The 114263-nt window shown below is 61.7% G+C and carries 104 protein-coding genes and 1 tRNA gene (2 of these 105 cut by a window edge); 51 read left to right on the top strand and 54 right to left on the bottom strand.

Annotated features, from left to right (window positions below; genetic code table 11):
- A protein-coding gene (gene ttcA / locus GOQ28_RS10230) for a tRNA 2-thiocytidine(32) synthetase TtcA (RefSeq protein ID WP_160356357.1) crosses the window boundary here: on the bottom strand, window positions 1-534 show its 5' portion. Its footprint begins 435 nt before the window's first position; 534 of the gene's 969 nt are visible here — the first part of the coding sequence; its start codon is at window positions 532-534; its stop codon lies beyond the left edge, outside the window.
- A 27-nt stretch (window positions 535-561) separates the two neighbouring features.
- The gene (gene folB / locus GOQ28_RS10225; protein WP_160349942.1) at window positions 562-921 is read right to left on the bottom strand and encodes a dihydroneopterin aldolase; all 360 of its coding nucleotides are present in this window, start codon (window positions 919-921) and stop codon (window positions 562-564) included.
- 111 nt (window positions 922-1032) lie between these two features.
- Here folB and GOQ28_RS10220 point away from each other — a divergent pair, with 111 nt between their 5' ends.
- Entirely contained in the window at window positions 1033-1944 is a 912-nt protein-coding gene (locus GOQ28_RS10220; protein ID WP_160356356.1) for an NAD(P)/FAD-dependent oxidoreductase, read from the top strand.
- An 18-nt stretch (window positions 1945-1962) separates the two neighbouring features.
- On the opposite strand, the gene GOQ28_RS10215 is transcribed toward GOQ28_RS10220, so the two are convergent.
- Both GOQ28_RS10215 and GOQ28_RS10210 read right to left on the bottom strand, forming a co-directional pair.
- On the bottom strand, window positions 1963-2724 hold the full coding sequence (locus GOQ28_RS10215) for a maleate cis-trans isomerase family protein (protein WP_160349944.1): 762 nt from the start codon (window positions 2722-2724) through the stop codon (window positions 1963-1965).
- A gap of 97 nt (window positions 2725-2821) precedes the next feature.
- On the bottom strand, window positions 2822-3784 hold the full coding sequence (locus tag GOQ28_RS10210) for a Bug family tripartite tricarboxylate transporter substrate binding protein (RefSeq protein WP_160356355.1): 963 nt from the start codon (window positions 3782-3784) through the stop codon (window positions 2822-2824).
- A gap of 159 nt (window positions 3785-3943) precedes the next feature.
- Between GOQ28_RS10210 and GOQ28_RS10205 the strand changes: the two genes are divergently transcribed.
- Window positions 3944-4909 (top strand): LysR substrate-binding domain-containing protein, encoded by a 966-nt coding sequence (locus GOQ28_RS10205; RefSeq protein WP_160356354.1) that lies wholly within the window; start codon window positions 3944-3946, stop codon window positions 4907-4909.
- 173 nt (window positions 4910-5082) lie between these two features.
- Here the strand turns inward: GOQ28_RS10205 and GOQ28_RS10200 are convergent, their stop codons facing one another.
- Window positions 5083-6849 (bottom strand): M61 family metallopeptidase, encoded by a 1767-nt coding sequence (locus GOQ28_RS10200; RefSeq protein ID WP_160356353.1) that lies wholly within the window; start codon window positions 6847-6849, stop codon window positions 5083-5085.
- Between the two features lie 45 nt (window positions 6850-6894).
- Between GOQ28_RS10200 and GOQ28_RS10195 the strand changes: the two genes are divergently transcribed.
- The 11 genes from GOQ28_RS10195 to GOQ28_RS10145 all read left to right on the top strand — a co-directional run bounded on the left by GOQ28_RS10195 (window position 6895) and on the right by GOQ28_RS10145 (window position 16979).
- Window positions 6895-7671, top strand: coding sequence for an enoyl-CoA hydratase (locus GOQ28_RS10195; protein ID WP_160356352.1), 777 nt, complete (start codon window positions 6895-6897; stop codon window positions 7669-7671).
- 149 nt (window positions 7672-7820) lie between these two features.
- Entirely contained in the window at window positions 7821-9395 is a 1575-nt protein-coding gene (locus tag GOQ28_RS10190; RefSeq protein ID WP_160356351.1) for a DUF1254 domain-containing protein, read from the top strand.
- Window positions 9396-9597: 202 nt separating this feature from the next.
- Entirely contained in the window at window positions 9598-10032 is a 435-nt protein-coding gene (locus GOQ28_RS10185; protein ID WP_160349950.1) for an ATP synthase subunit I, read from the top strand.
- 68 nt (window positions 10033-10100) lie between these two features.
- Window positions 10101-10982, top strand: a complete 882-nt coding sequence (gene atpB / locus GOQ28_RS10180; protein ID WP_160349951.1) for a F0F1 ATP synthase subunit A — start codon at window positions 10101-10103, stop codon at window positions 10980-10982.
- A gap of 116 nt (window positions 10983-11098) precedes the next feature.
- Window positions 11099-11341: a F0F1 ATP synthase subunit C gene (atpE, locus tag GOQ28_RS10175; RefSeq protein WP_003815363.1), complete on the top strand. Its 243-nt coding sequence runs from the start codon at window positions 11099-11101 to the stop codon at window positions 11339-11341.
- Window positions 11342-11491: 150 nt separating this feature from the next.
- Window positions 11492-11962 carry a F0F1 ATP synthase subunit B gene (locus tag GOQ28_RS10170; protein WP_160349952.1) on the top strand — a complete coding sequence of 157 codons (471 nt, stop codon included), beginning with the start codon at window positions 11492-11494 and terminating at the stop codon, window positions 11960-11962.
- A 12-nt stretch (window positions 11963-11974) separates the two neighbouring features.
- Window positions 11975-12514, top strand: a complete 540-nt coding sequence (locus tag GOQ28_RS10165; protein ID WP_160349953.1) for a F0F1 ATP synthase subunit delta — start codon at window positions 11975-11977, stop codon at window positions 12512-12514.
- 39 nt (window positions 12515-12553) lie between these two features.
- Window positions 12554-14095 (top strand): F0F1 ATP synthase subunit alpha, encoded by a 1542-nt coding sequence (gene atpA / locus GOQ28_RS10160; protein ID WP_160349954.1) that lies wholly within the window; start codon window positions 12554-12556, stop codon window positions 14093-14095.
- A gap of 99 nt (window positions 14096-14194) precedes the next feature.
- Window positions 14195-15100, top strand: coding sequence for a F0F1 ATP synthase subunit gamma (gene atpG / locus GOQ28_RS10155; RefSeq protein WP_160349955.1), 906 nt, complete (start codon window positions 14195-14197; stop codon window positions 15098-15100).
- Window positions 15101-15143: 43 nt separating this feature from the next.
- Window positions 15144-16544 (top strand): F0F1 ATP synthase subunit beta, encoded by a 1401-nt coding sequence (gene atpD / locus GOQ28_RS10150; RefSeq protein ID WP_160349956.1) that lies wholly within the window; start codon window positions 15144-15146, stop codon window positions 16542-16544.
- 9 nt (window positions 16545-16553) lie between these two features.
- Complete coding sequence (locus GOQ28_RS10145) at window positions 16554-16979, top strand: F0F1 ATP synthase subunit epsilon (protein WP_160349957.1); 426 nt, start codon at window positions 16554-16556, stop codon at window positions 16977-16979.
- Between the two features lie 115 nt (window positions 16980-17094).
- On the opposite strand, the gene GOQ28_RS10140 is transcribed toward GOQ28_RS10145, so the two are convergent.
- Window positions 17095-18426: a hemolysin family protein gene (locus tag GOQ28_RS10140; protein WP_160356350.1), complete on the bottom strand. Its 1332-nt coding sequence runs from the start codon at window positions 18424-18426 to the stop codon at window positions 17095-17097.
- A 248-nt stretch (window positions 18427-18674) separates the two neighbouring features.
- On the opposite strand from GOQ28_RS10140, the gene GOQ28_RS10135 reads away from it, so the two are divergent.
- The 3 genes from GOQ28_RS10135 (at window position 18675) to GOQ28_RS10125 (ending at window position 23441) form a co-directional block, all read left to right on the top strand.
- A complete protein-coding gene (locus GOQ28_RS10135; RefSeq protein WP_160356349.1) occupies window positions 18675-20765 on the top strand; it encodes a hydantoinase/oxoprolinase family protein in 2091 nt (696 codons plus the stop codon).
- A gap of 1 nt (window position 20766) precedes the next feature.
- A complete protein-coding gene (locus GOQ28_RS10130) occupies window positions 20767-22386 on the top strand; it encodes a hydantoinase B/oxoprolinase family protein (RefSeq protein ID WP_160356348.1) in 1620 nt (539 codons plus the stop codon).
- 65 nt (window positions 22387-22451) lie between these two features.
- Complete coding sequence (locus tag GOQ28_RS10125; protein ID WP_160349961.1) at window positions 22452-23441, top strand: Bug family tripartite tricarboxylate transporter substrate binding protein; 990 nt, start codon at window positions 22452-22454, stop codon at window positions 23439-23441.
- 1 nt (window position 23442) lies between these two features.
- On the opposite strand, the gene GOQ28_RS10120 is transcribed toward GOQ28_RS10125, so the two are convergent.
- A complete protein-coding gene (locus GOQ28_RS10120; protein WP_160349962.1) occupies window positions 23443-24381 on the bottom strand; it encodes a LysR substrate-binding domain-containing protein in 939 nt (312 codons plus the stop codon).
- Window positions 24382-24691: 310 nt separating this feature from the next.
- Between GOQ28_RS10120 and GOQ28_RS10115 the strand changes: the two genes are divergently transcribed.
- Complete coding sequence (locus tag GOQ28_RS10115) at window positions 24692-28120, top strand: autotransporter family protein (protein WP_202109687.1); 3429 nt, start codon at window positions 24692-24694, stop codon at window positions 28118-28120.
- Between the two features lie 8 nt (window positions 28121-28128).
- Here GOQ28_RS10115 and GOQ28_RS10110 read toward each other — a convergent pair whose 3' ends face one another.
- Entirely contained in the window at window positions 28129-30534 is a 2406-nt protein-coding gene (locus GOQ28_RS10110; RefSeq protein WP_160356347.1) for a glucose/quinate/shikimate family membrane-bound PQQ-dependent dehydrogenase, read from the bottom strand.
- A 207-nt stretch (window positions 30535-30741) separates the two neighbouring features.
- Between GOQ28_RS10110 and GOQ28_RS10105 the strand changes: the two genes are divergently transcribed.
- Complete coding sequence (locus tag GOQ28_RS10105) at window positions 30742-31191, top strand: tripartite tricarboxylate transporter TctB family protein (protein WP_160356346.1); 450 nt, start codon at window positions 30742-30744, stop codon at window positions 31189-31191.
- Between the two features lie 11 nt (window positions 31192-31202).
- Window positions 31203-32720 (top strand): tripartite tricarboxylate transporter permease, encoded by a 1518-nt coding sequence (locus tag GOQ28_RS10100; protein WP_160356345.1) that lies wholly within the window; start codon window positions 31203-31205, stop codon window positions 32718-32720.
- 71 nt (window positions 32721-32791) lie between these two features.
- Here the strand turns inward: GOQ28_RS10100 and GOQ28_RS10095 are convergent, their stop codons facing one another.
- The 5 genes from GOQ28_RS10095 to GOQ28_RS10075 all read right to left on the bottom strand — a co-directional run bounded on the left by GOQ28_RS10095 (window position 32792) and on the right by GOQ28_RS10075 (window position 36085).
- Window positions 32792-33568, bottom strand: coding sequence for a molybdopterin-binding protein (locus tag GOQ28_RS10095; protein WP_160356344.1), 777 nt, complete (start codon window positions 33566-33568; stop codon window positions 32792-32794).
- A complete protein-coding gene (locus GOQ28_RS10090) occupies window positions 33565-34326 on the bottom strand; it encodes a cytochrome b/b6 domain-containing protein (RefSeq protein ID WP_160356343.1) in 762 nt (253 codons plus the stop codon). The genes GOQ28_RS10095 and GOQ28_RS10090 overlap by 4 nt, the downstream gene beginning before the upstream one ends.
- 52 nt (window positions 34327-34378) lie before the next feature.
- The gene (locus tag GOQ28_RS10085) at window positions 34379-35011 is read right to left on the bottom strand and encodes a hypothetical protein (protein WP_160356342.1); all 633 of its coding nucleotides are present in this window, start codon (window positions 35009-35011) and stop codon (window positions 34379-34381) included.
- 165 nt (window positions 35012-35176) lie between these two features.
- Entirely contained in the window at window positions 35177-35764 is a 588-nt protein-coding gene (locus GOQ28_RS10080; RefSeq protein WP_160356341.1) for a TetR/AcrR family transcriptional regulator, read from the bottom strand.
- A 245-nt stretch (window positions 35765-36009) separates the two neighbouring features.
- Window positions 36010-36085 (bottom strand) — tRNA-Phe (locus tag GOQ28_RS10075).
- A gap of 184 nt (window positions 36086-36269) precedes the next feature.
- Here GOQ28_RS10075 and hemA point away from each other — a divergent pair.
- From hemA to grxD, 4 genes are all read left to right on the top strand, one after another.
- Window positions 36270-37544 carry a glutamyl-tRNA reductase gene (gene hemA / locus GOQ28_RS10070; RefSeq protein ID WP_160350476.1) on the top strand — a complete coding sequence of 425 codons (1275 nt, stop codon included), beginning with the start codon at window positions 36270-36272 and terminating at the stop codon, window positions 37542-37544.
- A gap of 90 nt (window positions 37545-37634) precedes the next feature.
- A complete protein-coding gene (prfA, locus tag GOQ28_RS10065; protein ID WP_160356340.1) occupies window positions 37635-38717 on the top strand; it encodes a peptide chain release factor 1 in 1083 nt (360 codons plus the stop codon).
- On the top strand, window positions 38707-39537 hold the full coding sequence (gene prmC, locus GOQ28_RS10060) for a peptide chain release factor N(5)-glutamine methyltransferase (RefSeq protein WP_160350474.1): 831 nt from the start codon (window positions 38707-38709) through the stop codon (window positions 39535-39537). Before prfA ends, prmC begins: the two co-directional genes overlap by 11 nt.
- Window positions 39538-39615: 78 nt before the next feature.
- Window positions 39616-39942, top strand: coding sequence for a Grx4 family monothiol glutaredoxin (grxD, locus tag GOQ28_RS10055; RefSeq protein WP_160350473.1), 327 nt, complete (start codon window positions 39616-39618; stop codon window positions 39940-39942).
- Between the two features lie 209 nt (window positions 39943-40151).
- Here grxD and GOQ28_RS10050 read toward each other — a convergent pair whose 3' ends face one another.
- Window positions 40152-40712 (bottom strand): DUF934 domain-containing protein, encoded by a 561-nt coding sequence (locus tag GOQ28_RS10050; RefSeq protein WP_160350472.1) that lies wholly within the window; start codon window positions 40710-40712, stop codon window positions 40152-40154.
- A complete protein-coding gene (locus GOQ28_RS10045) occupies window positions 40705-42450 on the bottom strand; it encodes a nitrite/sulfite reductase (RefSeq protein ID WP_160356339.1) in 1746 nt (581 codons plus the stop codon). Before GOQ28_RS10045 ends, GOQ28_RS10050 begins: the two co-directional genes overlap by 8 nt.
- Before the next feature lie 237 nt (window positions 42451-42687).
- Between GOQ28_RS10045 and GOQ28_RS10040 the strand changes: the two genes are divergently transcribed.
- The gene (locus GOQ28_RS10040; RefSeq protein WP_160350470.1) at window positions 42688-43134 is read left to right on the top strand and encodes an acyl-CoA thioesterase; all 447 of its coding nucleotides are present in this window, start codon (window positions 42688-42690) and stop codon (window positions 43132-43134) included.
- 97 nt (window positions 43135-43231) lie between these two features.
- Here GOQ28_RS10040 and GOQ28_RS10035 read toward each other — a convergent pair whose 3' ends face one another.
- From GOQ28_RS10035 to GOQ28_RS10015, 5 genes are all read right to left on the bottom strand, one after another.
- Window positions 43232-43894, bottom strand: coding sequence for a carbonic anhydrase (locus tag GOQ28_RS10035; protein ID WP_160350469.1), 663 nt, complete (start codon window positions 43892-43894; stop codon window positions 43232-43234).
- 73 nt (window positions 43895-43967) lie between these two features.
- Window positions 43968-44222 (bottom strand): FxLYD domain-containing protein, encoded by a 255-nt coding sequence (locus tag GOQ28_RS10030; RefSeq protein WP_160356338.1) that lies wholly within the window; start codon window positions 44220-44222, stop codon window positions 43968-43970.
- Window positions 44223-44354: 132 nt separating this feature from the next.
- Window positions 44355-44651 (bottom strand): YciI family protein, encoded by a 297-nt coding sequence (locus GOQ28_RS10025; protein ID WP_160350467.1) that lies wholly within the window; start codon window positions 44649-44651, stop codon window positions 44355-44357.
- 207 nt (window positions 44652-44858) lie between these two features.
- A complete protein-coding gene (locus GOQ28_RS10020; RefSeq protein WP_160350466.1) occupies window positions 44859-45500 on the bottom strand; it encodes a 3-oxoacid CoA-transferase subunit B in 642 nt (213 codons plus the stop codon).
- Window positions 45497-46174 carry a 3-oxoacid CoA-transferase subunit A gene (locus GOQ28_RS10015; RefSeq protein WP_160350465.1) on the bottom strand — a complete coding sequence of 226 codons (678 nt, stop codon included), beginning with the start codon at window positions 46172-46174 and terminating at the stop codon, window positions 45497-45499. The genes GOQ28_RS10020 and GOQ28_RS10015 overlap by 4 nt, the downstream gene beginning before the upstream one ends.
- 164 nt (window positions 46175-46338) lie before the next feature.
- On the opposite strand from GOQ28_RS10015, the gene GOQ28_RS10010 reads away from it, so the two are divergent.
- Complete coding sequence (locus GOQ28_RS10010) at window positions 46339-47115, top strand: IclR family transcriptional regulator (RefSeq protein WP_236844301.1); 777 nt, start codon at window positions 46339-46341, stop codon at window positions 47113-47115.
- 40 nt (window positions 47116-47155) lie between these two features.
- Here GOQ28_RS10010 and GOQ28_RS10005 read toward each other — a convergent pair whose 3' ends face one another.
- Both GOQ28_RS10005 and GOQ28_RS10000 read right to left on the bottom strand, forming a co-directional pair.
- Window positions 47156-47881 (bottom strand): SDR family NAD(P)-dependent oxidoreductase, encoded by a 726-nt coding sequence (locus GOQ28_RS10005; RefSeq protein WP_160356336.1) that lies wholly within the window; start codon window positions 47879-47881, stop codon window positions 47156-47158.
- A gap of 104 nt (window positions 47882-47985) precedes the next feature.
- Window positions 47986-48918: a 3-hydroxyacyl-CoA dehydrogenase family protein gene (locus tag GOQ28_RS10000; RefSeq protein ID WP_160356335.1), complete on the bottom strand. Its 933-nt coding sequence runs from the start codon at window positions 48916-48918 to the stop codon at window positions 47986-47988.
- Between the two features lie 341 nt (window positions 48919-49259).
- Between GOQ28_RS10000 and GOQ28_RS09995 the strand changes: the two genes are divergently transcribed.
- The gene (locus GOQ28_RS09995; protein WP_160356334.1) at window positions 49260-50204 is read left to right on the top strand and encodes an alpha/beta hydrolase; all 945 of its coding nucleotides are present in this window, start codon (window positions 49260-49262) and stop codon (window positions 50202-50204) included.
- A 1-nt stretch (window position 50205) separates the two neighbouring features.
- Here the strand turns inward: GOQ28_RS09995 and ppc are convergent, their stop codons facing one another.
- Window positions 50206-53055: a phosphoenolpyruvate carboxylase gene (ppc, locus tag GOQ28_RS09990; protein ID WP_160356333.1), complete on the bottom strand. Its 2850-nt coding sequence runs from the start codon at window positions 53053-53055 to the stop codon at window positions 50206-50208.
- Window positions 53056-53273: 218 nt separating this feature from the next.
- Here ppc and queC point away from each other — a divergent pair, with 218 nt between their 5' ends.
- Entirely contained in the window at window positions 53274-53984 is a 711-nt protein-coding gene (gene queC, locus GOQ28_RS09985; protein WP_160356332.1) for a 7-cyano-7-deazaguanine synthase QueC, read from the top strand.
- An 87-nt stretch (window positions 53985-54071) separates the two neighbouring features.
- Here the strand turns inward: queC and GOQ28_RS09980 are convergent, their stop codons facing one another.
- On the bottom strand, window positions 54072-54665 hold the full coding sequence (locus tag GOQ28_RS09980) for a GNAT family N-acetyltransferase (RefSeq protein WP_160356331.1): 594 nt from the start codon (window positions 54663-54665) through the stop codon (window positions 54072-54074).
- Between the two features lie 170 nt (window positions 54666-54835).
- Between GOQ28_RS09980 and ilvD the strand changes: the two genes are divergently transcribed.
- The gene (gene ilvD, locus GOQ28_RS09975) at window positions 54836-56695 is read left to right on the top strand and encodes a dihydroxy-acid dehydratase (RefSeq protein WP_160356330.1); all 1860 of its coding nucleotides are present in this window, start codon (window positions 54836-54838) and stop codon (window positions 56693-56695) included.
- 294 nt (window positions 56696-56989) lie between these two features.
- Here the strand turns inward: ilvD and GOQ28_RS09970 are convergent, their stop codons facing one another.
- The 5 genes from GOQ28_RS09970 to GOQ28_RS09950 form a co-directional block, all read right to left on the bottom strand.
- Window positions 56990-57799 (bottom strand): SDR family oxidoreductase, encoded by an 810-nt coding sequence (locus tag GOQ28_RS09970; RefSeq protein WP_160350456.1) that lies wholly within the window; start codon window positions 57797-57799, stop codon window positions 56990-56992.
- A gap of 120 nt (window positions 57800-57919) precedes the next feature.
- Window positions 57920-58480 (bottom strand): 5'-3'-deoxyribonucleotidase, encoded by a 561-nt coding sequence (locus tag GOQ28_RS09965; RefSeq protein WP_160356329.1) that lies wholly within the window; start codon window positions 58478-58480, stop codon window positions 57920-57922.
- An 88-nt stretch (window positions 58481-58568) separates the two neighbouring features.
- Window positions 58569-60059 carry an efflux transporter outer membrane subunit gene (locus GOQ28_RS09960; RefSeq protein WP_160356328.1) on the bottom strand — a complete coding sequence of 497 codons (1491 nt, stop codon included), beginning with the start codon at window positions 60057-60059 and terminating at the stop codon, window positions 58569-58571.
- Between the two features lie 12 nt (window positions 60060-60071).
- On the bottom strand, window positions 60072-63269 hold the full coding sequence (locus GOQ28_RS09955) for an efflux RND transporter permease subunit (RefSeq protein ID WP_160356327.1): 3198 nt from the start codon (window positions 63267-63269) through the stop codon (window positions 60072-60074).
- A 133-nt stretch (window positions 63270-63402) separates the two neighbouring features.
- Window positions 63403-64593 (bottom strand): efflux RND transporter periplasmic adaptor subunit, encoded by a 1191-nt coding sequence (locus tag GOQ28_RS09950; RefSeq protein ID WP_160356326.1) that lies wholly within the window; start codon window positions 64591-64593, stop codon window positions 63403-63405.
- A gap of 226 nt (window positions 64594-64819) precedes the next feature.
- On the opposite strand from GOQ28_RS09950, the gene GOQ28_RS09945 reads away from it, so the two are divergent.
- From GOQ28_RS09945 to GOQ28_RS09935, 3 genes are all read left to right on the top strand, one after another.
- Window positions 64820-65833, top strand: coding sequence for a LysR family transcriptional regulator (locus GOQ28_RS09945; protein WP_160356325.1), 1014 nt, complete (start codon window positions 64820-64822; stop codon window positions 65831-65833).
- Window positions 65834-65944: 111 nt separating this feature from the next.
- Window positions 65945-67066, top strand: coding sequence for an AI-2E family transporter (locus GOQ28_RS09940; RefSeq protein WP_160350450.1), 1122 nt, complete (start codon window positions 65945-65947; stop codon window positions 67064-67066).
- A gap of 52 nt (window positions 67067-67118) precedes the next feature.
- On the top strand, window positions 67119-67886 hold the full coding sequence (locus GOQ28_RS09935; RefSeq protein WP_160350449.1) for a phytanoyl-CoA dioxygenase family protein: 768 nt from the start codon (window positions 67119-67121) through the stop codon (window positions 67884-67886).
- Here the strand turns inward: GOQ28_RS09935 and slmA are convergent.
- Genes slmA through argB form a run of 3 tightly spaced genes read right to left on the bottom strand, consistent with a single transcriptional unit; the run spans window position 67883 to window position 70153 of the window.
- Entirely contained in the window at window positions 67883-68461 is a 579-nt protein-coding gene (gene slmA / locus GOQ28_RS09930) for a nucleoid occlusion factor SlmA (RefSeq protein ID WP_160350448.1), read from the bottom strand. The genes GOQ28_RS09935 and slmA overlap by 4 nt on opposite strands.
- Window positions 68462-68501: 40 nt before the next feature.
- A complete protein-coding gene (locus GOQ28_RS09925; RefSeq protein ID WP_160350447.1) occupies window positions 68502-69251 on the bottom strand; it encodes a pyrimidine 5'-nucleotidase in 750 nt (249 codons plus the stop codon).
- A complete protein-coding gene (gene argB / locus GOQ28_RS09920; protein WP_160350446.1) occupies window positions 69251-70153 on the bottom strand; it encodes an acetylglutamate kinase in 903 nt (300 codons plus the stop codon). The genes GOQ28_RS09925 and argB overlap by 1 nt, the downstream gene beginning before the upstream one ends.
- A gap of 226 nt (window positions 70154-70379) precedes the next feature.
- Between argB and GOQ28_RS09915 the strand changes: the two genes are divergently transcribed.
- The gene (locus GOQ28_RS09915) at window positions 70380-71165 is read left to right on the top strand and encodes a MetQ/NlpA family ABC transporter substrate-binding protein (RefSeq protein WP_160350445.1); all 786 of its coding nucleotides are present in this window, start codon (window positions 70380-70382) and stop codon (window positions 71163-71165) included.
- A gap of 156 nt (window positions 71166-71321) precedes the next feature.
- Here the strand turns inward: GOQ28_RS09915 and GOQ28_RS09910 are convergent, their stop codons facing one another.
- Genes GOQ28_RS09910 through GOQ28_RS09895 form a run of 4 tightly spaced genes read right to left on the bottom strand, consistent with a single transcriptional unit; the run spans window position 71322 to window position 73773 of the window.
- Entirely contained in the window at window positions 71322-71816 is a 495-nt protein-coding gene (locus tag GOQ28_RS09910; RefSeq protein ID WP_160356324.1) for a peroxiredoxin family protein, read from the bottom strand.
- 5 nt (window positions 71817-71821) lie between these two features.
- On the bottom strand, window positions 71822-72571 hold the full coding sequence (locus GOQ28_RS09905) for a BON domain-containing protein (protein ID WP_160356466.1): 750 nt from the start codon (window positions 72569-72571) through the stop codon (window positions 71822-71824).
- Window positions 72568-73161: a phosphoheptose isomerase gene (locus GOQ28_RS09900; RefSeq protein ID WP_160350443.1), complete on the bottom strand. Its 594-nt coding sequence runs from the start codon at window positions 73159-73161 to the stop codon at window positions 72568-72570. Before GOQ28_RS09900 ends, GOQ28_RS09905 begins: the two co-directional genes overlap by 4 nt.
- 39 nt (window positions 73162-73200) lie before the next feature.
- The gene (locus tag GOQ28_RS09895; RefSeq protein WP_160356323.1) at window positions 73201-73773 is read right to left on the bottom strand and encodes a YraN family protein; all 573 of its coding nucleotides are present in this window, start codon (window positions 73771-73773) and stop codon (window positions 73201-73203) included.
- Window positions 73774-73842: 69 nt separating this feature from the next.
- Between GOQ28_RS09895 and rsmI the strand changes: the two genes are divergently transcribed.
- Together rsmI and GOQ28_RS09885 are read left to right on the top strand one after the other, a co-directional pair.
- Window positions 73843-74781 carry a 16S rRNA (cytidine(1402)-2'-O)-methyltransferase gene (rsmI, locus tag GOQ28_RS09890; RefSeq protein WP_160350441.1) on the top strand — a complete coding sequence of 313 codons (939 nt, stop codon included), beginning with the start codon at window positions 73843-73845 and terminating at the stop codon, window positions 74779-74781.
- The gene (locus tag GOQ28_RS09885; protein ID WP_160356322.1) at window positions 74778-75335 is read left to right on the top strand and encodes a methylated-DNA--[protein]-cysteine S-methyltransferase; all 558 of its coding nucleotides are present in this window, start codon (window positions 74778-74780) and stop codon (window positions 75333-75335) included. The genes rsmI and GOQ28_RS09885 overlap by 4 nt, the downstream gene beginning before the upstream one ends.
- Window positions 75336-75412: 77 nt before the next feature.
- Here GOQ28_RS09885 and GOQ28_RS09880 read toward each other — a convergent pair whose 3' ends face one another.
- Both GOQ28_RS09880 and rapZ read right to left on the bottom strand, forming a co-directional pair.
- The gene (locus GOQ28_RS09880; protein ID WP_160356321.1) at window positions 75413-76384 is read right to left on the bottom strand and encodes a septal ring lytic transglycosylase RlpA family protein; all 972 of its coding nucleotides are present in this window, start codon (window positions 76382-76384) and stop codon (window positions 75413-75415) included.
- Window positions 76381-77253, bottom strand: a complete 873-nt coding sequence (gene rapZ, locus GOQ28_RS09875) for an RNase adapter RapZ (RefSeq protein ID WP_160350438.1) — start codon at window positions 77251-77253, stop codon at window positions 76381-76383. The genes GOQ28_RS09880 and rapZ overlap by 4 nt, the downstream gene beginning before the upstream one ends.
- Before the next feature lie 219 nt (window positions 77254-77472).
- Between rapZ and GOQ28_RS09870 the strand changes: the two genes are divergently transcribed.
- Window positions 77473-78228, top strand: a complete 756-nt coding sequence (locus GOQ28_RS09870) for a c-type cytochrome (protein ID WP_442862094.1) — start codon at window positions 77473-77475, stop codon at window positions 78226-78228.
- 9 nt (window positions 78229-78237) lie between these two features.
- The gene (locus tag GOQ28_RS09865) at window positions 78238-79545 is read left to right on the top strand and encodes a c-type cytochrome (RefSeq protein ID WP_160356320.1); all 1308 of its coding nucleotides are present in this window, start codon (window positions 78238-78240) and stop codon (window positions 79543-79545) included.
- Window positions 79546-79556: 11 nt separating this feature from the next.
- Here GOQ28_RS09865 and hprK read toward each other — a convergent pair whose 3' ends face one another.
- From hprK to GOQ28_RS09825, 8 genes are all read right to left on the bottom strand, one after another.
- Window positions 79557-80483, bottom strand: coding sequence for an HPr(Ser) kinase/phosphatase (gene hprK, locus GOQ28_RS09860; protein WP_160350436.1), 927 nt, complete (start codon window positions 80481-80483; stop codon window positions 79557-79559).
- 18 nt (window positions 80484-80501) lie between these two features.
- Window positions 80502-80957 (bottom strand): PTS sugar transporter subunit IIA, encoded by a 456-nt coding sequence (locus GOQ28_RS09855; protein ID WP_160350435.1) that lies wholly within the window; start codon window positions 80955-80957, stop codon window positions 80502-80504.
- A gap of 289 nt (window positions 80958-81246) precedes the next feature.
- Window positions 81247-81585, bottom strand: a complete 339-nt coding sequence (gene hpf / locus GOQ28_RS09850; RefSeq protein WP_160350434.1) for a ribosome hibernation-promoting factor, HPF/YfiA family — start codon at window positions 81583-81585, stop codon at window positions 81247-81249.
- A 156-nt stretch (window positions 81586-81741) separates the two neighbouring features.
- The gene (gene lptB / locus GOQ28_RS09845; protein WP_160350433.1) at window positions 81742-82533 is read right to left on the bottom strand and encodes an LPS export ABC transporter ATP-binding protein; all 792 of its coding nucleotides are present in this window, start codon (window positions 82531-82533) and stop codon (window positions 81742-81744) included.
- A gap of 30 nt (window positions 82534-82563) precedes the next feature.
- Complete coding sequence (gene lptA / locus GOQ28_RS09840) at window positions 82564-83199, bottom strand: lipopolysaccharide transport periplasmic protein LptA (RefSeq protein ID WP_160350432.1); 636 nt, start codon at window positions 83197-83199, stop codon at window positions 82564-82566.
- A gap of 2 nt (window positions 83200-83201) precedes the next feature.
- Window positions 83202-83813, bottom strand: a complete 612-nt coding sequence (lptC, locus tag GOQ28_RS09835) for an LPS export ABC transporter periplasmic protein LptC (protein ID WP_160350431.1) — start codon at window positions 83811-83813, stop codon at window positions 83202-83204.
- A gap of 13 nt (window positions 83814-83826) precedes the next feature.
- The gene (locus tag GOQ28_RS09830) at window positions 83827-84429 is read right to left on the bottom strand and encodes a KdsC family phosphatase (protein WP_160350430.1); all 603 of its coding nucleotides are present in this window, start codon (window positions 84427-84429) and stop codon (window positions 83827-83829) included.
- Between the two features lie 2 nt (window positions 84430-84431).
- On the bottom strand, window positions 84432-85421 hold the full coding sequence (locus GOQ28_RS09825) for a KpsF/GutQ family sugar-phosphate isomerase (RefSeq protein WP_160350847.1): 990 nt from the start codon (window positions 85419-85421) through the stop codon (window positions 84432-84434).
- Between the two features lie 117 nt (window positions 85422-85538).
- Here GOQ28_RS09825 and purT point away from each other — a divergent pair, with 117 nt between their 5' ends.
- The 8 genes from purT to GOQ28_RS09785 all read left to right on the top strand — a co-directional run bounded on the left by purT (window position 85539) and on the right by GOQ28_RS09785 (window position 94851).
- Window positions 85539-86762 (top strand): formate-dependent phosphoribosylglycinamide formyltransferase, encoded by a 1224-nt coding sequence (gene purT / locus GOQ28_RS09820; RefSeq protein ID WP_160356319.1) that lies wholly within the window; start codon window positions 85539-85541, stop codon window positions 86760-86762.
- A 285-nt stretch (window positions 86763-87047) separates the two neighbouring features.
- A complete protein-coding gene (locus tag GOQ28_RS09815) occupies window positions 87048-87593 on the top strand; it encodes a GbsR/MarR family transcriptional regulator (RefSeq protein WP_160356318.1) in 546 nt (181 codons plus the stop codon).
- 126 nt (window positions 87594-87719) lie between these two features.
- Window positions 87720-89297 carry a cytochrome ubiquinol oxidase subunit I gene (locus GOQ28_RS09810; protein ID WP_160350850.1) on the top strand — a complete coding sequence of 526 codons (1578 nt, stop codon included), beginning with the start codon at window positions 87720-87722 and terminating at the stop codon, window positions 89295-89297.
- Between the two features lie 15 nt (window positions 89298-89312).
- The gene (gene cydB / locus GOQ28_RS09805; protein ID WP_160350851.1) at window positions 89313-90464 is read left to right on the top strand and encodes a cytochrome d ubiquinol oxidase subunit II; all 1152 of its coding nucleotides are present in this window, start codon (window positions 89313-89315) and stop codon (window positions 90462-90464) included.
- Window positions 90465-90494: 30 nt separating this feature from the next.
- Window positions 90495-90629 carry a cytochrome bd-I oxidase subunit CydX gene (gene cydX / locus GOQ28_RS09800; protein ID WP_160350852.1) on the top strand — a complete coding sequence of 45 codons (135 nt, stop codon included), beginning with the start codon at window positions 90495-90497 and terminating at the stop codon, window positions 90627-90629.
- A 23-nt stretch (window positions 90630-90652) separates the two neighbouring features.
- Complete coding sequence (gene cydD, locus GOQ28_RS09795) at window positions 90653-92560, top strand: thiol reductant ABC exporter subunit CydD (RefSeq protein ID WP_160356317.1); 1908 nt, start codon at window positions 90653-90655, stop codon at window positions 92558-92560.
- Entirely contained in the window at window positions 92557-94242 is a 1686-nt protein-coding gene (cydC, locus tag GOQ28_RS09790) for a thiol reductant ABC exporter subunit CydC (RefSeq protein WP_160356316.1), read from the top strand. Before cydD ends, cydC begins: the two co-directional genes overlap by 4 nt.
- Window positions 94243-94296: 54 nt before the next feature.
- On the top strand, window positions 94297-94851 hold the full coding sequence (locus GOQ28_RS09785; RefSeq protein ID WP_160356315.1) for an adenine phosphoribosyltransferase: 555 nt from the start codon (window positions 94297-94299) through the stop codon (window positions 94849-94851).
- A gap of 69 nt (window positions 94852-94920) precedes the next feature.
- Here GOQ28_RS09785 and ilvA read toward each other — a convergent pair whose 3' ends face one another.
- A complete protein-coding gene (gene ilvA, locus GOQ28_RS09780) occupies window positions 94921-96429 on the bottom strand; it encodes a threonine ammonia-lyase, biosynthetic (RefSeq protein ID WP_160356314.1) in 1509 nt (502 codons plus the stop codon).
- 175 nt (window positions 96430-96604) lie between these two features.
- On the opposite strand from ilvA, the gene GOQ28_RS09775 reads away from it, so the two are divergent.
- Window positions 96605-97213: a YqaA family protein gene (locus GOQ28_RS09775; protein WP_160356313.1), complete on the top strand. Its 609-nt coding sequence runs from the start codon at window positions 96605-96607 to the stop codon at window positions 97211-97213.
- Between the two features lie 78 nt (window positions 97214-97291).
- Complete coding sequence (locus GOQ28_RS09770; protein WP_160356312.1) at window positions 97292-101251, top strand: DUF3683 domain-containing protein; 3960 nt, start codon at window positions 97292-97294, stop codon at window positions 101249-101251.
- Window positions 101252-102288: 1037 nt separating this feature from the next.
- Here the strand turns inward: GOQ28_RS09770 and GOQ28_RS09765 are convergent.
- From GOQ28_RS09765 to GOQ28_RS09750, 4 genes are all read right to left on the bottom strand, one after another.
- Window positions 102289-103059 carry a LamB/YcsF family protein gene (locus GOQ28_RS09765; RefSeq protein WP_160356311.1) on the bottom strand — a complete coding sequence of 257 codons (771 nt, stop codon included), beginning with the start codon at window positions 103057-103059 and terminating at the stop codon, window positions 102289-102291.
- Between the two features lie 123 nt (window positions 103060-103182).
- A complete protein-coding gene (locus GOQ28_RS09760) occupies window positions 103183-104199 on the bottom strand; it encodes a biotin-dependent carboxyltransferase family protein (protein WP_160356310.1) in 1017 nt (338 codons plus the stop codon).
- Window positions 104196-104939 (bottom strand): 5-oxoprolinase subunit PxpB, encoded by a 744-nt coding sequence (pxpB, locus tag GOQ28_RS09755; RefSeq protein ID WP_160356464.1) that lies wholly within the window; start codon window positions 104937-104939, stop codon window positions 104196-104198. Before pxpB ends, GOQ28_RS09760 begins: the two co-directional genes overlap by 4 nt.
- Window positions 104940-104959: 20 nt before the next feature.
- Window positions 104960-105391, bottom strand: a complete 432-nt coding sequence (locus GOQ28_RS09750; RefSeq protein ID WP_160350861.1) for a VOC family protein — start codon at window positions 105389-105391, stop codon at window positions 104960-104962.
- 179 nt (window positions 105392-105570) lie between these two features.
- Between GOQ28_RS09750 and GOQ28_RS09745 the strand changes: the two genes are divergently transcribed.
- Window positions 105571-106434, top strand: coding sequence for a LysR substrate-binding domain-containing protein (locus tag GOQ28_RS09745; protein ID WP_160356309.1), 864 nt, complete (start codon window positions 105571-105573; stop codon window positions 106432-106434).
- A gap of 6 nt (window positions 106435-106440) precedes the next feature.
- Here the strand turns inward: GOQ28_RS09745 and serA are convergent, their stop codons facing one another.
- The 3 genes from serA to phoB form a co-directional block, all read right to left on the bottom strand.
- Window positions 106441-107640, bottom strand: a complete 1200-nt coding sequence (gene serA, locus GOQ28_RS09740; protein ID WP_160356308.1) for a phosphoglycerate dehydrogenase — start codon at window positions 107638-107640, stop codon at window positions 106441-106443.
- 255 nt (window positions 107641-107895) lie between these two features.
- Window positions 107896-109194 (bottom strand): phosphate regulon sensor histidine kinase PhoR, encoded by a 1299-nt coding sequence (phoR, locus tag GOQ28_RS09735; protein WP_160356307.1) that lies wholly within the window; start codon window positions 109192-109194, stop codon window positions 107896-107898.
- Window positions 109195-109203: 9 nt separating this feature from the next.
- Window positions 109204-109902 carry a phosphate regulon transcriptional regulator PhoB gene (gene phoB / locus GOQ28_RS09730; protein WP_160356306.1) on the bottom strand — a complete coding sequence of 233 codons (699 nt, stop codon included), beginning with the start codon at window positions 109900-109902 and terminating at the stop codon, window positions 109204-109206.
- 145 nt (window positions 109903-110047) lie between these two features.
- Here phoB and ubiE point away from each other — a divergent pair, with 145 nt between their 5' ends.
- From ubiE to ubiB, 4 genes are all read left to right on the top strand, one after another.
- Complete coding sequence (gene ubiE / locus GOQ28_RS09725) at window positions 110048-110818, top strand: bifunctional demethylmenaquinone methyltransferase/2-methoxy-6-polyprenyl-1,4-benzoquinol methylase UbiE (RefSeq protein ID WP_160350866.1); 771 nt, start codon at window positions 110048-110050, stop codon at window positions 110816-110818.
- A 347-nt stretch (window positions 110819-111165) separates the two neighbouring features.
- A complete protein-coding gene (locus GOQ28_RS09720; RefSeq protein ID WP_160350867.1) occupies window positions 111166-112158 on the top strand; it encodes a Tim44 domain-containing protein in 993 nt (330 codons plus the stop codon).
- A 240-nt stretch (window positions 112159-112398) separates the two neighbouring features.
- Window positions 112399-113037 (top strand): ubiquinone biosynthesis accessory factor UbiJ, encoded by a 639-nt coding sequence (locus GOQ28_RS09715; protein ID WP_160356305.1) that lies wholly within the window; start codon window positions 112399-112401, stop codon window positions 113035-113037.
- Between the two features lie 2 nt (window positions 113038-113039).
- Window positions 113040-114263, top strand: partial view of a ubiquinone biosynthesis regulatory protein kinase UbiB gene (gene ubiB, locus GOQ28_RS09710; protein ID WP_160356304.1) — the 5' portion only. Its footprint extends 330 nt past the window's final position; the window shows 1224 of its 1554 coding nt (coding positions 1-1224); it begins with the start codon at window positions 113040-113042; the stop codon falls past the right edge of the window.

Here is a 114263-nt window from a genome sequence, read left to right as displayed (position 1 = left end):
CTTGGGCGGCATGCCCTTGGTCTTGCCCCCGTAAAACAGATTCAGGAAAAACGTCGCCAGAATATCGTCGCGGTGATGACCCAGCGCGATCTTGGTCGCGCCCAGTTCGTCGGCCACGCGATACAAAATGCCGCGCCGCAGTCGCGAGCACAGCGAACACATGGTCTTGCCCTCGGGGATGACGCGGGTCACGATCGAGTACGTATCCTGCGTCTCGATGTGAAACGGCACGCCCAGCGAGGTCAAATAATTGGGCAGCACCTCGGGCGGAAAGCCAGGCTGTTTCTGATCGAGGTTGACTGCGATGATGTCGAAGGCGAACGGCGCGCGTTTACGCAAGGTCATCAGAATATCCAGCATGGCATAGGAATCCTTGCCGCCGGACAGGCAGACCATGACGCGGTCGCCTTCCTCGATCATGTTGTAGTCGCTGATCGCGCGCGTGGTCTCGCGCGCCAGGCGTTTGGTGAGTTTATTGCCTTCGTGGCGGATTTTTTCTTCCGCGCGCGTGCGGATCTTGACGGGGGTATCCATGAGGTCCTGCGTAGTCACGTCGTCGGCCTAGCGATTGATCTGTATTTCCACGCCCACGGCGGCGCAATCCGCGAACGCCATGGGTTTGCTGATGCGTAGCCGCACGCCGCGCACTTCTTCGAAGTCGCGCAACAACCGATGCGCGACACGCTCGGACAACGTTTCGATCAGGTTGACATGCGCGCGCGTGCATTCGTCGACAATCGCTTCGCGCAGGTGACGATAGTCCAGCACGCTTTGAATGTCCTGGTCGTCGACATTGCGCGTGATGTCGATATCGAATTCTGCATCAATGTGCAGCGGCTGGGTGGCCCGGCGCTCGTGCTCGAGGATGCCAATGCGGGCATCCAGGGCCAGCCCGGAGAGGAAAATGCGACGTGTAGGCATGATGTCTACCTATAGAGAGAACCAGAATTGTAAGGCGCGCGCCGCCCCTGGCTACAATTCCGCCTAAACGCCCGCGCGGCGAGAGATGGCGACATACGGAATCAGACATTTATGCAGGTCTACGACGCAGTCATTGTGGGAGGAGGTCCGGCCGGTGCCTCGTGCGCGATCTGGCTGGCGCGCCTGGGCTTGTCGCCCGTCTTGATCGAGGCCAGCGACAGGCTGGGCGGTCTGGGCAATGACAATCCCTTCGTCGATGACTGGATCGCGGTTTTGCCCGGCGTGACCGGGCAAGAGGTGGCCGCGAATATTGCCCGCAGCGTCGAGGCCGCACGGGTGCCGGTGCGTCTGGCACGGCGCGCGCGCGAGGCGTATCGGACAGAACAGGGATTCGAGGTGGTCGTCGATTCACCCCGCGCGAGGGCGGCCGAAGCGGCCGACATGGATCGCGTTCGGGGCCGCTCGCTCGTAATCGCCTCGGGCGTGCGCGCGCGAAGCTTGCCCGGACATGCGCCCGGCACGTCGTGGCCCGGGGTGTTCGTGGGTCCCGGCTCGTCCATCGTGGCGCAGGATTATCAAGGGCTGTCCGTCGCGGTCCTGGGCGGCGGGGACAACGCCTATGAAAATTTCGTCTATGTGCGCAATCGCGGCGCCAAGCGCGTGCATTTGTACGCGCGCAGTGTGCGGGCTCAGCAGCAATGGATCGCGCGTGCCGGCGTCGAAGGTGTACATGTGGGGCCGTACGAAGTCGACCCCGTGGCGCGTACCGTGGATGGCCACCGCTACGATCTTATCCTGGTGTTCTACGGCTGGGAGCCCCAGGCGGCCTTTGCCGAAGGCCTCGGCCTCGAACACGACGCACGCGGATATATCCATACCGATCCCGTGACGGCACAAACCAATGTGCCGGACGTCTACGCGATCGGCGAAGTCGCCAACCGCATGCACCCCTGTGTCGTGACCTCCATGGCGGACGGGGTGGTGGCGGCCAAGGCGATTCAGCGGCGCTGGGAACGTCGCTGAATCGCCTTGTCGTGACGATTAGTACTTGCCGGACAACAACTCGCCCGCATCGGGGACGCGCGTTTCCAGGTTCAGCACTTGCAGCATGCGATACACCGTCGCGGCGGCGGCGGTCACGACCGGCAGGCCCAGGCGGTCCTGCGTGGGCTGGATCGAGGCCAGCGAAGGCATTTGCACGCAGGCCGACAGTACGACCGCGTCCACGCCATTGGTGTTCAGGCGCTTGACGTGTTCGGCCGGGGCGAGCGGATCTTGCGCGCCGACCTTCAGGTTATCGGCGATTTCCAGCGACACGGCGTCGTGTACTTCGATGCCTTCGTGCTCGATGTAGTCCACCACCAGCTTGGTCAGCGGCTTCATGTAAGGCGTCAGGATGGCGACCTTGCGCGCGCCGATGGCGTGCAAGCCTTCCACCAGCGCACCGGCGCTGGAGATCACCGGGGCCGGACCGCCATTGTCGACGGTGGCTTGGTGCAGGCGCTCTTGCGAGACACGGTGGTAACCCAGGCCCTGGCTCATGATGGCGACCAGGCAGGCATAGCCCAGTACGTCCACGCGAGCGTCGGACAGTTCCTGAGCGCAACGGTCGGACTCACGGTCCATGGAGGCCAGCTCGGCGGCGGTCACTTGCTTCATGCGCATGCGGCTCGAGTGGAACGTGTAGCGTTCCGGCGCGAAGGCTTCGCGGCGGCGCAGCATTGCCGGGATTTCGGTTTCCATCGTGGTGTTGGAGCTGGGCACGATTTGGCCGATACGGATGTTGCGAGGTGACGTGGTCATGATAAGCCTCCAAAAAATAGGCGTGAGTGAGCCCGGCCGCCCCTGTAGGGCGGTAGTCCGAGAACGTCGGGCTCAGTAAATGGACGGGGAGGGAGCGTTATTCCGCGGTGATGCCCGCTTCTTCCACCGTGCGTTTCCAATAGGCCAGCTCTTTGTCGACGCGCGCTTGCAGCGCCGCGGGACCTTCGAAGCGGGCTTCGATGCCGGCGGCCTGGGCGTTTTTCTGCGTGGACGCTTGCTGCACGGCAGCTTCGACACTGGCGGCGAGTTTGTCGATGACCGGTTGCGGCGTGCCGGCCGGGGCGAACAGGCCGACCCAGGATTCCAATTGGTAAGCGGGCAGCCCGGCTTCAGCCGTGGTCGGCACGTCCGGCAGCATCGGGTGACGCTTGTCGGCGGTGACCGCCAGGGCGCGCAGTTTGTTGGTTTGCACGTGACCCATGACCGACGGCGGCGTGGTGATGAAGACCTGCACGTTCCCCGCCAGCACGTCCTTGATCGCCGCGCCCGAGCCACGGTAGGGCACGTGCGTCATTTTGGCGCCGGTGAGCTGCGAAAACACTTCGGTGCCTAGATGCGAAAGCGAGCCCACGCCTTGCGAGGCGTAGTTGATCTCACCCTTGGACTGCTTCACTTCCTCGATGAAGTCGGTCAGGTTGGTGGCCTTGACCGTGTCGGGGTTGACCGCGATGACGTTGCTCGACACAGTGATCAGGCCCACCGGCACGAAATCCTTGGGCGCCCAGGGGAGGTTGCTCGTCAGATTCGGGTTACCCACGTGGTAGGCGGAGTACGACACCAGCAGGTTATAGCCGTCCGGCTTGGAGCGCGCGACCGCTTGGTAGGCGATATTGCCGCTGCCGCCATCCTTGTTTTCCACAACAACCGTCTTGCCGAGCGCGGCGCCCAGCGGCTCGGCGATGATGCGCGCCGACGTGTCGACCAGACCGCCGGGCGGGTTGGGCACGACCAGCGTGACGCTGCGGGTGGGGAAATCCTCTGCGGCATGGGCGGCGAACGCCGTGGCGGCAAGCAGGGTGGTAGCGAGCAGTTTATGCATGAAAACGTCTCCGGGAGCACAGCTAATTGTGATGGGACTATTGTGCGCGCGTGCAACAATACTTTCCAATATCGTTTTTATCTCATTTGATATTTTTCGCAAATAACTGCGTGCCGTTTGCGGGGCGGTATTTGCTATTTAACTCCGGCGGGCTTTGCTTTGGAACTACGACAACTGCGCTATTTCGCTGTGCTGGCCGAGGAGCTGAATTTCACCCGGGCGGCGGCGCGCCTGCACATTTCCCAGCCGCCGTTAAGCCTGCAGATCGCCCAGCTCGAACGGGAGCTGGATGTGCGCTTGTTCGACCGTAACAATCGCCGCGTCGTATTGACCGAGGCGGGCGAGGCGTTTCTGAACGATGTGCGCATCACGCTTGGGCGGCTGGCCGATGCGACCTCGCGCGCCCGCGATGTGGAACAGGGTTTGGCCGGTCGGATTGAAATTGGCTTGTCGGGATCGCACTTCATGGGGCCGGTGCCAGCGTTGATCGCGCGCTACAAGCAGGAGAATCCGCAGGTGTCGGTACTCTTGAACGAGATGAATCCGGCGGCCCAATTGGAAGCGCTGCGCGGCCATCGGATCGATGTGAGCATTTCGCGCAGCAAAGTGGATGATGAGCTGCTGCAGTCCATGCCCTTGTGGCCGGACCCGGTCGTGGTGGCTTTGCCCACCGCGCATCCCCTGGCCGGCCGCGCGCGTGTGGATCTGTCCGCGCTGGCGGACGACAATTTTGTAGTCTTGCGGCAAGAGACCTCGGGATTCGCGCGGCTACTGGCGCAGGCCTGTGCGCAGGCCGGGTTATTGCCGCGTGTGGTGCAGACCGTGGCCGAGGTGCCCGCGCAGCTTGCTCTCGTACAGGCGGGCCTGGGCGTGGCCTTGGTTCCCCGTTCGACTTGCGAGCATTTTGGCGAGCGGATCGCCGTGTGCGAGCTGTCTGCCAGTGTCGGGCAGGGAATGGTGTACGCCGTAACGCGCCGCGAAGGCGGGCGCCGGGCGCTCGATCCCTTTTTGCACGCGGCTGCGGAGATGGGGCAGGAGCTGCGTCGGGATCGACGCGGACGGCGAGCACGCAAGGCTGCCGGTCTGTCCGGCCCTGCCGTATCCGAAGGAGAGGGTGCCGGTTAAAACAGTGCCATCTCCGAGGCGCAGGGCACCGGGTAAGAGGGGGCAGCCATGCCGCATGGAGGGCACACGCCCACGAACCTATGCTCTGGTTGTCATGACGTGGTCAGCGCTTCGAATGTACCGAGCCACGCCTCGGCTGTCATTACGCAGTCCAGCACATATAACGTGCCGATCTACGCCTCGGCTGTCAGCACACAATCCAGCGCCTCGGGTGCGCCCAGTCTGACCTCGAACGCGCGCAACTCATCGCGTCGAAAAACGTGAATCGTGACGCGCGCGCCCGGGCGATATTGCGCCAACAGTTCTTCCAGCCCACCCGGTGCGTTGACCCGCAGGCCGTCGATGGCCACCAGCACATCGCCCGCCGCCAACCCGCCTTTATGCGCGGCGCCGCCCTCGAACACAGTGGCCAGCACCAGCGCATCGCCTTGTTTGCGGGTGCGTACGTCCAGCGTCGGAATGTTGAGCGATGCTTTCCAGCTCAGGGTGATTCCTTGCGGCTCGAGTAATTCGGCCAGCGGCACGTCAGCGGTGCCATAGGCATAACGCGCGATAAAGCGGCGCGTGTCCACGCCCGTGGCTTCACGTATCAACGCGGGCAGCTCGTCTTCGCTAATGCCCTGTGGGGAGCCTTGGTAGAACCTGCGGCCATATCGTTGCCACAGCAACCGCATGACATCGTCCAGCGATCGCGTGCCGCCGCTCTCACGGCGGATCAGCAGGTCGAGACCCAATGCGACCAGCGATCCCTTGGTGTAGTAGCTGACCAGCGCGTTGGGTGAATTCTCGTCCTGCTTGTAATAGCGGGTCCAAGCGTCGAACGAGCTTTCTGCGACGGATTGCTTGAGCCGCCCCGGCGTGCGGGCCACGCTACTGATGGTCTTGCCCAGCAGGCGCAAATAGTCGGGCAAACCGATGGTGCCCGAGCGCAGCAGCATCAGGTCGTCGTAGTAAGAGGTAAAGCCCTCGAACACCCAGAGCAAGCGCGTCAGCGCGGGTTCTTGCAACGCGTACGGCACGAATGCCGCGGGTTTGATACGCTTGACGTTCCAGGTGTGAAAATATTCGTGGCTCACCAGCCCCAGAAAGGTGCGATAGCCCTCGCCCTGACCGGTCTGCCCGATGACCGGTAGATCCTTGCGCGAGGCCATGAGCGCGGTGCTGGCGCGATGCTCCAAGCCGCCATAGCCATCGCCCACCACCATGGTCATGAAGACATAGCGGTCGCTGCTGTCGAGAAACGGCGCGCGCTTGCTGCGCGGTTCGAACAACGCGATTTGTGCTTCGCAAATGCGCCGCGTGTCTTCGACGATGCGATCCAGATCCAGATTGGGGATGACGCCGGTGAACACCATTTCGTGCTCGGCCCCATGCGCGGTAAAGCGGGCGACTTGCGGCGTGCCCATTTCCACGGGGTGATCGATCAGCGCGTCATAGTCCGGCGCCAGATACAGGCCAAAACCATGCCGGCGCGCCGCGCCGCGATAGCCGCGCGCTTCGGGCAGACTGGTGTACACCTTCCAGCCGTCGATGCCGCGCGGCGGCGCGAGGTCCACCAGACAGGACGCATTGTCCTGGCCCTCAACCCGTAGAAAGACACTCGTGCCGTTGAAAAAACCGTGGGTTTCATCCAGATGCGCGCCGCGCACGGACAGATCCCAGGCATACACCACGTATTCCACCTGCAGCGGCCCGGCGCAGGGCGCGACTTGCCAGGTATGGTTGTCCGTCTTGGCTACGCGCACGGGGCGACCGCCGGACCTGGCCGACAAGGTCTCTATTTGGCGCGAAAAATCGCGGATCAAATAGCTGCCTGGTATCCAGGCGGGAAGACTCAATCGTTGACCTTCCGGATCCGGCTGCGTGACGGTCAGCGATATCCGGAACCGATGTCCGGCGGGGTCATGGGGTTCGAGGCGGTAAATTACGGATGTGTCCATTGCGTTATCTTACTTGTCTACGCTTAATTGTTCAGGAGACCGTGCATGAGCGAATCCTTAGTGTTGGTCGAGACCCGGGGCCGGGTCGGTTTGTTGACCTTGAATCGTCCCAAGGCCCTTAACGCGCTCAACGATGCGCTGATGGATGAGCTCGGCGCGGCATTGCTCGCGTTCGACGCCAATGAAGACATCGGCGCCATCGTGATTACGGGTAGCGAAAAAGCCTTTGCCGCGGGCGCGGATATCGGCGCGATGAAAGACTGGTCCTACATGGACGTCTACAACAGCGAGTACATCACGCGCAATTGGGAAACCCTCAAGCGCGTGCGCAAGCCGGTCATCGCCGCGGTGGCCGGTTACGCCCTGGGCGGCGGCTGCGAGTTGGCCATGATGTGCGACATGCTGATCGCCGCGGACTCGGCCAAATTCGGACAGCCGGAAATCAAGCTCGGCGTGATCCCCGGCGCGGGCGGCACCCAGCGCTTGCCGCGCGCGGTCGGAAAAGCCAAAGCTATGGATCTGGTGCTGACGGGCCGCATGATGGGCGCCGAGGAAGCCGAGCGCGCCGGGCTAGTCTCGCGCATTGTGCCGGCCGACAAGCTGCTGGACGAAGCCATCGAGGCCGCCACCGTCATTGCATCGATGTCCTTGCCGTCGGTGATGATGGCCAAGGAATGCGTCAATCGCGCCTATGAGTCCACGTTGAGCGAAGGCATGCTGTACGAACGCCGCCTGTTCCATTCCTTGTTTGCCACCGAGGACCAGAAGGAAGGCATGGCGGCCTTCGTGGAAAAGCGCAAGCCCGCGTTTACACACCGTTAGACCTGAATAAGGGGCGTATAGCCCTGTAACCTTTGCTTTACCCGGCGGTTTTATTCCGGGCCTATGCTGTCAGGGCGTGATAGTCAGAGGCCGTCCCCGTTGCGGGGATGGCCGGCTCGTCTTTTCAAACATGAACAAGGAGCCTTTCCATGCCCTACTGCATTGCACACCGCCGAGAGTGGCCGAAGGCTATCCTCGCCGGCGCGATCAGCGCCGGTTTTGCTTGCGCCGCATGGGCGCAGGCGCCGCAACCTTCGATGCGTCTGGTTTCCCAAACGCCCACGGCCGCAGTCAGTCCCTCGGTCACCGCCGATGAATTGCAAGATATCGCGGTCGACGCCTATCTGTATGCCTACCCGATGGTCTTGATGGAGGCCACGCGCCGTGCCTCGACCCAGGTGCAGACATCACTGGCCGGGCGCGCACCCATGAATCAGTTTGGTCACCGCACCGCTTACCCCGAGCCCGGCGCGACGGATGTGGGCTGGCCTAGCGCCGATATGCTGTATTCGAGCCTTTGGTATGACGTGAGCCGTCAACCGCTGCTCATCCGCGTGCCGCCCTCGGGCGGGCGGTATTACTCGATTTCGCTCCTGGATATGTGGTCCGATGAGTTTGCCTCGCGCGGCACCCGGGTCACCGGTGATGGGGAGCAGCAATTCTTGCTCGTTGGCCCGCACTGGCACGGACCCGCGCCGGCGGGCACGCCCGTGGTCCGCAGTCCGACGGGCATGGGCTGGTTGCTCGCGCGTATTCAAACGGGCGGGCCCAATGAATACGGGGCAGTGAATCAATTCCAAGCTGCGATGAGCGCGACGCCCTACGCGGTGTCGCCGCCGACGCCCGCACCGCTGCCTATGTCGCCGCAGCGCGCCGGCGCCGCGAAGCCGCCTACATGGCAAAACGACGGTGCCTACGGCGGTGCATCCGGCTGGAGGCCACCGGCTGCGGGGTTTGCGCAACCGTCGGCGGTTACCTGGGATCCCGTGGGAACGCCCGCGGAACAGGTCGCCAATATGTCCGCCGCCACATTCTTTACGCTGTTCAATGAATTGCTGCGCACCAATCCTCCGCATGCGAACGACAATACGATCCTGACGCGCATGCATCGCATCGGCTTGATCGGTCCTCAGCCGTTCTCCTATGACCGGCTCGATCCAGCGGTGAAGCAAGCGTTGGAAGAGGCGCGTCCCTTGGCCGGTCGCCGGATCGCCGACACCGTGGCCCATCTGGGGACTCCGGCTAACGGCTGGAATACGGTGCGCACCGCTATTGGCAGCTATGGCACGGACTACGCACGCCGTGCGGCCGTGGCCTATGCCGGTCTGGGCGCCACCACGCCGGATGAAGCGCTGTATCCGGTGACCGCGGTGGACGACAGGGGTAGGCCGCTGGTCAGCAACGAAGACTACGTCCTGCATTTCGACAAAGCCCAGCTGCCCCCGGTCAACGGCTCTTGGTCGCTGACGGTCTACAACCAGAACAATGCCTGGTCGCCGAATAACAGCGGCCGCTACACATTGCGCAGCACCGACCCGTTGAAATACAACGCGGACGGCTCGCTCGACATTTATCTTTCTCGCAACGACCCCGGCACGCAAAAGCGGGCGAATTGGTTGCAGACCCCGCAAGAAGGGCCATTCACCCTCAACATGCGTCTTTACTCTCCAAAAGACCTCGCTCTCGATGGTGGCTGGGCGCCTCCGCCCGTACGGCGCGATTAACCCCATTCTCGACGTGGTCTTAGCGCTCGGGACGCAACAGCAAGCTGCTGTTGCGTCCCTTTCACGCACCTGAAAATTCCTCTGTTTTGATTTGCTCGCGTAGGTAAAAACCCGCTATACTTTACGGGTTTGACGCTTGCGGGATAACACGTGTGGTGTACCCACCGCGCACGTCTTTATCGCGCAGGAGCGGGGAAATCTGATGCAGCAGGGCCAGCAGGTTGAAACACCTTTGGCATTGACCGATGCCGATCGCGCGGCATTGAATGCTCAGGCTTGCCGAGGGCTCCTGCGGGTAATGGCCGCGCAGGGAGCCATGGGACTCGCGGCAGCGGCAATTGCGGGGATCATTGCAGGGGCGTCGGCTGGCTGGTCAGCATTGGCGGGGGCAGGGGCGTATTTCGTACCCAACGCATTATTTGCGTTGCGTCTGCTCGTGAACGTGCTGAAAGCGGGTCGGGCCAGTCCTGTTACGTTTCTCTTTGGTGAAGTAGTCAAGTTGCTCATGACGGCCTTGCTGTTAGGGTTACTGGCGCGCCTGGCGCATGACTGGCTGGTTTGGCCGGCCGTGTTGTTCGGTCTGGTACTCACCCTCAAGGGCTATCTTCTGCTGTTGATGTTCCGCAAGTTGTCGTAGTTGCTTAGAAATCATGCAAACGATCGGTTCGCAAGGGCCGGTCACACAGCAAACAGGGTAGGGATCAAATGGCAGCCGCCAGCGACGTATCGCCTCAGTCCGCGTACATTCAGCACCATCTGGTGCATCTGAACAATATTGGCGAAAAGCAATCTGTCATTGCTCAGTTCGACGTCATTAACTATGACTCGATATTCTGGTCGCTTTTGATGGGTTTGATCGCCGTGCTGTTCCTCTGGGCAGCGGCGCGCCGCGCGTCCTCGGGCGTGCCGGGTCGTTTGCAGGCCTTTGTGGAAATGCTGGTCGATATGGTCGACGAGCAGGCCAAGGGCATCGTGCACAACGCCAAGAGCCGTCTGTTCATTGCCCCGCTGGCACTGACCGTTTTCGTCTGGATCATCCTGATGAACGTGCTCGACTTGATCCCGGTCGACCTGTTGCCCTCGATCTTCCGCTGGACCGGTCTGGGCGCCGATCACCACGATCCGCTCTACTACCACCGTATTCTGCCGACCGCTGACCTGAACGTGCCGATGGGCATGTCGCTGGGCGTGCTGCTCCTGATGCTCTACTACGGCATCAAGATCAAGCATCCGGGCGGTTTCGTTAAAGAACTTTTCTCGGCTCCGTTCCATGCCCATGGCATCGGTGCCGTGCTGCTGGCGCCTGCCAACCTGCTGCTCAACATCATCGAATACGCCGCCAAGTCGGTTTCGCTGGGCATGCGGTTGTTTGGCAATATGTTCGCCGGCGAACTCGTGTTCATGCTCATCGCTCTGCTGGGCGGTGCCTGGACGGGCCTGAATGCCGCCAGCGTCGGTTTCGGGATTGGCCATGTTTTAGCCGGTTCGGTGTGGGCCATCTTCCACATCCTGATCGTGCTCTTGCAGGCTTTCATCTTCATGATGCTGACGCTGGTTTACCTCGGTCAGGCTCACGAAGGGCATTGACCCCTTTTCCCGGCGCGGTCCATCCGGGTCGTGTCGGGGCGCAAGGTTTTCTTGCATTCCTAGCAGTATCCGTTTTCTTAATTAATTGACTTCAGATTTCTAACCAAGGAGTTGTCATGACCAACGTCGCTTTCGTTGCTCTCGCTTGCGGTCTCATCATCGGTCTGGGCGCTATCGGCGCATGTATCGGTATCGCATTGATGGGCGGCAAGTATCTGGAAGCTTCGGCTCGTCAGCCCGAACTGATGAACGCGCTGCAAACCAAGATGTTCCTGCTGGCCGGTCTGATCGACGCGGCGTTCCTGATCGGTGTGGGTATCGCCATGCTGTTCGCTTTCGCCAACCCGTTCGTCGGCTAAGCCCTACGGATCATGGCAACGCCCGCCGCTTGTTCAGTGGCGGGCATGACGCCGACAATAGCGGAATCCTCCGCTGCAAGTCGGCAAAGTATCGAGTGCTCCGCGTCGCCATTAGTGCGCCCGGGGCCGTAAGGTGTTAAAGGAACGACCGTGAATCTGAACGCGACGATCTTTTTCCAGATGCTCGTGTTCTTCGTTCTGGGTTGGTTCACGATGAAATTCGTGTGGCCCCCCCTGACGAAGGCGATGGACGAGCGCCGCCAAAAAATCGCCGACGGCCTAGCCGCCGCCGAGAAGGGTAAGGCCGATTTGGCCCAAGCCCAAGCGCGCGTCAGTCTGATCGAGGCCTCTGCCAAATCCGAAACCCACGCTCGCATTCTCGAGGCCGAAAAGCAAGCCGCCTCGCTGATCGAGCAAGCTCGCCGTGAAGCCGAAGCTGAACGTGCTCGCATCATCGCCCAAGCCGCGCAAGATGCCGCACAGGAAGTTCAACGTGCTCGCGATGCGCTGCGCGACGACGTCGCGGCGCTGGCGGTCAAGGGTGCCGAACAGATCCTCAAGCGCGAGGTTGACGCCCGCGCACACGCCGAGCTGCTGACCCAGCTCAAGGCGCAGCTTTAATCCGGGAACGCCATGGCTGAACTTTCCACTGTCGCCCGGCCCTACGCCGAAGCGCTATTCAGCGCGGCGCGCGACGACAAGGCCGGCCTGCCGGCTTGGGCCGATCTGATCGGCGAGCTGGCCCAGGTGGCCGACAACGCCGACGTGCGCGAAGCAATGTCCGATCCCCGATTGGCAGATGCACAGCGTGTCGAGTTGTTCGCCGGCCTGATCAAATCGCCGTTGCCCCAGCAGATGCGTAACTTCATCGAGCTGCTGGTGGCTAACGACCGGCTGCTGTTGCTGCCCATCATCGCCAAACAATTCGTCGCGCTGAAAAACCGCCACGAAGGCACGGCGCAGGCGGAAATCACCAGCGCGTTCGAACTCAGCGACGCTCAGGTCAAAGAACTGGTCGATGCGCTCGAGGCCAAGTTCGGTCTCAAGCTCAATCCCAGCGTCTCCGTTGACAAGTCGCTCATCGGCGGCGTGCGGGTGGCGGTCGGTGACCAGGTGCTCGATACTTCCGTACAAGCCCAATTGGCCCGCTTGCGGGATACGCTGGCCGCTTGACGCGCGCTCGGCCAGATAAACAGGATTCCAGGAGTCAATATGCAACTCAATCCCTCCGAGATCAGCGAACTGCTCAAGAGCCGCATCGAGGGCCTGGGCGCTTCGGCTGACATTCGTACCCAGGGCACCGTCGTGTCCGTGACCGACGGTATTACCCGTATTCACGGTCTGTCCGACGTGATGCAGGGCGAAATGCTCGAGTTTCCCAACAACGTCTTCGGCGTGGCGCTCAACCTCGAGCGCGATTCCGTCGGTGCCGTTATTCTGGGTGACTACACCGGTGTGTCCGAAGGCGATCAGGTCAAGACGACCGGCCGCATTCTCGAAGTCCCCGTCGGCCCCGAACTGAAAGGCCGCGTGGTCAACACGCTGGGTCTGCCGATCGACGGCAAAGGCCCGATCAACACCAAAGAAAGCGACATCATCGAGAAAGTGGCTCCCGGCGTTATCGCCCGCCGCTCGGTGTCGCAACCGCTGCAAACCGGTATCAAGGCTATCGATTCGATGGTGCCGATCGGCCGTGGCCAGCGCGAGCTGATCATTGGCGACCGTCAGACCGGTAAGACCGCTGTTGCCGTCGACACGATCATCAGCCAAAAGGGCAAGGGCGTTACCTGCGTGTACGTCGCCATTGGCCAGAAGGCATCGACCATCAACAACGTGGTGCGCAAGCTCGAAGAGCACGGCGCCATGGAATACACCATCGTCGTGGCGGCTTCCGCCTCCGACTCGGCCGCCATGCAATACCTGGCTGCCTACGCCGGCTGCACGATGGGCGAATACTTCCGCGACCGCGGCGAAGACGCGCTGATCGTTTATGACGATCTGACCAAGCAAGCCTGGGCCTATCGTCAGGTCTCGCTGCTGCTGCGTCGTCCGCCCGGCCGTGAAGCTTACCCCGGTGACGTGTTCTATCTGCACTCGCGTCTGCTCGAGCGTGCCGCTCGCGTGAACGAAGAGTACGTCGAGAAATTCACCAACGGCGCCGTCAAGGGCAAGACCGGCTCGCTGACCGCGCTGCCGATCATCGAAACCCAGGCTGGTGACGTGTCGGCTTTCGTTCCGACCAACGTGATCTCGATTACCGACGGTCAGATCTTCCTGGAAACCGACCTGTTCAACGCTGGTGTGCGTCCCGCTATCAACGCCGGTATTTCGGTGTCGCGTGTGGGTGGTGCCGCTCAGACCAAGGTCGTCAAGAAGCTCTCCGGCGGTATCCGTACCGACTTGGCGCAGTACCGTGAACTGGCCGCTTTCGCGCAGTTTGCCTCGGACCTGGATGACGCAACCCGTCGCCAGCTCGAGCGCGGCAAGCGCGTGGTCGAACTGCTCAAGCAGCCGCAATACCAGCCGCTGCAAGTGTGGGAATTGGCCGTCACGCTGTACACCGTCAACAACGGCTATCTGGACGATGTGGACGTCACGCGCGTTCTGGCATTTGAAAAGTCCTTCAAGGACCAGCTCAAAGCCAAGCACGCCGGCCTGATCCAGCGCATTGAAGACACCAAAGAACTGTCCAAGGACGACGAGGCCGAATTGGCCGCCGCTCTCCAGGATTTCAAGAAGCACGGTGCTTTTTAAGGCAATGTCTGGCGTAGTGGCGGACCCCGTGTCCGCCCTACGGTAGGGCGGGGCGAGCCCCGGCCGTAACCCGCCAAGCCGTTACAACAGGAAAGCGCAATGCCCGGAATTAAGGAAATCCGAACCAAGATCAAGAGCGTGCAAAACACGCGCAAGATCACCAAGGCCATGGAAATGGTCGCCGCATCCAAAATGCGCAAGGCGCAGGAACGGATGCGCGCGGGCCGTCCATACGCCACCAAGGTGCGTGAGATCGCCGCGCACTTGATGCAGGCCAACCCCGAGTACAGCCACCCCTATCTGATCGAGCGCGAAGTCAAAGCGGTCGGTGTCGTGCTGGTCACGACCGATAAGGGTCTGTGCGGTGGTCTGAACACCAACATCAGCCGTGTCACCTTGGCCAAGCTGAAAGAATTCGAGCAGCGCGGCATTCCCGTGCGCACGACGGCTTTCGGTAACAAGGGTCTGGGCCTGTTGACGCGTATCGGCGCCAACCTCGTCTCCAACGAAGTTCAGCTCGGTGACAAGCCGGATCTGGACCGTCTGTTGGGCGCGATCAAGGTGCAGCTCGACGCTTACCTCAATGGTGAGATCGACGCGCTGTATGTGGCGTCGACCCGCTTCGTGAACACCATGAAGCAAGAGCCGGTGTTCCTGCGTCTGCTGCCTTTGGCCAGCGGCTTGGATGACCCCTTCCAGTCGGGCGCTGAGGCTTTGGAATCCGTTTCCGAAGTCAAATCGAACTACAGCTGGGACTACATCTACGAACCCGATGCCAAGAGCGTGATCGACGATCTGTTGCAGCGTTACGTCGAAGGTCTGTTGTACCAGGCAGTGGCCGAAAACATGGCCTCGGAGCAATCGGCCCGGATGGTTGCCATGAAGGCTGCGTCGGACAACGCCAAGAAGGTTATCGGCGACCTGCAACTGGTCTACAACAAGACCCGTCAGGCAGCGATCACCAAGGAAATTTCGGAAATCGTAGGGGGCGCAGCCGCTGTGTAAGCAGGCTGCATCCCGTCAAAAAGCTATCAAGCAAGGAATCGACATGAGCAACGGAACCATCGTTCAGTGCATCGGCGCCGTGGTGGATATTCAGTTCCCCCGCGATCAAATGCCCAAGATCTACGAAGCGCTTACCCTGGCTGACGATACGTCGCAGTTCGCCGAAAAGGGTCTGACGCTGGAAGTCCAGCAACAGCTGGGCGACGGCGTGGTTCGTACCATTGCCCTGGGCTCCAGCGACGGCCTGCGTCGCGGCATGAAGGTCGAGCGCACCGGTGCGCCGATCTCGGTGCCCGTGGGTCACGGCACGCTGGGCCGCATCATGGACGTGCTGGGTCGTCCCATCGACGAAGCCGGCCCCATCCAGGCCGACGAAAAGCGCGCCATTCACCAGACCGCTCCCCGCTTCGACGAACTGTCGCCGTCGGTGGAACTGCTGGAAACCGGCATCAAGGTTATTGACTTGGTCTGCCCGTTCGCCAAGGGCGGTAAGGTCGGTCTGTTCGGCGGCGCCGGTGTGGGCAAGACCGTCAACATGATGGAACTCATCAACAACATCGCCAAGCAGCACAGCGGTTTGTCGGTGTTTGCCGGTGTGGGCGAACGTACCCGCGAAGGGAACGACTTCTACCACGAAATGGAAGAGTCCAACGTGTTGGACAAGGTGGCCATGGTGTTCGGTCAGATGAACGAACCTCCGGGCAACCGTCTGCGCGTGGCACTGACCGGCCTGACGATGGCCGAGAAGTTCCGTGACGAAGGCCGGGACATCCTGTTCTTCGTGGACAACATCTACCGTTACACCCTGGCCGGTACCGAAGTGTCGGCACTGCTGGGTCGTATGCCGTCGGCCGTGGGTTACCAACCGACGCTGGCCGAAGAAATGGGCGTGCTGCAAGAGCGCATCACCTCGACCAAGACCGGTTCGATCACCTCGATCCAGGCCGTGTACGTGCCTGCGGATGACTTGACCGACCCGTCGCCTGCCACGACCTTCCAGCATTTGGACTCGACCGTCGTGTTGTCGCGTGACATCGCCGCCCTGGGTATCTACCCGGCCGTGGATCCGCTGGATTCGTCCAGCCGTCAGCTCGACCCGCAAGTCGTGGGCGAAGAGCACTACGCCGTGGCCCGTGGCGTGCAGCAAACGCTGCAGCGCTACAAGGAATTGCGCGACATTATCGCGATTCTGGGTATGGACGAACTGTCGCCGGAAGACAAGCAGGCCGTGGCCCGCGCCCGTAAGATCCAGCGCTTCCTGTCGCAGCCGTTCCATGTGGCAGAAGTGTTCACCGGCTCGCCCGGTAAGTACGTGCCGCTGGCCGAAACCATCCGCGGTTTCAAGATGATCGTCGAAGGCGAGTGCGACGCGCTGCCCGAGCAGGCCTTCTACATGGTCGGCACGATCGACGAAGCCTTCGAGAAGGCCAAGAAACTGCAATAAGGATCTGATATGGCTACCCTGCATGTGGATGTCGTCAGCGCTCAGGAATCGATCTTCACCGGTGAGGCGAAGTTCGTGGCTCTGCCTGGCGAAGCGGGTGAACTGGGCATTCTGCCCGGCCACACCCCGCTGATTTCGCGCATACGCCCTGGTACGGTCAAAATCGTCCGTCCGGATGGCGCCGAGGAAAACATCTTCGTCGCCGGGGGCATCTTGGAAGTGCAGCCGGGCATGGTGACGGTGTTGGCCGATACGGCAATCCGTGCCGCTGACTTGGACGAAGCGCGCGCCGAACAAGCGCGCGCCAAGGCCGAAGAAGCCCTGCGCAATGCCAAGGACAAGGCCGATATCGCCGTGGTTGAAGCCGAGTTGGCCATGCTGGCCGCCCAGGCCGTGGCCGCGCGCAAGCTTCGTCAAACGCGCAGCACGCACTAAGCAGTACCCCCGCGGGCGTTTAACGCTGGCGGGTGTCGCAGTAAACAAAAGGCAGCTTCGGCTGCCTTTTGTTTATGCGGAGTGGTTATCCGTTGCGTTGGTTTATCGCGCGTTTTTAGTCCGGTAACTGTCCGGCAGCGCTGGCACCCGCGGGCGGCACGGGCGCCGTACGTGTCACCAGCACCTGGTCCACGCGATACGTATCCACGTCCATCACTTCGAATTGGTAGCCGCCCAGGTTAACGATGTCGGTTCGACGCGGCACCCGGCGCAAGGCTTCCATCAAGAACCCGGCCAGCGTTTCGTATTCCTCGCCATGGAGTTCGTCCTCGATGCCGAGCACGCGTCCCACGTCCTGAATCGGGGTTGCGCCATCGATCAGCCAGGAATGATCATCGCGCTGGATGATGAACTCCTCGTCTCCCGGTGATACCAGTTCGCCCATCACGGTGCTCATCACGTCGTTGAGTGTCACCAGTCCGACGATCAAGCTGTATTCGTTGACGATCATCGCAAAGTCTTCGCCGACCTGACGAAACTGTTCCAGCACCTCGGCCAACGTCAGCCGGTCGGGCACGACCAGCACCTTGTGAATCAGCTTAGGGTCCGTCAACGCGATCGATTGGCCATTCAGCAACCGCTGATACAAGTCTCGCGTATCGACATAGCCCACCACGTGATCGATGTCGCCGCGGCAGACGGGATAGGTGGAAAACGGTTCTTCGGCGATGCGCGCGCGGATGATGTCTTCGGGGTCGTCCTGCAGGAACCAGGCGATGCGATCGCGATGCGTCATCGCGCTCTCGACCGTGCGGGTATCCAGTTCAAAGATGTTTTCGATAATGCGCTGCTCGCCGCGCGCCAGCACGCCCGAGCGCGTGCCAGCCTCGGCCAGCGCCAGAATATCGTCTGAGGTAATACGTTCGTCGCGGCGTGTCGGCAAGCGCAGCAGACGCATCAACTGATCGGCGGTGCGCGAATACAACCACACCAGCGGCGAGAAAATCCGCACCAGGATGCGCATCGGCCCGATGACCCGCAGCGAGAAATGCTCGGGTTCGGCCATGCCGGCTTGCTTGGGGATCAAATCGGTAAGCACGATGAACAGCGAAGTCACCAGAACGAACGAGCCGATGAACCCTAGCGTGCCGGCCAGCTCCGGTTCGAGCCAGCGCGCGAGAAACGCCGAGAAAGTCGGGCTGAAAACCCCTTCGCCCACGATACCACCCAGAATCGCCAGGCCATTCACCCCGATTTGCACCGCCGTGAAATAGTGCCCGGGCTGCTGCTGCACACGCAGGACTTCTTCCGCGCGGGTGTCGCCCGCCTCGGCCAGTTGCCGCAGCCGCAGACGCCGCGAGGCGGCCAGGGCGATCTCCGCCACGGAGAAGAACGCGGCTGCGATCAACAGCGCCAACAACAGCAGAAGATTCTGTCCAAGTGTCATTACCAAGGGCGAGAGTGGCCGGGCTCGCTGAAGTGATACACGCGTCGATTCTACCGTGGACCCTTTACCGCGCCATTGGATGTGTCGTGTCCAGGAGCTACGTTGATGGCAATGTTGCAGCGGCACGCCCGGCGCGGTTCGTTACGGTCATTTATCGATATGTTCGATTAATCAAGCCAAAATCTTCATTGGACCGCAGTAATTTCGATCCCTAAGATGAGCCCATCTATCTGCGGGAGCGAATCGCTGTGGCCAAATGGGCAATTGGAATTGATATTGGAGGCACGTTCACCGACGTCGTCGCGTTGAACTACCAATCTGGCGCGCTGCGCACCTTGAAGGTGTTGACCACGCACGGTGATCCCACCGACGGCGTGATGAATGGCATTAAGCAGCTCATTGAACATGCGGGTGTGACGCCTGCGGATGTCGCGCGCGTCGTGCATGCGACGACGCTTTTCACCAATGCGCTGATCGAGCGCCGTGGCGCCAAGACCGGGCTCATCGCGACTGCAGGTTTTAGCGATATCGTGCAGATCGGCAACGAGCGTAAGTACGACCTGTATGACCTGGGCATCGAGCCCGCGCCCGCGCTGGTGCCGCGCAACCTGCGGGTCGAGATCAGCGCTCGCATGGACGCGCGCGGCAATGAGGTGGCGCCGGTGGACGCGCAAGAGGTGCGCCGTGTCGTCGAGCAGTTGGTGGCCGATGGCGTTGATTCGATCGCGGTGTGCTTGCTGCATTCCTATGCCAACGTCGCACACGAACAGCAAGTGCAGGCAGTGATCGCCGATCTGTACCCGAACCTCAGCGTCACGCTGTCCAGCGATGTCGCACCGGTCATCCGCGAATTCGAACGGATGTCCACGGCCAGTGCGAACGCCTATATCAAGCCGCTGGCGATGGGTTATCTCGACACGCTGCGCCGCAGGCTGATGGAGCTGGGTCTGCCTAAAGACGTGTTGATGATGCTGTCTAACGGCGGCCTCTCGCATATTGCGGAAGCGAAGAAGACGCCGATCGATTTGCTGGAATCGGGTCCCGCGGCCGGCGCGATTTCCGCCGCTCATCATAGCGTGCGTGATGACCACACCAACCTGCTGGCCTTCGATATGGGCGGAACCACGGCCAAGCTGTGTCTGGTGGAAAAATCGCGTCCCGCGATTTCCTACACCTTCGAAGCGGCACGGCAAAAGCGTTTTGCCGAAGGCTCTGGCTTGCCCATCCGTATCACGACGATTGATCTGATCGAAATCGGCGCGGGCGGTGGCAGTATTGCTTATAAAGATGCGTTAGGCCTGATGAAAGTGGGTCCGCAAAGCGCGGGCTCCGAGCCCGGCCCGGCCTGCTATGGCTTGGGCGGCATCGAACCCACCGTCACCGATGCGAATCTGGTGTTGGGTTATTTGAATCCGGAATACTTCGCCGGCGGCGCGATGAAGATCGACGTGTCGCGCGCGAAGTCGGCGCTTGCCGACCTGGGCGAGCAGTTGCGTTGCGAGGCCCAGGAAGTGGCATGGGGCATCCATGATGTCGTGGCCGAGAACATGGCGAGCGCAGCGCGTGTGCACGTCGCCGAACGCGGCCGCGATCCGCGTGACTTCGTGTTGTTGTGCACGGGAGGTGGTGGCCCGCTGCATTCCTATTATGTGGCGCAGAAAATCGGCGTGCGTAAGATCATCTGCCCGCCGGCTGCGGGCGTAGCATCGGCGTATGGCTTGCTCGTTGCACCGGCGCGCGCCGACCGTGCAAAGACGGCGAGCTTCCGTCCTTCGACCGACGAGCTGGCGTCGCTGGAGCAGATGTTCTCGTCGCTCGATGCGCAAGTCACCGAGGCACTCGCGCCGTTGGATGCCACCTTTGGCCCGATTCGCCTGACGCGTTACGCGGATGGCCGGTTCACGGGACAGGGCTTTACGTTGACGGTCGCTTTGCCCGAGGGACCCTATCACCCCGCCGACGAAGCCGCCGTGCGTCGCGGCCTGGTGGCGGCCTTCGAAGCGGGCTATCGCGAAAAGTTTGGACGCACGCCACCCAATGTGCCGATCGAACTCGTGAACCTGCGCGTCAGCGGCGAGGCGCCGCCGCGCGAAGAACTGATCGAAACACCGCTTGAGGCAGCCGCCTCGGTCGAGCCGCGCGCATGGCGTCCCGTGTACTTCCGTGAAATTGCCGGCTATCACAACACGCCTATCTACGAACGCGCTGCGCTGCGCGCGGGCTTTACGGCTCAAGGTCCGTTGCTGGTGGAAGACGAGGGCTCAACGTTGGTCGTGGGTCCGCGAGGACACGTCACGCAGTCGGCGACCGGCAATCTGATCATTGAAATTGGTGAGTGATATGCACGAAGTAAAAATGTCCGAAGCGGCTGCCGACCCGATTTTCCTCGAGGTGTTCTGGACCCGCGTGCGATCGGTCGTCAACGAAGCCGCCAAACTGATCATCCGCACGTCGTTCTCGACCTTGTCGACCGAGGCGAACGATTTCGCCGTGGTGTTGACCGATTCGCAAGGCCGGTCGATCACGGAAAACAGCGGCAGTATTCCGTCCTTTATCGGTACGCTGCCGCGCACCGTGCAGGCCACGATCGCCAAGTTTGGCCATGCCAGCATGAAGCCCGGTGATGTCTTCATCACGAATAATCCCTGGATCGGCACGGGGCATTTGAACGATGTAACGCTGGTCAAGCCGATCTTCCACGAAGGCCAACTGGTGGCGTTCGCCGCGTCGACCGCGCACGTGCCCGATATCGGCGGCAAGATCCGCTCGGTCGACAGCCGCGAGTTGTTCGAGGAAGGTTTTCATATCCCGCTGATGCGCTTGTTGTCGGAAGGCGAGGCGGATCAATCGCTGCTGACACTGCTGCGCACCAATGTGCGCACGCCCGATCAGACCGTGGGCGATATCTGGTCGCAAGTGGGCGCGGTCGAACTCATCTCCTCGCGGCTGGAAAACATTCTGACCGAGTATGGCTTGCCGGGCGTGGACCCTTTGGCCGCGGCGCTGTTTGATCGTAGCGAAGTCGCGATGCGTCAGGCCATCGCCGCATTGCCCGATGGCGAGTATCGCTACCACATGCAGACGGACGGTTTCGACCAGCCGTTTGACTATCATGTGACCGTCAAAATCTCCGGCGAGGAGATCAGCTGCGACTACACGGGTTCTTCGCCGCAGCAACCGCGCGGCATCAACTGCGTGCTGGCTTATACGACGGCCATGTCCGTCTATGCGATCAAGTCTCTGCTGCTGCCCGATCTGCCGAACAACGATGGCTTGTTCCGCCCGATCAAGGTGCATGCGCCGGAAGGCTCGATTCTGAACCCGCGCGAGCCGGCCCCGGTCGGCGGCCGTGCATGCACGGGTCACTACGTGCCCATCGTCGTCTTCGGCGCGCTGCAAGAGGTGTTGCCTGATCGTGTGATTGGCGGTGCGGGCTCGCCGCTATGGATCGCGAACTTCTCGGGCGTGCGCGAGAACGGCAAGCCGTTTGCGACCGTGTTGTTCTTCAATGGCGGGATGGGTGCGGCATCACACAAAGATGGCGCGCCGGCGATGTCGTGGCCGAGCAATATCTCGCCCACACCGATCGAAATCGCCGAAAAAGAATCCCCGGTCTTTTTCAAGGCCAAAGCGTTGCGCGCCAACTCCGGTGGCGCGGGGGAATATCGCGGTGGTTTGGGGCAAGAGATCACGTTTGTGAATCAGCATACCGGCCCATTGACCATCATCTTCCTGACCGAACGCACGAAGTTCGCCGCGCCGGGTATTCGTGGCGGCGAACAGGGCGCACTGGGCGAAGTGTTGATCAACAACCAGCCGATCAATACGCGTTTACCGCAAGTGTTGCAACCTGGTGATGAGGTTACCTTACGCACCCCGGGCGGTGGTGGTTACGGACCTGCGACGCGTCGCGCCGAGGACCGTAAACGCCAAGACTTGGCCTTGGGGTATATCGGCTGAACGTAAGTTTGGCAGTCAAAGGGGCGCGCGGGTGCGCCCCGTCATAACAGAGCAAGAGGGAAAACATGTCTTTGAAAAAACTGAGTCAAGTTTCTTTACGAGCAGTGGCCGTCGCGGCTGCTGCTTTGTCGTTTTCGGCGCCCTCCGTGGCTGCCTTTCCAGAACGCCCGGTGCGCATTGTTGTGCCCTATGCGCCGGGCGGTTCGGTGGACTCCATGGCCCGTATCGTGGGCGAGAAGATGAGTCAATCGCTCAAGCAGCCCATCATCGTCGAGAACCGCGCGGGCGGTGGATCGAATATTGGTGCGAGCTACGTGGCAAGCTCGGCACCGGACGGCTATACCGTGCTGCTGGGGACATCCGCCGCGCTGGCGACCAACACCAGCTTGTACGACAAGCTCAGTTTTGACCCGATCAAGGATTTTCAGCCGATCTCGCTGGGCGCGAAGCTGCCCAGCATGGTGCTGGTCAGCTCCCAGCGAGACATCAAGTCCATCGAGGAACTGAACGCCGAGCTAAAGAAAGAAGGCGATGCGGCGTTTTATGCCAGCTCGGGTAACGGCACGCCTGCCCATCTGGGCACGGAGTTGTATAAGCACGAAGTCGGCGGTTTGAAGACCGTGCACGTGCCCTATAAGGGCGGTGCGCCGGCGCTGGCCGATATGGTGGCCAACCGCGCAACGTTCATGATCGCGATCCTGCCCGAAGCGGCTCCGTTCGTGAAGCAAGGTCAGCTGCGCGCATTGGCCGTGACGACCAAGGAACGCCTGCCCGAATGGCCGGATCTGCCCACCGTTGCTGAAAGCGGTATCCCCGGCTATGAGATTGAAGCCTGGTATGCACTGGTCGCCCCGGCTGGCACGCCGGCGGACACCGTGGCCACATTGAACAAGGCCTTCAATGATGCGTTGAAAGACCCCTCTGTCTCGACCCGCCTGAAGAACATGGGCTTTACCGTTGTCGGTACCACGCCCGAAGAACTCGGCGCGCATATGAAGAGCGAAAAAGCCAAGTGGAAGAAAGTGATCGATCTCGCCAACATCAAGGCGGATTGATTCAAGCGTCTGGCAGCATCACTCCAGGAGGAAGGGTGCTGCTGCGTAACTTGGTTTGAATGCATTCAAGAAACGCGGCAGCGGCCGGCGAGGCCGTGCTCAGCTGCCGCGACACCACGCACAGTTCGCGATGTGTCGTCGGTTTATCCAGCAGGCGGAACCGCAAACCCTGAACCGACCCGCTGGCGGCGGTCAGCGCGGGCACGAGCGAGTATTTCCCGGGGATCTTCAGAATGGGAAACAAGGTCGTCGTGCTGGAGTATTTCGCCTCGTCGCGGGTAGCCTTGATAAAGTCCGGCGCACAGCGTTTGATGTGCAGGGCGATACTGGTGTCATCGGTCAGCCCGATGAATCGCGCCGGGTCGAGTTGATCCCAGGTCAGCGGTTCGTCCATATTTTGCGCCAGCGGATCGGCGGGATCGAATATCGCGCCATAGCGGTCTTTCAGCAAGGGCGTGTAGACCAAGTCGGGTCGATCCTCGAACCGCCCCGCGATTGCCAAATCGATTTCGCCATTTATCACCATGCGTTCCACGAGTCCCGCGCCCGCATCGCGGATAGAAACCCGGATATTGGGATGGCGTTCCTTGAACTCGCGAATAATATCGACCAGGAAAAATTCAATAAACGATATCGCGCTGGCAATACGGATTTCTCCCCGCTGCAATTGCGCGGTCGCGCGCAGGTCGGCGATCGACGTGTCGAATAACTGAATTAAACGCTGCGCTTCCGGAACATAGCGCTCGCCTTCGACCGTGAGCGATACGCGCCGCGTGCTGCGATCGAACAGCTTTAATCCGATGGCCTCTTCGAATTGCTGAATGGTGTAGGTGATAGACGACTGCGTCATGAACAGCCGCGAGGCGGCCGCCGTGAACGAACCCGTCTGGGCGATTTCCAGAAAACAGCGCAAATGCCTGAGCGAGATATGGCGAGACACGAGCAAACCCCTACGCGCTCTGAGGCGCTTTTTCGTTAATCGGCTGTCGCGCAGGTCCAGTTTGAAAATACTGGCGGGTTTGCGCGCGCCGAGCCGTGATGATAATGCGAGCGCCTTCAGGCTTAGGGAAAAATCGCCGGGCCCGAGCCAGCTGAAAGGCGTTTTGAACGTTTAAACCGAGTTTAATCCGCGACCTTCTACCGGCCGGGTGGGCGGTCCGGTATTAAACGGCTGGCGGCGCTGTCGCTAATACATTGTCTCGCATGTTGTTTTCCCCTCCGCGATTTCATCCGAGACAAGAATTAGAATCATGAAATTCAAGCTGCTGCCTACCTTCGCGCTGATAATCAGCGCGTTCTCTTCCACCACGGCCTGGTCAATAGAACAACGCACGATTCTGGATAAAAATGGGGTGCCCATTTTTGAAATGCGGATCTTCGACGTAGGCGACGGCCCGTTTTTCGCTGAAGACGGCGAGCCGCAAACTTCCACCTGGAACTTGAGCCCGGGTCAAGTCAACGGCGTGAAATCCGCGCTGGATTATTGGGGTGAGCTGATTCAGGTTGCCCCGGGGAACAACCCGGCCATTCTCAACCTGGGTACCGTGGATGATGAGGGGGCTTTTGCCGACAGTGCGCGAGCGTCCGATCGCACCGGCGTGGGCACCAACGTTAACGCTGCGATTAACAATCGCGCCGTGGGGGAACTGCAGTACGGCGCGCATGGGTTTGTTGGTATCGGTACCTTGAACTGGACCGACGAGCCGTATCGGCCATCTCAAATTGTCTTGACGCCTCAGTTGGATATGACCACCGTCATCGTGCACGAAGCCGCGCACGCGTTGGGAATTGGTTCGAACATGGTGTATCCGGACGACGTCGAGGAAGACGAGGATGAGGGCGGCGAAGACGATCTGCCTATCATCCGGTTTCCCAAGACGCTCTCTGTTTGGGAAGAACACCTCTATGACGACAATCATCAGCGCGCGCGTGCGAACCAGGTGCTTTATTGCGAACACTGCGACAACATCACGCATGACGAGGACGGCCGACCGCTAACGCCAGCTGACATATTTGACGTCCGCCAGGACAAAGCCTACTTCGCGGGCGAGCACGTGCGCGAGGTCCTTGCCGGCGCGATGCCGGGCGTCCCGCTCACGCTGTACGGGGGCGATGACTTCGATGCCCCGATCTGGTCGCATCTGGAGCTGAAGAACAGTCTGATGAGTCACCAGGATTATCGCAACTACACGAACTTGATGGAGGCCGAGGTCGCGGTATTGCAAGACCTGGGATACAAGATCGACCGTAGGAATTTCTGGGGTTATTCGATCTATGGGGATAATCAAACCCTGGTTAACGATCATCCCTTTTTCGCGCGTAACGCCGATGGCACGGCGTATTTGCCCAATTCCTACAATACCTCGACCTTGGGCCTGGGTCTGCATATCTACGGCAGCAACAACACCGTCACGCAGCGCGCGGATCTGTTGTCCGCTGGCGCGGGCGGAGGCGGCATACGCGTAGACGGCGCGAATAACCGCCTCACCATACTGCCGGGGACCAGGGTGCACGCCGATGGCGCCTATGGGCGCGCCATTATGTTCGCGTATGGCAAAGGCCATACCCTGACGCACCGGGGCGATGCGCAGGCGTTGGGTGAGGGTGGTATCGCGGCGAGCTTCGATTTCGGTCATAACTCCTTGGGCGATGAGACGGAGTATCGGGGCTCTTATATCCGGACATCGGATGAAGAACCCGTGCGGATGTTGGCCGAGCTGAGAGGCCCGTTGGTCAGCAAGGTCGATGTGACGGGCCGATTGGCCGGTAGCTATGCCTCGATCTACATCTCCGAGAATGCCTACGTCGGTCAGATCAATGTGATGAGCGGTGCGCAGTTAACGGGCGACATCATCTCGCGCTATGACCAGGTTGATCAGAACCAGGCGCAACGTCTCACGAGACTGACATTCGGCTATCAGGCGGACGCCAACGGCCGCTCCACGGGCAAGGCTGACTCGCGTTTCGCGGGCGTCTATGACGGCAATATCGTCGGCATTAACAATCTGTCGTTGGAGCTGATGGGGGGTGTCACCCAGTTGACCGGGAACCACGAGCTGTACCAGGCCAATGTGGCGCCCGGTGCGACGCTGGTGTCTTCGGGCAATTATCAACTCAATAGCGCGGGCGCCTTCACCAACCAGGGCAAACTGACCACTGCGCAAGCGGGTCAGTCCATCACCATCGCGGGGACGTATGTTCAACCCGCGAGCGGCGAGCTGGCCCTGCAGTTCAATAACCAAGGTCAGTTCAGTAGTCTCAGTGTCAGGGGCAATGCCACCGTCGACGGCAAGCTCAGCTTTACGCCCGAGCGTGGCTATTACGCTGACGGTTTTAGCCTGACATCGGGGCAGTGGGTGCAAGCCGATTCCTTCACCGGTGCTTTCCGCACGCTGTCAACGAATTCGGAATCTCCGACCTTGGCAATCCAGGCCACGGCGCTGGACGCGAATCGCTATCAGGTAGCGGTGTCGCGTCCCGCAAACGCTTACGGGCAATATGCCTCCACGTCCAACGAACGCGCGGCGGGTTCTGCGCTTAGCTCGGTCGCGGGCGGCGCGCCAAGCGCTGTGCAAGGGTTGATCACGGCATTGGACTTCTCCGCCGCCGATGGTTCGACCATACGGTCCGCCTTGCCGCAACTGACCGGTGAAATCTATGCGTCCGCCAAGGGCTCTTTGATTAATACCAGCGCGACGACGCGTTCGGCTGTATGGCATCGATTGGGAGGGGTCACGAATGCCGACAATTCCGCATCAGTCACGGGCTCGACGCCAAGCGGAGCGAGTTCGATGGCATCGTTGAACTCGCCGAGCGCCGGACCCACCAATGACAGATCGGGTGCCGTGGCATGGGGCTATGGTTTCGGCGATTGGAGCAACCAAAAAAGCAACGGCAACGCTGCCCGTACCACCACGAACACCGGCGGCTTTGTCACCGGTATCGATACGGAGGTTCAGGCATCATGGCGAGTCGGTGTGCTCGCGGGCTATAGCCATTCCAGCATCAAAGTCAAAGATCGATCCTCTTCCGGTGGCAGCGATAACTACACGCTGGGCGTGTACTCGGGTAAGGAATGGCCGCGTGGTGCGGATGCCTTGTCACTGCGTTCGGGCATTGCCTATACCTGGCACAAACTGGATATGGATCGTAGCGTCGGATTCGCGGGCTATAACGACAAACTGTCATCCGACTACGATGCTGGCACGTTCCAGATTTTCAGCGAGCTGGGCTACCGTGCGCACCTGACTGACGCTGCGAGCATCGAGCCTTATCTCAGCCTGGCTCACGTCAACCTGAGAACCGACGGCTTTACTGAAGACGGCTCCAATGGCGCGGCGCTCAAGGTCCGCTCGGACACGACGAATACGACGTTCTCGACACTGGGCTTGCGGGGTGCGACCGCGTTCCAGTTGGGCACGATTCCGGCCTCGGCGCGTATCGATGTGGGCTGGCGGCATGCGTTCGGTGACACGACGCCCGATTCCACGGCTAGCCTTGCGGGATCGAATGCCTTTACCGTCTCCGGCAGCCCGATCGGCAAAAACACCGCGATCCTCGAAGCGGGCTTGGATTTTCAGGCCGGCAAGAACACGCGCCTCGGCCTGGCCTATGAGGGCCAATTCGGCTCGGGCTTGCGGCAGAACGCGGTCAACGTCAATCTGATGGCGAGGTTTTGACTCATGCCTTAATCCGGCAGGGCATAGGCCATCAGGTAGTCGCCCATCTTCGTACCAAATGACCCGTGCCCACCCGCCATCACGACCACATACTGTTTACCGTTAATCGCGTAGGTCATCGGCGTGGCCTGCCCGCCCGCGGGCAGGCGCGCTTCCCACAGCAGTTCGCCATTGCTCACATCAAAGGCACGCAAGTAGTTGTCCTGGGTCGCGGCGACGAACATGACATTGCCCGCGGTCGAGATCGGGCCACCCAGGCCAGGCACGCCGATCTTGACCGGCGGCAATTCAAACAGATGCGGCAGGCTGTCTTGAATCGTGCCGATGCGCTTTTTCCAAACGACCTCGTTGGTCTGCAGATCGACCCCAGCGACATACCCCCACGCGGGCGCTTTGCAAGGTAGCCCCAGTGGGGATAGAAAAGGATTGAGCTCGACGCCGTAGGGCGTGCCATACATGGGCTGCACGCCGCTTTCAGGTCCGCCTTCGCGGTCTTTGATCGGGCGGTTTGCGTCTTCGGGCCGGAGCTTGGAAACAAAAGGCAGCCCTATAGGATTCGTCAGTGCCACTTGACGGTCCTGATTCACGGACATGCCGCCCCATTCGAAAACGCCCAGGTTACCGGGGAAAACAAGTGTGCCATTCTCCGAGGGCGGGGTATAGATGCCGTCGTAATTCAAGCGTTTGAAAATCACCCGACACATCAACTGGTCGAGCATCGTGGCGCCCCACATGTCTTTATCGGTCAGCTTCTCCTGGGGTGCAAGGTTAAGCGCGGAAAACGGTTGCGTTGGCGCATAACGTTCGCCCTGCGTCGGCGGGCCACGCTTGACGGTCTGGGGCACGGGCTGCTCGGTGACGGGCACGATGGGCTCGCCATTGCGACGATCGAGCACAAACACATTGCCTGTTTTCGTGAGGATATAAATCGCCGGTACCGTCTCGCCGCTCGCTAGCGTCACATCCATGAGCGACGGTTGCGCCGGTACATCCATGTCCCATAAATCGTGATGCGTGGTCTGAAAATCCCAGATCAGTTTGCCCGTGGACGCATCCAGCGCCAGCATCGCGTTGGCATAACGTTCCTTTAACGCATCGCGGTCGCCGCCCCAGATATCGGGCGTGCCCACGCCTGTGGGTACGTACACCACATCGGTCTGCGCGTCGTAGGCCAGCGGCGCCCAGGCATTGGGCGAGTTGTGCACGAACAGTGTGTTCTCGCCGGGCATGGCGTTGGGGTTCTCCGCGCCGGTATCGAACACCCACTTCAACTCGCCCGTGTTCACGTCATAGCCGCGAATCACGCCAGACGGTTCTTTGTTGGAAAAGTTGTCTGTCACCGAGCCACCAATCACGATGGTCGTGGCGGTCACCACGGGCGGCGACGTGGGGTTATAGCCACCGGGATAAGCGTGTGGCATGCTTTTTTGCAGATCGATTTCACCGTCGTTGCCGAAGTCACTGCATTTCTGCCCATTGTCGGCATTTACCGCGATCAAGCGACCGTCATTGGTGGGCAGCAGTACTTTGCGCGGGCAAATGGAGGAGGGCGCGCTGCCTGATTTGCCCATACTTCCTGGGAAACGTTCGAGGTTGCCGGCATCGTGATAAGACACGCCTCGGCACGTCAGATGCTGAAAGCTTTTGTCTGCCTTTAATTGCGGATCGAAGCGCCACAGCCGTTGGCCGGTGGCCGGGTCCAGCGCGTCGAGAAACTGGTGTGGCGTGCATATAAAAAGCTTGTCGCCGACCTTGATGGGCGTGACCTCATTGGTCGTTTCCGCCGAATCGTTTTCGGTGCGAAAGTCGCCAGTACGATAGGTCCACGCGACTTGTAGATCTTTCACGTTCTTGTCGTTGATCTGTGCCAGCGGCGAGTAACGGATACCGCCTTCGGTGCGACCGTAAGCCGGCCAGTCATCTTGTGCCACGCCGGGCACAGGGCGCGCTTGGTCAGGTTGGGCACGCGCCAAGGTGCCATTGATCTCCTGCGGATCATTGAAGATCCCATAGCCCATCACAGCCAACATGCCGACCATCGTAATCGCGATCACGGCCTTGGCCGGGCCTGCCGACACAATCCCGCGCGTGGCAGGGGGTAGCAGGAACCATAGCCCCAGCAAGAACAGCAAACCATAGCGTGGCGCCAGTGCCCAGAAATCCGCACCGACTTCCCATATGCCCCAGAACCACGTGGCGAGCAGCGCGACGGCATAGCACCACAGACCCGCCGCACGAAAGCGCCACAGAAAGACGGCGCTAACGATGAGGACCATGCCCAATAAAACGTAATACCAAGATCCGCCGAGTGCCGCCAACCATATGCCGCCCGCGAAAGCATAGAGCGCGATGAGGACCAGGACGATCCAGCCTAGGGTTTGCGATGCGCTCCTGGAGTGGCCGTCAGTGTTCATGGCAAGCGTCCTTTCGATCTGGGGTCTTACCACTATAGACACATTTGAACGGAGCGGCCAAACGCCGCCTGTTACGGTCTGCGACACCAACATGACCAAATAGTCATGACAAAGTAACTTGACCCTCTAAGACCGCGTAACGGACCATTTACGGCCTTGCTTCGCGGGTGAACGGAGCTGGTTCGACATATAGATGGAGACGACTAAATGCGTAGCGTTGACTACCGAGACTTAATCGGTGGCACCCTGATCATCCTTGCCGGCGCGGTGGGGATGTATCACTCCCTGACTGCCTTCCAGGTGGGTACGGCGGCACGAATGGGGCCGGGATATTTTCCTGCCATCACTGGCGGGCTGTTAATACTGTGCGGCATCCTGATTGTGATCCCCGCATTGCGGCGCGCAGGGCCCATGCCGACGTTGGAGCTCAGGCCGTTGATCTGGATCAGCCTGTCGGTACTCGCGTTTGCGCTGTTGGTCTTGCCCTTCGGGTTGGTGCCTGCGGTGATTGTGCAGAGTCTGGTCGCCAGTCAGGCGGATAGCAAGCTGTCTAGAAAGGGATCGCTGTTGCTTGCAGTGTGCCTTGCTGGTGGTGCATGGGTCATCTTTAAAGGCGGTCTGGGGGTCATTCTGCCCGCGTTCGCCTGGCCCTGGTAGAGAGGATAAAGATGGAACTGTTTAACAACATCGCGCTGGGCCTATCGACCGCGCTTGCATGGAACAACTTGCTCTGGTGCGTGATCGGCGTTTCGCTTGGCACCTTGATCGGTGTGATCCCCGGCGTTGGAACTTTGGCGACGATGTCGCTGCTGTTTCCCATCACCTACGTGCTTGAACCAACGGCCGCACTGATCATGCTGGCGGGCATCTGGTACGGCAGTACCTATGGGGGATCGACCGCCTCGATTCTGCTGAACTTGCCCGGCACGCCGGCGAATGCCGTGACCTGTCTGGACGGTTTTCCGATGGCAAAGCAGGGCAGGGCCGGAGTCGCGTTGCTGATGACCACTGTCGCGTCGTTCTTTGGCGCGAGTGTCGGCATCATCATGATGATGCTGTTTGCGCCGGTCATCTCGGAGGTCGCCTTCAAGTTTGGCCCTGCCGAATACTTCGCGATCATGGTGCTGGGTCTGGTTGCTGCCTCGGTCGTGTCATCTGGCTCGGCAATCAAGGCGATCACCATGGTCGTTGGCGGGGTCATGTTGGGGCTGGTGGGTACCGATGTGAACTCCGGCGTAGCGCGATTTGATCTCGGGTTCCCCGAGTTGCAGGACGGTATCCAAATCGTGGCGATCGCCATGGGCCTGTTTGGTCTGACCGAGATCATCGCCAGTATCAACCATGTGAAATCGAGTGACCGCAAGGTGGATGTGTCGATGAAGTCGATGCTGCCCACGCGCGATGAGATGCGGAGATCTTGGTGGCCTATGGCGCGTGGGTCGGGATTGGGATCTTTTTTCGGCATCTTGCCTGGCGTCGGTCCTACTGTCGCCGCTTATATGGCTTACGCGCTTGAGAAGCGTACTTCGAAAACCCCTGAGCGCTTTGGCAAGGGTGCCATCGAAGGCATCATGGCGCCCGAATCGGCCAACAATGCATCCGATCAAGCGTCCTTCATTCCCACCATGACGCTTGGTATTCCGGGCAGCGTGACGATGGCGCTGATCATCGGTGCATTGATGATCCACGGCATCCAGCCGGGGCCTCAGATGCTTACCGAACAGCCGCAAATGTTCTGGGGGCTGGTGATGAGCTTCTGGATCGGCAACATCATTCTGGTGCTTCTGAACGTGCCGATGATCGGGCTATGGGTGCGGGTGCTGTTGATTCCCTATCACATCCTATATCCCGCGATCGTGATGTTCATCTGCATCGGTACCTATGCCGTTAACAACAACGTCTTTGACGTATATGCGGTGCTGGCATTCGGCATCGCCGGCTATGTGTTGCGTAGGCTGGATTTCGAACCTGCGCCGCTGCTGCTGGGTTACGTCCTCGGACCCATGCTGGAAGAAAACTTCCGCCGCGCCATGCTGCTGTCGCGAGGAAGCTTCTCGACATTCGTCGAGCGCCCGATCAGCATGTGGGTGCTGCTATTTACCGCGTTGTTGCTGGTGTGGGGAGTACGCAGCAGCCTGCGCCATCGATCCAACGGGAAACTGGTCCAAGCCCCGGAGCCGGTTTAACGCGAGTTCGAAGCGGGAAACGGGGAGCGAACATCATAGGGAGTCTGGCGCCAACAATCTCGGCGCCAGATTCAAATCCCCGCATACCATTCATAGCCCCTGTCCTCCCAGTACCCCCCTCGGCCGCCCCATAAGCGGTCGAAGGCCGACACCACCTCCAGCCGCATCAGGTACTTCGCCTGCTTGTAACCCAGTTGCCGTTCGACTCGCAGGCGCAGGGGCGCGCCATGCGCCACGGGCAGTGCTTTGCCGTTCATGGCATAGGCCAAAATAGTCTGCGGATGATAGGCATCGAGTAAGTCGATGCTTTCGTAATAGCGGCCGCTGCCGTCCAGCGTCAATTCCAACTCGTCCGCGCAGTGAAAGACGACATAGCGTGCGCCGGGCTTTAAGCGCGCGAGGTCGAGCACGTGCGCCAGGGGTGCACCCTGCCATTGCCCGATCGCGCTCCAGCCTTCGACGCAATCGTGTCGGGTGATCTGAGTGCGCGAAGGCATTTGCTTCAATTGCGCAAGCGAAAGATCTAATGGGTGTTCGACCAGCCCATCCACTCGCAGCCGCCAATCAGTGAAGCCGTGTTCGAGTAAATGTTGGTATTCATCCGAGTCGGGCGATTGGGTTCCGTTGGCGCGAAAGACGGGCGACAAATCAGCCAGACTGTATTCGCGCGCCAGCGCCTGACGGTCAAGCAGCAGTCGCTGGCTTTTCTGAGTCAGCTTCTCCGTATTGCGTAACAGGCCGCCTAGCGTTTCGCTTTGCGTGATGCGATCACATCCGGCCAACATGGCGGTACCGGGCGCCAGTAGCAGGCCGGCCAATAACCGCCTGCGTGTACGGTCTGGATTCATGGTGTATCTCCTGAAGGGTCGATGGCATAGCGCCCGTTGAGCATGGACCGCATATTGTTTCTGAATCCTGACAGCACCACCATCAAGAGGTGGACCACCACAAACAACACCAACGACGAGGCCGTGATGAAGTGCAAGGTGCGCGCGGAGGCCCGGCCGCCGAACAGGTCCAGTAGAAAGGGAAAGGCGGCGTTCAATCCGGGTGACATCGTCAGCCCGGTCAGTACCATCATCGGCAATAACCCCAACGCGACGAGCAGGTACGTTATCTTCTGCAAGGCGTTATAGCGCCGTGCGTCATCGCCTTTGGCAAAACGCAGCCGCACATGGTCGATGATTTCTTGCCACAAATGGCGAGGTCGCAGCTGGTCCCGATCGGGCAACAGGTCTTTGCGAATATGCCCCCGCCATAACCCATGAATCAGATAAAGAAGGCCGTTAACGACCAATAACCATGCGAAGAAAAAATGCCAGTTCCTGCCTGCGCCCAGGTCGTGGTAAGACGGAATCGTGATCCAGGACGGAAAGGGATGCGCGCTCAGGTCAATGAAGGCATGATCCGCATCCGCGCCGTACTGCCCCCAATACAACCGGGGGTGCGCATTGAAAATCTGCAGGCCGCTCATCAACAAGAGGGAGAGGCACATCACGTTGATCCAATGCGTGACACGCACCACGAGGGAATGCCGGCGGATGAACTGCGGTTGGCGAATAGGTGAGGGTAGGGTGGACAACGGTTTGACGCTAGAGGGGTTCATGGCAGACTCCCGCGCCGGCTGAGGTCATCAGCCGGCGATCGTGGTTGATGACTTACATGGGCGGCACGACACCATCTTTGCCCACCACCAGCCTCGAGGCGGACAGAGCGCCGTCTTGGCCTTTTTCCGCCGGAATGAAGACAACGGTGCCTGGTGAGACATCGTCTGCCGTCGCCGGGGCCAACGTCACCACGGGCGTTCCATTGGGGATGGAAATTTTTTTGTCTTTTCCGTGGTAGTTGACTGTGACGACGCTGCCATCCACGGATTTCACCGCATCACCCACGGTCGCGTTCGTCATGGTGCTGTTGGGTTTCAAGTCCCAGCCATAACTGCCCTCTCCGGTGCCTTTCATGGCGGGGGGAAAGATCAGGACTTCCAGTGCGCCATCGCCGCCTTCAGACTTGGGCAATGAGGCGATGCCCACGAAGTCGCCTGGTTTGATGTCGCTGATCTCGGCTTTCTGAACCGCGGTGGCTTTCCAGCCCTGCTTGAGTTGCACGCTCACCGCCTGGCCGTCGCGCGATTTCACTTGCAGTTGGTCCCCCGCGAGGGAGGTAATGGTGCCTCGTACATGAACCTGCGCGGCGGCGGGCTCCGCCAAAGCCGCCGTCGAGCCGACGGCCGATAGCATGATGCTCGCCAACGTGCTGGCGAGAAAGGTGTGAAGTCGTGAAGCTGACATGATGCGTCTCCTGAGCGATGCGAACATCGCGGTGTGGGTCATGGCGCTGGGTGGACAGATCGAAGGCCGCGCCGGAAAATCCTTCGAGGGTGTGTAATCAATCAACTAGTTGGTTGACTGCGTTTGTCAAAAAAACGCGATGTGAGTCATCGCGTCATCCAGAAATCAGGCCTGAGTCGTCAACTGCTGAATCGCCGCCTGACAAACCGACTTGAAGGCTTCAGGGTTACCCATCGCTCGCGCGGTCAACATTGCGCCGTGCACGATGGACATGAACGCTTGTGCCTCGCTTAAGGCGCTCTCCCGGAGATGAAATTGCCCGGCTGCCGCGCCTTCCTCCAGCACCCTTGTCAGCCAGCCGATGAGGTCTTCAAAATAGCGGCGCACTTCATCGGTAATCTCTTGCGGAATGATGGGCGCCTCGGCGGCCAGCATGGCGCAGATGCACATGGACGGGCTGCCATCACGTATGCATTGCGCCCAATAATCGACATAGCCCTGCAAGCGTGCCAGCGGATCGCCGAGTTTCTGGTCCAGCGCCGTTACCCCTGCGCGGAACTGCTCGCGATGCAACGCCACCACGGTCAACACCAGGTCTGCCTTGCTGGGGAAATGATGATGGATGCTGGCCTTGCCAATGTGCACCCTTTCGGACAGGTCAGCGTAGCTAAACCCGTTGTAGCCGCCTGCAGCCAGCAGGATCTTGGTGTGCGCGGCAATTTCGCTTGCGCGGGGAGAGAGTTCGGTGCTCATAGGGTGACGGATCTTCCTCGAGGCGAAAAGGGTCCACCTAAAGGAAGTCATGGATGTGCAATGCGAGACAATCTACTAGTTGGTTGGTTGGATGTCAACACCTCTGCAGCAGCTGGCCGACATGACGGCTATGACGTTCTTGTTGAAATAGGGCCAGCTGCGAGGATCGGTCCGGGGGAGGGCACTCCAGAGATTTTGGCGCGCAAACGAAAATGCCCAGCTCTATGAGCTGGGCATTGAATCTTTGGTGGCCTGGGGCGGAATCGAACCACCGACACGCGGATTTTCAATCCGCTGCTCTACCAACTGAGCTACCAGGCCAACGAAGACCGAAACTATACACGAAATTTCAGGCGTGTGCTGGGAATCCGAGAAAAAGTTTTGTGGGCACAGCGCGACGATGCAAACCAAAACTACCAAGGGAATACCCTTGGATGTATAATTTTCAAAGACTTAAGTTACAAATGCGTCGAACTTCGTCAAACGGCGCTCCTAAATCCATCCCATGTCCGTAGCTGTATTTGCGTTCGGTCTGAATCACACTTCTGCCCCGGTTGCGGTGCGTGAGCGTGTTTCCATGCCCGCTGACTTGCTGCGGCCGGCGTTGGAAGGGTTGCGTTCCGCATTTGGCGGCGCCGTACGCGAAGCGGCGATTCTGTCGACCTGTAATCGCACCGAGGTGTACTGTGCGGCCCCGCCCGAGGTGGCCGAGCATCTGCCCGTCTGGTTGGCCGATCACAATCGCCTCGAAGCCGGCGTGTTGAGCCCCCATCTTTATCGCCATGAGCAGGACGAGGCCGTACGTCACGCATTTCGCGTAGCCAGTGGCCTCGATTCCATGGTGCTGGGTGAGCCGCAGATTCTGGGGCAGATGAAAGACGCGGTGCGTGCCGCCGGCGAGGCCGGTTCATTGGGTACGTTGCTGCATCAGCTGTTCCAACGCACCTTCTCGGTCGCCAAGGAGGTCCGTTCGCAGACCGAGATCGGCGCGCATTCGGTGTCGATGGCGGCCGCGGCCGTGCGTCTGGCCGAACGCGTGTTCGGCGATCTGAGCGAGGCGCGCACGCTGTTTATCGGCGCGGGCGAAATGATCGAGCTCTGTGCCACGCACTTTGCGGCCCAGCGTCCACATAGCATGGTGGTGGCCAACCGCACCGCCGAACGCGCGGAATTGCTCGCGGGCAAGTTCGCGGCCAGCACGATGCGTCTGGTTGATCTGCCCGAGCGTCTGGCCGAATTCGATGTCATCGTTTCCTGTACGGCCAGCTCCTTGCCCATATTGGGCTTGGGGCTGGTCGAGCGCGCTACGCTGCAACGACGTCACCGCCCCATGGTGATGATCGATCTGGCGGTACCGCGCGATATCGAGCCCGAAGTCGGCCGGCTCGATGATGTGTATTTGTATTCCGTCGATGATCTGGGTCAACTCGTGCAAAGTGGCACCGACGCGCGTCGCGCGGCGGTGGTGCAGGCCGAGGCCATCATCGAAACCCGTGTCCAGGGCTTTATGCACTGGATGCAGTCACGCGAAGTCGTGCCCGTGATCCGCGACCTGCATCAGGCCGCCGAAGACGTCCGCGCGGCCGAGCTGGAGCGCGCGCGCCGCATGCTGGCACGCGGCGAATCGCCCGAGGCGGTGTTGGAACAACTCGCACACGGTCTCACGCAGAAATATCTGCACGGTCCCTTGGCGGCGTTAAACCGTAGTCAAGGCGACGAGCGCCAGCAGCTGCTGGCCTGGATGCCGCGCCTGTTCCCCGGCCGCGATACGCGCCGTTAGCGTTGCTGCCGCAATGCCCGCCTCAAGGCGGGCGTTCGCATTTTCGGGCGCCCGCATTCCGCTAATCCGCAACGTCTTTTTGAGTTATCTATGAAATCTTCCATGCGCAGCCGTCTGGAGCAGCTGTCTCACCGCCTCGTGGAGGTGGACGCATTGCTGGCCGAGCCGGAAATTGGCGCCGATATGGATCGCTTTCGCAAACTGTCGCGCGAACGGGCCGAACTCGATCCCGTCGTGCAGGCATTCAACCAATTCGTGAAAACCGAGGAAGACCTGAAGGCCGCACAGGAAATGCTGAGCGACCCGGATTTCAAGGAGATGGCTGAAGACGAAATCAAATCGGCCAAGGCGCGTATTGAAACGCTGGAAGCCGATTTGCAGCTGTTGTTGCTGCCGCGCGATCCTAACGATGGGCGCAGCCTGTTCCTGGAAATTCGCGCGGGCACGGGCGGAGACGAAAGCGCGCTGTTCTCGGGCGATCTGCTACGCATGTATACGCGCTACGCCGAGCAGCGCGGCTGGCGGGTGGAGCTGATGTCGGAAAGCCCGTCGGAGCTAGGCGGGTATAAGGAAGTGATCGCTCGCATCGATGGCGATGGCGCCTATGGGCGTTTGAAATTTGAATCCGGTGCGCATCGCGTGCAGCGTGTGCCGGCCACCGAGGCGCAGGGCCGTATTCACACATCGGCTTGCACGGTGGCGGTGTTGCCCGAGGCCGACGCGATGAACGAGATCATCATCAATCCCTCGGATCTGCGCATCGATACGTTCCGCGCCAGCGGCGCGGGTGGTCAGCACATCAACAAAACCGATTCGGCAGTGCGCATCACCCACTTGCCCACGGGTTTGGTGGTGGAATGCCAGGATGACCGTTCGCAGCATCGCAACAAGGACAAGGCCATGCAGGTGCTGGCCGCGCGCCTGAAAGACCGCGAGCTGCGCGAACGTCAAAGCAAGGAAGCCGCCGAACGCAAGAGCCTGGTGGGTTCGGGCGACCGTTCCGAACGCATCCGTACGTATAACTTTCCACAGGGTCGTGTGACGGATCACCGTATCAACCTGACCCTGTACAAGCTGCAGCAGATCATGGAAGGCGATCTGGAAGAACTGACCGGCGCATTGATCGCCGAGCAGCAGGCCGAGCTGCTGGCTGCCCTGGGCGATGAGGTCTGACGTGAATCAAGCTACCTTGCAGACGCTGTTGCAAGATACGCGCTTGCCGCGACTGGAGGTGCGTATGTTGCTCGAGCACGTGCTCGGCAAACCGCGCGCGTGGCTGCTGGCGCATGACACCGATCCGGTGGAACCGTGGCAGGCCCAGGCGTATCAGGCGCTGGCGACGCGGCGCTTGGCGGGCGAACCGATGGCCTATTTGGTGGGCCATCGTGAATTCATGGGGCGGGATTTCGCGGTGACCCCCGATGTGCTGATCCCTCGGCCCGACACGGAGTTGCTCGTGGAGACCGCGCTGGCATGGCTGAAAGATCGCCCTGATGCCGCGGTATTGGATCTGGGCACCGGTAGTGGCGTGATTGCGGTTTCGATCGCGCTGGGCGCTCCTGGCGCCACGGTGACAGCGACCGATGTGAGCGCCACCGCCTTGCAGATGGCCGTGCGCAACGCCGCGCGTCTGGATGCACGCGTGGATTTCGCGCAGGGGAGCTGGTATGAGGCGCTGCCGGCCTTGGCGCGCTACGATTTGATCGTCTCCAATCCGCCTTACATTGCCCGTGATGACGAGCATTTGTCGCAAGGCGATCTGCGGTTCGAGCCGCGTGGAGCGCTGACGGATCATGCGGACGGTCTGCGCGACCTGACCACGATCATTAATGGCGCCGCTGCCCGTTTGCGGCCGGGTGGCGCGTTATGGGTTGAGCACGGTTGGGATCAGGCCCAAGCCGTGCGCCAGCTGTTAAATAGCGCGGGTTTTGGCAATGTAACCAGCCTGCGTGACTTGGCCGGAATCGAGCGGATTTCCGGCGGGTCTCTATAATGAATCATCCGCTGCCCAGAACCCGCGCCATTGCCGGCAGGGTGCAGTCCATCAGCTATTACTGTTTGTGAGATCACCATGAGCGACGTGCAAGAATTTATCCGCGAGACCGTGACCCAGCACCCTGTGGTGTTGTTCATGAAGGGCACGGCCCAGTTTCCCCAATGTGGTTTTTCGGGCCGCGCCATTCAGATTCTGAAGAGCTGTGGCGTGAAGAAACTGATCACGGTTAACGTGCTCGAAGACGCAGAAGTCCGCCAAGGCATCAAGGAATACTCGAATTGGCCGACGATCCCGCAGCTCTACGTCAGCGGCGAATTCATCGGCGGCTCGGACATCATGAGCGAGATGAACGAAAGTGGTGAATTGAAGACGCTGCTGGATCAGTCTGGCGCAACGGCGTAAGGCAGGCGGTTGCCGCGTCGATAGACCGGCGATCGGCTCCAAGCGTAGAACAGAAGGCCTCACGGTTTGCACGTGAGGCCTTCGTGTTTTGGGGTTGCCATCATGGCGCTGCTTGATCCCGCGACACCGCGTTCAGGGTGCAGACGACCGCGCGATTTATCCGCGCGTTACTGCATCCCGGGCCGCGTGGGGGCCGCTGCGCACGATGTCTATGCTTCTACGGGCACGGACGGCTTGGGATAGGTCTTCTGGTAATGCACCGTAAATGTCTGGAAGGCGGCGAGCGCCTTGTGCGGATCATGTCCGGGCTTGACCAAGAAACTGTCGAATCCTACGCGCGCTTGATAGTGGATGGTGTCGATCATCACATCGCCCACGGCGCGCAACTCGCCTTGCCAGCCGTAACGGGTACGTAGCAGTTGCGCGAGGGAATAGCCGCGCCCGTCCGTATAGACCGGGAAGTCGATGGCGATGAAATCGATGCCGGTCGGGTCGATTTCGCCGTCGTCGTTGACGAGTTCCTGCAATTTCGAATCCGGCGCGAGCAACACCGCTACGGGGTGGCGGCGTGCGCGTAAGGTATCGCGATGTGCGGTCCAGGTGGCGAGCGGAACAATCCATCCGGGTTCATCGGCCGGCAGCGAGTCGATCGTTGCCACGTCAACTTCCCCGGCGTCGGCGACAGCTTGCACCCGACTATCATCCACTTGAAGCTGGCCGTGGCGGATCAAACGAGCCGTGTGTTCGCTATGGGCGATGACATCAGACATGGGCCACCTCGCGAGATGCCGGCGCCGCCTTGGCGACTGCCGGGTCGGCATACACATCTTCCTTAAAGGGTGCGATGCCCAGACGATCGACCACATCGATAAAGCGCTCGATCTCGCTATCGCGCAGACGCAGATAAGTTTGAATCAGCCGGTCCACCACATCGGGGATCTGGTCGCGCGCAAACGACGGGCCGATGATGCGCCCGATGGCAGCACCCCCGCCACGCGTCGATTGCAGATCGGGCAGCGGTTTGGCCGCGCCATTTTGACGCCCGCCTATGGTGACCTGATACCACTCTTCGCCGTTCTTATCGACTCCCAAGATGCCGATATGGCCAACGTGGTGATGACCACAGGCGTTGATACAGCCGGAGATATTCAAGTCCAGCTCGCCGACATCGAATAAATAATCCAGGTCGTCGAAGCGGCGTTGAATGGCCTCTGCCACGGGGATCGATACCGCATTGGCGAGCGCGCAGAAGTCGCCGCCCGGGCATGCGATGATGTTGGTCAGTAAACCGATATTGGGTGTGGCCATGTTCAGCTCGCGCAGCGTTTCCCACAACGCATACAGCCGCGAGCGGCGCACATCGGCGAGCACCAGATTCTGCTCGTGCGAGACGCGCACTTCGCCATAGCCGTATTGCTCCGACAAATCGGCGACGGCTTCCATTTGCTCGGCCGTGATGTCGCCGGGCGGCACACCGGTGGCTTTGAGCGACAAGGTGACGGCGGCGTAACCCGGCACGCGATGGGGATGCACGTTGCGTTTCAGCCAGCGCGCGAATGCGGGATTCGCGGCGGCCTGGCTGTCAGTGTCATCGGGTTCGTTCGCGGCCTGAGCGTCATATTGCGGCCAAGTGAATCGCTGCGCGATGGTGTCGACGTAGTCTTGCGTGAGGGTGTCTGGGCCGTCTTTGATGAGCTGCCACTGTTCATCGACCTGCTGCGCATAGACCTCGGGCGTGAGTTCCTTGACCAGAATCTTGATGCGCGCCTTGTACTTGTTGTCGCGTCGACCATGCAGGTTGTAGACGCGCAGCGCCGCTTGCAGATAAGTGAGCAGATGCTGCCACGGCACGAACGGATTGATCAGATGTCCCACCATGGGCGTGCGGCCCAGGCCGCCGCCGATCCACACGCGAAAACCCAGCACGCCGTCGCGTTCGACCGCCTGCAGGCCGATATCGTGCACGCCGACGGCGGCGCGGTCTTCCTCCGCGCCACTGACGGCGATCTTGAACTTACGCGGCAGGAACGCGAACTCGGGATGCAGCGTGGACCATTGGCGGATGATTTCGCACCACACCAGGGGGTTAACAAGCTCATCGGGCGCGACGCCGGCGAAATGATCGGAGGTCGTGTTGCGGATACAGTTGCCGCTGGTCTGAATGGCGTGCATCTGTACCTTGGCCAGCTCGGCGAGGATGGTGGGAACATCTTCGAGCCGGGGCCAGTTGAACTGGATATTTTGCCGCGTGCTGAAATGCCCATAGCCGCGATCCCAGGTGCGCGCGATATGCGCCAGGGTGCGCAGCTGGCGCGAGGCTAACAAGCCATACGGAATCGCCACACGCAGCATGGGCGCATGGCGTTGAATGTAGAGGCCATTCTGCAGACGCAGAGTGCGAAAATCGTCTTCGCTCAGCTCCCCAGCGAGATAGCGCTGAGTCTGCTCGGTGAACTGCGCGACGCGCTGTTCCACCAGTTGTTGATCGACAGGGTCATACACATACATGGTAAGCCGCCCTCAGGGCGCCCCGAGGGGCGTGATGAAGCATGGGACCTGCGCGCGCGGCGATAGCCGTCGCGAACGCTAAAGCACGCCGCCGGTTTGGTAGCGCGCCAGGACTAGACACATAACCGTAACAGTTGCTTTTATGGGCTGTCTAAGTCAAATTCGTTATATGAATAGAAGCGATAATCGAGCCGGAGACACCCGATTCAACACGCGAGCGAGATCGATTCCCCCGCTATGACCGACAAACTGCAGCCGACCTTACGTAGTGCTTATCCTCATTTCGCCGCCATCTCGACACGTTGGAAGGACAATGATGTCTATGGCCATGTCAATAACGTTGTCTATTTCGAGTTTTTTGACACGGCGATCAATCAGTTCCTGATCGAGCTGGGCGCGCTCGACATTGAGCGCAGCGAGGTGGTGGGACTGGTCGTGGATAACCGCTGCACCTATTTTTCCTCGATCCGGTTTCCCGACACGGTGCAGGTCGGGATCAAGATCACCCGCATCGGCAGAAGCAGTGTGGAGTACGAGGTAGGGGTGTTTAAAAACGCCGACGAATCCGCGGCCGCATTGGGCAGATTCGTGCATGTGTACGTCGATAAGGCGACGGGCAGCGCGACGGAAATTCCGGAAAATATCCGCTCGGTGCTGCAGACGATTTACCGACCCACGGCGTAGTCCGGAGGTAGGTCTGCCGTACAGGAAGGCTTTGTACGCCGCAGCCTGGGTGCGCAAGGCCGCGGTCGTTACCCCGTCAGCGCGACGGGGCAAGTCCTCACGCGGAGGCGTTGGCTGCGTCCGGATCAGTCTGGCAAGGAGCAAACTTGCCTGTTTGCGGGTCGCGCAGGAACAGCAGGCCGGTGGCCACGCCGAAATAGGTGCCGTGCAGCTCCAGTTCGCCGCGCTCGACACGTCGACGGATGGAGGGGAACGTCATCAGGTTGCGCAGGCTGTGTTCGACCACCGCCCATTCGAGCTGTTGCACGTCTTTGGCGCGGTCACCCGTGCGGGGCAGCGATTCGGCCACCGGCGTGATCTGGGACATCCACTTGCCGATGAAGTCCATTTTCGTCAGGGGCTCGGCGCCATCGAACACCGCCCGCACGCCGCCGCACGACGCGTGGCCCAACACGACGATGTGCTTGACGTTCAACGCATTAACGGCGAACTCGATCGCCGCACTGGTGCCGTGGTAGGAGGTGGCCTCGGCATCGCCTTCATACGGTGGCACCAGATTGGCCACGTTGCGGATGATGAACATCTCGCCGGGGCCTGCATCGAAAATGACTTCGGGCGAGACGCGGGAATCACAGCAGCCGATCAGCAGAATCTCGGGATGCTGACCCAGCTCGCCCAACTGCTCGTAGCGTTTGCGTTCGTTGTGGAAGCGGCCGTCGAGGAATGCTTGGTAGCCGTCAGAAAGTCTTTTGGGGAACATAGGAAAACCTTGTTGTTATGGCGCACGCACGAGAACATTTTCCCACAACAGCCTTACAGGCACGGTCAGGAATTCAAGGCTGGCTCGAAACTTCCTTGATTTCCTTGGCGCTGAAGCGGGTGAATGGCTGGGGCGTAGACGCCTGGGCCTGCCACGTTTCCCCGGGCGCCAGGGCAGTATCGCGGCGGCTTTCCACGCGCCCGATTTCCTGTCCTTGCGCGTCATACAGGGCGTAGACGACCTGTAACGCGGGCACCGCGGTTTCGCGATGGTTGGTCACCTGCGCACTGATCTGCCAGAGTCCGTCACCTTGTTTCAGGGCGTTCATCCCGTCAATCGAGACGCCGTGAGGCAGACTTTGGGCGAACGCGCCCATAGAGGCGAAACATAGCAGTGCGATAAGTCGGCGATAGCGGTTGAGCATGGTGACCTCCAGCGAGTTTTCGGGCCCTCTAGGCCCTCACAGCATCAATTTGCCGTCGAGATAGGCCTTGCGCCACCGCGTGATGGTGACGCGTTCGAACAGCCCGACTTTATGAAAGGGATCGCCCTGGATAAAAGCTTCGGCTTCTTCGCGAGTATCCAGATCCACGATGTATAGCCCGCCGCCGCCATCCTGGCCGTCATCTTGCAGCTTGGCGCCGCAAGCCAGCAGCAGCGCAGCGTTCTCCGCCAGGAATGCCAGATGCTCAGGACGATGTTGCTGACGCACGGCTTGGTGGCCAGGTTTGTCGAAGGTCTCGATGATGTACGGCATGGGGTCTCCCAGATTTTTGTCTGAAGGGCGCAGCGGGTTTCGGTTGTCGAGCCATTCCCTCGGAGCGAGGGATGACATCGCCGCGCACGGGTTTCGTTCACCGTTAAACGGTAGATGAACCATAAACAGTCTGGGACGCTTCAGCAAGAAAAATGCCGGGGGCAAGCCGGCGCGCCTGGACGCGCGCGTCGGCTTACTAGCCAGCCATCACGCGAACTTCAACGGCAGACCGGTCAGTTGCAGCAAGGTTTCACGCGTCATATCGCCAAACATATCGATGACCGTGACCTCGCCCTCGCGCAGGTCGAACACCGCTACGTCGGTGTACACGCGCGACACGCAGCGAACGCCTGTCAGCGGATAGGTGCATTCGGCGACCAGCTTGCTCTGTCCCTCACGGGTCAGCAGCTCCATCATTACGAACACGTCTTTCGCGCCGATGGCCAGATCCATCGCGCCGCCCACCGCGGGAATCGCATCGGGGGCGCCGGTGTGCCAGTTGGCCAGGTCGCCGTGTTGAGACACCTGAAATGCGCCCAGCACGCAGATATCCAGATGGCCACCGCGCATCATCGCGAACGAATCGGCGTGGTGGAAAAAAGCGCAACCGGGCAGTTCGGTGACGGGTTGTTTGCCAGCGTTGATGAGGTCGTAGTCCTCTTCGCCCTTGGCCGGTGCGGGGCCCATGCCCAGCATCCCGTTCTCGGTATGCAGCAGGACTTCGCGATCTTGAGGCAGGTGATTGGCGACCAGGGTCGGCAGGCCGATGCCCAGGTTCACGTAAGCGCCTTCGGGAATGTCTTGGGCGACGCGGGCGGCAATCTGGTCGCGGGTCAATTTGGTGCTCATGCTTGCTCCTTGGCCGGGATCTGGACAACGCGCTGTACGAAGATGCCGGGGGTCACGATGTTTTCCGGGTCCAGCTCGCCGAGTTCGACGGTCTCGCGGACTTGGGCAACCGCCACACGGGCGGCGCTGGCCATGATGGGGCCGAAGTTGCGCGCGGTTTTGCGGTAGACCAGATTGCCCCAGCGGTCGCCGCGATCGGCCTTGATAAGCGCGTAGTCGGCGTGCAGCGGGTATTCCAGCACGTAATGACGGCCGTTGATTTCACGGGTTTCCTTGCCTTCGGCCAAGGGCGTGCCATAGGCAGTCGGGGTAAAGAAAGCCCCGATGCCCGCGCCGGCGGCGCGGATGCGTTCGGCGAGGTTGCCTTGCGGCACGAGTTCAAGCTCGATCTTGCCGCTGCGATACAACTCATCGAAGATCTGCGAATCGGATTGGCGCGGGAACGAGCAGATGATCTTGCGCACGCGTCCCGCGCCTAATAGCGCGGCCAGACCCGTGGTGCCGTTGCCGGCATTGTTATTGACGATGGTGAGGTCTCGCGCGCCTTGTGCGAGCAGGGCGTCTATGAGTTCGATGGGTTGGCCGGCCGTGCCAAAGCCGCCAATCATGACGGTCGCACCGTCCGGGACGTCGGCCAGGGCGGCCGCCGCGGAATCAACGAGCTTAGAAATCATGGGAAATATCCGCAGTTAAAGGGGCATGTCATAATTTGTTCTTGATAAGAACTTTCGTTCATTCAAAGAACATTGTTCGAATAAAGCTGTGGCCTGCTTTATGGCGGCAGGGGCAGTTGCGGCTCATAGCGTTGGCCGCCATGGGCACTGAAGGCGTGACGGATATGGAAGACACAAAGCAACCCGGCGACACCTACGTGCAATCGTTCGCGCGCGGGCTGTCGGTGATACGGGCGTTTGGCCCGCAACGGCCACACATGACCTTGTCGGAGGTGGCCGCGCAGACTGGATTGACGCGTGCCGGCGCGCGGCGGATTCTGCTCACCTTGGCGCAGCTGGGCTATGTGGCGATCGACGGGCGACAGTTTTCGCTCACGCCGCGTATCCTGGAGCTGGGTTATTCCTACCTGTCGGCCATGCCGTTGTGGGATCTCGCTCAGCCGTACATGGAAGAGGTCGCCGAGGCAACCCGGGAGTCGTGTTCCGTCTCCGTCTTGGATGGGACGGACATCGTCTACATCCTGCGACTGTCGCGTCACAAAGTCATGAGCATCAATCTGGCAGTCGGCAGCCGCCTGCCGGCTTGGGCGACATCCATGGGGCGCGTGTTGCTGGCGGGTTTGCCAGACACCGAGCGAGACCGACTGCTCGCGGCCAGCGACATCCGCGCGCATACGCCGCATAGCATCACAAACATCGAGAAGCTGAAGCAGCGGCTCGCGCAAGTACGCGCCGATGGCTATGCGTGCGTGGTCCAAGAGTTGGAGCTGGGCCTGCAATCCGTCGCGGTGCCGATCGTCGATCGCAGCGGGCGGGTGATCGGCGCGATGAATGTCAGCGGACACGCGAGCCGGTACCCCAGCGATGAGATGGTCGAGGCGTTCCTGCCGCCGCTGCGTCAAGCGGCCGAGCAGATCAACCAGGCTTTGCGGCAGCGTTAAGGCACTGCCTTGCGTCGCGGTCCGGGGCATAGCCTGCATGTCAGATTGGCGCTACGCCCAAGGTAGTGCCGCCACAGACGTACAGCATCTGGCCCGTGACAAAGCCATTGTCCGGCGATAGGAAGAACATCGCCGCGCGCGCCACATCCTCGGGAGTTCCCAGGCGTTTGACGACGATGCTGTTGATGATGCGCTGCGTCTGCGGCGCGCCATCGGGATTGCTGTTGCGAAACAGATCGGTGGCGATCGGGCCGGGGCCGATTGCGTTGACCGTGATGCCGTCCGCACCCAGTTCCATCGCCAGCGTGCGGGTCATGCCGACCAGGCCGGCCTTGGTGGCCGAATACGCCACGCGATCGGGCTTGCCCAGCGCGGCGCGCGAGGACATGTTGACGATGCGCCCGAATCCCGCCTCGCGCATATCGGGCACCACCGCCTGCGCCAGGATCATCGCCGTGCGCAGATGCAGCGCGAACACATAGTCCAGATCTTCCAGCGTCGCGGTGTCGACTGTGCCCGGCCGTGTAGCGCCAGCATTGTTCACCAGCCCGATGATGGCGTGGTCGCGGCGGGCTTGAGCCACGGCGGCCTGCGTCTGCGCGGTGTCGGTCAGGTCGGCCTGAATGGAAATGAGCCCCTCGGGCGAAACCTCGGGAAGGCGGTAGTCGATGTTGATGACGCGGTGGCCGGCCTTTAACAGCGCGCTGACGATGGCCGCGCCAATGCCCGCGCTGCCGCCGGTGACCAGATATGCTTGGGGTTTCATGGTGCTCCTCTCATAGGTGTCGATCGTTCCATGACTCGCACACGGGCCTGACGGCACTTGTGTGATCGGCCTGATCTTTTCTTCATCAACAGGCAGGGCGTCGGTCAGTCGGCACGGCGCTTTTGCAGCAAGGCGACCAGCTCTGTCAGGGTCGCGCTCTTGTCGCGCAGAGTTTGCTCGCGTGTCTCGGCAGGCCAGGAGTAGAAGCCTTGGCCGGTCTTGGCGCCCAGATGGCCGTCAGCGACCTTTTGCGCCAATAGCGGCGAGGGCGTCGTGCGGTTTTCCAGGTCCGGGTACAAATAGGTCGCGATGGCATGGTGGACATCGATGCCATTCATATCGCGCTGTTCCAGAGGGCCGGTTATCGCCAGGCGGATGCCCAGGCTCCACTTGACCACTTCGTCGATGTCCTCGGCGCTGGCGACACTTTGCTCCAATAGCGAGATCGCTTCGCGCGCCAGTGCATGTTGAATGCGGTTGGCGATAAAGCCTGGGATGTCGCGGTTGACGAGGACGGGCCGCTTGCCCACATACCGCAGCGACGCCATGACGCGCTCGACGGTGTCGGTCGAGGTGTCGTCATTGCGCACGACTTCCACCAAGGGTATGACGTCTGCCGGGGTGAAGAAGTGCGTGCCCACGAAACGATCGCGTCGCGTGACCGAGTCGGCAATCGCGTTAATGGACAGGCCCGACGTGTTGGTGGCAAAGATCGACTCGGCGGGGCACAAGGTATCCAGCCGGGCGAACACGTTGCGTTTAAGTTCGAGTTTTTCCGGAATGGCCTCGATCACTAGGTCGCCCGCGCAGGCGGCTTCCAGGCCCTCGTCCATGCGGATTCGACGGCGCGCCTCGGCCACGCCGTCCGGCGCATAGACCCCCAACTGCCGGTCGATGACTTCGGCGGCCCGTGACAGTGCGCCCGGGACGGGGTCGATCAGCACGACGTCGATGCCTTTCGCGGCGTAGAGGGCGGCGATTCCGCTGCCCATGGCGCCTGCGCCAATCACGGCGAGGGTCTGAATGGGGTGATCCATGTCGTAATTCTCCGGAGGCGACGTGGCACGGCGACGACGTCGGGCTATGCCTGCTGCGATGTATGTTCTCTATACGAACATTTGTGCGGATAGAGAATTCTTGGCGAAATAGTACTAACAAACCAAGCAGCCCGACAAATATCTTTGCCGCCACCGCCCGCAGGCTGGACACCTGGCGGCGGCCCAAGACGATCTCGCCCGGTCGACCTTTCCCTGGGGTTAGAATCCGTATCTATTCTCATTTACACCTCCAGGTCTGCGTGAAAATCGCGGCCATGCCGCGAGAGGTTGCGGCATGTCCCGATGCAAACCATCTTCGAATCAATTTAAGGATTGCGTCCATGATCAGACTCTCCATCCTGTCGCTGTGCAGTGTCCTGGGGGCCGCAAGCGTCTATGCCCAGACGCCGGTGGCCGAGCCCGCGCCGGGCATGCAACTGGTGGGAGAAACCGTCATGGACCGGCCGTCTTCCTGGTATCAATTCGAGCGCCATATGCTTGATTCGGCCGATGGCAAGCGACATTACCGCATTGATATTTCCATTCCCCGCGCCCCGGCGCCTGCGGGCGGATATCCAGTGCTTTATATGCTTGATGGCAATGCAGCGATGGCGACGTTGCAAGATGACGATCTGGCCAAGCTCGCCAATAGCGGACATCCGCCCGTGCTGGTTGCCATCGGTTATGACGTGCCGACCCGCAATGATGTGGTGTCGCGCGCGTTCGACTACACGCCGCCCACCTACGAGAACGGCCAGCGCGTCCATCAGGAAGACGACCGTGGGCGCGCGGGCGGCGGGGCGGATATCTTTTTGGACTACATACAGTCCGTTATCCAGCCGTTGGTGAAATCGCGCACCGCCGTGAATTCGCGCAAGGAAATGCTGTGGGGCCATTCCTATGGGGGCCTGTTCACGCTGCACACTTTGTTCACGCGGCCCGCGGCGTTCGCGCGCTATGTGGCGGGCGATCCCTCTGCCTGGTGGAACGATGGCGTCCTGGTGCGCGAGTGGCAAGCGTTCGACGCCAAACAAGCCGCGGGCAAAGCGGTGGCTGTCTTTGTGGGCACCAAGCCGCGCGACCCGAATCGGCCCATGCCGAATCTGCCGCGCGCCAAGCCGGGGCAAGCGCCCGTTGAAAACCCCCGCGCCATCATCGGCGATATGGCAGAAGGCCTGCGCCAGGGGGGCGCGAACGTGACGTATGAAACCTTCCCGCAGCATGGCCATGGCGAGATGATTCGCGTCTCGCTCGAGCGCGCGCTCGATATTGCCACACAGCCTTGAATCAACCCGAGTTGCGCAATCCCGCCGCGATGCCGTTGATCGTTAAATGAATGGCGGCGCGCATGCGTTTGTCAGGCTCGGCGCTGTCATCTTGCTGGGCCGCGCGATAACGACGGATCAGATCGATCTGCAGATAATTCAGCGGGTCGATATACGCAAAACGCTCGCGTAGCGAGGCTTGCAACACCGGGTTGTCCGCCAACAGCTCACGCTGGGTTAACAGGCGCAGTATCGCCACCGTGCGAGCGTGTTCGGCGCTGATCTGATCGAAGATGCGTTCGCGCAATGACCGGTTCGTCAGCAACTGCGCATATCGAGCGGCGATGGCGAGATCCGATTTGGCCAGCACCATTTCCATATTGGATAGCAGCGTGCGAAACGCGGGCCAATCGCGCGCCATCTCGCGCAACTGCGCCAGACGAGCCCGTCGCGAGCGCGGCGCGCCAGAGGCACCGCTTTCCAAATAGGCCTCGACTGCTGATCCCACGCCGTACCAGCCCGTCAGCATCAAGCGGCATTGCGCCCAGGAGAATCCCCATGGGATCGCGCGCAGATCATCGATGCGTTGGCCTTGCTTGCGCGATGCTGGGCGAGAGCCAATGTTTAATCCGGCGATCTCGGTGATGGGCGTGGTGGCAAAGAAGTATTCCGCGAATCCGGGGGTTTCGTAGACCAAGCCGCGATAGCTCTGCTGTGCCATCTCGGACATGAAAGACATCGCCGGTCCGTATTCCGCCATGTGGGCGTCTTCGGCACTCGCGGCCGCGGCGCGCGGCGCCAGTGACGACTCCAGCGTCGCGGCGACTAGTAGATCGAGATGCCAGCGGCCGACTTCGGCGTCCTTATATTTGCTTTGAATCACCTCGCCCTGTTCGGTCAGGCGCAGCTGTCCGGCGACCGTGCCGGGTGGCTGCGCGAGGATCGCATCGAAGCTGGAGCCGCCGCCGCGCCCGACCGAGCCACCGCGACCGTGAAACAGGCGCAGCCGCACGCCGCGCGCGCTGAATACATCGACCAATGCACGCTCGGCCTGATAGAGCGACCAGTTAGAAGTTAAAAAGCCGCCATCCTTGTTGCTGTCCGAATAGCCCAGCATCACTTCTTGCGTGCTGTTTTGCGCATGCTGCACGCGTGCGCGCACTTCCGGTAAATCTAGCCACGCGGCCATGATCTCGGGGCCGCGCTCCAGATCGGGAATGGTCTCGAACAAAGGCACGACCATCAAGCCGTCTTGTGGTTCGATCGGCTGGCCCGGCACGGCGATGAGCCCGGTCTCCAGTTGCAGGACCAAGACCTCCAGCAGATCGCTTAGCGTTTCGGTGTGCGACACAATGGTCTGCTGCACGGCGGCTTTGCCATAGCGCGCTCGCATGGCTGCCGCGGTACGCAGGATCGCCAACTCGCGCGTGGTCTCTTCGCTATAAGCGATCCACGGAGAAGCCAACGGGCGGGCTTGTGCGAGCTCGGATCGCAGCAGCGCGACGCGCGCGTCCTCATCGAGTTTGCTGTAATCGACAGGCTTGCCGTCGATCTGCGCGCCCGCGCGATGGAATAGTTCGGTAAGGACGCGTTCATGCACATCCGAACTCTGACGCAGGTCCACTGTGGCCAGATGAAAGCCGAACACCTCCACCGCTTGTTGCAGCCCGCTCAATCGAAGGCGCGCAATGGGTGCGCCATGATGCGCCGATAGCGAGGACGCAATCGTTGCGAGATCCTCGGCGAACTCGGCGGGCGTGGCGTAGGGCGCCGCGGGATGGGTGACGCGCCGCGCCAGATCCCGGCCAGTGAGCCGTTGCGCGGTGGCGGCGAGCCGAGCGTAGACGCCCACCAGCGCACGCCGGTACGGTTCGTCGCGGCGGTGTGCAGAATCATCGCCACCCGCGTCCGCGAGGGCGCGTAGTTTGTCGTCGACCTTGATGATCAAGGTGGTGATCGAAAGCTCCGCGCCCAGCGCGTGGATCTCCTGCAAGTAATACTCGAACAGCACGGTGGCCTGACGCAGCAGCGCCAGTTCCAGCGTATCGGCATCCACATTCGGATTGCCATCGCGATCCCCACCGATCCAGCTGCCCATGCGCAGAAATGGCGCCAGCGGCGCGGCGGGCGCGTCGAACGGCTTGACAGGCGCGGGGGTGAGCAAACGTGCGAGATCGGTATACAGCCGGGGGATGACATGCAGAAACGTGCTGCGGTAGTACGACAGCGCGTTTTCGATCTCGTCGGCCACGGTCAGGCGCGTGTAACGCAGCATGCGCGTTTGCCACAGCGTCGCGATGCGGCCGAGCAAGGTCAGGTCCAGCTCGGCGATTTCCTGTGGGGTCAGCGGGCCCTCGCGTTGCAGCAGCACCGAGGCGATCTCGCGATGCACGTCCAGCGTGCTCTTGCGCTGCACCTCGGTCGGGTGGGCGGTGAGCACGGGCATGACGCAGGCTTCAGTCAGTAGCTGCCGGATTTCGTCGGTGCCGACGCCTTGTGCGGCCAGCAGTTCGACCGCTTCCTTCAGGCTACCGCGCGCTGGCGTATCGTTGGAAAGCGCATACGCCCGTTGCGCGCGGTTCTGATCGCGGTCTTCGGCGATATTGGACAGATGCAGAAAGTAGCTGAACGCGCGCGCGACTGAGTTGGGGTCATTGCCGCGCAGCCGTTTGACACGTTGCTCTAGCAACTTGCTATCGGCTTTATTGCCCTCGCGGCGAAAGCGCACCGCGGTGCGGCGCAAGGTCTCGACGGTATCGAACACCCGCTCGCCTTCGCAGGCCTGAATGACCTCGCCCAGTAAACGGCCTAGCAGTCGGATATCGTGTCGCAAGGGTTCGGCAGTATCGGACTGCGGGCGGATGGCGTTCATAAGCGTTGGATCCGTCAGGCGAAAGGGGGCGAATAGTGGCGGTCGATCGAAAAGCAATGAGGCAAATGATGCGAACCATTGTACGCAGCAGGGCAGGGGAATAACCCTGAAATGAAAGTGGGATATTTGCAGGAGGTGTCGTCCCACTCCTTTCCTTTCTGGAGCTGCGGTAAAGTTCTAACCGGGCATGTGGCCCGGCAATGAGCTCAGAAGTGTTTATGCAGAATCATCAACGACGCGCGCTTGTCCTGTTTTCCGGCGGCCAGGATTCCACGACCTGCCTGGCCTGGGCTTTGGATCGTTACGCTCATGTCGAGACGGTGGCATTCGACTATGGTCAGCGACATCGCATTGAGCTGGATGCGCGTCTGACGGTACTGCGCGAGTTGCGCGCGCGTTTTCCGGCATGGGCGGGGCGATTGGGCGAGGATCATGTACTGGATCTGCGCGTGTTGGCGCAGGTCGGCGATACGGCGATGACCAGTGACCGGGCCATCGAGATGCAGGCCAACGGTTTGCCGAACACGTTTGTGCCGGGGCGCAATCTCCTGTTTTTGACGCTGGCCGCGGCGCTGGGCTATCGACGCCAGCTGGATGTGCTGGTGGGCGGCATGTGCGAAACCGATTTTTCCGGTTATCCCGACTGCCGTGACGATACGATCAAGGCACAACAAGTCGCGTTAGGCCTGGGGCTCGGTTCGCGCGTGACGATCGAAACGCCATTGATGTGGATCGACAAGGCCGAGACCTGGGAATTGGCGAATCAGCTTGGCGGAGAGGAGCTCGTCGATATCATCACGGAACACAGCCACACCTGCTATCTGGGCGAACGCGGTGCGCGTCATACGTGGGGGTATGGTTGTGGGACTTGCCCGGCCTGTGCATTGCGCAAGGCCGGTTGGGAGAAGTGGTCGGCGCAGCGCGCCTAAGGTGTGCTCGCATGATGTCGCGTGGCTCCGATACCTCGGTCGCCACCGAATAGCGCGGGCGTCTTGGTTGCTCCGTTAACTATGGACTCAACGGGCGGCAGCATCCGGTTCGCGCCGATCGCCATCACCCAGCGCGCGCTGCATCAACACGGTGTCGCGCCATTCGTCGAACTTGAATCCGACGGACCGTAAGGTCCCCACGGCATGGAATCCCAAGCGCGCGTGCAGGCCGATCGAGGCGGCGTTGCGACTGTCGCCCACCACGGCCAGCATCTGGCGCCAGCCGCCCGCCGTGCATCGCTCGATCAGTTCGACTAATAGCCGTTTGCCGATGCCCCGGCCCGCGATACCGTGTTTGACGTAAACAGAGTCCTCGACCGTATAGCGATAGGCCGGCCGCGGCCGGTAAGGCGTGGCATAGGCATAGCCCAGGATGTCGCCATCGCTGTCGGCCACCAGATAAGGCAACTGCCGCGCCACGACGGCCTCGCGCCGCGCACGCATTTCATCCACGCTGGGCGGCTCCAGCTCGAACGACGCCGTGCCATGACGGACGTGATAGTCGTAAATCGCGTGAATGGCGGGCAGGTCCTCGGGCGTGCTGTCGCGGATGATGAGGGCTTGCGCGTCAGGCCTGATTGAGGATCCGTCGGGAAGGGGAGATGAGAGGATGTCGGACATGGAAATTCCGGGAAAACAAACGCCGCATTCCGTGTGAAATGCGCGGGTGTTCATAGTGTGCGACAGGGCGAGGCAGAAATAAAGCGTCCGGCTGCTGTCACTGCTGCAGCCCAGGTGCGTTCCAGCGTATTATTGAAGACTTTGCGAACTTCCTCTGACCGAGATTTACCATGCCGCAATACCGTTCCCGTACCTCCACTCATGGCCGTAACATGGCCGGTGCGCGCGCCCTGTGGCGCGCCACCGGTATGCAGGATGGCGACTTTGGCAAGCCCATTATTGCGGTGGTGAACTCGTTTACGCAGTTTGTACCGGGTCACGTACACCTGCGCGATCTGGGCGCGCTGGTTGCCCGTGAAATCGAAGCCGCTGGCGGCGTGGCCAAGGAGTTCAACACCATCGCCGTGGATGACGGTATCGCCATGGGTCACGGCGGCATGCTGTATTCGCTGCCCTCGCGCGAACTGATCGCCGACTCCGTCGAGTACATGGTCAACGCCCACTGCGCCGACGCGATGGTGTGCATCTCGAACTGCGACAAGATCACTCCGGGAATGCTGATGGCGGCGATGCGCCTCAACATCCCCGTCGTGTTCGTGTCCGGCGGCCCCATGGAAGCCGGCAAGATCAAGTCGCCCACGGATGGCAAAGTCATCGCCAAGATCGACCTGATCGACGCCATGATCAAGGCCGCCGATCCCAACATCACCGATGCCGAGGCCGAACAGTACGAGCGCAGCGCCTGTCCGACCTGCGGATCGTGTTCGGGTATGTTCACCGCCAACTCGATGAACTGCCTGACCGAAGCCATCGGCCTGGCGCTGCCCGGCAACGGCACCATCGTGGCCACGCACGCTTGGCGCAAAGGCCTGTTCGAGCAAGCCGGACGCCTCGTCGTTGACCTGTGCCGCCGTTACTACGAGCAGGACGACGCCTCGGTACTGCCGCGCAGCATCGCCACCAAGAGCGCGTTCCAGAACGCCATGACGCTGGACGTGGCCATGGGCGGCTCGACCAACACGGTGTTGCACCTGCTGGCCGCCGCGCAAGAAGCCGGGGTGGACTTCACCATGGCCGACATCGATCGCATTTCGCGCAATGTGCCTTGCCTGTGCAAGGCCGCGCCGGCGACTGACAAATATCACATCGAAGACGTGCACCGCGCTGGCGGCATCCTGGGCATTCTAGGCGAGCTGGCGCGCGCCGATCTGCTCGATCTGTCTTGCGGCAACGTGCACAGCGGCACGCTGGGCAATGCCATCCAGAAATGGGACATCAACGGCGGCGCCGGCGAAGAGGCGCAAAAGTTCTACCGCGCTGCCCCCGGCGGTATCCCGACCACCGTGGCATTCAGCCAGGACGCCACCTACCTGACGCTGGACCTGGATCGCCAATCTGGCTGCATCCGCGACAAGGCACACGCCTATTCGAAGGATGGCGGTCTGGCCGTGCTGTACGGCAACCTCGCACCCAAGGGCTGCATCGTGAAAACCGCTGGCGTCGATGAGTCGCAGTGGGTATTCACTGGACGCGCCCGAGTGTTCGAAAGCCAGGACGACGCCGTGGAAGGCATCCTGGGCGACAAGATCGTAGCCGGCGACGTGGTCGTCATCCGCTACGAAGGTCCCAAGGGCGGCCCGGGTATGCAGGAAATGCTGTATCCCACCTCCTATCTGAAATCCAAGGGCCTGGGCAAAACCTGCGCACTGTTCACGGATGGCCGCTTTTCGGGCGGCTCGTCGGGGCTGGTCATCGGCCACGCCTCTCCCGAGGCCGCCGAGGGCGGTAACGTGGGTCTGGTCGAAGACGGCGACACCATCGAGATCGACATCCCCAACCGCACGATCCACCTCGCGGTCTCCGACGAGGAACTGGCCAAGCGCCGCGCCGCCATGGAAGCCCGTGGCGACAAGGCCTGGAAGCCGGAAAACCGCCAGCGCGTCGTCTCGCAAGCGCTGCAAGCCTACGCCGCCCTGGCCACCTCGGCCGACCGTGGCGCCGTGCGCGATGTGTCGCAATTGAAGCGTTAATCGCCTGAAGACAGTGCGCGGGCGACGCGCCCGCGCACTGTCTGCCGTACCAATTCCGGTCAGCCTGCTTTAATATCGCCGAGCGCTCTGTCGCTCGGCGTTTTCGTTTCGATTTACAGTCTCCCCTTATCGAATGGCAGCGTTTCGCGTGCGAGGCCGGAATATGTACCTGCATCCACCCGTTTCTGCCATATGTCGATAAATCGCTCTTTTATCGACATGTTCGGGTGACGTGTCGATAAAAAGCCATTTCATCGACATATCCCACCGGACATGTCGACGGCATCGACACGTTCAGATCACCGCTGCGGTACCGCCATCGACCGGGATCACGGCTCCCACCACGTACGATGACCGGGGGCTGGCCAGGAAGAGGGCAACGTCGGCGACTTCTTCGGGTTTGCCAAAGCGGCCCAGGGGAATCCGGGCCTGACCTTGCGCGTAGGCTTCTTCGAGCGAAATGCCCTGACGTTCGGCTTCCACGCTCAGTCCCTGTTCCACCCGTTGCGTGGCCGTCGCGCCGGGGCTGATGGCATTGATGCGGATGCCGTAACGGGCATAGTGGGCGGCCAAACCCACCGTCGACAGCATCAGCGCGGCATTGGCCGAGCCGCCGGCCAAGTGGGTGGGGTTAGGGATTTTTCCGCCCGTGCCGATGATGTTGATCACGATTCCATTCGTCGCGCCTTTGGGGCGAGATTCGGCGCGAGCGCGCATGCTGGTCAGCACGGCGTCCTGGACGTGCACGTACGGGAAGAATTTCGCGTCCATGGCCGCGCGCCATTTGGCGGCATCCAGCGTTTCGGGGACGTGGCGGCGCGCGGCGCCGGCGCTATTGATCAGAATGTCGATGGGCCCGATATCCTGCTCGATCTGTGCAATTACGCGAGAGGCCGCCTCGGCATCCGACAGATTTGCCGCATACGTGGCGACGTTATGGCCGCTGGCCTGTAATTGCGCGCGCGCCTGCTCGAGTCCTTGCGGGTCGCGCGCAATGATGGCGACGAAAGCGCCTTCGGCGGCAAAGGCGTTTGCCACCGCCAGACCGATACCTTTACTGCCGCCCGTGACTACCGTGACCTTACCGTTGAGTTTGAGATTCACATGCGCTCCGCGAGATGAGTAGGAGTGAGGACTTCGATACTCTACTCATATCGCGCGGCGCTGACTATCCCGGCGCGGATAACAGGGGCCTCATGCGCCTGGCACTACCTCAGCCGCACCCTACGCGTCGGCAGCGTAAAGCTCGCCAGCCAGCACGTTGCGCCATTTATCCCAGGTCAGCCGGGGCCGATCGGTGACCTGCCGGTTGTAGGGAGCGTCGTAGACGATATGTTTCCACCGCGGCCGCACGGCGCCCACGATTTCGGGTTTATCGTCAATGAGCAGATCGCCATGGACCAGGGTTTTGTCGCGCGTCATGACGATGCGCTGGGTCGCCTCGCGCCCCAGGTGCTTCTCTACCCACAGGTATTTTTCCAGCACGCAATTCTCAAACTGCGTCAGGGGCGACGTGCAGATGCGAATGTCCATACCCATCGCCAACAGCTCTCGCACCGCGTCCAGCGCGCCGGGCACGGGCGGCAGATTGCGGATAAAGCCCGGTTCGGTGTAGATGGCCGTCGCAAGCGGACGCAATTCGGCCGGATAGTCCTCCAGGATATGGAAAGATTTCCGGTCGGCGAATTCCACGGGCGGAATGTCCGGATGGCGCTCTTTCCAGATGGCTAAAAAGGCGTGCTCGAAATCGGCGAGCACGCCATCCTGGTCAAGAAGGATAAGCATGATGCGGGAGAGGCAGAAATGTCCAAGCGCTGATTGTGCCACGTGACATGGGCGCCACTGCGATGGGCTGATGCCCCGGCGCTGAGCATCATTTCGCGGCGATCGGCACCGGCATATCCCAGCCTCCGCCCAGTGCGCGAATCAGACTGACCGCGGATCGCGCGCGTTCGCCATCGAGCTGCACGGCCACGCGCTGTTGCGCCAACACGGTACGGTCCGCCTCGATGACATCGAGGTAGCTGATGGAGCCCTCGTCGTATTGCACGTGCGATATCCGCGCCGCGCGCGCCGACGCGTTCAATGCCGCGTCTTGGGCCGACATTTGCTGGCTTAACAGCCGCAAGTTTGCGAGATTGTCCTCAACTTCTCGAAACGCGGTGAGCACCGTTTGCCGGTAATTGGCGACATCCTCTTCATACACGGCCCGTGCACGATCCAGTCCCGCCTGCCGGCGGCCGCCATCGAAAATGGGCAGCGACAGCGCGGCGCCCACCAGTGGACCGAGCAAGAATGTCCGCGTTGACCATTCGAACAGATTGCCCAGCTCGGACGATTCGAATCCCGCCGCACCCGTTAGCGACAGCCGGGGAAAGAAGGCCGCCTGAGCCGCGCCGATACGGGCGTTGGCGGCCGCCATGGCGCGTTCAGCCGCAGCGATGTCCGGCCGGCGCTCAAGCAGGCTGGAGGGCAGTCCGGCCGGGATATTCACCGCGATGCGGGTGAGCGGCTGTTCCGGCAGGCTGAATTCCGATGGCGCCTTTCCCAACAGGATCGCCAACGCATGTTCAGCCGTGGTGCGTCGCCGCTCGAAGGCGAGCGTCTCCGCTCGCGCCGAATCGAGCTCCGATTGCGCTCGCGCCAGATCCAGTTCGCTGATGTCGCCCGCATCGTAGCGTCGCTGAATGAGCTGCAGGGTTTGTTCGCGCAGCCCGACGGTCTGACGATACAGCTGCAAACCCGCATCCAACTCGCGCACTTGGAAATAGGCCTGCGCCACATCGGCCTGCAAGGCCAGCAGCACGGATCGATACAACGCCTCGCTTTGCTCGGCGTCGGCCCTTGCCGCGTCCACCGTCGAAGACACGCGGCCGAAGAGGTCCGCCTCGTAGCTGACGCTGGCCTGCGCGCGCCACAACGTGACAGGTGTCGTGGACGCGCCGTCGTCCAGACCTTGGGAAGCCGGTGATTGACGTTGGCGTGTCGGCCCGGCGCCCACCTCCACGGTGGGGAAAAGCGCCGAGCGTGCATCTCCTAATAGGGCACGTGCCTGCTTCAAGCGCGCCGCTGCGGCCTGCAGGCTGTAGTTCGCTTGATGGGCCTCTTGCTCCAACGCGTTAAGCGTTTCGTCGTTAAAGAGTTTCCACCATTCGCCGCGCAATGCCGCTTCCGCAGGATTGGCGGTTTGCCACGCGCCCGCCTCATGCGGCGCGAGTTCTTGTTGTTGCGGGGCCTCCTTGTAATGGGCAGGCGTCGTGACGTCCGGGCGATGGTAGGTAGGACCGACCGCGCATCCCGCCAGAATCATTAGCAGGACGAGCAGACTGGAGACCTTGGCGTTTCGTCGTAATGAGGTTTGCATGATCAGCTCTACTTAATGGGATGCGGACTCGGCCGTGGTCGTGGCGGTCATGGGCGCGTCGTGATGCGAGGCAGAGTGCAGTTTGCGGGCACTCATCGAACGCAACAGCACGTAGAACACGGGAGTCAGGAAGAGGCCAAACAAGGTCACGCCGAGCATGCCCGAGAACACCGCGATGCCGATGGCTTGTCGCATTTCCGATCCCGCGCCCGTCGATAGCACCAGTGGCACCACACCCATGATGAAGGCGATCGACGTCATCAGAATGGGGCGCAGACGCAGCCGGCTCGCTTCGATCGCGGCTTGCAGTGGCGTGCCGCCTTGCATCTCCAGCTCGCGCGCGAACTCCACGATCAGGATGGCGTTCTTGACCGACAATCCGACCAACACCATCAAGCCGATTTGCGTGAAGATGTTGTTATCGCCATGCGTCAACCACACCCCGGTCAATGCCGCCAGTACACTCATCGGCACGATGAGAATCACCGCCAGCGGCAACGTCAGGCTTTCATACAGCGCGGCCAGCACCAAGAACACCAACAACACACTGATGGGAAACACCCAGACGCCCGCATTGCCCGCGAGGATTTGCTGATAAGTCAGATCCGTCCATTCGAACTTAAAGCCACGCGGCAGCGTCTCGGCCGCGATACGCTCTGCTGCATCCTGTGCTTGATCGGACGAATACCCCGGCGCGGGCCCGCCATTGATATCGGCGGCGGTATAGCCGTTGTAGCGCACGACCATCTCCGGCCCAAAGGTCTGTCGCACATCGACCAGCGCCGACAGCGGCACCATCTGACCGTTTTCACTGCGTGTCTTCAATTGCAGGATGTCTTCGGGGTGCGCGCGATAGGGCGCATCGGCTTGTGCGCGCACCTGGAATACTCGACCGAATCGATTGAAGTCGTTCACATACATCGAGCCCAGATAGATCTGCAGCGTATCAAACACATCGGTCACAGGCACACCCAATTGTTTGGCCTTGACGCGATCGAGGTCCACATCCAATTGAGGAACGTTGATCTGATAGTTGGTAAACGTCGGACCCAGCTCAGGCGCCTGTCGTGCCTTTTCCAAGAACGCTTGAGTGGCCTTGTCCAGCTCGGCATAACCCATGGCGCCCCGGTCTTCGATCTGCAGCTTGAATCCTCCCATGGTGCCCAGGCCCATGACAGGTGGCGGGGGAAACACGGCGATATACGAATCCTTGATGGCCGCGAATTTTTCGTTCAGCTGCTGCGTGATGGCATCGCCTGAGAGTTCCGCGCTGCGGCGTTCATCGAACGGCTTGAGCGTGACGAACACAATGCCGGCGCTGGAACTGTTGGTGAAGCCATTGATGGACAGCCCCGGAAATGCGATCGTGCTGGCGACGCCCGGCTGTTTCAAGGCGATATCCGACATGCGGCGGATGACGTCTTCGGTGCGGTCCAGCGACGCCCCGTTCGGCAATTGGGCAAAGCCGATCAGATACTGCTTGTCCTGCGCCGGCACGAAGCCGCCCGGCACGATATGCGCGACTCCCGCCGTGGCAGCCAGTAGCACCAGATAGACGCCCATTGCCCCGGCCTTGCGACGAATCACGCCGGTCACACCCGTGGCATACGCGTCGGAAGACCGCGAGAAAAACCGGTTGAACGCATTAAAGAACCGCCCGAATAACCGGTTCAGCACGCGCGTGAGCCAGTCGGGTTTCTCGTGATGGCCTTTAAGCAGAATGGCCGATAACGCCGGCGACAAGGTCAGTGAGTTAAACGCCGAGATCACCGTCGAAATCGCGATTGTCATGGCGAACTGTTTATAGAACTGCCCCGACAAACCGGTCATGAAGGCCAGCGGCACGAACACCGCGCACAGCGTCAAGGCGATAGCGATAATCGGCCCGCTGACTTCGCGCATGGCGCGATAGGTGGCGTCACGTGGACTCAGCCCCGCCGCGATATTGCGCTCGACGTTTTCCACCACCACGATGGCGTCATCCACCACGATGCCTATGGCCAGCACCATGCCAAACAGGGACAGCGCGTTGATTGAATAGCCGAATACCAACAGCAGCGAGAACGTTCCGATGATAGACACCGGCACGGCAAGCAATGGAATGATCGATGCGCGCCACGTCTGCAGGAAAACGATCACCACCAGCACCACCAATGCGATGGCTTCCAACAGCGTCGAGATCACGGCCTTGATGCTCGAACGCACGAACTGCGTGGGGTCATACTCGATACGGTAAGACACCGACGGAGGGAAATCGGCCGACAACTCCTTCATCGTTTCCCGCACCTGCTCCGAGACATCCAGCGCGTTCGCGCCGGGCGACTGCATGATGCCCATGCCGATGGCAGGTTGATTATCCAGCAGCGACCGCAGACCGTATTCCTGCGCGCCCAGCTCGATGCGCGCCACATCCGACAACCGCGTGATCGCGCCATCGGGTGAGGACTTCAGGATGATCTGTCCGAACTCTGTCTCGTCTTTCAGCCGGCCTTGCGCATTGACCGAGAACTGCATGGGCACATCGCCCAGCGTCGGCGATTGCCCGATCACGCCGGCGGCGACCTGCACGTTCTGCTCGCGGATCGCATTGACCACTTCGGCGGCGGTTAACCCGCGCTGTGCCACCTTCTGCGGATCGAGCCACACGCGCATCGAATAGCTGCCCGAGCCCCAGATCTGTACCTCACCGACGCCGCTGATACGCGCCAAGCGATCCTTGATGTTCAACACCGCATAGTTGCGCAGATAGGTGCTGTCGTAGCGGTTGTCGGGCGAGACCAGATGCACGACCAGCGTCAGGGTGGGCGAGCTTTTCGTTGTTGTTACGCCCAGCCGCTGCACATCGGGCGGCAAGCGCGGCAGCGCCTGCGACACGCGGTTTTGCACCAGCTGTTGCGCCTTGTCCGGATCGACGCCAAGCTTGAAGTAGACCGTCACCGCCAGATTGCCATCGCTATTGGCCTGCGACTGCATATACAGCATGTCCTCGACGCCGTTGATCGATTCCTCCAAGGGCGAGGCCACCGTATTGGCGATCACGGCAGGATTGGCGCCCGGGTATTGGGCGCGCACCACGACCGAAGGCGGCACGACCTCCGGATATTCCGAGATCGGCAGTTGGAACATCGCGAGCAAGCCCGCCAACAGCACGATCACCGATAGCACGCCCGCAAAAATGGGCCGGTCGATAAAGAATTTAGAAATATTCATGCTTGCTTCCTGCCAGTGGCATGGTGCTGCGACGGGCAACACGCGGCCCGGCCGGCGCACACAAGCGTGTGCCGGCAACGAATCGCTAAGGCGTTTGAGTGGCGCCAGCGTCAGCCAGCGCCAGGCGTCGGGGTTAGTTCAGGCTGGCGGTCTGCGTCGTCTTGGGCGAATTCGATTCCATCGACACGAGGTTCGGGGACACGGTCTCGCCCGGGCGCACGCGCTGCAATCCATTGACCACGATGCGCTCGCCGGGCTCAAGCCCGCTGGTCACGACGCGCAGATTGCCTTGGTTCGCACCCAGGGTGACGCGCCGATAACTCGTCTGGCCTTGATCATCGACCACCAGCACGAAACGCTTGTCTTGATCGGTGCCGATCGCGCGTTCGTCGATCAGCACGGCGTGGTGCGGCACGGTGCCGCCCAGGCGGATCCGCGCATACATGCCCGGCACCAGCAACCCATCCGCATTGTCAAACACCGCCCGCACCCGGATCGTGCCCGATTGCGTATCGATACGGTTATCCACGGACTGCACCACGCCTGCGCGCGGATACTCCAGATCGTTGGCCAGTCCCAATTCCACCGGCACCGACGCGCCTGTCGTGCGCGCGGGACTCACGTAATTCAGATAGGCTTTCTCATCCACGTCGAACGCGGCATACATTTGCGAGACCGACACGAGGCGGGTCAAAGGCTTTGAGTTCGCCCCCGCGGCCACCACATTGCCGACGGTCACCTCCGCGCGCGATACCCGGCCCGTCACGGGCGCGACGATTTCGGTGTAGCCAAGATTCAGTTTGGCGGCATCCAGCGCGGCCTGAGCCGCCTTTAAATTGGCCGCCGCTTCACGCGCATCATTGCGCTTGGATTCGAAATCGCGTTTGGCGATCGCATTCTCGGCCAGCAGACGTTGCCCGCGCGCGAGTTCTGATGCGGTAAAGGCGACGCGCGCCTGGGCTGCGGCCAATTGCGCGGCGGCACGGTCCACCTCGGCGGCATAGGGGCGCGGGTCTATCGTAAAGAGCGGGTCGCCTTTTTTCACCAGACTGCCGTCCTTGAAATGCACGGCGGTCAGCGTGCCGGACACGAGCGGCCGAATGTCGACCACATCGATGGCTTCGAGCCGGCCCGAATACTCCTGCCAGTCGATCACCGACTTGCCCAGCGCGGGGGCGACGTCGACCGACGGCGCCGCGGGGGCGGCCGACGCTTGCGCGGCGCCGGGTCCTGGCTCGTTGCTCCAGAGCGAATAGCCCCCGGCCGCCACGAGCAGGGCCACGACAGCCGTCATTACTGCGATGCGCGAACGCGAAACAGACATGGGTGTTTCCTTAATCGTATGGGGTGTGCCGGAGGCGGCGGCAAAGCCAAAAGCCGCCGGTCGGACCGATGGGCCGACGGACCAGCGTAGATGGAACGTATTCTGAGTGTTTTGCGCGCCGGGATAAACGTGCCGCTGTCGGCAACACTGTTCGAGGAAAATGAACAATTGGGGCAAAACGGAGTTATGCTTGCGCCATCACCACGCTTTTATGGACGACAACACCATGGATCGTTTTCAAGCCATGCAGGTGTTTGCGCGTGTCGTCGAGGTCAATAGTTTTACCCGGGCAGCCGACAGCCTGGGTCTGCCTCGTACGACGGTCACCACCATTATTCAGAATCTCGAGCGCCATTTAGGCGTACGCCTGTTGAACCGCACCACGCGTCGTATCAGCCTCACGCCCGATGGCGCGGCTTACTTTGACCATAGTAAACGCGTGCTGGCCGATGTGGAGGAAACCGAGGCGTGTTTTCAGGCCGCCGCGGTCAAACCCCAGGGCAAGCTGCGCATCGATGTGCCAGCGAGCGTGGGCAGGTTGATCCTCGTGCCTGCGATTGCAGAGTTCCGCGAACGCTATCCCGACATCGAGCTGGTGCTGGGCATGAGCGACCGTCGCGTGGATCTGGTGCAAGAGGCCGTCGATTGTGTGATCCGCGGCGGCGAACTCGAAGACTCGTCGCTGGTGGCGCGCCGCATCGGCTCGTTCCAGTTCGTGACCTGCGCGGCGCCCTCGTATCTGGAACGGCATGGCATGCCGCACACGCTGGAAGATCTAAAGTCGCATCGCGCGCTGAACTATTTCTGCAACCGCACGGGCCGCAGTTTCAGCTGGGACTTCGTCATTGACGGCCGCGTCCACGAGGTCGATATGACGGGCGACATGGCGGTCAACGATTGGAGCGCGCATCTGGCCTTGGGATTGCAGGGATTCGGTCTGATTCAAACGGCGAGGTTCATCGCCTTGCCCCATCTGCAATCGGGGGAACTGATCGAGGTGCTGCCGCAGTGGCGACCGACGATCCTGCCAATCTCGTTGCTCTATCCGCAGAGCCGTCAGCTCTCGCCCAAAGTGCGCGTGTTTTCCGATTGGGTCGCGGAATTGTTCATGCGCTGCCCCTTGCTGCGCGGCGGCGACGGCAGCGAAGGTTGCCACGACGTGCGCAAGCCCGAGCTCCTGCCGGGTGCCATTCGCGCGCCGCGCCGGGGCACGCCCGCGGAGCTGGAATACGCGATCTGAATCAGCCCACGCGCTGTCAATCCGAGGATGCCCCCTGGTTGGGGGCTCCTTGTCTGCGAGGGGAGTCCTGTATATTTGTGCAGTCGCCCTAACGCCCAATTGGCTCAATCCATGCAGCAGCCTGTTTTACCTGCGTACCTCATTGCCCGCTGGCTACTCTTGCTGGTGTTGCTGGCCGGCATTTATTTCCTCAGTGGTTTTCTTGTTCCGGCGCTGGCCGCCCTGATCATCGGGCTGGCCACCTGGCCGGTGTTTCAGCGCATCGTGCGCGCCTGCGGCGGACGAACGATCCCGGCGGCATCGCTGGCGTTGATTACCGTCATCCTGGTGATCATCGTGCCTTTGTCGTTGGCACTGTCTTATGCCATCAACGAGGCCAGTAATTTTGTTGCCTGGGCCTTGGCGGCCAACCGTCATGGCGTGGCCGTGCCTGCATGGATTTCGTCATTGCCGGTTGTGGGCGACAGGTTGACCGAATACTGGATCACCTATGTCGGCGAGCCGCATGCCTTGGGCGCGCTGGTCGAAGCCGTCAGCGGCGAGCATCTGGGCAATATCTATCGCATGGTCCTGTCCGCCACCGGCAACGCGTTTCACCTGTTGCTAAGCGTGCTCTTCATGCTGATTACCTTGTTCTTTGTCTATAAAGACGGCGATCGCATGTTAGGCCAGCTCGACATCCTGGGCGAGCGTATCTTGCCCGAACGCTGGCGGCGGTTTTCGCGCGTGGTGCCCGCGACAGTCAGCTCTACCGTGACTGGCATGAGCTTGATCGCGGTAGGCGAGGGCGTCGTGCTTGGTATCGCGTATTGGATCGCGGGCGTGCCTTCGCCGGTATTGCTAGGCGTGGTGACCGGATTCATGGCGCTCATTCCGGGTGGCGCGCCGTTGTCATTTACGCTAGTGTCCTTGTACCTGATCGGCTCCGGGCATCTGGTGGCGGGTATCGCGCTGTTCGCGTGGGGCACGATCGAGCTCTTTATCGTCGACAAGACATTGCGCCCGCGATTAGTCGGCGGGCCGGTCAAACTGCCTTTTCTGCCCACGTTTTTCGGTCTGGTGGGCGGGGTCAAGACCATGGGCATCGTCGGGCTGTTCGTGGGTCCGGTGCTGATGGCGCTGCTGGTTGCCGTATGGCGCGAATGGGTGCGCAACGTCCAGCATGAACGCGAGCTCGCACAGTGCCATAATGTCGAACAGATTCGTGTCGATCGGGGCGATGCCCCGCGCTGAATCGATGTGACCCATCGATCGACGCCTGCGCGTCGATATGTTCGAGAAAGCAATGTCAGCATCATCCGTGGCCGAGCAAGTCCAGACCCTGCGTGAACAGGGCTTTGTGGTGGCAAGGCAGTTCGCCTCGCCCGAGATCGTCCAGGCCTTGCGCGCCGAAGCGCAACGCCAATTGGACGCGGTGATCGAGCCCATCGAGTACGAGGCCGATCTGCAATACCCGGGTGCGCCGCCATCGCGCGATGCGCAGGGTGGCGCGACGGTGCGCCGGCTGCTAGATGCCTATCGTCGCGGGCCCTTGTTTCAGCAATGGGCCACCCGGCAGGACATCGGCGCATGGTTGCGTGCGTATTTTGGCGAGACGCCAGTCTTGTCGCGCGCACACCATAACTGTGTCATGACCAAACATCCCGCCTATGGCAGCCTGACGGGCTGGCATCAGGACATTCGTTATTGGTCCTTTTCCGAGGACGATCTGGTCTCTACCTGGCTGGCCCTGGGGCACGAGACGGCGGATAACGGGGGGCTGTTTTTCCTGCCAGGCTCGCACACGGCCGCGTTCGATGCGTCGCAGTTCGATGAGCAGAAGTTCTTTCGCGCGGACCTGCCGCAGAACCAAGCCTGGATCGAGCGCGCGGTGTGTCCGACGCTGGAGCCCGGCGACGTGGTGTTTTTTCATTGCCGCACCTTGCACGCGGCCCGGCAAAACAGCAGCGATCAGGTCAAGCTCTCGCTCGTGCACACCTATCATCCGGAAAGCTGCTCGCCGCTGCCCGGGACGCGCTCGGCTTCGCTGCCAGGCGTGCCGCTGGCCGGTTAAAGCGGCAACACCACGCGCAGTTGCTCGTCCAGCTGGCTGGTGGGCGTCACCCGCCAGCCGCTTTGCGCGTAGCGCAGCCAGCGGCCCAGCACCAGGTGCGTGAGCAGGCTGGCGCGGGCGCTGATATCGGTTTCGGGCGGCAGCTGTCCATCGGTGACGGCCACGCGCAACGATTGCTTCAGCGATGCCTCGATGCGGTCATTGATATGGTTGATGCGTTCTTGCAGCCGGTTGTCCTCGGTCACCAGCGCATCGCCTGTCAGCACGCGCGTCATGCCCTTGTTGCGCTCGGAAAACGCCAGCAGCATGGAGACGATCTTGCGCGCTTGGCTCACCCCTTGGCGGTCCGCATCGGCGATCTGGTTGACCAGGGTGAAAATGCTGACCTCGATGAATTCGATCAGTCCCTCGAACATCTGCGCCTTGCTGGCGAAATGCCGGTAGAGTGCAGCTTCTGAGAGCTGCATGCGAGCCGCCAGCGCCGCGGTGGTGATACGGGCAGCGTGCGGCTGCTCCAGCATTTCCGCCAGGGTTTGCAGGATCTGGGTTTTTCGCTCGCCGGGTTTACTCGCCATGGCTGAAACGTGTGGGTCCGTCTGAGGAGGAAAAAGAGCGCTAAACCGCCCGGATGGGACGGCGGCGCAGTAGCAAATCGCTCACCGAGTTTACCCGCAAGTCCACATAGGCCGGCCGTTGATGGTTGCGGCGTGCAAAGGGCGTGCCCGAGTGATAGACGTGCACCGTGCGTAATCCGACCTGACGCGCGCCACGCAAATTCGGCAAAGTGTCCTCCACCAGCACGGCCTGAGATGGCGGCACACCTTCGCGCGCCAGCACGTAACGCAGCAAGGCGGGAGAGGGCTTGGGCCGAAACTCGCCATGCAGCCGCATATGCTCGATGGCCCAGAGGCTGTCGAATTGCCGCAAGATACCCAGGTGCCGCAGCACATCGCGCGCGTAATGAAATGGGGCATTGGTGAGCAAGACCTTGCGCCCTGGCAACTGGCGCAATTTACCAGCCAGCCCAGTTTCCGCGCGCAGTAGCGGTTGCACATCGAAGTCGTGGCTTAACCGCAGAAACTCATGCGGGTCGATCCCGTGATGGCGCACCATGCCGATGACAGTCGCGCCATAGCGCCGCCAATACGTCGAACGCAGCGCGTTCGCCGTCTCGATATCCACGTTCAATGACGCCGCCACGGCATGCGTCATGCCATGATCGATACGCGGAAAGATCGCGTGCGAACAGTCGTGCAGCGTGTTGTCCAGATCGAACAGCCACAGGCGCTCGCTTACCCCCGTGGCGATGCGGCGCGCGCGACGCTGACGCGCCGCGGGCCGCAGCAGATAACGATGGGCCCGCATTAATGCGAGCTGATCATCGTGCCCACGCCCTCGTTGGTGAGGATTTCGAGCAACAGGCAGTGCGGTACGCGGCCATCAACGATGTGAACCGAGTTCACGCCGTTCTTCGCCGCATCGAGCGAGGACGAGATCTTGGGCAGCATGCCGCCAGAGATCGTGCCATCTTCGAACAGTTCATCAATGGTCTGGGCCGACAGCGTGCGCAGCAGGTTGCCGGCTTTATCCAGCACGCCCGGGGTGTTGGTCATCATCACCAGTTTTTCGGCGCCCAGCACCTCGGCCATCTTGCCTGCCACCACATCCGCATTGATGTTGTAGGCCGTGCCGTCTTCGCCATAACCAATCGGCGAAATCACAGGGATGAACTGATCGTCTTGCAGCGCCTTGACCACGGCCGGCTCGACTTGGGTGATATCGCCCACGAAACCGATATCCAAGGGTTCGTTGGGGTTGTCCTTGTTGGCCATGAGTTTCTTGCGGGCCTGGATCAGCATGCCATCCTTGCCCGTCAGGCCAACGGCCTTGCCGCCTGCCTCGTTGATCATCATGACGATGTCTTGCTGCACTTGGCCGCCCAGCACCCATTCGACGACTTCCATCGTCTCGGCGTCGGTCACGCGCATACCCTGAATAAACGTGCCTTGCTTGCCTACGCGGCGCAGGGCGTCATCGATTTGCGGTCCGCCGCCGTGCACGACCACGGGGTTCAGGCCGACCAACTTGAGCAGCACCACATCATGGGCGAAGCTGCGCTGCAGGCGCTCTTCGGTCATGGCGTTGCCGCCGTACTTCACCACAATCGTCTTGCCATGAAATCGTCGCAGATACGGCAGTGCTTCGGATAGGACGGCCGCTTTCAGGGCAGGAGACGAGACGGCGGCAGAGTCGGGCGTGTCGGTCATGGCAGCAAAAACTCGATTCAAAGGTCAGTGAAAAGGAAAAAGCTTGCGCCGGCGCGGTGGTCACGGCGCTACCGGGCAAGCATACGGCAGATTGTAGACCGCGCGTTTGGTATATAACCAAAACCCATGATGTTATGCCCGACAAATAACCTGCATTCAGGTAAATTGAGGGCGTTTTTGCAACGAAGCGGCCCGTGGGGCACGGCTTACGATAATGAGGTGTTTTATGCGTTTACCTTTTGCGCGGACGGCGCTGCTGGCCTCCGTTTTCTTCCTGGCCGGTGCCGCTCATGCCGAAAAACTCATCGTCGGTGCCACCCAGGTGCCGCACGCCGAGATTCTGGAAGTCGTCAAGCCCGCCTTGGCCAAAGATGGCGTCGAGCTCGACATCAAGGTCTTTAGCGACTACGTGCAGCCGAACTTGCAGCTGGCCGATAAAGAACTGGATGCCAATTTCTTCCAGCATCAGCCTTACCTGGAAACCTTCAAGAAGGATCGCGGCGCCAAGCTCGTAGGCGTGGGTCTAGTGCACGTCGAACCCTTTGGCGCCTACTCGCGCAAGGTGCAATCCACGGATCAGATTCCCGAGGGCGCCACGATCGCGATCCCGAACGATCCCTCCAACAGCGGTCGCGCGCTCCTGCTGTTGCAGCAACAAGGTCTCATCAAGCTCAAAGACCCCACCAACATCACCGCAACACCGCTGGACATTGCCGAGAACCCGAAGAAGCTGAAATTCCGAGAACTCGAAGCCGCCATCTTGCCGCGCGCGCTCGCCGATGTGGATGTGGCGCTGATCAACACCAACTACGCGCTTGAAGCGGGTTTGGTGCCGACTAAGGACGCCTTGTTCATCGAGGGCGCGGAATCGCCGTACGCCAATATCGTTGTAGCGCGTGAAGACAACAAGGATGCCCCGGCGATCAAGAAACTCGTCAATGCGCTGCATACCCCCGAGGTCAAGCAGTTCATCGAGGAAAAATACAAGGGCGCGGTGGTGCCTGCGTTCTAAGCACGGCACGAGGGTAGATCGCGGTCCCAGACATCAGCGTCCTCGGATGTCTGCCCTTGCCTGAGCCCTCGCGCGAAACCTTGAAGTTCAAAGGCCTGAGTCCGGACTCGCACCGTACTCAGGCCTTTTTGTAGGGATCGAGATGAGTCTCGACGTTTAGCCGGCGGCCAATGCCTTGTCCAGTGTGGCGTGAAAATCCGCCATGTCGTAATCGCCAAGATAGCGCTTGATGATGCGACCTTGCTTGTCGATCAGAAATGCCGTGGGCGTGAGTTTGACATCGCCGAATGCCTGGGCGATATCGCCCCGCGTATCGAGCGCCACCGGAAAGGGCAGCTTGCGCGTTTCGGCGAAATTCAGCACGTAGTTCGGCGGGTCATAATTCATTGCGACCGCCACCGTCTCATAGCCCTTGGGGGCGTATATGTTGTAGGTCTCGATCGTGCCCGGCATCTGCTTGACGCAGGTCACGCAGCTCGTGGCCCAGAACTTCACCAGCACGACCTTGCCACGCAAATCGTGCATGCTGAATTGTTTCCCCTCGATGGTGGTGAAGGCCACATCAGGAGCAGGGGCGGCAGGGCGCCAGAGAAACCAGGCGCCAATGCCGGCCGCCACCAGAACGACGAGGGACAGCACGAGCTTTTTCATGGCGTTTATTGAATCGGCATGACTTCGACGCCACCGCTGGCCGCGCCGCTATTACCGGCGGGCGCGGTGCTCGATGGGGCGAGATTATTGGTCGTCGTCGTGGGTGAGGAGGTCGCCGGGGTCGATGCGCTCTGGCCGGACAGCTTCAACGCTTCTTCGCGGCTGATGGTCTCGAAGATTTTGACGACCTTTTTCACGCCGCTGACTTCCGACGCTGCGGTCGCCGCGTAATTGCCTTCGGCCTCGGTGACCAGGCCCATCAGGTACACCACGCCGTTGTCAGTCGTCACGTCGATCGTGGCCGAGGGCACGTACTTGGTGTCCAGCAGCTTGGCCTTGACCTTGGACGTCAACCACGTATCGTTCGAACGCGTGCCGAACGAGGTCTCGGGACCGATGTTCAGCTGGTTCACGACCTTTTCCACGTGCTGAATGCTCTCGGCGATCCTGGTCGCTTCGTCCTTGGCTTGTTGAGTCGGCACATCGCCGGTCAGCAGCACAATGCCGTTATAGGACATGGCATTGACCCGTGCCCCGGCGCCCAGTTTGTCGCCGATCTGCTTTTCAGCCTTGAAGTCGATGTTTTTGTCTTCGATTTGCGCGCCCGAGGTGCGCCGATCGGTGATGACGACTGCCGTTGTGGCAGCCGCGCCGCCCACGAGGAGCGGGGCGCATGCCGATAAGGAAACCGCTGCGGTGGCGAGCACGGCCGAGAGCAGTAACGGACGTGCGACTTTGCGAGCATCCAACATTATTCGGTGTCTCCGAGAAGTAAGGCATCGATGCCGTCACAGAGTGCATGCAAGGTCAGCGCATGGACTTCCTGAATGCGCATGGTGCGATCGCTCGGCACGCACAAATGAATGTCGTGTTCGGTCAAGAGTTCACCCATCACGCCGCCACCTTTACCGGTGAGCGCGATGATGGTCATCTCGCGATCGTGAGCCGCCTCCATCGCGCGGATGACGTTGGCCGAATTGCCACTGGTGGAAATCGCCACCAGCACATCGCCTGGCTGGCCCAGCGCGCTGACCTGGCGTTCGAAGATTTCCTCGAAACCATAGTCATTGCCCACGGCCGTGAGGATGGCGGTATCGGTGTTCAAGGCAATCCCGGCCAGGGGTAGCCGCTCGCGTTCGAACCGGCCCACCAGTTCCGCGATGAAATGCTGCGCGTCGGCCGCGGAGCCACCATTGCCGCAAGCCAGAATCTTGCCGTTATTGGCCAAGGCGGCGAACATCAACTCGACCGCGGTGGCCAAAGGGGCCGAGAGCGCGTTCATGCTGGCTTCGCAGGCTGCCATGGCATCGCGAAAATGCGACGTCATTCGTGAAGTCATATCCATGCGCGGCATTATCTCATGGTGGCCGATTCCGGCGTGCGACTAAAGGTGAAAAGCGGCCCGCAGCCAGATCATCTCGTCGCCATCGAAGGCGACCACATCGAAGCGCGCGACGGGCATGCGCGCGCCCCAGTAACGACGGGCCAGGGCGGGCAACAACAACGCCGCGCTGCGGATCAGGCGCTCGCGCTTGACGTGCCCGATGCTGGCCGCCGCTCCGCCAAAGTCACGATTCGATCTGGATCGTACCTCGACGAATACCAGCACGTCGCCATCGCGCATAATCAGATCAATCTCGCCCGTGCGGCAACGTACGTTGCGGGCCAGCGGTGTCAGACCCGACGCCATCAATCGCTCAAGCGCCCGGTCTTCGTAAGCCGCCCCAGCTCGCTGGGTAGGAGAGGCGGGCCAACCATTGGGTTCAATCAGCGATGAAGCGGCCTCGCCATGCCCCGTCTTTGCGCGCGATGACGCAAGCCCGACCGCGCCGCCTGTTGTTTCGGCCGCGGCGGCTTGTCGCATCGCGCGCTTGGCGGCCGCGCGACGCCGTTTTACTTGCTGTTGCTGCGCGGCGCGTGCGCGCGCGTAGGCAATATCCAGAAAAGGATCCGTCATGGCTTAAGCGCCCCAGGCACGAGTCAGGCGGCTACACTGACATACTTTGCAGTTGGGTGGTGAGCTTCGATGAATCAAAATGTCCCGCTTACGCAGGCGTCCGAGGGATGGCGCCGCATGGCCGAGCGCGTGGCGGGCCAACATTGGCCCGAGGCCGCGCTATATGTGGTGGCCACGCCGATCGGCAACCTCGGTGATCTGGGCCTCAGGGCCTGGCAGGCGCTGAGCCAGGCCGATGTCATTGCCGCCGAAGACACGCGCGCCACGCGCAGTCTGCTGGATGCCTGGGGCATCAACACGCCGTTGATTGCCGCGCATCGCCATAACGAGGCCAGCGCCGCTCAGGATATCTGCGCGCGTCTGGCGCAGGGGCAGCGCGTCGCGCTGGTATCCGATGCGGGCGCGCCCGCGGTCAGTGACCCGGGTGCCCGTGTCGTGCGCGTGGTGCGCGCCGCCGGTTATGCCGTGGTGCCCGTACCCGGTCCGAGCGCCGTGATCACCGCGCTCATGGGTAGCGGCGTCACCTCCGACGAAAATCCCGCCTTTGCCTTCGCGGGCTTCGCGCCGTCCAAGGCGACCGCGCGCCAGCGCTGGCTGCGCTCCTGGTGCGCGCTGCCCGCGCCGGTGGTGATGTTTGAATCACCTCATCGGCTGGGCGCGATGCTCGGCGATCTGCTTGAAGTCTGTGGCGGCGACCGCAAGCTGACGATCGCGCGCGAGCTCACCAAGCGGTTCGAGCAGATCGTGACGCTGCCGCTATCGGACGCCCAGGCCTGGCTCGCGGGCGACGCGCATCGCGCACAGGGCGAATTTGTGCTGATCGTTCACGCCGAGGTCGCGGCCGAGGTGGACGACAGTGTGCCCGATGATCCTCAGACGATTGTGTTGATCGACGCCTTGCTGGAGACCCTCTCCGTGCGCGATACGGCCAAAGTCGCTGCGCGCGTGACCGGCCAGCCGCGCGACGCGCTCTATGCGCTCGCGTTGGCGCGTAAAGGTGGTGCATGACGTGGCTCTATTTGGATACGGACACTCCCTTGGGCGTGATGCGCCTGGCTGCCCGCGCGTGCGAGGGGCAGCCGAAGGGTCTGAGCGGCGCTTGGTTCCTTGATCAGCCGGACCTGCCCGAGCTGTCGCAAGCCTGGCGGTCGCAGCCGGAGCATCCGGTCCTCAACCAGGCGCGTGTCGAACTCGCTGACTGGTTCGCCGGCGACCGCCAACATTTTGATGTCGAGTTCGCGCCGCAAGGCACAGTCTTTCAGCAACGCGTCTGGCAGCAGCTGCGCCTGCTGGACTTCGGCGCGGTCTGCAGCTATAGCGATATCGCGATGGCTATCGGCAAGCCCAAAGCCGCCCGCGCCGTCGCGCAAGCCATCGGCCGCAACCCGCTGTGCATCTTCATCCCTTGCCACCGTGTCGTCGGCCGCGACACCGCGTTGACCGGCTTTTCGGCGGGATTGCCGCGCAAGCACGCGCTGCTCAGGCACGAAGGCCACCGCTATCTTGGCCATCACGCGCGTGTGCGGCGTGTGGAGAATAGCCAGCTAGACTTGCCTTGGTGAATCCACAGATGCGGCCAACGCCGGTTTAACAGTAAGGTTGTAGGGCTTGGCGCGAATCGGCGTTGTTTCGTTGGCCGTTACGGCGTCGCGAGGCTCGGCATGATGCCGATCCTGTCGGCTACGCGTTGTGCGGCGCTGAGTGCCGAGGCACGATCGGAATAAGGCCCCATCCGGACGCGATACAGCATGCCGTTCTGGTGCACGGCCGCCACCATTTGGGCGTCTGCCAGCTGTTGGTTGACCTGTTGCACCAAGGCCTGGGCGTTGCCGGGCTGACTAAATGCACCCATTTGCAGATAAAACGCACCGGCCGAGGAACTGGGACTAGCTGTCATTTGCTGTGCCGATGCCGCCGGCGTCATGGGCGCGAGCTCCGTCATCGTCAAGCTGGCCGTTGCAATAGGGGCCGCTCCTATGGGCAGATCCTCGGATGCCGTGGCGACAGCGTTTGAAGCCCCGGAGGCCGTCACCACGCCGCCGCGCGACTGCGCCAGACGGATTTCGGCGGGTAGGATGCGTTCCACCGTCACTTCTCCGCTACCCTTGGCGACGATGCCCAGTTTATGAGCCGCCGCGTACGACAAATCCATGACGCGGTCGTGCAGAAACGGCCCACGGTCATTGACCCGCACGATGACGGTTTTGCCATTCACATGACTGGTCACGCGTGCATAGCTGGGCAGCGGCATCGTCGGATGCGCGGCGGTCATGGCGTACATATCGTAAGCCTCTCCGATGGAGGTGCTGTTGCCATGAAACTTGCGTCCATACCAGGAGGCGATGCCTCGCACTTTATACGGGCGGTCCGGGTCCGCGATGGGCACGTAGTTCTTGCCCAGCACGGTATAGGGCCGGTTCGCGCCGCTGGCCAACGGCTCGATGCGCGGCACGGCGTCCGGGATCTTGTCGATGTTGGCCGGAATGTCGTGCCCCGGACCATCGTCTTGGTAATACCCGCCCGCCTTGCGCTTGCCCGGCGAGGAGCAGCCCGCGATTGCAACCGCGAGGCCAATGATGACGAGGGCGAGCCAAGAACGCGTCACGTTCACGCGTGTTCTTTCGGCAGTTGGGCACGATGCCGGATCAGCAATGGATCATGATCGGCAAATCGTTTCGCCAGCTGTTCCACCACGTACACGGAACGATGCTGCCCGCCCGTGCAGCCCACCGCCACGGTCAGATAGCTGCGTGTGTCTTGTGTATATCTGGGCAGCCAACGCCGCAGATAATCGGTAATGTCGTCGATCATCTGGTTAACGACATCGAAACTCGCCAGCCACGTCGCCACCGCCTCGTCCCGGCCGGTCAAAGGCCGCAGATTGCGGTCGTAATACGGGTTCGGCAGGCAGCGCGCGTCAAACACCAGATCCGCGTCGTTAGGCACCCCGCGCTTGAATGCAAAGGATTCGAAGGTCAGCACGAGCGGTGGGCGATCATCCTGGATCAGGTCGCTGATCCATGCCCGTAACTGCCCCGGCGTCAGATCCGAGGTATCGATCACATGCTCCTGTTCGCGTAACGGCGCGAGCAGATCGCGTTCCAGTGCGATGGCGTCCAGCAGGGAGGGTGCCTGGCCGTGGCGCGAGAGCCGGTCGGTCAAGGGGTGGCGGCGTCGTGACTCCGAATAACGCTGCACCAAGGTCTGCGTGTTGGCGTCGAGAAAAATCACCCGTAGCGAGGTGCCCATGGCGCGCTGGGCCGTGACCACGTCGGGCAACTCGGCCAGTTCGCCCGGCGAACGCACATCAATGGCAATCGCTATCCGGGCAAGCTCATCGTCGCGCGCGCTGGCGATGACTTCGCTCAAAAAGCGTACCGGCAGATTGTCGATACACGTATAGCCGGTGTCTTCAAGCATGCGCAGGGCCACCGACTTGCCCGATCCGGAAATTCCGGTAATAAGGACGACTCTTAACATGACCCCAATTGTTGCATGAAATTGCCTGACGGTTCCGGCAAGATAGCTGGTAATGACGTTGTTTCGTACCTGAACCAGGGCGAAGCGCTGTACCTGCCCGTCGCGGCAGCGTAAGATTGAACCGCCCATAGACGCCGGTGCTTCATTGTCCCGATTTCCCGGCTTCGCCGCAACGAGGTGAGCATATCGATGCCAGTCCGTCCCTGTCGCGAGTTGAGTATGTGGAGGCGCTGCGCCCGCAGGCTGCTGGTTCTGTTGATAGCCTCGACTGGCTCGTTGGCCGTCGCGCAAGTGCCTGGCGCAGACCCCCACAGCGCCACTGCGCCGGGCGCCGCTGCGCCGCGGTTGGAGCCCGACACCATGCAGGCGCGCGTGGCCGCCTGTACGGCCTGTCACGGCCAGCAGGGCCGAGCCGGCACCGACGGCTACTATCCCCGTCTGGCGGGCAAGCCCAGCGATTACCTATACCACCAGTTGCTGAATTTCCGCGACGGCTTGCGGCAGTATCAGCCCATGACCCATCTGCTGACAGGTTTGCCCGACGCCTATCTGAGGGAAATGGCTGATTTTTTTGCCGAGCAGCATGTGCCGTATCCAGCGCCCGCGCGCCCAGCGGTATCAGCGTCCATGTTGGAGCGCGGCCGTGTGCTGGCTCTGAAGGGCGACGCAGCGCGAGGCTTGCCCGCCTGTGTGGCTTGTCATGGCGCACGGTTAAACGGGCTGGCGCCGGCGATCCCCGGATTGCTGGGGTTGCCACGCGACTATATCGGCGCCCAGATCGGCGGTTGGATCAACGGCTTGCGCCGGGCGGCGGCGCCAGACTGCATGGCCGAGGTCGCGCGCAAGCTGACGCCTGAGGATATCGGCGCCGTGTCAGCTTGGCTGGCCGCGCAGCCCGTGGTGGAACCGTACGTGCCTGATCCGACGGGGTCGGTCACCTTGCCTGCCGAGTGCGGCAGTCAGATGCAACACTGAGGCCCGTGCATGCGACGTTTTCTCAAAATAGCTGGTGGCATCGTGTTGCTGGCGTGCGTGGCGGTGCTGGCCACGCTGTACTGGATGGGCACTCGGGAGGGCGCTTCGACCGATACGGCAGACGCACCCACCGCGAGCACGCGCCCGCCGGTGGCGAACCCGTCCGAGGATACGCAACGCATCGAGCGCGGCCGTTATCTGGCCTTGGTGGGCAACTGCGCCGGCTGTCATACCGTCGCGGGTGGCCAGCGCTACGCAGGCGGCACCGCGATTCCGACTCCCTTTGGGACGCTGTACGGACCCAACATCACGCCGGATCCCGATGCCGGCATCGGCTCCTGGGATGCCGACGATTTCTGGCGCGCGCTGCACGCGGGCAAATCCAAAGATGGCACGCTGCTGTATCCGGCGTTTCCTTACACCGAATACACGCGGGTATCGCGAGCTGACTCTGATGCCCTATTCGCGTATCTGCGTACGGTGCCCGCGTCGCCACAACCCAGTCCGGCGCATCAGCTGAAATTCCCCTACGATCAGAGGGGATTATTGGCATTCTGGCGGGCCTTGTATTTCACTCCAGGCGGGCTGTCGCAGGATCAGGGCCAGTCGGAGCAATGGAATCGCGGCCGATATCTCGTCGAGGGCCTGGGCCATTGTGCCGCGTGCCATTCGCCACGCAACCGGTGGGGCGCGACGCAGGGCGGGCTGTCGGGTGCAATGATCACCGGCCTGGGTTGGTATGCGCCGCCATTGACCAATGAAGCCGACGGCGGCCTGGGCGACTGGTCCGCGCAGGATATCGCGACACTGTTACGCACCGGCATCGCTGCGCATTCCACAGCGCTAGGACCCATGGCCGAGGTAGTCGTCAACAGTTCCCAACACCTGACCCAGGACGACGCCTTGGCGATGGGCGTATACCTCAAATCATTGCCGGCCGGACCCGTGCCGACGGGCATCACCGCGCCGTCCACGGCGGTGATGACATTGGGTGCGAAGCTCTACGGGCAATATTGCGCCCAATGTCACCAGGAAACGGGCGAGGGCCATCCCGGCGCATGGCCGGCGCTGACGGACAACCCGACGGTGACGGCGTCCTCGCCGGTGAATGCGATACGGGTGTTGTTGGACGGCGGCTTTGCCCCGGCCACGGCAGCAAACCCTCGCCCGCATGGCATGCCGCCGTTTGGGCAGGTGCTAGGCGATAACGACATTGCCGCGCTGGTGTCCTATATCCGCGCCAGCTGGGGCAATCGCGCAGGGGCCGTGACGGCGTTTGACGTCAAACGCGTGCGAGACGGAGCCAGGGTCGATTGACCGTGGCCGCCTTAGCGGCTGTTCTGCAGGATAGCCATTGCCTGGCGTTCCATGAATTCGCCTAGCGTATCGATTCCTCGCAGCTTCAGGATCGTATTGCGCACCGCCGCCTCGACCAGCACCGCGAGGTTGCGGCCGGCCGCAACCTGCAGCATGACTTTGCGCACGGGCAGGCCCAGCATATCTTGGGTGATGTCCTGCAACGGCAGGCGTTCGAATTTGTCTTGTGCGGTGGCGCGCATCAGGTGCACGATGAGCTTCAAGCGCATTTTCCGGCGCACCGAGGTCTCGCCAAAAATCGTACGGATATCCAACAATCCCAGGCCGCGTACTTCCAGCATGTTCTGCAGCAGCGGCGGGCAGTGGCCCTCGATCATATTGGGCGCGATACGGGAAAATTCCACCGCATCGTCAGCCACCAAGCCGTGACCGCGTGAAATCAGCTCCAGCGCGAGCTCGCTTTTACCCAGACCGGATTCGCCGGTAATCAACACCCCCAGCCCCAGCACGTCCATGAAAACGCCATGCACGGTCGTGGTGGGAGCCAGCTTTTTGCTCAGATATATGCGCAGCAGGTCGATCAGCTGCGCGGCCGCGATGGGCGTGGATAACAGTGGGACTTGATGCTGTTCGCACTGGGCGACCAGATCTGGCGGAGGCTTGCGGTCGTCGGCGAGCAAAATAGCCGGCACGCCACCCAAGAGCAGTTCGTCCATCAAGCTGGCGCGGCGGCGCTTGTCCATGCGCTCGTAATAGGCGATTTCTTCCTCGCCAAATACCTGGACGCGCGACGGGTGGATCAGATTCAAGTGCCCGACCAGATCGGCCGCTGCCATGCCGTCGTCGGGAATCGCACGCTGCGCCGCGGTCTGACCTGCAATCCAGCTAAAGGGGATGTCCCCTATGTTGTCGTCGATCAGATCCTGCACGGTCAGCATGGGGGTCGTCCTGCGGGGTCAGCGTTGGCCGGTAGTCAGCATGCGGTGGACCTCGTTGGGGTCCTTCTCGGTCGCCAATGCCTCGCGTAGGGCCTTGTTGGACATGAGGTGTGCCAGCTCGGCCAGGATGTCCAGGTGCTGCTGCGTGGCCGCCTCGGGCACCAGCAGGCACATCAGCATCGACACCGGTTCGCCATCGGGGGCGTCGAACGCGATAGGCTGGGACAACCGTAAAAACGCCGCCATCGGCGATTCCAGGCCTTTGACCCGGCCATGCGGCACCGCGACTCCCTGACCGAGCGCGGTGGATCCCAATCGCTCGCGAGAGAACAGGCTGTCGAACACAACCGTTCGGGCCAGACCATGGTGATTTTCAAAAAGTAGCCCGGCCTGCTCGAATGCCCGTTTCTTACTAGTGACGGCCAGGTCGAGCACGATGTTGCCGGCGGGGAGAATGCGCGACAAATGATTCATGCGGTCATTATAGGGTGTTATGCCGCAGTGCAAAAAATCACTGCGATCGCGAACCTGTACAAGTACGAGAGCATAGTCGGATACTCGCCCAAAAGGAAAGAGGCGTTTTCAACCGAGTTGCACGTTTTGAGGGGGGAAAGGGGAGGGAGGTTCTTGCCGATGCCCCGATCAAGTCTCATGAAACTTGCGGGACACCGGTGTCTGTGTGATCCAATTTGGATCATAAAAGCGCTGGCACTCAGAGCTCGGGCACCTGCAGGTGCGAGCTATGCGATGCTATGCAGCTTGACTATGCGGTAGGCGGCGCAACGACGTCGACTTGGCGCCTCACGGAGTCCGCACTAAAGCTTTGCAGCTTGTCTTTGTGTTTAATGACCTGGCGATCGACTTTGTCGACCATGAGGTCGATGGCTGCATAGAGGTTTTCATCCACCGCTTCGCAGTGAATATCCTTGCCACGCAGTCGCATGGTGATTTCGGCAGTATGCCGCAGGGGCTCTACTGAGAGCATGACCTGTGTGTCGATCACATTATCGAAATGCCGCAAAACTCGCGCCAGCTTGTTCATGACATATTCCCGGATGGCCGGGGTGACGTCGAGGTGACGACCGCAAATGCTCAGGTTCATAGTGCGCTCTCCTTCTAGATCAAAGAGAAAAGGTGCGCTTAACGCGCGGGAAAATGGATAACAACGTCTCCTATGCAAAAGGTTGGAATCAAACTCTCTGACTACTAGTGTATCGACTCTGGGGAGTATTACAAGTTCACTGCAAACCCCCAAGCGTTACATACGGAAATGCTCACCCAGGTAGACGCGTCGTACCGCCGGGTCACCCACGATTTCGTCCGGGTGACCGTCGGTCAGGACCTTGCCTTCGCTGATGATGTAGGCACGGTCGCAAATGCCGAGCGTCTCGCGCACGTTGTGATCGGTGATCAGCACGCCGATATTGCGGCTTTTCAAAAAGCGTACGATGCGCTGAATTTCGATCACGGCAATGGGGTCCACGCCCGCGAAAGGTTCGTCCAGCAGGATAAAGCGCGGCCGAGTCGCCAGCGCACGCGCGATTTCGACGCGGCGACGCTCCCCGCCCGATAGCGATATCGCAGCGCTGCCGCGGATATGACCGATCTGCAATTCGTCCAGCAAGGCTTCGAGCTGTTCGCGGATCTGCGCCTCGTTGAGCGATTTGCCTTGCGCATCCAGTTGCAGTTCGAGCACGGCGCGGATGTTTTGCTCTACGGTCAGGCGGCGAAACACCGATGCGTCCTGAGGCAGATACGACAGGCCCATGCGCGCGCGTTTATGAATCGGCATGGCCGTAATGGGGGCGCCGTCGATTTCGATACGGCCAGCGTCGGCCGGCACCAACCCCACAATCATGTAGAAACTGGTGGTCTTGCCGGCGCCGTTGGGGCCGAGCAAACCCACCACCTCGCCACTGGACACAGACAGCGAGACATCCTGCACCACGGTGCGGCCGTTATAAATCTTGCGCAGCCCGGTGGCGCGCAAACTGCCCTGTGTGACCCCGGAAGCAGTGGTGGAAGAAGAGGTCGTGGGGAGTTCGATCATTGATGCGCCACTGTGAAAGACGGTGAGGAATTAGCCATTTTGTTGGGCGTTTTTGGGGCCCTTGCCCGCGCGGCATTCGGCCGCGGCGGCATCGGCCTTGGCGCGCGGTTCGACCACCGAACGCACGCGTCCGCCAGGCGCAGAGGAGTTCGCTCCGCCTTGCGCCGAATACGTGCCGGTCTTCTCGTTGTAGCGTACCCGTTCGCCACGAATGGTGTCGAACGGTTTGCCGCAGATAAAGCGCGTGACGACGGCCTGGCCGATAAGATCGAACTGGCTTTTATTGCTGTCATATTCCGCGCGCAGGCCTTTGCCTTCGATGACCTCGTAGGTCTCGGGACGTTCCTGACGGATGGTTACGACTTTGCCCTTATTGGCCTTGGCCGTGCCGAGCTGGTTGCCGGACTCGTCTTCGCGCACTTCGAGGTCATCGGCCGTGAGCCTCATGAGCCCGCGCGTGAGCACGACATTGCCCGTAAAGACGCTTTTGCGATTGATGTCGTCGTACTGCAGCGTGTCCGACAAAATCATGGTGCTGGGTTCTTCGGCGGGTTTGTCTTGCTGCTGGGCATGCGCGCTCGCGCCCACGCCGAGCGACACTGCCGTCAAGAACAGCGCGCCCAGGCGCGCGAGTCGATGGTCTGAGAAGGTCCGGAGGTCGCTCATGATCAGTCTTGGTTGGCGCCGTCACGAGGACGGCTGCGTGTTTCGGAGCCAGCAATTTCCACGTCGGTGGACGCGGATACCTGCAGTTGCCGGGTTTTGTTGTTGTAGTGCATGCCGGTGCCACTCATGCGGGAATTGCCCTTGAGCACGACAGCGGGCAGTTCGGTATAGATCACATCCTCATCGGGCACGATGATGAGTTGTTCGCTGCGCACATCGAGCGCATCGTTTTTCGCGTCTGCTTGGCGCACCACATGCGCCTGCCCGTTCATGACGATGCGCTTGCCGCCGCTTTCCATCACGGCCGTATTCGCCGTGCCGACGGTCAGCGGATTGTCCAGGTGTTGGCCGATCGCGCGTGGCGCCTCGACATGATAGGAGTCATCGTCGGGAAAGTGTTCGACGTAGTCGCCTTCCATGCGGTTGATGGGCCGGCCAGTCTGATCGGTGCGCAACATGACGAAGTTGCGGCCCCAGGAGTCCATTTCGTGGGTAAGACGGCGCGGCGGATCGATCGGAATCGCGCGTTGTGCGTAATCGGCCGCCCACCACGTGCCCGCCACCAGCGTGATCAAGATAACGAGAGCGATGAGCGCGGGGAGACGTTCTTTCATTGCAGATCGCGTGTTACTGAATCGCGCCAGAACCGAGCAGGCCCGGCGCGCTCATGAATGCGCCCAGGCGGCCCTGAGCGGCGAGCAGCAGGTCGCAGCATTCTCGCACCGCGCCGCTGCCGCCGGGGTTGGTGGCGATCCAGTGAGCGGCCTGCGTGACGTAGCCCGGGGCGTTCGGTACGCTGGCCGCAAAGCCCACACGTTTCATCGCAGGCAAGTCGATGATGTCATCGCCCATGAATCCCGTCTGCGTGAGGTCGAGGTTGTGGCGCTGAGCAAGTTCGGTCACCGCGGCCGATTTATCGCGGATGCCTTGCATCACGTCGGCGATGCCGAGCTCGGCCGCGCGCCGCGCCGCGATGGGGCCGGATCGGCCAGTCACCAGCGCGACTTTCAATCCACCCTCTATCAGCAAACGCAGTCCATGGCCGTCGAGGGCATGAAAGCGTTTGAATACTTCGCCGTTTTCGCCGTAGTAGAGGCTGCCGTCGGTCAGCACGCCATCGACGTCGAACACCATGAGGCGCACGTTCGTGGCCCTCTCACGAATCGCGGGGGCAACGCGCGCCAGCACCAGGGCTTCGGCGGGGTGGGGGGTGCTACGGGGAAGGGTCATCGTCATACTACCTTGGCAGCCATCAGATCATGCATATGCAAAGCGCCCAGCAGGGCGCCGTCGGCGTCGACGACCAGCATCTGGTTCAGACGCTGTTCGTCCATCAGGCGCGCGGCGTCGACAGCGAGCGCATCGGGGCCGATGCTGCGCGGCGAGCGGGTCATGCCCTGGGCCACCGTTAGACTACGGATATCCCCAAGGCGTTCAATCAGACGGCGTAAGTCGCCATCGGTAAAGATTCCAACCGGCTTGCCTGATGAATCTACCACGATGGCCATTCCCATGCCTTTGGCCGACATTTCCTCGAGCGCGGGAAACAGGGCGGAGTCTTCCTTGACCAAGGGCAGGGCGGGGCCTTGGCGCATGACGTCGCGCACGTGGGTCAGCAGACGGCGGCCCAGCGTGCCGCCGGGGTGTGACCGGGCAAAGTCCTCGGGACCAAAACCGCGTGCTTCCAGGCATGCCACGGCCAGCGCGTCGCCCAGGGCGAGGGCCACCGTGGTGCTTGCGGTGGGCGCCAGATTGAGCGGACAGGCCTCTTGCGCCACGCTGGTATCCAGGTGCAAATCGGCCAGGCGCGCCAATTCGGATTGCGGGTTGCCTGTCATGGCCACCAGCCGTGCGCCCATGCGGCGCGCCACCGGCAAAATGGTCAGCAGTTCCTGGCCCGAGCCCGAATGCGAGATCGCGATTAACACATCGTCGCGGGTCACCATGCCGAGGTCGCCGTGGATGGCTTCGGCGGCGTGGACGAAAAAGGCGGGGGTGCCGGTAGAAGCCAGCGTCGCGGCGATCTTGCGCGCGATATGGCCGGTCTTGCCGATGCCGCTGACCACCACACGGCCGCGGCAATTCAGCAATAGCTCCACCACGCGCGTGAAATCGGCGTTCAGGCGCGCGGAGAGGTCGGTGATCGCTTGCGCTTCGATATGCAGCGTGCGACGCGCCGAGGCAAGCGCCATGTCGGGCGAGAGAGTAGGATGATCGGTCATGGGGCGGATTTTAATCGCAGGACGCCCAGAGTTGCTGTGACTTGGCGGCTATGGCATGCTCACGGCGCGAAAATCGCGCCTCAATCCGTTCATTCTCATTCCCACAGGTTTTCAATCATGTCCACCGTCCCCGCGCCCGTGCTCGGCACGCCCCTGTCCCCCTCGGCCACCCGGGTCATGTTGCTAGGCGCCGGCGAGCTCGGCAAAGAGGTCGTGATCGCCTTGCAACGCCTGGGCGTGGAAGTGATCGCGGTGGATCGCTACGCCGATGCGCCCGGCCACCAGGTCGCGCATCGCGCGCATGTGATCCCGATGACCGACGCCCAGGCCCTGCGGCGCGTGATCGAGGAGGAACGTCCTGATGTGGTGGTGCCCGAGATCGAGGCGATCGCCACTGACGTTCTGGTCGAGCTGGAAGCCGCCGGCGCGGTGCGCGTCACGCCCACGGCGCGCGCGGCGAAACTGACCATGAATCGTGAAGGCATTCGCCGTCTGGCCGCCGAAACGCTGGGCCTGCCGACCTCGCCCTATCGATTCGTCGACAGCGAGGCCGAGCTGCGCGCGGCTATCGACGAGGGCATCGGCTACCCCTGCGTGGTCAAGCCGGTGATGTCTTCCTCGGGGAAAGGCCAGTCTGTCATCCACGGGCCGGACGATATCGCGTCGGCTTGGCAATATTCTCAAGAAGGCGGCCGGGTGGGTGCGGGCCGCATTATTGTCGAGGGATTCATCCGTTTCGATTACGAGATCACGCTCTTGACCGTGCGGGCTCGCGGCGCGGACGGGCAAATCCAGACGCAATTCTGCGAGCCGATCGGCCATCGTCAGGTCGATGGCGATTATGTCGAGAGCTGGCAGCCGCATCCTATGTCGCCGGTCGCGCTGGAGCGCGCGCGCGAAATCGCGCGGGCGATCACCGGCGAGTTGGGCGGCATGGGCGTGTTTGGTGTCGAACTCTTCGTCGCGGGCGATCAGGTGTGGTTCTCCGAAGTCAGCCCGCGTCCGCACGATACGGGCATGGTGACCATGATCACGCAGTCGCAAAGCGAATTCGAGCTGCATGCGCGTGCGTTACTGGGTTTGCCGGTGGACGCGTCGCTGCGCCAGCCGGGGGCTAGCAGCGTGATCTATGGCGGTGTGGAATCGCGCGGCGTGAGCTTTCACGGGTTGGCGCAGGCCTTGTCGCCGGGCACGGACGTGCGCCTGTTCGGTAAGCCCGAATCCTTCGTCAAACGCCGTATGGGCGTGGCGCTGGCGGTGGACAGCGATGTCGAAGCGGCACGTGAAAAAGCTAAACGCGTGTCTTCCTCGGTGACGGTAAAGGCTGCGTCCGGCGAGTGACGCGAAGCAATCGCCGCTCGGCACGACGGCCTCGTTAACGAGGGCAGAGTCGTGTCGAGGCGATTGCCATGAAATAACGTGTTTTTTTGATCTTTGTCATTGCATCGTCGTTTGTCGGTCAAAATCCGCGAACTTCTCTCTTCGGCGGTCGTATCATCTCGGCCGTGACACCTTCCCCTTCCTGATTTCTAGCTCGCTTTGGTAGCGCAGACGCGCATGCTGTTTGCCTTGTCATTCGGTTTGTTCGATAATTTCAGAAATTCCTGAAATTAGAGTAACGAAATTATGCCGCTCAGCCCTCAGACCGAACGATTTGTCCTGCACTTTGGCGAAATGGGCAGCCGTTGGGGCGTCAATCGCACGGTGGGGCAGATGTACGCCTTGCTGTTCTTGTCGTCCCGGCCGCTGAACGCTGACGACATCGCCGAGGCGCTGGGGTTTTCGCGATCCAACGTCAGCATGGGGCTCAAGGAGCTGCAGTCCTGGCGCTTGGTGAGGCTGGTGCATCAGGTTGGCGACCGGCGCGATTACTTCGACACGCCGAAGGACGTTTGGGAGATCTTTCGCATCCTCATGGAGGAAAAGCGCCGCCGCGAGATCGACCCGACGCTCACCCTGCTGCGCGACACCTTGCTTGAGTCGCCCTCGGGCGAGTCGGAGGTCTACGCCCAGCGGCGCATGAAGGAAATGCTTGAGCTCATCGAGTTGACGACCGGGTGGTTTGACGAGGTGCATGACCTGCCGCCCGAGACGCTCAAACGTTTGATGAGCCTGGGTACGAAGGTGCAGAAGGTATTGGATTTTGCCGGCAAGCTGCGGGGCCGGGACTGACGCCGCAGCGCATCAAGAGAATTGCCATGAAGTCGTTTTATCTGTCCCGATCCACAAGGGACATCCGTTATGCCGGCGCGAGCGCCAGCGTTTCGGTGATGGTCGTCATTCGTTCAGGAGTGGATCATGGTTGACCTGGACGTTGTTGACCTGTCGCGGCTGCAGTTTGCCGCGACGGCCATGTATCACTTCATCTTCGTACCACTGACGCTGGGCCTGTCGTTCATTCTGGCCATCATGGAAAGCGTCTACGTCATGACGGGCCGCGACATCTGGCGCCGCATGACGATGTTCTGGGGCACGCTGTTCGGCATCAACTTCGCGCTGGGTGTGGCCACGGGCGTGGTGATGGAGTTCCAGTTCGGGATGAACTGGTCCTACTACAGCCATTACGTGGGCGACGTGTTCGGCGCGCCGCTCGCGCTGGAAGGGCTGATGGCGTTCTTCCTTGAGGCCACCTTTGTCGGTCTGTTTTTCTTCGGCTGGAACCGTATGTCGAAAGTCAGTCACCTGGTGGTGACCTGGCTGGTGGCGTTCGGAACGAACTTTTCCGCGCTGTGGATCCTCGTGGCCAACGGCTGGATGCAGAACCCGGTGGGTGCGGTATTCAATCCCGACACGATGCGCATGGAGATGACCGACTTTGCCGCGGTGTTCTTCAACCCGGTGGCGCAGGCTAAGTTCGTGCACACGGTCAGCGCCGGTTATGTCGCGGGCGCCATGTTCGTGATGTCGGTCAGCGCCTGGTATCTGCTGCGCCGTCGGCATGTGGATCTGGCCAAGCGCTCGATGGCGGTTGCCGCGAGCTTCGGGCTGGCGGCCTCGCTGTCGGTCGTGGTGCTGGGTGACGAGAGCGGCTATCTGACGACCGAGCATCAAAAGATGAAGATCGCCGCCATGGAAGCCATGTGGCATACCGAGCCCGCGCCGGCCAGCTTCAATTTGTTCGCGATCCCAAATCAAGAAGAGCGCAAGAACGATTTCGCGATCGAGATTCCCTACGTCATGGGGATTATCGGTACGCGTTCGTTGACCACGCCGATGCTGGGTATTGATGAGTTGGTGCATCGCGCCGAGGGTCGTATCCGCCAAGGCATCGTGACCTATGAGGCGATGCAGCGCTTGCGCGCCAATCCCAGCGATACCGAGGCCCGCGCCACGGTGGAAAAGGGCTGGCCGGATCTGGGCTATGCGCTCTTGGTCAAGCGGTATCAGCCCGATTTGAGCAAAGCCACCGATGCCGATATTCAGCAAGCGGCGGTGGATACCATCCCGACGGTCGCGCCCCTGTTCTGGGCCTTCCGCATCATGGTCGCGGCTGGTATGTATCTGATTGCCTTCTTCGCGGTGGCGTTCTGGCTGGCGTCCAAGGGTCGTTTGGATCGCCGTCCGCGCTTGATGAAGATCGCGCTGTGGAGCTTGCCCGTGCCATGGATCGCGATCGAGGCGGGCTGGTTCGTGGCGGAGTATGGCCGTCAGCCTTGGGTTATCGAAGGGGTGCTGCCGACCTACTATGCCGCCTCCGGTCTGTCGTTCGTGGATCTGGTGACGAGCCTGACGATATTCCTGGTGCTCTACACCGTGTTGTTGATCATCGGCGTGAAGGTCATGCTGCATGCGATCAAGGCGGGTCCGAAGTCGGATAAGCCCGCGCACCGTTCGTCGCAAGCCGACCCGGTCGCGGTCGCCGCAGAAGCAGTTTAAGTACGGAGTTCGCACGTGGAATCATTAATACCTTTGGATTACGCGACGCTGCGCGTCGTGTGGTGGGCGCTCTTGGGCGTGCTGTTGATCGCCTTCGCGGTGATGGACGGCTTTGACCTGGGGATCGCGGCGTTGCTGCCGGTGGTCGCGCGCACTGATGTGGAAAGACGCGTTGTGATCAACGTCGTCGGGCCGGTGTGGGAAGGCAACCAGGTGTGGCTGATCACGGCTGGCGGCGCGATCTTTGCGGCATGGCCCTTGCTGTATGCGGCGTCGTTCTCGGGCTTTTATCTGGCCATGATGTTGGCGTTGATCGCGCTCATCATTCGCCCGGTGGGCTTTAAGTACCGCAGCAAGATGGAGGGCACGCGGTGGCGCAACACGTGGGATGGTTTGCTCTGCGCATCGGGGGTGCTGGCGGCGCTGGTGTTTGGTGTGGCCATGGGCAATCTGATCGTGGGTGTGCCGTTCGGCTTCGACGCCAACACGTTGCGGCCGGAATACTACGGGCATTTCTATCAGCTGTTCAGTCCGTTTGCCTTGTTGGCCGGCGTGGTCAGTGTGTTGATGCTGATCATGCACGGCGCGGTGGTGTTGGCCTGGCGCACGGAAGGCGCGGTCGCGATGCGCGCACGCCGTGCTGGACAGATCACGGCGCTGCTGACCGCGGTGTTGTTCGTGGTGGGTGGCTTCGTGGTGGCCGGGATGGACGGGCACGTGATCGAAAGCGGCGTGAACTTCATGGCCGCGTCCGACCCGGCGCTCAAGACGGTCGCCGTGCAGACGGGCGGCTGGTTGGCTAATTTCGAGAAATGGCCGCTGGCCTGGGCCGCGCCGGCGTTAGGGGTGGGCGGCGCGCTGCTCGTGGCGATGTTGATCGGCACGCGGGCATACTGGCTGACCTTTATTCTTTCGTCGGCGGCGGTATCGGGCATCATTCTGACGGTCGGGTTGGCGCTTTTCCCGTTCCTGATGCCTTCGTCGACGGCGCCGCGCTTTGGCTTGACGGTTTGGGATGCCTCGTCCAGCCCGCTGACGTTGTGGATCATGTTGCTGGGTGTGGTATTTTTCCTGCCCATCATCACGGCCTACACCGCCTGGGTGTATCGGGTCATGCGGGGTAAAGTCACGGCCGAGACGGTCTCGGGCACGCCTAATTCCTATTAAGATTCAACCCCTCGATGGGAGCATAAACAGATGTGGTATTTCTCGTGGATTCTGGGCTTGAGCCTGGCATGCGCGTTCGGCATCGTGAACGCGATGTGGTTCGAGCTGCGCGAAGGGGCCGAGCATGACCCCGAACGGTTGGATAAAGCTGCCGTGCACTCGTGACACAGCCCCAATCTGATGCTGTGATGAAGGCGTCCGTGATCGCAGCGGTCACGGCGCCGACGACCGACGCCGCCACCGACGCAGACCCTGCTGTCGTTGGCGGCGCGTTGCCGCGTGAGCACACGCGCTGGCTAAGCGCGCAGGCGCGGATCCCACGCGCGGCGCTGACGCTGGCCGTAGCGGCGCCGTTGGTGGGTGGGGTGCTGTTGCTCGTGCAGGCCTGGTTGCTGGCGCGCGTGCTGGATGCGGCCATCATGGGTGATGCCCCGCGCGCCGCGTTGATGGGCGATATTGGCATCATCGTGGCGTTGATTGCGGTCCGGGCGCTGTTGACGTGGGTGAGCGAGCGGGCAGGAGCACGCGCGGCCGAGGGGGTCAAACAAACCATACGCCTCGCGCTTTTTGATCGCATGATGGCGCTGGGGCCCACGTGGACCCGGTCGCGGGTGTCGGGCGAGCTGGCCAGCGCGGTGGTGGATCAGGTCGAGGGACTGGACGGTTTCTTTGCGCGCTATCTGCCTTCGGCTGTGTCGGCGGCGATATTGCCGCTGGCGTTTGGCTTGGTGTTGTTGCCATCGGATTGGATTGCCGGACTGCTGTTGCTGGTCACCGCGCCGCTGATCCCGATGTTCATGGCGCTGATTGGCTGGGGTGCCGAGGCGGCTAGCCGCCGTCATGTGCGCGCGATGGCGCGACTGTCTGGATTTTTTGCCGACCGCCTGCGCGGATTGGCGACGTTGAAGCTGTATGGCCGCGCGCAAGCCGAGGCCGCGCTGGTGGGTAGCGCGAGCGAGGCAATTCGTCAGCGCACGATGTCGGTGCTGCGTATCGCGTTTCTGTCGTCGGCCGTACTGGAGTTTTTCGCCGCGCTCGGTGTGGCGGGCATGGCCGTGTATTTCGGACTGACGTATTTAGGTTTCCTGGACCTGCGTGCCTCGCCGCTGACGCTGCACGCGGGGTTTTTCTGTTTGTTGATGGCCCCGGAGGCTTATGCGCCGCTGCGTCAATTCGCAGCGCATTATCACGACCGCGCGACGGCGCGCGCGGCGGTAGCGCAGATCGCGCAGGCGTTTGAGGGGCTGCCGGATACGCAAGGGGGCGAGGGTGCACCGAATCAGGGGAAGCGAACTGGCGTGGGGCAAGCAACCGTAGCCGCCGGGAACGTTGGGCGAAGAACGTCGCACGATATATCGCAGGGCGCCTCGCACGAGATGGTTTCGTCGCGTACGGCCATGCCTGCGGCGACGCCCCGACATGAAACGCCGGCCGCAGGCATGACGTTGCGTTTACAGGCATTGACGATTCACACCCCGGATCGTACGCGTCCTGTCTTGCAGGCGGCTGAGCTCGCCATGTCGGCAGGTGAACATGTGGTCTTGATGGGCGAGAGCGGCAGCGGCAAGACGACGCTGCTTGAGGCGCTGACGCGCATGCGGAGCAGCGAAGGGCATATCGAGCTCGATGGGGTCGTATTGGCGGATTGGGATGAGGCCGCCTTGCGTGAGCGGGTGGCGCTGATCGGGCAAAAGCCCTTTCTGTTTGCCGGCAGTATTGCCGACAACATCCGGCTGGGCAGGCCGGCGGCGACGGATGATGAGGTTCTTGAGGCGGCACGACGTGCCCAGGTGCTGGCATTCGCGGACGCGTTGCCGGCGGGTTTGGCGACGCTGCTGGGGCCGCGCGGGCGCGGGCTTTCCGGGGGGCAGGCACAGCGTGTCGCGTTGGCGCGTTTGTTCTTGCGCGATCCCGCCTTGATCTTGTTGGATGAACCGACTGCGCACCTGGATGAAGCCACGCAAGCGCAAGTGTTGGAGGCGATTCTGGATTTTGCCCAAGGGCGAACCCTTATCCTGGCCACGCATGCGTCTAGTGTCGCGCAGCGGCTGGCGCGCGTTGTGCGGCTGGTCGATGGCAAGCTGGAGGCGGCATGAAGGCTCTGTGGCGTTTGCTGCCTGCTGTTTACCGCCAACGTAGCGGCGCGCTGCTGGGCGCGTTAACGCTTGCGTTGATCACGATCGTGGCCGGGGTAGGGCTATTGGGCGTGTCGGGCTGGTTCCTGAGTGCGGCGGCCGTCGCGGGAGCGGGTGCGGTATTTAATTTGTTCGTGCCGTCGGCGTTGGTGCGTTTGCTGTCATTCGTTCGTATTGCCGCACGATATGCCGAACGGTTGGTGGGGCATAGCGCCACGTTGCGCTTGCTGACTGATCTGCGTCGTCAGGTGTTTAACGCGCTGGTGGGGCTCACACCACGACAGCTGAGCCGCTACCGCGATGGCGATCTGGTTGCACGTTTGACTGGGGATGTCGATGCGCTGGACACGGTATTTCTGAATGTATTGACTCCCATGCTGACGGCGGCGCTGGCGTCGGCCGTGCTGGCAGTGGTGGTAGGTGTCTGGGTGCCCGCTGCCGGATGGATACTGGCAGCCGCGATGCTCGTGGCATGTCTGGTGATTCCGGCGTGGCTGGCGCGGGCAGCGCGTGCCCCCGGCCGTGCGTTGCAGGAAAGTCAGGCGGCATTGCGGGCGACGACGCTGGAGGCCGTTGAGAGTCACGCGGACCTGATCGCTTTGAACGCCACCAGTGAAGTGCGTGATGCGTATGCTCGTCACTGTGCGGCCTCCGGGCGTGCCCGCGAACGTCAAGTCGGCTTGGCCGCGAATGGCGCGTGGGTCGTGCAGATCCTCGCCGGCCTGTGTGTGCTGGCCGTACTTTGGTTTGGTTTGGATGCCTTGGCACAAGAACGCTTGAGCGGACCGTTGCTGGCAGGTTTACTGCTGGCGGTGCTGGGTCTTTTTGAAGTGGCGGGTCCGTTGATGCGCGGCGCGGCGCGCCTGGGCGCCTCGGTGAGCGCGGCTCAACGTATCCTGACGCTGACCGAGCAGCATCCCGATCAGCGCGATCCGGCACAGGCGATCGCGTTTCCCGAACGCGGCGACATCGAATTCGACCGCGTGACCTTTGCGTATCCGTTGGCCAATGGCGAACCCGGGCAGCCAGTGCTGCGCGAGCTAAGTTTGAGCATTGTTGCGGGCGAACGCGTTGCGATCTCGGGGCCGAGTGGCGCGGGTAAATCCACTTTGCTTCAGCTTTTATTGCGTCTGGAAGACCCGCAGGCCGGCAGTGTGCGGTATGCAGGCGTCGCGTTGCGCGATGGCGCGATGGCCGAACTGCATCGCCGCATCGCGTGGCTGCCGCAGGATGCGCCGGTGTTTCTCGGCACGCTGCGTACGAATTTGTTGATCGGTGACGCGCAGGCCGATGACGACGCGCTATGGCGCGCGTTGGATGCGGCCAAGCTGGGCGAGTTCGTGCGCAGCTTGCCCGAGGGGCTGGATACTTGGGTGGGCGAGACGGGCGCCAGCCTGTCGGTGGGGCAGGCGCGCCGCCTGTGCCTGGCGCGCGCCTTGCTGACATCGTGTCCCGTGCTGGCGTTGGACGAACCCACCGCGGGCTTGGATGAAGCCGCGCAGGTCGCGTTCTTTACCGACTTGGCGGCCGCGGCGCGCGGGCGCACGGTGGTGCTGGTCACGCACGCCAAATTGCCACCGGGCGCCGTGGACCGACAGTTGGTGTTGAGAGATGGCGTGCTGGCGCCACACTCGCTGGCCTAACCGCGGGCGCCCGGGTATAGTTCGCCTTGCATTAATTTTCCCCGGGGCACGCCCATGCAGACCGACTCCGTCGAACTCATCCGGCGCACTATCCGCAGCATTCCCGATTGGCCTCGCCCCGGTGTGATGTTCCGCGACATTACGCCGCTCTTGCAGGATCCGCGCACGTTTCGCGTGCTGATCGATTTATTCGTTTATCGCTATATGCGCCAGCGCCTCGATTTGGTCGCTGGCGTGGACGCGCGCGGATTCATTATCGGCAGCGTGCTGGCTTACGAATTGAATCTGGGCTTTGTGCCGGTGCGCAAGAGCGGCAAGCTGCCGTTCCAAACCGTGGCCGAAGAGTACGCGTTGGAGTATGGCAACTCGAAAGTCGAGATGCACACCGATGCAGTGCGTCCGGGTCAGCGGGTGTTGCTGGTGGATGACCTGATTGCCACGGGTGGCACGATGATGGCGGCGATCAAGTTGCTGCAGCGGCTGGGTGCCAATGTGGTCGAGGCGGCGGCGATTGTAGATCTGCCGGATTTGGGCGGCTCGGCCAAGATCGCGACCACGGGCACGCCATTGTTCACGGTCTGCCGTTATGACGGTGCGGACGACAACTGAGTAGCGATTCGCCGCGCTGCACAAATAAATATGCCCGCATTGGCGGGCATATTGTTGCGTTGATTGGGGTTAGAGGAACAGCTTGTACGCCGGATTGTCGGTCTCGTTCCAATGCGGGTAGCCCAGCTCCGCGACAAACTGCTTGAAAAGCTTTTTGTCCGCCGGCGGAACCTGAATCCCGATCAAGATACGGCCATAGTCCGCGCCCTGATTGCGGTAGTGAAACAGGCTGATGTTCCACTCGGGGTTCATGGCGTTCAAGAAACGCATCAGCGCGCCCGGGCGTTCCGGGAATTCAAAGCGATAGAGCAGCTCGTTGTTGGCCAGCGTCGAGCGGCCTCCAACCATATGGCGCAAGTGGGTCTTGGCCATTTCGTCTTGCGTCAGGTCCAAGGTGTCAAAACCGTGGCGACGGAAGTTGGCGGCGATTTTCTCGGGCTCATTGGGTGAACTGATCTGCACGCCGACAAACACGTGCGCGCGCTGGGCATCCGAGATCCGATAATTAAACTCGGTCACGCTGCGGTTGCCGACCAACTCGCAGAAGCGGCGGAAACTGCCGCGCTGTTCGGGCAGCGTGACGGCGAAAATCGCCTCGCGCATTTCACCGACTTCGGCGCGCTCAGCCACGAAGCGCAGACGATCAAAGTTCATGTTCGCGCCGCAAGCGATGGCGACCAGCGTTTTACCTTTGAGCTTGTTGGCGGCAGCGTATTGCTTGGCGCCCGCGACGGCCATGGCACCCGCGGGTTCGAGCACGCTACGCGTGTCGGTAAACACGTCCTTGATCGCCGCACAGATCGCATCCGTATCGACCACGACGAAATCATCGACATACTTGCGCGTCAGGCGGAAGGTCTCGGCGCCGACCATTTTCACGGCCGTACCGTCGGAAAACAAGCCGACATCGTTCAATTGCACCCGGCGGCCCGCGCGCACGCTGCGCATCATGGCGTCCGAGTCCTCGGTCTGTACGCCGATGATCTTGATTTCGGGGCGCAGTTGCTTGACATAGGCCGCTACGCCCGAGACGAGACCACCGCCGCCGATGGCGACGAAAATCGCTTCAATCGGTCCTGGATGTTGGCGCAGAATTTCCATCCCCACGGTGCCCTGACCGGCAATGACATCGGGGTCATCGAAGGGGTGGACGAAGGTGAGTTTCTCTTTCTTTTCCAGCGTCAACGCGTGGTTGTAGGCGTCGGTAAAGCTCTCGCCAGCCAGGACGACCTCGCCGCCCAGGCTGCGCACGGCGTCGACTTTTACCTGCGGGCTGGTGGTGGGCATCACGATGACCGCGCGGCAGCCCAGCCGGCGCGCGGCCAGCGCCACCCCTTGCGCATGGTTGCCGGCCGAGGCCGCGATCACGCCGCGTTGACGCGCCGCGTCCGTCAGATTCGCCATCTTGTTGTAGGCGCCGCGCAGCTTGAAGCTGAAAACGGCCTGAGTATCTTCACGCTTGAGCAGAACCGTGTTCGAAATTCGCTGAGACAGGCGGGTAGCGGGTTCGAGAGGGGATTCGACAGCGACGTCGTAGACCTTGGAGGTCAGTATGCGTTTTAGATAATCTTCGGACATGATGGCGTAAACAGCCGGGGTGAAAACAGCGTCGGCCAGATTACCACAGCCATTCACCCTCACGGCCTAGACAGGATACACTGCCGCGCTGCCCGAGGCGGGAAAGACTCTCCAGCTTGCTCGGGTATCCCATGCTTGGCCGCGAGGCCGCGTGCAGCGCATTACCGGGAAACTCATGGAACAGACTCTACTGAATGCGGTTCATAGTTTGTTGGCCCTGCTGGCGCTACCGACCATCGGCTTGCCGGCTATTTTCTTGATCAGCCTGATTTCGGCCACCTTGCTACCCCTGGGGTCGGAGCCCGCGGTGTTTGGCTATGTGAAGTTGGCCCCCGACATGTTCTGGCCGGCCGTGATCGTAGCGACGGTGGGCAATACGATAGGCGGCATGATCAGCTATGCCATGGGTCTGGGCGCGGCGCGCGCGATGGACCGGTGGCGGGAAAAGCACGCCGCCGGCTTAGGTGCGGCCGGCGCAGGTGCGGCCGGCTCAGGTGCGGCCAATCTGGACCAAGATGGCGACCCTGCCCAGGGCACGTTAAAAAGCCCGCATTCCGCCACCCGCGACCGCTGGCACCGTTACGCCGACCGGTGGTTAAGCCGCCTCGGGCCCCCGGCATTGTTATTATCCTGGTTGCCTGCGGTCGGCGACCCCTTGTGCGCCGTGGCCGGCTGGTTGCGTCTGTCCTTTTGGCCCTGCGTGGTCTATATGGCGATCGGCAAATTCGCCCGTTATGCGGTGATGACGGCGGGGCTGCTGTGGTTTTTCCCTCAGACTCTGTAGCGGCGTCTGGCCCTGCGCCGGGCAATTTTTGCGCGATGTCATAAAATAGCTCTTTAAGGGCCCACTCCTCGTCTGTTCATGAACGCCCCTCTCCCCAGTCAGATCCTTGCCGAGGCGCTCTCGCCTGCTGCCAACGCGCGTCTGCGCGAAATTCCGTACAACTACACCTCGTTCTCCGATCGTGAAATCGTCGGCCGCCTGCTGGGCGAAGACGCTTGGCAATGGGTGAGCGACCTGCGTGGCGAACGCCGCACGGGCCGATCCGCGCGGATGTTGTACGAAGTCCTGGGCGATATCTGGGTGGTGCGGCGCAATCCGTACCTGCAGGACGACCTGCTGGAAAATCCCAAGCGCCGCAAGCTGCTGATCGAGGCCCTCCATCACCGTCTGGCCGAAATCGACAAGCGTCGCGAGCCGAATTCGCCCACCGAGCCGGGGCACGACCCGGAGCGCGACCACAAGGTCGTCGAGTTGCTGGCGCGCGCGCGCTCGGCCATCGCGGCATTCGAGAGCGAATTCGACCAGACCGCCCATCTGCGCAAGCAGGTGCAAAAGGTTCTGGGCCGCATCACCGCCAAGGACAACATCAAGTTCGACGGCTTGTCGCGTGTGTCGCACGTCACGGACGCGACCGACTGGCGGGTGGAATATCCGTTTGTCGTGCTGACGCCGGATAGCGAATTGGAAATCGCGGCGCTGGTGCGCGGCTGTATCGAGCTGGGCCTGACAATTGTGCCGCGTGGCGGCGGTACCGGCTACACGGGTGGCGCGATTCCGCTGACCTGGAAGTCGGCCGTCATCAATACCGAGAAATTCGACACGCTAGGCGCGGTCGAAACCTGTATTTTGCCGGGCCTGACCGAACCTGCCGCCGTGATTTATGCCGGCGCCGGTGTGGTCACCAAGCGCGTGTCCGAGGCCGCCGAGCAGGCCGGCTACGTATTCGCCGTGGACCCGACCTCGGCCGAAGCCTCCTGTGTGGGCGGCAATATCGCCATGAACGCGGGCGGCAAGAAAGCCGTGCTGTGGGGTACCGCGCTGGATAACCTCGCCTGGTGGCGCATGGTCGATCCGGACGGCAACTGGCTGGAAGTCACCCGTCTCGAACACAATCTGGGCAAGATCCACGACGTCGATGTCGCGCGCTTTGAACTGAAATGGTTCGACGGCGCGGCCAAGCCGGGCGAAAAGTTGCTCAAGACCGAGACGCTGGAAATCGCCGGTCGTGTGTTCCGCAAGGAAGGCCTGGGCAAAGATGTGACCGACAAGTTCCTCGCCGGTCTGCCGGGTGTGCAGAAAGAGGGCTGCGACGGCCTGATCACCTCGGCTCGCTGGGTGTTGCATCGCATGCCGCGCCATACGCGCACCGTGTGTATGGAGTTCTTTGGCCAGGCACGTGATGCGATTCCGTCGATCGTCGAGGTGAAGAACTACCTCGACGGCGAAGGCCGTGAGCGTGGCGCGATTCTCGCGGGTCTGGAGCACCTGGACGAACGCTATCTGCGTGCCGTCGGCTATGCGACCAAGAGCAAGCGCGGCACCTTGCCCAAGATGGTGCTGATTGGCGATATCGTGGGCGATGACGAGGACGCGGTGGCCGTGGCGGCCAGCGAGGTCGTGCGTCTGGCCAACACGCGTCACGGCGAAGGCTTCGTGGCCGTGAGCGCCGAAGCCCGCAAGAAATTCTGGCTGGACCGCTCGCGCACGGCCGCCATCGCGCGTCACACCAACGCCTTCAAGATCAATGAAGACGTGGTGATTCCGCTGTCGCGCATGGGCGAGTACACGGACCACATCGAACGCATCAATATCGAGCTGTCCACGCGCAACAAGCTCAAGCTGCTCAATGCGCTGGAGGCTTATTTGTCCGAGCCGCTGCCCGTGGGCAAGGCCGAGGACGAAGACGACGAGCTGACGCGCAGCGAGACGCTGGCCGAGCGTACGCAGCACGCCTTAATGCTATTGACGACGGTGCGCCGTCGTTGGCAATGGCTGCTGGACAATCTGGATATGCCGCTGCGTCAGGCGCTGCCGGATCTGGCTGGGCTGGGGCTCACTTCGCTGCAAGGCGCGTTGGCCGATCGCGTGGCCGCGCAGCCGGATGCGCGCGTGTTCGATGTGGTGCAGGACCACACCATACGCGTGTCGTGGAAGACCGAAGTGCTCGCGCAGCTACAGCAGGTGTTCGCCGGCGCGACGGGCAAGCACATCGTCGATGAGCTCCGTGCCATCCACGCCCGTGTGTTGAAGGGCCGCGTCTTTGTCGCGCTGCACATGCACGCGGGCGACGGCAACGTTCACACCAATATCCCGGTCAACTCCGACGACTACGAAATGCTCACCGAGGCCCACCAGGCGGTGGACCGCATCATGCAGATCGCGCGCGATCTGGATGGGGTGATTTCGGGTGAGCATGGTATTGGCTTGACGAAGTACGAATTCCTGACCGAGGCGGAGCTCGCCCCGTTCCAGGAATACAAGCGCCGCGTCGATCCGAACGGGCATTTCAACGCCGGCAAACTCATGCCGGGCGCGGATTTGCGCCATGCGTGGACGCCGAGCTTTGGCTTGATGGGCCATGAATCGCTCATCATGCAGCAAAGCGATATCGGGGCGATTTCGGAATCGATCAAGGACTGCTTGCGTTGCGGTAAATGCAAGCCGGTCTGTGCCACCCATGTGCCGCGCGCGAATCTGCTGTATTCGCCGCGCAATAAGATCCTCGCGACCTCGTTGCTGATCGAGGCTTTCCTGTACGAGGAACAGACCCGCCGTGGCGTGAGCCTGAAGCATTGGGAAGAGTTCGAAGACGTGGCCGACCACTGCACGGTCTGCCACAAATGCTACAACCCGTGCCCGGTGGATATCGATTTCGGCGATGTGTCGATGAACATGCGCGCGGTGTTGCGCAAGATGGGGCGCAAGTCGTTCAATCCGGGCACCGCGGCTGCGATGTTCTTCTTGAACGCCAAGGACCCGGCGACGATTAACGCGACGCGCAAGGCGATGGTGGGCGTGGGCTATAAGGCGCAGCGCATGGCCAACGATTTGCTGTCGTCGTTTGCTCGCAAGCAGACTGCGCATCCGCCGGCCACGGTCGGCAAGCCGCCGATGCGTGAGCAGATTGTGCACTTCGTCAACAAGAAGATGCCAGGCGGTCTGCCCAAGCAAAGCGCGCGCAAGCTGCTGGATATCGAGGACGCGAACTACGTACCCATCATCCGCGATCCGAAGACGACCTCGGCGGATACGGAGGCGGTGTTCTATTTCCCCGGTTGCGGATCAGAGCGTTTGTTCTCGCAGGTGGGGCTCGCCACGCAGGCGATGTTGTGGCATGCGGGTGTGCAGACGGTATTGCCGCCGGGCTATCTGTGCTGCGGTTACCCGCAACGCGGCAATGGCATGACGGACAAGGCCGAGCAGATCATCACGGATAACCGGGTGCTGTTCCACCGTGTGGCGAACACGCTGAACTATCTGGACATCAAGACCGTGGTGGTGAGCTGCGGCACGTGTTATGACCAGCTGGCCGGTTATGAATTCGAGAAGATCTTCCCGGGTTGCCGGTTGATCGACATTCACGAATATCTGCTGGAAAAAGGCATCAAGCTCGATGGGGTGACTGGTGCGCGCTACGTGTATCACGATCCCTGCCATACGCCGATGAAGCTGCAGGACCCGATGAAGACCGTGCGTTCGCTCGTGGGCGAGGGCGCGATCAAGACGGATCGTTGTTGCGGCGAGTCAGGCACGCTGGCGGTGACGCGTCCGGATGTGTCGACGCAGGTTCGATTCCGTAAGCAGGAAGAGCTGCAGAAGAATCAGAAAGCGGTGCGCAAGGATGGCTATACCGGCGAGGTGAAGGTGCTGACGTCTTGCCCGTCTTGCTTGCAAGGACTGTCGCGGTATGAGGGTGATACGGCTATGGAGGCTGACTACATCGTTGTTGAGATGGCGCGGCATATCCTGGGTGAGCAGTGGATGCAGGAGTATGTGCAGCGGGCTAATGCGGGTGGGATTGAGCGGGTGCTTGTCTAGCTTGCCTGCTTGCCCGCTTGGCTGGTGGCCTGGCGGGGCGTCGTGTGTGGGGGGCCTATTAGGTCGCCGGTTGCGGTTGCGTGCTTTTGGTCGTCGGCGCGGGGTGCGCGGGCGGTTGGGGCTTCACGAGGTCGGTCCGGCGCGCGGGCGCCGGACACCGCGTCGCTCGTCTCGTCCGCGCCTTCGCGCTCCCTTCGACTTCCGCTCGCTCGACCTCGAGGCGCCCCAACCGCCCGCGCACCCCGCGCCGACTGGCGTTAGCTCGGGTTCGCGGCGTTGGCGGGGAGGGTGGTTTGCTTGGCATTTTTGCCGGCGTGGTTTCGCTATGAAGGACTTTGCGGGGCTGCTAAAACGGGGCGCCCTGCGCGCCCCGTTTTAGCGATCGGGCAGGTTGTCGTTCAAGGTGGGTTTCATTTGGAATGGGCGGATCGAGTGTGGTAGCAGGGGCAGCGTCATTTGTGGCCTGCTTTCTTTAATGCTTGATTTGCCAAGTGTGAGCCAGCCGTAACGTGGCGCGCGCGCCGTGAGTGGCTACAGATCCGATTTGCGAAGCTCACCGTAGCCGTTCACACGGCTGCGTCATTTGTCCATTTAGCCTCACTTCACCCCCCGGCTGCCGGCCCGCTCCTCCCGGACCGAATGCTATTACCGGGCGCGCCCGTAGGCGCCCGGTAATAGCGGCCCCGCAAGATCTTTGTCCCTGAGCACGGCTGCGCCTACGAAGCCTACAAGCGAAACCCGTCCCAGCAAAGTCACGACTGAAGACAATGCGAGTCGCTGTGGGGCAGTGGCCGCGTTGGGGCGCCTCGTGGCCGAGCGAGCGGACACCGTAGGTAGGCCCGAACGGGCCGGACGAGGTGAGCGAAGCGATGTCGGACGCGCAGGCGGCCGACCGGCCACGTGAAGCCCCAACGCGGCCACTGCCCCACAGCGACGTCCAGAAGTAATCCAGTGCCGCAACAACGGCCAAAAAAACTCAAACCCACCCAGCATGACGCCAAGCTCGGCGTAATTCACAACGACCGATAGCGTTCAGTTCAAACCGCACGAACCTCAATCCCCGCCTTGCTAAGCGCCTCCCGCAACGCCCGGGCAAACACCAACGCATTAGGCTGATCCCCGTGAATGCAAAGCGTATCCGCCTGCACGGCCACATCACGGCCGTTGACCGAGCGAACGACGCGATTCTGCACCATGTTCAGTACCTGGGCGATAGCGGTGTCCACGTCTTCGATCATGGCCCCAGGCTGGCTGCGCGGCGTCAGCGATCCATCATCCTGATACGAGCGATCCGCGAATACCTCGCTCGCCGCACGCAGGCCCAGGTCCTGAGCAGCCGCAATCAGCTGGCTACCCGCCAGACCATACAGAACAAGACTGGCGTCAACATCGCGAACCGCACGGCAGATGGCATCCGACAAGGCACGGTCTTTAGCAGCCATGTTGTATAGTGCCCCATGCGCCTTCACATGATGCAAGCGTGCCCCCTGTGTAGCAGCCACCGCGGCGAGCGCTCCGATCTGACAGACCACCATATCGTAGGCTTCTTGCGGCGTGATCTGCATGGTGCGACGACCAAAGCCAACCAGATCCGGCAGGCTAGGGTGAGCGCCTACCGCCACCTTATGTTCGATGGCTGCCGCCACGGTCTTGCGCATCGTCGAGGGATCGCCCGCGTGGTACCCACAGGCCACGTTAGCCGAACTGACGAAAGGCAGTACGGCAATGTCATTGCCCATATGCCAAGCGCCATAGCTCTCGCCCATATCGCAGTTGAGATCGATGACGAGTGATTGAGAGGCGGACATGGGGTGCTGCTCCAAAAGTGATGTGATCGGTATTGCGTCAGGTGATTCGTGTTCGACACTCAATGCCGCGTCTTCGCAGGCCTCGAGTGTGGCATTTAAAAGCGTCCAAGCCGTGCTCGGTGTTTATTTGGGCTTCGCAATGCTCTCTAAGACCGTTCTCGCGGCGGCGAGTACCTCATGAACCTGCTCAAAAGCGTCCTCGAGTTCACTGTCCAGTTGCTGCGCCTCGTCCAGCTCCACGGGTGCGAAACACACTGGTTGACCCGGGCGGCGCTGAGCCAGATCCGGCAAGTCCACTGAAATGACCTGGGCAATCTTGGGATACCCGCCCGTACTCTGTCGATCGGCCATCAACACGATTGCTTCGCCACCCGACGGCACCTGGATCGTCCCAAAGCTCGCGGCTTCGGACAGGATCTGGCGGGGAGTCGTCATGGACAACTTCGGGCCTTCCAGGCGGTAGCCCATGCGATCGGACTGCGTGCTGATGCGGTATTCCGCCTCCAGCAGTTCGCGTTGCGACTCGGCCGTGAATTCATCCCAATGCACGCCGGGCAGCACACGCAAGCGGCTACGCGGGCGTAACGCCAGCGCGGCCGGCAAATAAATGCGCACTTGCCATAGCGTTTGCGCGAGGTCGGATAAATCGTCTTCGCTGTCCGGCAGCGCGTAGCGCAAGCCGATGAGGTCGTTCTTTGTCAGGGCGCGGCCTGCATGGCCGCCGAATGCGCCACGGATGTCCGTGCTGGTACTGGCCAAGACGGGGGCGAGCTCATAGCCGCCATGCACGGCCAGATAGGCCCGCACGCCGCTTCCCGGCGTGGCCGGGCCCAGCGTCAACACATCGCCCGCGCGCGCCACCAGGGGTCGGTGATTCGGAACGGGCGAATCGTTCAACATCGCCTGCATGTCCGCGCCAGCGATGGCGAAACAGGCCGGCGCCTCGAACTGCAGCGTCGGCCCGAGCATGGTGATTTCCAGCGTGGCCAGGTCGGCCTCGTTGCCCACCAGCAGGTTGGCCAAACGGTGCGCACGTGGATCCATGGCGCCGCTGACCTGTACGCCCAAATGCTGACTACCGGTTCGGCCGGCATCTTGGAACGTGGAAAGCAAACCGGGTTTCAGGACACGTATGCTCATCGCCGAGCCTCCAACAGCCGGCGGTACTCGGCTTCTTCGATAGGAACAAACCGCACGCGGTCGCCGGGCTGTAGCAGGGTGGCTGGCGTGCCGTGCGGGTCAAACAGGGATAGCGGGGTGGCGCCAATAATGTTCCAGCCACCCGGCGATCGGCTCGGGTAGAGCACGGACTGTCGATTGGCAACCGCCACCGAGCCTGCAGGCACGGCGGTACGCGGAGAAGCGCGGCGAGGAATATTCAAACGCTCATCGTGCACGCCGATATACGGCGCCCCAGGCGCAAAGCCCAGCATGAAAACGAAAGCCCCTGGCTGCGTGTGCAAGTCCACGACTTCATCAGGCGTCAACCCCGCATGACGCGCCACGTCTTGCAGGTCAGGACCATATTCGCCGCCGTAACACACGGGGATTTCCACCTCGCGTCCGGCTTGCGTGTCGGCTTCCTGAGCTTGGGGATCGAGACCCTGGTGCAAGATCGCGTCGATCTGCGCGGCCAGCTCATGAAAGCGCGGGCGATGCACGCCCGTCGGCTGGTAATGGACGGCCAGCGCGATAAAAGAAGGCACGACGTCCATGACGCCGGGCAGGTTAGCCTCGCGCACCAGCCTTGCGGCCGCGAGGCACAGGCGACCGATCGACATGTCGATCCGATCGCCGAAATACACCATCACGCATCGGTCGCCTTGTGGGCGGATGCGCCAGGCGGTGGAACTGGAAGGAAAAGAAAAAGATTGCACCAGGTCAACCGCCTCCGAACGGATTATTTTGCAAACAACGATTCAATGTTCTTGAACGCCTTGAATTCCAGTGCGTTGCCCGACGGATCCAGGAAGAACATCGTGGCCTGTTCACCGACTTCGCCCTTGAAACGCACGTAGGGTTCGATCACGAACTTCGTGCCAGCGTCGGTGAGTTTCTTGGCCAGGGCTTCCCAGTCTTCCATCGGCAGCACGGCGCCGAAGTGGCGTACCGGCACTTGATGGTCGTCCACCGAGCTGGTCGCCTTGTGGCCACATTCCTCGGGCGACAAGTGGGCGACGATTTGGTGGCCGTAGAAGTTGAAGTCCACCCATTCCGGGGCGCTACGTCCCTCGGGACAGCCCAGCAGCTCGCCGTAGAAAGCGCGCGCTTCGGCAATATCGCGAACCGGGAATGCCAGATGGAAAGGGGGGAGAGTAGCGGGTGTGCTCATTTATGACTCCAAGTCGATAAGCGTAAATCAAAATCGTTTTGTCTGCCGGACCCAAATGTCGCAGGTTCATGCGAGCAGGTGCCGAATGCATGGTTATAAGTTTAGCGATTGTTTTTTTGATAGAAAAACGATATTTTTTCGCACTGAGCATAAATAAAATCGATGCTATATCTTAAGCTGTGATTCGAGAATTCAAGACTTTTATCGCCGTGGCGCGCGACGGAACGTTCACGGGGGCGGGGCGCTCGCTCGGTCTGACGCAATCCGCTGTCAGCGCCCAGATGCGGCGTCTGGAGGATTACCTGGGCGTGGAGCTCTTCGAGCGCACGGGGAAATCCGCCGTGCTCAACGCCGCCGGCCGCGATCTATTGCCGCAGGCCGAAGACCTCGTCGCCATGGCCGAGCGCATGGCGGTATCGGTGGGGGCAGGGCGCGTGAAAGGCCTGCTGCGCATCGGCGCGATTGCATCGGTCCAGCAGCATCTGCTTGTAGGGGCGCTCAAAGACTTTCGCGTGACCTTTCCCGATGTACGCGTGCGCGTGATGCCCGGTGTGTCCCTGTCTCTGCTGGGACAAGTCGATGCCGGGGAAATCGATATGGCCGTGATGCTGCGCCCGCCCTTTGCGTTGCCGCCAGAGCTGGCGTGGCGGCCCTTGGCGCGCGAGCCCATTGTGCTGGCGGTGCCGGCCGACTTTCCCGCTCAGAGCTGGCGCGAGGCTTTAAGCACTCAACCGTTTATTCGCTATGACCGTTCTTCGTTTGGCGGCCGGCTGGTGGATTTGTTTCTAAAAAAGCAGCGCATCGTGGTGCAAGAAGCGGTCGAGCTCGATGAGATGGACGCGATCGCCAATCTCGTGCGAGGCGGGCTAGGCGTGGCGCTGGTGCCGCGCACCCGGCAATTCGACGCGCGCGGCTTGCGTTTGGATGATCTGGGCGAGGCTGGTTTTCACCGGGAAATCGGCCTGATCGCGCCTTTGTCGCTGGAGCCGGGCTCGCCGGTCTCGCACTTGATCGAATGTTTCGAGCGCGCCTCGCGCAATTGACCCGAACTACACCAGATCGCAGCGCACCGTGATCGGATGCGCGCACAGCTTGGCCAGCACTGCTTCGCTGACCTCGCCGTCCACGTCGGTGATCACATAGCCGATCTGGCCACGCGTTTGCAGGCTTTGGCTGAGGATGTTGAGCCCTTGTTCGGCGAGCAAGTTGTCCAGCGTGCCCAGCGCGCCCGGCGCATTGCGGTGTACGTGCAAAATGCGCGCCTTGCCCGTGGGCTCCAGATACGGCAATTCCGGGAAATTCACCGCGCCCTTGGTCGTGCCGGCTTGCATGAAGCGCACCAATTTTTCCGCGACTTCGCGGCCGATGTTTTCCTGCGATTCCTGTGTGCTGCCGCCGATATGGGGCGTGAGCAGCACGTTCGGCATGCCGATCAGCGGGCTGTCTAGCGGCTCGTTCGGCCCCTTGGGCTCGGTGGGGAATACGTCCAGCGCCGCGCCACCCAGATGGCCGGATTTCAGTGCCTCATGCAACGCATCGATATCGACGACCGTGCCACGCGACGCATTGATGAGGATCGCGCCTCGCTTCATATGCGTGAGCGTCTGCGCGTTAATCAGGTTTTCGGTGCTCGCGCCTCCGGGGACGTGCAAGGTCACGACATCGGCCTGCTCCAGCAGTTCCGTCAACGTCGTCACCGCGCGGGCATTTCCGCGTGGCAGTTTGGCTTCGACATCGTGGAACACCACGCGCATGCCGATGCTTTCGGCCAGCGTGCTGATCTGCGAACCGATGTTGCCATAGCCCACGATGCCCAGCGTTTTGCCGCGTGTCTCGAATGCGCCCTTGGCGGTCTTGTCCCAGTGGCCTTGATGCACGCGCTCGTTCTTTTCAGGGATACGGCGCAACAGCAAGATCGCCTCGCCTAGCACCAGCTCGGCGACCGAGCGGGTGTTGGAAAACGGCGCATTGAACACGGGAATGCCGCGATTCATGGCGTGGTCCAGATCGACCTGATTGGTGCCGATGCAAAAGCATCCCACCACACGCAGATCGGTGGCGGCTGCAAACGCCTCGGCGTCCATTTGCGTGCGAGAACGTATGCCCACCACCTGCGCGCCGCGCAATGCCTCGCGCAGTTCGGCGGGCGGCAACGCGGTCGCATGCGTGACGATGTCGGTATAGCCCGCCGCGGCAAAGACCTCACGGGCGCTGGGATGGACATTCTCGAACAGGACGATCTTGGTCATAGGTACGGATAAGGCAAGGGCAATAAAAAGCGAGTTTTCGATGCAACGCCGCTCAGGTAGGTCGGCACGGAATGAACGCTGTTAAAGCGGAGGCCGGGCAGATGCGGCCCGGCGCGTCCGGCACGCGCGTTTCATCCATTCATTGTGAAGGACAGCATGCCCACATCAACGAGAACCCACTCGGACGGTAAGGCGATCGCGATTTCGCCGCACGGGACGTGCCTGCTCCTGTAGCGCAGTTCGTACAGGGCGCCGTCAATCGGCCGCGACACGCTCAGGCGGAAACTGCAGCGCAAACGTACTGCCGCGACCGACCTCGCTCGTGATCACCAATTCCGCATCATGGCGAATCGCGATGTGCTTGGTAATCGCCAGTCCCAGCCCCGTGCCGCCCACAGCGCGCGAGCGCCCGCGATCCACGCGATAGAAGCGTTCGGTCAGCCGGGGAATATGCTGGGCGGCGATGCCGATGCCCGTATCCTGCACGCTGTAGCGCGCGCCGCCATCGGGTGTGCTTTGCCAATTTACCGTGATGGTTCCGCCTTCCGGGGTGTAGCGCACGGCATTGGTGAGGAGATTTGACATGGCCGAGGACATCTCGGATTGCGCCCCGAGGACATCGACGGATTCATTGATGTCCCACTGAAAATTGTGTCGTCCTGCCGAAAGCGCCTCGATTTGCTGGCGTAGCGTCAGCAGTACCGTGGGCGCCTGCACGGGGCGCAGATCCGAAACAGGCGACGATTCCAGCGTGGACAGCGTGAGCAGGTCCTCGACGATCGCCTGCATGCGCGCGGCCTGCTCGTGCATCAGGCCCAGATACTGACTGCGCTGTTCATCGGTCAGTGCATCAGAGGGCATGTCGCGCAAGGTTTCCACAAAGCCCGCCAGCACGGTCAACGGCGTGCGCAGCTCGTGCGACACATTGGCGACGAAGTCGCGGCGCGTCGTTTCCAGCTTCTCGATCTGCGAGACATCGCGCGTGATCAACAGACGCCGGTCGCTCGCATAGGCCGCCAGATGCATCATCATGGCGCGCTCCTGATCCCCGTGGGTAAGGCGCACGATGATGGGCTCGGACCATTCCTCGCGCTGCGCGTACGCGACAAACTCGGGCGCGCGCAGCAGATTCAACAGATTCTGGCCGCGATCGTCTGGCAGGCTGAGGGACAAGTGATGCCGCGCCACGCGATTACACCATTCGAGGTGAAAGTCCCGGCTCAGGGTCACGATGCCGTCCGGCAGGGCCTGGGCGGCAGACAGCATGCTTTGCATGGTGGCGCGCGCCTCGGTCAGTTCGCGGGCGCGGGCGCGCGTATAGCGATAAAGCGGAGCGAGAATGTCGTCCCAGGGGCCGACAGAGGGTGGCGGCGCGGTTTCCGGGTGATGGGCCCAGTGCGACACCGCGCGCATACGCCAGGCGCGCCACAGCAGCAAAAACACCAGCCCGCCCGAGAACGTTATCCAACCGGCCGGATCGCCGATGAGCCGTTGCAAGCCCCAGGCGAGCAGGGCCCACAGGACAAGCAGGATGAGGGTGCGCAGCCAGATCATCGCGGCGGCTTATCGCGCGGGCGGCCTGGCGGTGAATCGGTACCCGCTGCCGCGCACGGTTTCGATGTGGGCGTCATGCCCCGAGGGTTCCAGCGCGCGGCGCAGCCGCCGGATATGTACGTCCACTGTACGCTCTTCCACAAAGACATGATCCCCCCACACCTGATCCAGCAGTTGCGAGCGTGAGAAGACCCGTTCGGGATGTGTCATGAAAAAGTGCAGCAGCCGGAATTCCGTCGGCCCGATGGCCAGCGGCGCATCGTTGCCCAGCAGGCGATGCGTCGTCGGATCGAGCTTGAGCGCGCCCACCTCGATGATGTCATCGGTCAGCTGTGGCGCACGGCGGCGCAGCACCGCCTTGATCCGGGCGACCAGCTCTTTCGGGGAAAACGGCTTGGTGATGTAGTCGTCGGCGCCGGCCTCCAGGCCGTCGACTTTGTCCTGTTCTGCGCCTTTGGCCGTCAGCATGATGACGGGCACGCCGCGCGTGCGTTCGTTGGCGCGCAGCTTGCGCGCCAACGCCAGCCCGGAGGTCCCGGGTAGCATCCAGTCCAGCAGAATCAGGTCAGGGAGCTCGGCGCTGATGAGCGTTTGAGCTTGCTCGGCGTCGAAGGCGCGCAGGACTTTATGGCCGGCAAACGACAGATTAACGGCGATCAATTCCTGAATGGCGGGTTCGTCTTCGACGACGAGAATGGTACTCGACATAAGCAGTAGGGCACAGGGAGCGCGTGAGCGCGAACGTGACGATAGTATGGCCGTAATATTTCAGGTATGTGACGAATCGCGTCGCGGGCGGCCATTTCTGTTGTGACGGGCCTCGATCGGCTACCATTGCGGCATATACCGGGCTATGACTATGCAACAACAACCTGATTCTTCTTCCGATTCGACCAGCACCCATTTTGGCTTTCAATCGGTTCCCGAAAGCGAAAAGGCACGCAAGGTCGCCGAGGTCTTCCATTCGGTGGCCTCGCGCTACGACGTCATGAACGACCTGATGTCGGGCGGTCTGCATCGTGTGTGGAAGGCGTTTACCATCGGCCGCGCCGCGGTGCGCCCCGGCATGAAGGTGCTCGATATCGCGGGCGGCACGGGCGACCTGGCCAAGGCATTCGCGCGCCGCGCGGGGCCGACGGGCGAAGTCTGGCTGACGGATATCAACGATTCCATGCTGAGAGTCGGGCGCGATCGGCTGACCGATGCCGGCTTGCTGCTGCCCACGGCGGTCTGTGACGCAGAAAAGCTGCCTTTCCCGTCGGGCTATTTTGACCGCGTGAGCGTGGCGTTCGGCCTGCGCAACATGACGCATAAGGACCAAGCATTGGCGGAAATGCGCCGCGTGCTGAAACCGGGCGGCAAATTGCTGGTGCTGGAGTTCTCGCGCGTGGCCAAGCCCTTGGCGCCGGCGTACGACTGGTATTCGTTCAATATCCTGCCGTGGCTGGGCAAAAAAGTAGCGGGCGACGAAGCCAGCTATCGTTATCTGGCGGAATCGATCCGTATGCACCCCGATCAGGATACGCTGGCCGACATGATGCGCACGGCGGGTCTGGATCGCGTGCAGTATTTCAATTTGACGGCGGGCGTGGTCGCCTTGCACGAGGGCGTGCGGCTGGAGTGATCTGGTCAAGGGCGTACGGCTGAGGCGACTTGGCGAGGGGCCTGCCGGATTGTGTCCCCCTCATCCGCGTCAAGCCGTGACGCATGCACCCGACGCGGCCTTGCCTGCATGGCCAGGCGGGACGCGAAAGCCAGGTCGATGACGAGTGCCCGAGCCCGAGCCTTAACGTCACTCCTCAAATACCTCGTAAACCGACCAAAAATTCGTACTTGTCGATCGCCGGCGAGTCCGTTATTCTGTGTACATTCAGCTTTCTGTCAGGAAGCGTTCAGAAAAGCCGGCTGCCTCGCGGGGAGCCGGCGGACAGGGTTCTAATCGGGCCCTGAATTTGTCAGGAGTCACCATATATGTCTCGATCCGGATTCTCCCGGTTTATCGCCGCCGCGCTGATCGCGGTAGCGAGCACGTCCATGCTGGTCGTATCCTTTGACGCCGAAGCCCGCCGCGCGGGCGGGGGCGCCAGCGTAGGTCGCCAGTCCACCAATGTGATGCAGCAGCGTCAGGCGACCACGCCGCCGGCCGCATCGACCACGACCAATCGCGCCGCCGCACCGGCTGCCGCTGCAGGCACCGCTGCGGCTGGCACGGCTGCTAAAAGCGGCATGTCCCGTTGGTTAGGCCCCATCGCCGGTATCGCCGCCGGTCTGGGGATTGCCGCGCTCCTGTCGCATATGGGCCTGTCGGGCGCGTTTGCCGAGGCGCTCTCCAGCATGCTGCTGATCGCGTTGGTGATCTTTGCCGTGATCTTCATTGTGCGCCGTCTGCGTGGTGGTGGCGCGCGCCCGGCCATGCAGGGTGCGTATGGCGCGAACAACGCCCGTCAAGGCCAATCGCAACAGCCCATGTGGCGTGAATCGCTGTCGCCCTCGGCGGCGGCTCCGGCTGCCCCCGCAGCGGCTCCTTCGGCCGCCGCGCCCAGCTCCGTGCCGGCGGCTGGCGATAGCGACAACTGGTTCATCCCAGGCGACTTCGATCAGACGACGTTCCTGAAAAACGCCAAGGCGCAGTTCGTGCAAATCCAGGCGATCTGGGATAGCGGCGACACCGACCGTCTGCAGGAGTACCTCACCGACGATCTGATCTCCGAGCTCAAGCAGCAGCTGGCCGAACGTGGCGCGACGCCCAACAAAACCGAGGTTGTGCTGCTCAATGCCGAATTGCTCGGTATCGAGACCGTGTCCGACGGCCATCTGGCGAGCGTGCGCTTCTCTGGCATGCTGCGCGAGGCGCCGGGCACCGAGGCGTTCCGCTTCGAAGAGGTCTGGAACCTGTTCAAGCCCCAACAAGGCGGCTGGCTGCTGGCTGGCATTCAGCAGATTCCGGTGGAATACGCGAGCTGATCGGTTGCGCGAGTGGGTCGATGCGCGATGCACGGCCCACGCTGGGAATGGCAATTGCTAGGGCATGGCCATGCTGCTGCCCGAATATTCTCTAGCCTTCCACGGGGGGCGCCGCCATGGCGGCGCCCTCCTTATTTTTTGCGGCGATCCGTCCGATTCGAGGCATGAAGTCGCCGACCCGGTAAACTGCGGGTATCTCTGTTTTTCAGGCGTTGCACCTTCGTGAGCCCGCTTCAGACAATGCTGCCTTTTTCTCTACTGCCTACTCCGTCGCAGGTCGCCGTCCGTACGCTGAACCGTTTGCTGTCGCGCGAAGACTGGGCGCGTGAACGTCTGGCACGCCACGCGGGCAAGACGGTACGCTTTGCATTGGGCGGCTTTGTCACCGGACTGGCCATCAATAGCGAAGGGTATGCGGATCAGGCGGATGCGGCAGTGGTGCCGGATGTCACCCTGACCGTGGACCCGGCGAAGTTCAATCCGCTGGGCCTGTTACCCGGGCAAAAAAAGCCCGATGTGGTCGAGGCCACGCACATCGAGGGCGATGCTGGCTTGGCCCGCGTGGTGGCCGAGCTGGCTGAAAAGCTGCGCTGGGATCCGGAGGACGAGTTATCGCGTCTGGTGGGGGATATCCCCGCGACACGGATGATGGCGGGTGCGCGCGTCTTGAGCGAGAGCGCACGCGCGGCGGTGACGAGCCTGGGGCGCAACGTATCCGAATACCTGGCCGAAGAAAGCGGCGCCCTGGCTGGCGCGCCGTTACTGGCACAGTGGCGGCTGGATTTGGCCGAGCTTGACCAGCAACGCGAGCAGGTCGCCCGGCAGGCGGCTGCCTTGGAAGCGCGCCTGGCGCGACTCGACGGTCAACGGGGCGGGTGACGATGTTTAGTTTCCTGCATATTCTGCGTATTTTGGGCGTGGCGTACCGGTATGGGCTGGACGACCTTGCGTTATCGAGTCTGAATCACCCGCTCGCCCGCGCGTTGCGTTGGACCTTGCGTCTGGGGCGCCGGCCCAAAGCCCCGCGTGGACTGCGACTGCGCCGTGCGTTGGAATCGCTGGGCCCGATCTTCGTGAAGTTCGGGCAGATGCTGTCGACGCGGCGCGACTTGATCCCCGCCGATATCGCCAACGAGCTGGCCTTGCTCCAAGACCGCGTGGCGCCGTTTCCGTCGGCTCAGGCTGCCGCCTGCATCGAGGCCGCATTAGGGGCGCCGCCCGCGCAGCTGTTTGCGCATTTCGAGGTGGATCCGGTCGCATCCGCATCCATTGCGCAGGTGCACTTCGCGGTGCTGCACGACGGTCGCGAGGTTGCCGTCAAGGTGCTGCGTCCTGGCATGCGCGAGGCGATCGAGCGCGATCTGGCGCTATTGCACTGGGTCGCGCGCATCATCGAGCGCACCGGCCCCGATGGCCGTCGGCTCAAGCCGCGCGAGGTGGTCGCAGAATTCGATAACTATCTGCACGACGAGCTCGATCTGGTGCGCGAGGCGTCCAATTGCAGTCAGTTGCGCCGCAATTTCGACGCGGCCTCCGGGCGTGGCGATTGGCTGATTGTGCCGGAAGTGATCTGGGAATTCACGACCTCCACCGTGTTCACCATGCAGCGCATGTATGGCATTCCGGTGGGGCAGGTGGATCGGTTGCGCGCGGCCGGCATCGATATTCCGAAACTCGCGCGCAGCGGCGTGGATATCTTTTTCAGTCAGGTGTTTTCGGATGGTTTTTTCCATGCCGATATGCACCCGGGCAACATCTATGTATCAGACCAGCCCGAGACGCTGGGTCGATATATCGCGCTGGATTTCGGCATCGTCGGTTCGCTGTCGGAGTTCGACAAGAACTACCTCGCGCAGAATTTCCTCGCGTTTTTCCATCGCGATTATCGTCGCGTCGCGCAGCTGCATATCGAATCCGGCTGGGTGCCAGCCGATACCCGCGAAGAAGAACTCGAGGGCGCGGTGCGCGCCGTTTGCGAACCGTATTTCGACCGACCATTGTCGGAGATCTCTTTAGGTCAGGTGCTATTGCGTCTGTTCCAAACCTCGCGCCGTTTCAACGTGGAAATTCAGCCGCAGCTCGTGCTGCTGCAAAAGACCCTGTTG

The organism is Bordetella sp. 02P26C-1, assembly GCF_009763255.1.
In the GTDB taxonomy this organism is placed as follows: Bacteria; Pseudomonadota; Gammaproteobacteria; order Burkholderiales; family Burkholderiaceae_B; genus Bordetella_A.
Note: the sequence above shows the minus strand (reverse complement) of the source record. Positions and strands in the feature narration are given on the sequence as shown.

Excerpts from the sequence above, each read along its gene's own strand:
- GOQ28_RS09980 (WP_160356331.1), bottom strand. The coding sequence starts at position 54,665 with ATGTCCGACATCCTCTCATCTCCCCTTCCCGACGGATCCTCAATCAGG.
- GOQ28_RS10200 (WP_160356353.1), bottom strand. The coding sequence starts at position 6,849 with ATGGACACATCCGTAATTTACCGCCTCGAACCCCATGACCCCGCCGGA.
- phoR (WP_160356307.1), bottom strand. The coding sequence starts at position 109,194 with ATGATCTGGCTGCGCACCCTCATCCTGCTTGTCCTGTGGGCCCTGCTC.
- purT (WP_160356319.1), top strand. The coding sequence starts at position 85,539 with ATGTCCACCGTCCCCGCGCCCGTGCTCGGCACGCCCCTGTCCCCCTCG.
- GOQ28_RS09960 (WP_160356328.1), bottom strand. The coding sequence starts at position 60,059 with ATGCAAACCTCATTACGACGAAACGCCAAGGTCTCCAGTCTGCTCGTC.
- GOQ28_RS09940 (WP_160350450.1), top strand. The coding sequence starts at position 65,945 with ATGCAGCAGCCTGTTTTACCTGCGTACCTCATTGCCCGCTGGCTACTC.
- GOQ28_RS09865 (WP_160356320.1), top strand. The coding sequence starts at position 78,238 with ATGCGACGTTTTCTCAAAATAGCTGGTGGCATCGTGTTGCTGGCGTGC.
- cydC (WP_160356316.1), top strand. The coding sequence starts at position 92,557 with ATGAAGGCTCTGTGGCGTTTGCTGCCTGCTGTTTACCGCCAACGTAGC.
- atpA (WP_160349954.1), top strand. The coding sequence starts at position 12,554 with ATGCAACTCAATCCCTCCGAGATCAGCGAACTGCTCAAGAGCCGCATC.
- GOQ28_RS09810 (WP_160350850.1), top strand. The coding sequence starts at position 87,720 with ATGGTTGACCTGGACGTTGTTGACCTGTCGCGGCTGCAGTTTGCCGCG.
- GOQ28_RS10010 (WP_236844301.1), top strand. The coding sequence starts at position 46,339 with ATGGAAGACACAAAGCAACCCGGCGACACCTACGTGCAATCGTTCGCG.
- GOQ28_RS09900 (WP_160350443.1), bottom strand. The coding sequence starts at position 73,161 with ATGGATATGACTTCACGAATGACGTCGCATTTTCGCGATGCCATGGCA.
- GOQ28_RS10050 (WP_160350472.1), bottom strand. The coding sequence starts at position 40,712 with ATGTCTGATGTCATCGCCCATAGCGAACACACGGCTCGTTTGATCCGC.
- hprK (WP_160350436.1), bottom strand. The coding sequence starts at position 80,483 with ATGCTGACCGTGCAGGATCTGATCGACGACAACATAGGGGACATCCCC.
- serA (WP_160356308.1), bottom strand. The coding sequence starts at position 107,640 with ATGACCAAGATCGTCCTGTTCGAGAATGTCCATCCCAGCGCCCGTGAG.
- GOQ28_RS10215 (WP_160349944.1), bottom strand. The coding sequence starts at position 2,724 with ATGACCACGTCACCTCGCAACATCCGTATCGGCCAAATCGTGCCCAGC.
- GOQ28_RS09825 (WP_160350847.1), bottom strand. The coding sequence starts at position 85,421 with ATGACCGATCATCCTACTCTCTCGCCCGACATGGCGCTTGCCTCGGCG.
- atpG (WP_160349955.1), top strand. The coding sequence starts at position 14,195 with ATGCCCGGAATTAAGGAAATCCGAACCAAGATCAAGAGCGTGCAAAAC.
- GOQ28_RS10210 (WP_160356355.1), bottom strand. The coding sequence starts at position 3,784 with ATGCATAAACTGCTCGCTACCACCCTGCTTGCCGCCACGGCGTTCGCC.
- argB (WP_160350446.1), bottom strand. The coding sequence starts at position 70,153 with ATGACCGACACGCCCGACTCTGCCGCCGTCTCGTCTCCTGCCCTGAAA.
- GOQ28_RS09950 (WP_160356326.1), bottom strand. The coding sequence starts at position 64,593 with ATGTCTGTTTCGCGTTCGCGCATCGCAGTAATGACGGCTGTCGTGGCC.
- GOQ28_RS09830 (WP_160350430.1), bottom strand. The coding sequence starts at position 84,429 with ATGACCCTTCCCCGTAGCACCCCCCACCCCGCCGAAGCCCTGGTGCTG.
- GOQ28_RS10085 (WP_160356342.1), bottom strand. The coding sequence starts at position 35,011 with ATGTCAGCTTCACGACTTCACACCTTTCTCGCCAGCACGTTGGCGAGC.
- GOQ28_RS10040 (WP_160350470.1), top strand. The coding sequence starts at position 42,688 with ATGACCGACAAACTGCAGCCGACCTTACGTAGTGCTTATCCTCATTTC.
- GOQ28_RS09720 (WP_160350867.1), top strand. The coding sequence starts at position 111,166 with ATGTCTCGATCCGGATTCTCCCGGTTTATCGCCGCCGCGCTGATCGCG.
- GOQ28_RS10035 (WP_160350469.1), bottom strand. The coding sequence starts at position 43,894 with ATGTTCCCCAAAAGACTTTCTGACGGCTACCAAGCATTCCTCGACGGC.
- queC (WP_160356332.1), top strand. The coding sequence starts at position 53,274 with ATGCAGAATCATCAACGACGCGCGCTTGTCCTGTTTTCCGGCGGCCAG.
- GOQ28_RS10130 (WP_160356348.1), top strand. The coding sequence starts at position 20,767 with ATGCACGAAGTAAAAATGTCCGAAGCGGCTGCCGACCCGATTTTCCTC.
- lptC (WP_160350431.1), bottom strand. The coding sequence starts at position 83,813 with ATGAAAGAACGTCTCCCCGCGCTCATCGCTCTCGTTATCTTGATCACG.
- GOQ28_RS10100 (WP_160356345.1), top strand. The coding sequence starts at position 31,203 with ATGGAACTGTTTAACAACATCGCGCTGGGCCTATCGACCGCGCTTGCA.
- GOQ28_RS09750 (WP_160350861.1), bottom strand. The coding sequence starts at position 105,391 with ATGAGCACACCCGCTACTCTCCCCCCTTTCCATCTGGCATTCCCGGTT.
- GOQ28_RS10125 (WP_160349961.1), top strand. The coding sequence starts at position 22,452 with ATGTCTTTGAAAAAACTGAGTCAAGTTTCTTTACGAGCAGTGGCCGTC.
- grxD (WP_160350473.1), top strand. The coding sequence starts at position 39,616 with ATGAGCGACGTGCAAGAATTTATCCGCGAGACCGTGACCCAGCACCCT.
- atpB (WP_160349951.1), top strand. The coding sequence starts at position 10,101 with ATGGCAGCCGCCAGCGACGTATCGCCTCAGTCCGCGTACATTCAGCAC.
- GOQ28_RS10015 (WP_160350465.1), bottom strand. The coding sequence starts at position 46,174 with ATGATTTCTAAGCTCGTTGATTCCGCGGCGGCCGCCCTGGCCGACGTC.
- ilvD (WP_160356330.1), top strand. The coding sequence starts at position 54,836 with ATGCCGCAATACCGTTCCCGTACCTCCACTCATGGCCGTAACATGGCC.
- GOQ28_RS09760 (WP_160356310.1), bottom strand. The coding sequence starts at position 104,199 with ATGAGCATACGTGTCCTGAAACCCGGTTTGCTTTCCACGTTCCAAGAT.
- GOQ28_RS10045 (WP_160356339.1), bottom strand. The coding sequence starts at position 42,450 with ATGTATGTGTATGACCCTGTCGATCAACAACTGGTGGAACAGCGCGTC.
- GOQ28_RS09925 (WP_160350447.1), bottom strand. The coding sequence starts at position 69,251 with ATGCGGGCCCATCGTTATCTGCTGCGGCCCGCGGCGCGTCAGCGTCGC.
- GOQ28_RS09815 (WP_160356318.1), top strand. The coding sequence starts at position 87,048 with ATGCCGCTCAGCCCTCAGACCGAACGATTTGTCCTGCACTTTGGCGAA.
- GOQ28_RS10095 (WP_160356344.1), bottom strand. The coding sequence starts at position 33,568 with ATGAATCCAGACCGTACACGCAGGCGGTTATTGGCCGGCCTGCTACTG.
- prmC (WP_160350474.1), top strand. The coding sequence starts at position 38,707 with ATGAGGTCTGACGTGAATCAAGCTACCTTGCAGACGCTGTTGCAAGAT.
- hemA (WP_160350476.1), top strand. The coding sequence starts at position 36,270 with ATGTCCGTAGCTGTATTTGCGTTCGGTCTGAATCACACTTCTGCCCCG.
- GOQ28_RS09955 (WP_160356327.1), bottom strand. The coding sequence starts at position 63,269 with ATGAATATTTCTAAATTCTTTATCGACCGGCCCATTTTTGCGGGCGTG.
- GOQ28_RS10105 (WP_160356346.1), top strand. The coding sequence starts at position 30,742 with ATGCGTAGCGTTGACTACCGAGACTTAATCGGTGGCACCCTGATCATC.
- GOQ28_RS10110 (WP_160356347.1), bottom strand. The coding sequence starts at position 30,534 with ATGAACACTGACGGCCACTCCAGGAGCGCATCGCAAACCCTAGGCTGG.
- ppc (WP_160356333.1), bottom strand. The coding sequence starts at position 53,055 with ATGAACGCCATCCGCCCGCAGTCCGATACTGCCGAACCCTTGCGACAC.
- GOQ28_RS10195 (WP_160356352.1), top strand. The coding sequence starts at position 6,895 with ATGAGCGAATCCTTAGTGTTGGTCGAGACCCGGGGCCGGGTCGGTTTG.
- rapZ (WP_160350438.1), bottom strand. The coding sequence starts at position 77,253 with ATGTTAAGAGTCGTCCTTATTACCGGAATTTCCGGATCGGGCAAGTCG.
- GOQ28_RS09895 (WP_160356323.1), bottom strand. The coding sequence starts at position 73,773 with ATGACGGATCCTTTTCTGGATATTGCCTACGCGCGCGCACGCGCCGCG.
- GOQ28_RS09770 (WP_160356312.1), top strand. The coding sequence starts at position 97,292 with ATGAACGCCCCTCTCCCCAGTCAGATCCTTGCCGAGGCGCTCTCGCCT.
- GOQ28_RS10005 (WP_160356336.1), bottom strand. The coding sequence starts at position 47,881 with ATGAAACCCCAAGCATATCTGGTCACCGGCGGCAGCGCGGGCATTGGC.
- GOQ28_RS09945 (WP_160356325.1), top strand. The coding sequence starts at position 64,820 with ATGGATCGTTTTCAAGCCATGCAGGTGTTTGCGCGTGTCGTCGAGGTC.
- GOQ28_RS09910 (WP_160356324.1), bottom strand. The coding sequence starts at position 71,816 with ATGAAAAAGCTCGTGCTGTCCCTCGTCGTTCTGGTGGCGGCCGGCATT.
- slmA (WP_160350448.1), bottom strand. The coding sequence starts at position 68,461 with ATGGCGAGTAAACCCGGCGAGCGAAAAACCCAGATCCTGCAAACCCTG.
- cydX (WP_160350852.1), top strand. The coding sequence starts at position 90,495 with ATGTGGTATTTCTCGTGGATTCTGGGCTTGAGCCTGGCATGCGCGTTC.
- GOQ28_RS09965 (WP_160356329.1), bottom strand. The coding sequence starts at position 58,480 with ATGCTTATCCTTCTTGACCAGGATGGCGTGCTCGCCGATTTCGAGCAC.
- GOQ28_RS09785 (WP_160356315.1), top strand. The coding sequence starts at position 94,297 with ATGCAGACCGACTCCGTCGAACTCATCCGGCGCACTATCCGCAGCATT.
- folB (WP_160349942.1), bottom strand. The coding sequence starts at position 921 with ATGCCTACACGTCGCATTTTCCTCTCCGGGCTGGCCCTGGATGCCCGC.
- GOQ28_RS10145 (WP_160349957.1), top strand. The coding sequence starts at position 16,554 with ATGGCTACCCTGCATGTGGATGTCGTCAGCGCTCAGGAATCGATCTTC.
- GOQ28_RS10115 (WP_202109687.1), top strand. The coding sequence starts at position 24,692 with ATGAAATTCAAGCTGCTGCCTACCTTCGCGCTGATAATCAGCGCGTTC.
- GOQ28_RS10220 (WP_160356356.1), top strand. The coding sequence starts at position 1,033 with ATGCAGGTCTACGACGCAGTCATTGTGGGAGGAGGTCCGGCCGGTGCC.
- GOQ28_RS10080 (WP_160356341.1), bottom strand. The coding sequence starts at position 35,764 with ATGAGCACCGAACTCTCTCCCCGCGCAAGCGAAATTGCCGCGCACACC.
- GOQ28_RS10025 (WP_160350467.1), bottom strand. The coding sequence starts at position 44,651 with ATGCCGTACATCATCGAGACCTTCGACAAACCTGGCCACCAAGCCGTG.
- GOQ28_RS09885 (WP_160356322.1), top strand. The coding sequence starts at position 74,778 with ATGACGTGGCTCTATTTGGATACGGACACTCCCTTGGGCGTGATGCGC.
- GOQ28_RS10030 (WP_160356338.1), bottom strand. The coding sequence starts at position 44,222 with ATGAACGCCCTGAAACAAGGTGACGGACTCTGGCAGATCAGTGCGCAG.
- atpE (WP_003815363.1), top strand. The coding sequence starts at position 11,099 with ATGACCAACGTCGCTTTCGTTGCTCTCGCTTGCGGTCTCATCATCGGT.
- GOQ28_RS10185 (WP_160349950.1), top strand. The coding sequence starts at position 9,598 with ATGCAGCAGGGCCAGCAGGTTGAAACACCTTTGGCATTGACCGATGCC.
- GOQ28_RS10000 (WP_160356335.1), bottom strand. The coding sequence starts at position 48,918 with ATGGATCACCCCATTCAGACCCTCGCCGTGATTGGCGCAGGCGCCATG.
- GOQ28_RS09775 (WP_160356313.1), top strand. The coding sequence starts at position 96,605 with ATGGAACAGACTCTACTGAATGCGGTTCATAGTTTGTTGGCCCTGCTG.
- lptA (WP_160350432.1), bottom strand. The coding sequence starts at position 83,199 with ATGAGCGACCTCCGGACCTTCTCAGACCATCGACTCGCGCGCCTGGGC.
- rsmI (WP_160350441.1), top strand. The coding sequence starts at position 73,843 with ATGAATCAAAATGTCCCGCTTACGCAGGCGTCCGAGGGATGGCGCCGC.
- ubiE (WP_160350866.1), top strand. The coding sequence starts at position 110,048 with ATGACTATGCAACAACAACCTGATTCTTCTTCCGATTCGACCAGCACC.
- cydD (WP_160356317.1), top strand. The coding sequence starts at position 90,653 with ATGAAGGCGTCCGTGATCGCAGCGGTCACGGCGCCGACGACCGACGCC.
- GOQ28_RS10165 (WP_160349953.1), top strand. The coding sequence starts at position 11,975 with ATGGCTGAACTTTCCACTGTCGCCCGGCCCTACGCCGAAGCGCTATTC.
- GOQ28_RS09870 (WP_442862094.1), top strand. The coding sequence starts at position 77,473 with ATGTGGAGGCGCTGCGCCCGCAGGCTGCTGGTTCTGTTGATAGCCTCG.
- GOQ28_RS09915 (WP_160350445.1), top strand. The coding sequence starts at position 70,380 with ATGCGTTTACCTTTTGCGCGGACGGCGCTGCTGGCCTCCGTTTTCTTC.
- GOQ28_RS09715 (WP_160356305.1), top strand. The coding sequence starts at position 112,399 with ATGCTGCCTTTTTCTCTACTGCCTACTCCGTCGCAGGTCGCCGTCCGT.
- ilvA (WP_160356314.1), bottom strand. The coding sequence starts at position 96,429 with ATGTCCGAAGATTATCTAAAACGCATACTGACCTCCAAGGTCTACGAC.
- GOQ28_RS09935 (WP_160350449.1), top strand. The coding sequence starts at position 67,119 with ATGTCAGCATCATCCGTGGCCGAGCAAGTCCAGACCCTGCGTGAACAG.
- GOQ28_RS09855 (WP_160350435.1), bottom strand. The coding sequence starts at position 80,957 with ATGAATCATTTGTCGCGCATTCTCCCCGCCGGCAACATCGTGCTCGAC.
- GOQ28_RS10020 (WP_160350466.1), bottom strand. The coding sequence starts at position 45,500 with ATGAGCACCAAATTGACCCGCGACCAGATTGCCGCCCGCGTCGCCCAA.
- prfA (WP_160356340.1), top strand. The coding sequence starts at position 37,635 with ATGAAATCTTCCATGCGCAGCCGTCTGGAGCAGCTGTCTCACCGCCTC.
- hpf (WP_160350434.1), bottom strand. The coding sequence starts at position 81,585 with ATGAACCTGAGCATTTGCGGTCGTCACCTCGACGTCACCCCGGCCATC.
- atpD (WP_160349956.1), top strand. The coding sequence starts at position 15,144 with ATGAGCAACGGAACCATCGTTCAGTGCATCGGCGCCGTGGTGGATATT.
- lptB (WP_160350433.1), bottom strand. The coding sequence starts at position 82,533 with ATGATCGAACTCCCCACGACCTCTTCTTCCACCACTGCTTCCGGGGTC.
- GOQ28_RS09765 (WP_160356311.1), bottom strand. The coding sequence starts at position 103,059 with ATGTCCGCCTCTCAATCACTCGTCATCGATCTCAACTGCGATATGGGC.
- GOQ28_RS09995 (WP_160356334.1), top strand. The coding sequence starts at position 49,260 with ATGATCAGACTCTCCATCCTGTCGCTGTGCAGTGTCCTGGGGGCCGCA.
- GOQ28_RS10140 (WP_160356350.1), bottom strand. The coding sequence starts at position 18,426 with ATGACACTTGGACAGAATCTTCTGCTGTTGTTGGCGCTGTTGATCGCA.
- GOQ28_RS10090 (WP_160356343.1), bottom strand. The coding sequence starts at position 34,326 with ATGAACCCCTCTAGCGTCAAACCGTTGTCCACCCTACCCTCACCTATT.
- phoB (WP_160356306.1), bottom strand. The coding sequence starts at position 109,902 with ATGTCGAGTACCATTCTCGTCGTCGAAGACGAACCCGCCATTCAGGAA.
- GOQ28_RS10190 (WP_160356351.1), top strand. The coding sequence starts at position 7,821 with ATGCCCTACTGCATTGCACACCGCCGAGAGTGGCCGAAGGCTATCCTC.